Below are 88,108 nucleotides of genomic sequence, written 5' to 3'. Positions count from 1 at the left end.
AAGCAGCTGGCCAGCAAGGCAGTTACAGTAAACCCTGGACTCTGAACAACACCGCTACTCAAGGCGGGGGGACGTCGGGCTCTATACAGTTTCCCCGAGCCCCACCGATGCCGAAGCTCGCCATCGACGCTGTCGCAGAAAAGTCTATTCCCATAAGAAATCGTGCGAACTCTGGCGTGCGGATCGACCACCGATTCTCTTGGATCACCTTGCCGGCTTTCGACCCTATTGGCCAGGCAAAGCATCAGAGCCGTGGCCACTACCTGATCGCTCAAGCCAACATGCGCCAATGGGCGCAGCCTAAGATCTCTCTGGACCGCCTTTGCGGGCCCCCAGGTTCCGGCCTTTTGATCAACGGTCCATCTTTGGGTCTTAGGTGCGGGAACAATACGAAGGTCCGTACTTTTCCATTCCTCAGCAATAGACAACTTTGAGCCGATATCGGAAAGGAAATGACGCAAATTAACAGCAGCTCGATCTAACTCAAGCGTGTCCGAGTACCAATTGTGATATCGAATATAGGTTGATGTTTTCTTCCACGCCTGTATGAGCACATACTCGCGACGAAGTTGCTGGAAGGAAGGGCTAAGTACTATTTCTGACATGCCGACCTCAACCTTTTCTTGGCCGTGAAGCGCAAATGCGGCGAGTGACCCTGAAACCGCCTTGGTGGGACGCTCACGCGATAATCGCTGTTAACGCTCCGCTCGTTTCCCGAGAAATCACGGCTGAAACTGCCCACGGCGAAAGAAGCTACCGATGCACCGTTTATCCGACTCCGACAGGCACATCGCCATTTCGCTAGTCGACCGAAACTTCAGATACACCGTGACCTCCTGCCCCACGGGAATGGCACGCCCGGAGCAGCTGGGCTTTTCGTTGCTCTCGTATAAGGTATCAACGAGCTTGTAGAAGCCCGCGGCGCTGGCCTCGGGAGAGATCTGATAGCGCGAGCGCCCCTTCTGTTCGGCGCTCTCGAAGGTGCTCGTTCCGTCTGTCGCGTACTGGGATGTCTCCACGCAACTTGAGCCCGGCGCCTTGAATTCCCAGGTTCCAATGATTGGGTGGGAGACGTCGACCTGCGTTGATGACTTGGAGCAGGCAGCGAGGGCCAGCAGGGAAATGGTGACGGCGAGAAGGATGCGCATGTTTGTACCCCCGAGAGAAATAACTCTATCTGCCAGCCCTGCGAGGCGAGATTCGCGATCCACACTGGAACGCGAGCGCTCACCTTACGCGCTAAGGCACAACCCCATTGCTCAGCTTCTGCATCCCGAAAATCAACCGGATCAGACTCACCAGGCCGACCACGCAGCCGATGAACGTCCCCAGGATCGGCACCCCGAACACCATCAGAAACACCGCGATCCCGCTTCTGGTCTCGTCGGCAATGTAGTCGTTGAGCAACGTCCCCCAGAACGGCTCGGTGAAGATGATGTCGATGCCTTCCATCTCGATGATTGCGAGCGAAGTGGAGACGGAATGCAGCGACAGGCCGGACATGTAGAAGATCAGCGCGGAGCTGAGACCGAAGGCGATGACGCTGAGCAGGATGTGCGCACCGATCGCCCGTCGCGCCTTGCGGGTGTGCGCCTTGCCGAGCTCGCTGTGAACGCTGTTCTGGATGATCAGCACCATCAGCCAGGCGAGCGGGCCGATGAAGCAGACGAGGACGGCCATGCCCATCAGCATCGACAGCGCGCTGCCCACGGCGATCACATAGGCCAGCCAGGCCAGCGGTGCGTCTTCGTTCGCAGCGATCACGGGTTGGTTCATTCCATCACCAGCACGGCCAACACCGGCGCTGAGGAGAACACGGCGAGCGTCAGTGCAAGCCACAGCCATTTGTCGTTGGCCGCGAGGCTGTAGGCGGTGCCCATCAGAATCGCGGCGATGATCGTGGCGATCACGGTGTAGGCCATCGTCATGCCCTGGCCGGCGAGATCGCTCTTGAGGCCGGCGACGACGAGCTTGAGCAGGCCGCCGAGCAGGAGCAGCAGTTCAACGCCCAGCACGATCAGGATCGCCTGTTTCATGCCGAAGTCTCGCCCTGCACGGTCCCGTTTTACAAGCGGAGGGCTGCGCCTTATGGTCGGCGGCACTGCCCCGCCTCCGGAGACACCATGGTCTGCTCGCATCTCGCTGCGCTGGAACGTGCCTTGATCGACAGCCGCACGCAGGAGACAGAGCGCGGTCAGCTGTGGTCGAAGAACTGTCGCGAGTGGGTGTATTTCAATGTGGTGCTGGATGTGGCGGCACTGCAGAAGCGCTTTGCGTTCGATCCCTGCGTGACCGTGCATGAGAATCTGGATCCACGCTCGGGCACGGAGCGCGGGTTTTATTGCTCCAGCTGCCACGATGGGGTGATGGGGCGGCTGGATGGGGCGGCGGTGTTTCGGTGAGAGCTGTTGCGGTGTCTCGATACACCGCGCCAGCGGCGCGGCACTCGACACGAACGGGCAGGTAAAAGACGCCCCTCACCCCGGCCCTCTCCCCGCTTGCGGGGAGAGGGAGACCAGCGAAGGGATCAGCCGTTGTCTTTGGATTCCTGGCAGGGGAGCTTCTGACCCATGCATTTGGCGACGCCGTTGGCCAGCTCGGTCAGTGCGGGGGAGCTGTGATCGGCGAGCAGGCATAGGCCAGCGACGCGGAGTTCCATGTAGCCGCCGAAGCGGCTGGGCAGGACGTTGTGCCACTGCGCTTCGATGTTCTGCTGGCCGCGCTCGAAGAAGACAGTGTCGTGCTGGGTGGACAGGCCCCAGTAGCGGCCTTCGCTGGCGATCCATAGCGCGGCTTGCTGGTCGTCGAGCTTGCGCGACCAGGATGCGGGTGTGTCGTAGACGGGGCGCGTGCTGAGTGCGCGGGCGCGCAGGCGGGTTTCCGCATCCTCGTCGGACTGTGCGCGGTACTGATCGGGGCGCAGGACTTGTGGGTGCCATTCGACGCGGGCGGTGGCGAGGGCGTCGAGCAGCATCTGTTGCTGCTGCACGGCGGCGATGTAGGGCGCGGCGGCGGCTTGCTCGTCGGTCCAGCTGAGATAGAGGTAGGCGGCGGAGATGCCGGTGCTTTCGGGGCGTTGGCCGCCGAACGTGGACAGGCCGACCTGGAGGCCGTCGAGGTTCCAGGTGGCGTTGTAGAACACGGTGCCCTCGCCCGCGCCTTCGCGCTCTTCGTCGTCGGCGCTGTATTCCTCGCTGGGCGGGCCGAGCGTGGCATGGATGGCGTCAGCCCACCAGCGGTGGTCGCCGATCTCGCGCTTGGGGTCGTAGGGCGCGAGGTGGTAGGTGACGCTGCGCACGGGGCGCTCGATATCGCCGAAGGCGGGCTCGAAGGAGATAGCCGGGAAACCGTAGGCGCTGCCGCAGAGGCCGCGGGGGATTTCTTCGTAGTCGCTGTCGCGGCGCTGGCCGCGGGCGCTGAGTTCGCGGTTGAGGTCGGCCATGGTGGTGCCCCAGGCGAAGAGCTGGGTGTCGACCTGGAAGCCGTCGAGACTGGGACGGATGAAGACGGGCTTGGGCCTTGCGCTGCTCATGCGGGGCTCCGGTTGCGGGATGAGCATGATGGGCTGGGTGTTGGGGAGTTTCCAGCGGGTGCGGGGTGCGGTGGTGGTCTCTCGATACACCGCGCCTTGCGGCGCGGCACTCGAGACGAACGGGGTGTTGGGGGCGGCGACGATGGTGATGGCCTAAAAGACGCCCCTCACCCTGTCCCTCTCCCCGCTTGCGGGGAGAGGGAGATGGAGAGTTTGGGGCGAGGTGGGCGGCTCGGAGAAACCGGCGTAAGCTGGATCGACTCGCACCACGCCGGACACCGGACGCTGTTGCAGTTTGGCCGGTCTCTTGTGGTTGTCCGTGGTTCGGTTGCGTGCGACGCGACAGTTCACACGAGGAGGCATGCTCATGAATCCGGTCGATACCCTTACGCTGTTGAATCGCCTGATCGTCACGTCGAAGAATGGCGAGCACACGCTGGCCGCCGCGGCGCACGAGGTCCATAACGCGGAGCTCAAGCAGGCGCTGTACGACTACGCGCAGTTCTTCCACCAGGCTGCCGATGAACTCAACGATGCGATGCAGCGCCACGGCGGGCACCCGCATCCGCGCGCGACGTTCGGCAACGCGGTGCATCGCACGGCGCTGCATTTGCGGGCGCTCGCGCTGGGCCGCAAGGAGAGCACGATCCTCGACGACATCGAAGACGAGGAGATGCGCGCCGATGCGCTCTATGCCGATGTCGACAACTGGGATCTGCCGGACGATGTGCGCGCGCTGATCGTGCGCCAGGGTGCGGAGGCGCGGCGCCGGCATGAGCAGGTGGATGCGCTGCGCGAGCAGCTGATCCACTGAATCAGGGCTTGCCCGCGGGCTGCGGTGGCTGCAGCTCCGGCTTGAGCACGGCGGCCACCCAGTCCATGAAGACGCGCACGCGCTGCGGCAGGTTGCGGCGGTTGACGTAGAGCAGCGAGACCGGCATCGGCTCTGCGCGCAGCCGCGACAGGATCTCGACCAGCGCACCGCTCTGCAGATGCCGCTGCATGCCGCTGACGGGCACCTGGATGATACCCAGGCCGGCAAGACAGGCGGCTTCGTAGGCTTCCGCGCTGTTAACGGTCAAGGCGCCCTGCATGGCGATGCTGCGATAAGCGCGGCCGTCGTGGTACTCGAAACGATCCGGGCGTGAGCCCAGCGTCGGCACGTAGTGGATCAGGCGATGCCTGGCCAGGTCTTCGATGCGGCGCGGCGTGCCGTGGCTGCGCAAATATTCGGGACTCGCGCAGTTGATGATGCGATAGCTGCCCAGCGGCCGGGCGATCAGCGCGCTGTCGGCCAGGGTGCCGACGCGCAGCACGCAATCGAAACCCTCGCGGATCAGATCGACGCGGCGATCGGTGCTCGACAGTTCCAGCTCGATCTGCGGATGTGCTGCGAGGAATTCTGGCAGGCGCGGGATGATGAAGTTGCGCGCCGCGCCGGTCGGCATGTCGACGCGCAGGCGGCCGCGCAGTGACTGCGCCGCCTGCTGGAACATGGCCTGCAGCTCGTCCATGTCCGCGAGCAGATCCTTGCAGCGCTCGTAGTAGGCGCGGCCGTCCTGGGTCAGCTCGACCTTGCGCGTGGTCCGCTGCAGCAGGCGCACGCCAAGCGCGGTTTCGAGCTGCTGCACGGCGATGGAGACACTGGCCTTGGGCAGGTCGCGGTCCGCCGCCGCCTGCGTGAAGCTCGACAGCTCGGCAACGCGGACGAAGATCTGCATGGCGTCGAGGCGGTTCATGGCGGGCTCCGGAGATTGTTCGGATTATCCGAACAGAGATAACGCGAATGCCATGTTTATCAGGTCATGACCATACAATAAAGTGCGTCCACCCCAAGCCGAACCCGGAGACGCTCATGACCCCTCAAACCCCCATCGCCCTGATCACCGGCGGCAGCCGCGGCCTCGGCCGCAGCATGGCCCTGCACCTGGCCGCCAAGGGCACCGATATTGTGCTGACCTATCGCAGCCAGGCCGCCGAAGCGCAGGCCGTCGTTGCGGAGATCGAAGCCAAGGGCCGCAAGGCGGTGGCGCTGCAGTTGGAAGTTGGCGAAAGCGCGAGCTTCGATAGCTTTGCGAAGACGCTGTCCGACACGCTGCGCAAGCACTGGCAGCGCGATCGTTTCGACTATCTGATCAACAACGCCGGCATGGGCGTGCATGCGGGCTTTGCCGAGACCACCGAGGCGCAGTTCGACGCGCTGATGAACGTCCACCTCAAGGGACCGTTCTTCCTGACGCAGAAGCTGCTGCCGCTGATCGCCGACGGCGGCCGCATCGTCAATCTGTCCAGCGGCCTCGCGCGCTTCGCCCTGCCCGGCTATGCGGCCTACGCGACGATGAAGGGCGGCATTGAAGTGCTGACGCGTTATCTCGCCAAGGAACTCGGCGCGCGCGGCATTGCGGTGAACACGCTGGCGCCGGGCGCGATCGAGACCGACTTCGGCGGCGGCGCGGTGCGCGACAACGCGGATCTGAACCGCATGATCGCGGCGCAGACGGCGCTGGGACGCGTGGGCCTGCCGGACGATATCGGCGGCGCGGTGGCGTCACTGCTCTCGACCGACAGCCGCTGGGTCAATGCGCAGCGGCTTGAGGTGTCGGGCGGGATGTTCGTCTAGAGGCGCATCCCTGTCGTAGCCCGGATGAAATCCGGGGCATCCGTGGCTCGAATCGGGCGCGGACCCCGGATTGCATCCGGGCTACGTTTTAGCGTGCGCAGGTGCCTACCGGCGGCGGCACCAGTGCTTCCAGCGGCACGGCGTTGGCCATGATCAACATGCCGACCGTGTTGGGATGCAGCAGGTCCGGAAAGTAGAACAGCGGATTGGGCATGTCGGCGGCCAGCGGGTTCGCCATGGCCTGATCGAAGTCGGCGATGCCTGCAACGTCGGTCTGCGCGCGGATCAGTGCGTTGAGATTCTGGCGCTCCACTTCAGCCATCGCAGGCCAGGTGAAGATCGGCGTGCCGATCCGCGGCATGATCGTGCCGACCACAATGCACAGGCCGCCCGACTGCGCGCGTCCGACCATATTGCGAATCCCCGCGAAGACCACATCCGCCGTCACGCCGGCCGACAGGTCGTTGGTGCCTTCGAAGATCACGACGCTGCGCACGCCGGGGCGTTGCAGCACATCCCGCTCGAAGCGCTCGACGGCAGGAGGGCCCTGGAAAGCGCTGGCGGGGTCGAGGCCTTCGCGCGTCACGGTGTTGCTGTTGATGCCCTGGTTCAGCACGCCCATCGCGACGCCGGCATCACGCACACGCTGCGCGAAGAAATCCGGCCAGCGCGTGTTGAGCACGGTGTAGGCGCCGTCGGTGATCGAATCTCCGATCGCGACGATGCTGCCGTCGCTGTCCGGCGCGTAGACATCGATGCCGCTGACGAAGAACCAGCCCAGCGTCGGTTGCGTGAAGCCCAGGCCGCTGACGTCGGCCGTCACGTCGCCGACGCGCGGCAAGCTGACGTAGTTCGGGCCGAAGGACACGGCGTGCCAGGTGATCGGGCCGGATTCCCCGACGACCTGGAAGCTGATCGCCAGATCCTCGCCGACGCTGTAGGAGAAATCGAGCGGATCGCTGACGGCTTCCGCGCCGGCTGCGATGGTCACGCCGGGCTCGCCATCGAACAGCACCGGCGTATCGGTGCCCGGCACGATGGCCGGCCCGGTCAGCAGCACGCTCGTAGCGAGGCGCACCGGTTCGAAGCGCACATCGCGATCGCCCATCAGATTCGACAGGCGGATGCGCACTCGCTCGCCGCCGATGGTCGGGTGGACGATCATGCGGAAGCTCTGGTCGACGGCTTCGTCATCGACGAACAAGGTCGGGATCGGCGGCAACGGTACCGGCAGCGGAACCGGCACGATGCCCGACAGCGGTCCCAGCGGGTAAGGCCCGTACGGTGCGGTGGACCATGCGCCGATCCAGCCCTCGTCGTTCGCGGAACTTCCACCATCCGTGCCGGAATCGGAACCACAGGCGGCGAGCAGCGGCAACGCGCCGCCGAGCAACACGATCAGTGCCTGCTTCATCACGCGCCGAGTTCCTTGAGGCCCGCCTCGACCGAGATGCGGCCGACATAGCCCAGCTCGCGGCGTGCGAGGGTGTCGATGACCGTGACGTCCTGCGTGCCGAGCGCGATCGACATGCGCGTGATCGGCGGCGCGCCCGGCAGTGGCAAATATTCCCAGGCGAACTCACAGACCGTCGCGAAGAACTTCACGAAGCTGCGCGGGATGGATTTTTCCGGCACAGTGATACCGCGCGTCGCGAACAGGCGCGTCATGAACTCGCGGAAGGGCTGCGGCGCGCCATCGGTCAGGAAGTACGCCGCACCGCCCCTGCCTTTCTCGGCGGCGAGCAAGGCGCCTTCACAGACGTTGGCGACATGGCAGGTGGACGTGATGTAGCGGCCGCCGTTGACCCAGGCGAACTGACCTTTCTTCACCGCTTCGACCAGCTGCGGCAACACCGAGCTGTCGTCGCGGCCCCAGATCAGGCGCGGACGCACGACGGTGCAGCGAAAGCCCGGTGCGTCGGCGGCGCGCACCAGCTTCTCCGCCGCGGCCTTGGTGGCCGGATAGCGCGGCAACGGATTGCTCGGCAAGGGTTGCGACTCGTCGATGTCGCGCATCGGCCCACCGGTTGCATACGCCGCCTCGGTGCCGATCAGCACGAAGCTCTGCACGCCCGCGGCGCGCGACACCTCCAGCAGATGCTGCGTGCCCTTCACGTTGATGCGCTCGAACTCGGCGCGCGGCCCCCATTCGGCGACGATCGCCGCGGAGTGGATGACCCAGTCGGCACCGGCCAGCTGCGCCGCGCTGACATCGAGCAAATCGGCAACGACCGGTTCCGCGCCCAGGGCGGCCACCGCATCCTGCGCCGCCTTCGAGCGCGCGAGTGCCAGTACGCGATGTCCCTGCGCGCGGCTTTCGCGGATCAGATTGCGGCCGAGGAAGCCGGAGCCGCCGGTGATGAAGACTGTCGTCATGTGCGCGGTCCCGCCACCGTGGAAATCAGGCGTCCATGCTATGCCGCGTAGCTGGGCTTGGCGCTAGGAATATTGGACGGGGCGCGGCAGGTTTTGCCAGGAGAAATAGCCGTCCGCTTGCATCGAGCGTTTGCGAAGCAGGGGTATCAGGGGGTCGCTGCGGAGGCCTGCCCCTCACCCCGGCCCTCTCCCCGCAGGTAGGGAGAGGGAGTGCTCAGGGGGTCGTGCCATCGCGCTCGCGCAGGAAGGCGGCGAGGCCGGCGAGATCGTCGCTGTTCAGATGATCGACACCGGCGTCATGCAGTCGCGTCCACAAGGCGGTCCGTGCGTCGCCGGCTTCGTCCGGCGTTTCCCAGAAGCGGATGCGATAACCGCCGGCGCGTGCCTTCGCCATGATCCCGTCGAGGCGCGCGGATTCTTCGGCGGGCATGGCGCCTTCGCCGCGCCAGCTGAACTGCGTGCTCCAGTTGTCGGAGATCAGCGGAACCAGCGTGGCCGCTGGCGGTGCGTCGAGATCGCCAAGGCGACCGTCGATGAAAGCGAGGCGCCGCGTGGCCGCCGCGAGCGTGGCGGTCGGACGATTGCCGGAGATGACGACTTCCACCGCGCCCGGCGTGACGACGCCGTCTTCGTAGACGCTGAGCATCGGCGCGTAGTCGGCCAGCGTTGCCTCCAGCGCGGCCCAGGTCGTGTCCGCGGCGGTCTTGAAGTCGACCAATAACTGAAAGGGCCGCTGCTGACCCGGATAGATCGCACCGTACTGCTCGAAGCGCGCGAGTAGAGGATCGAGATACAGGCCGCGCAGCTCACGATCACTGCGGATGTCAATGACGTTGTGGGCCACGTATAGATCGTCGCCGAGCGCCGTCGCCCAGACGTCCGCTTCGACGCTCATGAATCCCTCGTCCAGCGCATCGAGCAGCGGCCGCGTGTGCTCGTAGTCGTTGTGCGCGTGGGCCTTCAGCAATGGCGCCGCTACTCCGGGCGGTGGCGTGCCGCCCGCCAGCGGCGTCGATTCGCTGCACGCGGAAAGCAGGCTGCACATCAGGGTGGCGGCGAGCGCCAGGCGAACGGTTTTCATGACGCTGGTCCTTCGGTCTGAGGGCCCAGTCTAGACCGAGGAGATTGTCGCCATGTTGCGGGTGGCGCTACTCGTCGAGGAAGGCGTCGATCATGCGGTTGACGTCTTCCGGCCGCTCCAGCGCGGCGAGATGGCCGGTGCGCGGCATCAGCTCAAAACGAGCGCCGGGAATGGACTCCGCCATCGCCCGCGTCTCCGGCACCGGGAAGGTCGGATCCTCTTCGCCAGCGACGACCAAGGTTTTCGCGCGGATGCGGCCGAACAGGGCGTGCTGGTCCGGCCGTCGGGGCACGACGCTGCGTACCGCCCAGTAGACGGAGCTGGCGTCGATGCGCCCGACCGCGGCGCGAATTTCCTCGGCGACTTCGGGCCGTTCGCGCGCCGTGGTCTTGCCGACGAACGCGGCGACGGCGCGCTCGACGAAGGGGCCGCGGAAGCCGCCAAGCAGGCGGACGATCTCGCACAGCACGGAGAATTCGAGACGCTGCCGCAGACCGGCGCGCGACGCGGTCGCGTTCATCAGCACGATGCGGTCGATGCGCTGCGGATGCAGCGCGGCGACGGTGCCGCCGATCATGCCGCCCCAGGAGTTGCCGACCAGATGGCCACGCTCGGCGCCCAGTGCATCGAGGATCTGCACGACGCACTGCGCGCATTCGTCGAAATCGAACAGGCGCGTCAGGGGATCGCTGCCGCCGTGGCCGGGGGAATCGATCAGCACGACGCGATAGCGGTCGGCGAAATGCCGCGCCTGCGCGATCCACATGCCGCCGTCCATCAGCAGGCTGGGCCAGAACAGGATGACCGGACCGCTGCCGGCGATGCGCAGGCGCAGCTGGCCGAGTTGGGTGGCAACGCGGCGGTCTTCGAACTGCGGGGCATGGGCGCTCATCGGCTCAGCCTAGCCAGTCAGCACCGCGGCGGGAAATGCGCGTTGTGAATGCCTGCGGATTCAATCCCTGCATTGCCGCCGGGCGCTTATGCTGTGCGCCTTGTCCCTACCGCCTGCCACATCCATGAACGTCAGCGACGCGATCAAGCAACGCATCTCCACCCGCGCCTATCTGCCCGCCCCGGTTTCCGAAGAACTCATCCGCGAGCTGCTGGAAGTTGCGCGCTGGGCGCCGTCCGGCGGCAACCTGCAGCCCTGGCGCGTCATCGTCGTGTCCGGCGCGGCGCGCGACGCGGTGGTCGACATCGCCCGCGGCTACAAGGGCATGTTCCCCAACGAGGACGCCGACCGGCCGCCCTATCCGCCGAACATCTGGGAGCCCTATCGCAGCCGCCGCTTCCAGGTCGGCGAGGACATGTACGAGATCCTCGGCATCCCGCGTGAGAACAAGGCCGCGCGGCTGGCCTGGGTCATGCGCAACTTCGAATTCTTCGGTGCGCCGGTCGGCGTGTTCTTCGTCACCGACGAGCGCATGGGCACCGGCCAGTGGGCGCATCTGGGGATGTTCATGCAGACGCTGGCACTGGCCGCCGAAGAGCGCGGTCTGGCGACCTGCTTCCAGGAGTTCTGGGGCACGCTGCGCAAGACGCTGAAGGGCCACTTCGCGCTGGGCGAAAGCGAGCTGCTGTACTGCGGGATGGCGCTCGGCTACGCGGACAAGGCGGCGCCGATCAACAGCCTGCGCAGTGCGCGGGCGAGTGTGGATGAGATTGCGAGTTTTCGGTCTGAATAAAGAATGCTCCCTCTCCCCGCCTGCGGGGAGAGGGCTGGGGTGAGGGGCCGCGCGCCATGCAAGAAAGATGCAGGCAGGTCAGATGCACAAGCTGGAAGACGCCTCGCGCGAACACGCGCTGCGTCGAAAAGACGCCCCTCACCCCGACCCTCTCCCCGCTCGCGGGGAGAGGGAGAGTTGTGAAAGGAATGCATGTCGAAACGACGCCGCACCATTCGACTGACTGCAAACACCCTCGTTTAAGCTAACCCCATGACCGAATCACTCACCCCCCGCCAACGCTGGCTCGCCCTGTACGTGCTGTGTGCCGGCGTGCTGATGATCGTGCTCGACACGACCGTCGTCACCGTTGCCTTGCCGTCGATCCAGGCCGACCTTGGCTTCACCGAGACCTCGCTGGTCTGGGTGCTCAACGCCTACATGCTGACCTACGGCGGCTTTCTGCTGCTGGGGGGCCGGCTCGGCGATCTGTATGGCAACCGGCGCTGGCTGCTGATCGGGCTTGTGGTGTTCACCGTGGCCTCGCTGGCCTGCGGCATTGCGCAGTCGCAGTGGCTGCTGGTTGTCGCGCGTGCGGTGCAGGGACTCGGCGGCGCGGTGGTCACCGCGGTGGCGCTGGCACTGATCATGAATCTGTTCCCGGACAACGTCGATCGCGCGAAGGCGATGGGCATCTACGGTTTCGTCTGCGCGGCCGGCGGCACGATCGGCGAAGTGCTCGGCGGGATGCTCACCGAATGGCTGAACTGGCACTGGATCTTCCTGATCAATCTGCCGATCGGCGTCGTGGTCTATGCGTACTGCCTGAAGCTGCTGCCGCGGGACGTCGCGCCCGCGGTGCGGCAGCGGCTCGATGTGGCCGGCGCGGTGACCGTCACGCTGGGCCTGATGTTCGCGGTCTACGCGATCATCGAGGGCAATGCGGCGGGCTGGGGCTCGCTGCAGACCGTCGGCCTGCTCAGCACAAGCGGCGTGATGCTGCTCGCCTTCCTGATCCTCGAAGCCAAGGTGCGCGATCCCTTGATGCCGCTGCACCTGTTCAAGCTGCGCAATCTGGCCACCGCGAATGTCGTCGCCGTGTTGTGGGCGGCGGGCATGTTTGCGTGGTTCGTGATCTCCGCGCTCTACATGCAGCGCGTGCTGGGTTATACGCCGCTGAAGGTCGGCCTGGGATTCCTGCCGGCCGATGCGATCATGGCGGTGTTCTCGCTGGGCCTGTCGGCCCGCCTGGTGATCCGCTACGGCATTCGCGGGCCGACCTGGGTTGGCCTTGGCATCGCGGCCTTCGGCCTCCTGCTGTTCGCCAACGCGGCGATCGACGGCAGCTACGTGGCGAACGTGCTGCCCGGCATGCTGCTGCTCGGCATCGGTGGCGGCATGGCCTTCAATCCGCTGCTGCTGGCGGCGATGAACGACGTCAGCGAAGACCTCTCCGGCCTCGCATCCGGCATCGTCAACACTGCGTTCATGATGGGCGGCGCGCTGGGCCTCGCGGTGCTCGCGAGCCTCGCCGATACGAGAACCCGCGAGTTGCAGGCCGCCGGCCAGGAGCTGGTCGTCGCGCTCAATGGCGGCTACCAGCTGGCCTTCCTGCTCGGCGCCGGCGTGACGGCGCTCGGCGCGCTGCTCAGCGCCTTGCTGCTGCGCCCGCGCCCGCAACCGCTGGAGGCCTCCGCGGCGGCGGCGCATTGAGGCGGACGCACCGCTGATCGGCATTCGCAGCGCCGCCGGTCGGCCATTCGTTAAGAACCGGTAAAGATTGCTGCGCACGGCGCGCAATGGCGCAAGACTGCGCTCGCCCCTCACCCAGCGAGCCGCGTCATGCCAGTCCCGAAGTCCTCCCGCCCAGAGCCGATCTCCCCGCCGTCTACGCAGGCCTCCGCCAGGGGCATGGAGTGGATCGATCGCGTCGCCCACCAGCAGCTGCTCACGCTGCGTCAGCGCTGGACGCGGCGCCGCGCGCTCGCCGCGCTGGGTAGCGGTGCTGCCGCCGCGGTCCTGGTTGCCTGCGGTGGCGGCTCCAACGGCACAGGCTCATCGCCATCGCCGACGCCAACACCATCGCCCAGCGGATCGCCCAGCCCGACGCCGGGTCCGACGCCCAGCGGCAGCTGCAGCGTGATCAATACCGAGACCGGCGGCCCCTATCCGGCCGACGGCAGCAACGGTCCGAACGTGCTGGCCAACAGCGCCGCCTTCCGCGCCGACATCCGCCCGGATATCGGCGGCAGCAACCTGCAGCCGGGCGCGCTGTTCCAGCTGCAGATCACCGTGGTCGACGTCTCCAATGGCTGCGCGCCGCTGCCCGGCGCGGCGGTCTATCTCTGGCACGTCAACGCCGCCGGTGAGTACTCCGCCTATGGCGCACAGGCGTCCAACAGCTTCCTGCGCGGCGTGCAGGTGGCGGACAGCAACGGCCGCGTGACCTTCACGACGATCTACCCCGGGCGCTATGCCGGGCGCGCCGTGCACATGCACGCGCGGATCTACCAGGACCAGTCGCTCGCGACGACGCTGAAGACGACGCAGTTCGCCTTCGACAGCGATCTCGACAACGAGGTCTACGCGCAGGACGACAACTACGCGGCGAGCGCGGCGACGCGCGAGACGCCCAATGCCAGCGACGGTATCTTCCGTGATGGCGTCGAGGACCAGCTGGTCGACATCAGCGGCGACGAATCCTCCGGATATGTCGGCAGCATCACCGCCGGCGTCTGATCCTGCTGGTCTGATGACTGTGCCGGCGATTGAATGACGTGGTTGACGCAGACAGGCCCCATGCGCAGGCTGGCGTCATGCCAGCCTCCGCTCGCCCCGCGCAACTGCTGCTGATCGACGATGACGTCAAGCTGACGCGCCTGCTGACTTCGTACCTGCACGAGCAGGGCTACAACGTCACCGCGGCGCACGACGGCCAGAGCGGCCTGGAGCACGCCGGTTCCGGCCGCTTCGACCTGATCGTGCTCGACGGCATGCTGCCGAAGCTCGATGGCCTCGACGTGCTCAAGCGCCTGCGCGAACACTCGAACGTGCCGGTGCTGATGCTGACCGCGCGCGGCGACGAGTCGGACCGGGTCGCCGGCCTCGATGGCGGCGCGGACGACTATGTGCCGAAGACGGTCTCTCCGCGCGAGCTGATCTCGCGCATCCGCGCACTGCTGCGGCGCTCCACCGCGACGGCGCCGGCCGCATCGAGAGAGATCGCCGTCGGCAATCTGCAGATCGACCTCGACGCTCACGTTGCGATGCTGGCCGGCGCGCCGCTGACGCTGACGCCGGTGGAGTTCGACCTGCTCGCCGAACTGGCGATGCATTGCGGCAAGACCCGCACGCGCGCGCAGCTGATCGAAGGCCTGCGCGAACGCGCGTTCGACGCCAGCGACCGCTCGATCGACGTGCATATCACCGCGCTGCGCCGAAAGCTCGGCGACGATCCGCGCGAGCCACGCTTCCTGCGCACCGTGCGGGGCGTCGGTTATCTGATGCAGCGGCCCGGCTTTGCATGAAACTGCGCTTGCCGCTGTATCTGCAGGCGCTGCTGCTGCTCGCGGTCAATCTACTCGTGCTGTCGGCGCTGCTGATCGGCTGGGCCGGCTGGGGCAGCGTGCTGTCGCCCGCCGCGCGCGAACGTCTGACGGTGATCGGCGAGCGCGTCAGCAGCGCACTGTCGGCTGCGCCACAGTCGGAATGGCCGCAGATTCTGGAGCAGTTCGGCCAGCCGCCAGACATTGTCTACAGCAGCAGCGGCCCGAAGACCCTGCCCGGCATGCGGCGGCTCGGGCCGCCGGGCTTCGAGGGCGGGCCGCCGCCGGATCTCGGGCCGCCGCCAGGGCCTCCAGGCTTCGGCGGCGACCAGCGCATCGAGCTGAGTTCGCTGCACTGGTGGGGGCCGTACCGCATCCTCACGCCACAGATGGTGACGACCGATCGCGGACGCGAGCCGCTGGACGTGATTATCGAAGTCAGCTCGCCGCGATCGCTGGCGGTGTTGCTGGGCATCGGCGAATGGATCCGCATTGCGCTGCTCGCGATCGGCTTGTCGGCGGTCGTGTGGGCGCCGTTCTTCATTGGCGCGGTGCGCGCGATCGTCCGCATGCAGCGCGCGACGGCGGACATCGCCGACGGCCATTTCGATGTCCGCCTGGCCGAACTGCGCCGCGACGAACTCGGCGGACTGGCCGAATCGATCAACCACATGGCGCAGCGCCTCGATCAGTTCGTCAGCGGGCAGAAGCGCTTTCTGGCGGATACCGCGCACGAGGTGATTTCACCGCTGGCGCGCATCCAGATCGGCCTGGGCATCCTCGAATCGAAGCTGAGCGACGATCAGCGGCCGGCCTTGCGGGATGTGCAGGAAGACGTCGAGCAGATGTCCGCGCTGCTCAACGAACTGCTGCTGTTCTCGCGCGCCGGCCTGGAAACCGCGCAGGCGCCGGCGGAAGCCGTGAAGCTGCAGGCGCTGCTCAGCGAAGCCGCGGCGCGCGAGGACGTCAACATCGACGTCACGTCGGTCGATCCGGCTCTAGGCGTGCTCGCGCAGCGGCCGCTGCTGTTGCGCGCCGTCGCCAACCTGCTGCGCAATGCGCATCGCCACGGCGGCGGCCAGACGGTGGAAACCGCGGCGCGGGCCGACGGCGCGAAGGTGCTGCTGTGGATCCGCGATCGCGGTCCGGGCGTACCGGCCGAGGCGCTGGAAAAACTCGGCCAGCCCTTCTATCGCCCGGAGGCCTCGCGCAGCCGCGAGAGCGGCGGGTATGGACTGGGGCTGGCGATCGTCCGCGCCTGCATCAAGGCCTGCGGCGGCGAAGTCCACTTCCGCAACCGGCCGCAAGGCGGCTTCGAGGTCGAGCTGTCGCTGCCCGCCTTGCGCTGAATCAGTGAAGCCGGGCGTGCTCGGCGCGGATGCTGGCCTCGGCCTCGGCGACGACCTCATCGAGCGAACGGCCGGCCGGCTCGATCGCCGGCAGCACGGTCCAGCTCAGCTGCTCGCCGACACCCATCGGAAAGCTGCCGTAGCGGTTCAGCGTCCAGGTGTTGTGGATGTAGATCGGCACGACCAGCGCGCTCGGCGCCTTCTTCAGCAGGGTCTTGACGCCGCCGGCCTGGAACGGCGCGATCGCACCGGTCAGCGACCGCGTGCCTTCCGGGAAGATCACGGCCGAACCGGCGGTGTCCTCGATCAGCTTGCCGAGCCGGCCGATCTCCTTGAGCGCCTGGCGCGGATCGTCGCGATCGATCAGCGCCGCGCCGCTGTGGCGCAGGTTGTAGGACACGCTGGGAATGCCGCGCGCGAGTTCGATCTTGGAAACGAACTTCGGCGCGTGGCGACGCAGGTACCAGCTGATGCCGGAGATATCCAGCTTGTTCTGATGATTGGCGACGAAGATCAGCGGCCTGCCGCCCGGCAGCGGCGCCGCCTGGCTCGACGACAGGCGCGTGCCGAGAATCCACAGCGAGTGGACCAGCAGGAAGTTCAGCACCGTCACGCTGCCCTGATGCGCGCGTGCGCCGAAGACGTTGAGCGCGACGAACTGCACGACATGGAAGATGTTCAGCAACATCAGCCACACGATCAGGAAGATCGGGGTGAGGATGTAGCCGATTGACTTCTTCATTCAGGTGCCAGCGAGGGGCGGAGGGGTGCCGCAGTATCACCGATTCAGTGTCGGGGGTTCTCACCCGCGACCGGTTTCCTAACGAAATCCTCACGGACGCGTTGCTAGTTTCGCGCCTCAAATGACCTGGCGCCCGGCAAGAACGTGAACCTCCGCAAGCTTCTGATGTCGCGCGTCCCCGCGGCAGAGACCGATTCCTCGCCGCTGGTCGTCGGGGGCCGGGAATCCGCGACATCGGCGCGCGTCTCCGCGGCTCAGTCGATGCTGCCGACGCTGGGCGCCAACCAGCTGCTGGTGCTGACGGCGCTGTATCTCGTCGCGACCCAGAACCTGTCGTTCTTCAGCGCGGTGCTGCAGTCGCTGCCGCGGCCGCTCGGCGCCCAGGAGTGGCGCATCCTGGCATCGACCGTGTTCGCGATGTCGACGATCCTGATCACGGCGATGGCCGGCTTCTGCCTGCCGCGCGTGCAGAAGCCGGCCTTGGCCACCTTCGTCGTCATTGCCGCGGTCTGCAGCTATTTCATGGAGAGCTTCGGCACCGTCATCGACCGCGCGATGATCGCCAACGTCCTCAACACCGACACCCGCGAAGCTGCCGACCTGCTGCGTTTCGATTTCTTCCTGCACGTGCTGTTGCAGGGCGCACTGCCGGCCGCGGTGATCACCCGCCTGCCGCTGCGCTACCGCAGCTTCGGCGCCGAGCTGGCCCGGCGCCTGGCGCTGGTCGGCCTCATGCTCGGCGGGCTGCTGCTGGTCGTGTTCAGCCAGTTCAACACGCTGAGCTTCTGGGGCCGAGAAAATCGCGATGTGCGCCTGTACGTCAACCCGACGGCGCCGATCTACGCCTTCACCCAGATGCTCAAAGAAGCCCTGCCGAAGGGCCCGCCGCCGCCATTGCTCTCGGTGGCGCCGGATGCGCATCGTGTCGTCGCGAATCCGGCGGCGAAGCCCTTGCTGGTCGTCCTCGTCGTCGGCGAGACCGCGCGCGCCGCGAACTTCGGCCTCAACGGTTATGCGCGCAACACCACGCCGCGCCTGTCGGCCACGCCGGACCTGATCAATTTCCCGAACTTCGAGTCCTGCGGCACCGCGACGCTGGAATCGGTACCGTGCCTGTTCTCGCGCCTGAACCAGAGCGATTTCAGCCGCAAGAAGGCGCGCGCCGAGGAGAACCTGCTGGATATCGTCGCGCGTACCGGCGTGCCGGTGATCTGGCGCGACAACCAGTCCGGCTGCCAGGGTGTCTGCGCGCGCACCGGCTCGGTCTCGCTGGAGTCCGTCGACGACAAGGCGCTGTGCGCCGACGGCGAGTGCCATGACGCCATCCTGCTGAAGAATCTCGACGAGGTCCTGCCGCGGCTGGCCGGCAGCGCGAACTTCCTTGTGCTGCATCAGAAGGGCAGCCATGGCCCGGCGTACTTCAAGCGGTATCCGGACAGCGCGCGGCGCTTCACGCCGGACTGCCGCAACGAAAGCGTGCAGCGCTGCTCGCGCGAGGAGGTCGTCAATGCCTACGACAACACGATCTTCTACACCGACAGCGTGCTCGCCGACCTGATCGAGCATCTGCGTCAGCGCCAGAACAGCGTCGACAGCGTGATGCTGTACGTCTCCGATCACGGCGAGAGCCTGGGCGAGAACGGCATCTACCTGCATGGCCTGCCGCGGCGCCTCGCGCCGGCCGAGCAGACCCACGTTCCGATGCTGGCGTGGTTTTCGGCGAACGCGCCGGCCGCGCTGGGAATGGACATGCCGTGCGTGCGCGCCGCCAGTGCCCGGCCGGCCTCGCACGACGCGCTGTTCGACTCCGTACTGAACCTCCTCAGCATCCGGACCGCGGCCTACATCCCCGCTCAGGATCTGTTCGCGCAGTGCCAAAAACACTAGCCACAGATGCTAGTCTGCGCGGTGTGAACACTGCGCCGCTGCGATTGCTTCTGATCGAGGACAACCATGACCTTGCCGCGAACATCGGCGAGTTCCTCGAGTCGCGCCAGCACTTGGTCGACTACGCCAGCGATGGCCTGACCGGGCTGCACCTTGCGGCGACCAACAGCTATGACGCCGCGATTCTGGATCTCGGCCTGCCAGGCCTGGATGGCGTGACGCTATGCAAGCGCCTGCGCGGCGACGCCGGCAGCAGCCTGCCGATCCTGATGCTGACCGCGCGCGATACCGAGCGCGACAAACTGCTCGGTTTCGATGTCGGCGCCGACGATTACCTGACCAAGCCGTTCTCGCTGCCCGAACTGCATGCGCGCCTGCTGGCGCTGACACGGCGCAGCCGAGGCAGCGCGACCCAGCTGCTGCAAGTGGCCGACCTGACGCTCGACCGCCATACGCTGGTTTGCCGCCGCGCCGGCCAGCGCCTGGAGCTGACGCCCAGCGGGTTCAAATTGCTCGAACGCCTGATGGCGGTTTCGCCGAAAGTCGTCTCACGGCGCGACATCGAGATGACGCTGTGGGGTGACGACCCGCCCGACAGCGACGCCGCATTGCGCGCGCACATCCATGCGCTGCGTCAGGCGGTGGACCGCGACCACGCCGTGAAGCTGCTGCACACCGTGCACGGCATGGGATATCGCATCGGGGCCGACGATGGCCTTTAGATTGAACCTCAGCCTGCGCTCGCGCTTCATCGGCGCGCTGCTGATCGTCGCGACCTTGCTGTCCGGCGGCTATTACTACGCGATGCATCAGTTCATTGAGGTGCTCGAAGAGGAGCTGGTGACGCAGTCGCTGATGCGCGAGTTGAACGCCTTCACGTACTACTACCTGCAGAATCCGGCCATCCAGCCGGCCGAGCGCGATGGCATTCACACCTTCGTCTATCCCGCGGGCGTGCCGATGGCCGATCTGCCGCCGCCGCTGGCGCAGTGGAGCAACGGCACGATCGGCGAATTCAAGTGGCAGGGCGGCGAGTACCAGGCCGTGCGTCACGACATCGGCGACACGCGGATCTACATGAGCCTTGACCTCGCGCGTGTCGAGGATCTTGAAGCGCGCCTCGTCACGTTCGCCTGGGTATTCATTTCCGGTGCGCTGCTGGCGGCCGCCGTCGTCGGCGTCGGCCTGTCGCTGCTGGTGACGCGGCCGGTATCGCGGCTCGCGCGCATGGTCACCGAGCTCGATCCGATGCACCGCGGCGTGCGCCTGGGCAGCCAGTTCGGCGATCGCGAGGTCGGCCAGATCGCGCATGCCTTCGACCTGTACCTGCAGAAGATCGATCAGTACGTCGAGCGCGAGCAAGCTTTCACCGACGATGCCAGCCATGAGCTGCGCACGCCGCTGGCGATCATCATCAGCGCCGCGCAACTGCTCGAGGAAGATCCCGAGCTGAGTCAGCGCGCGATCGAAAGGCTGGCACGCATCCGCCGCGGCGCGGCGCAGATGCAAGCCCTGATCGAAGCGCTGCTGTTCCTCGCCCGCGAAGACGGCGGCATGGCGACCGACGCCTGCGCGCTGCACGAAATCCTCCACGAGAGCGCCGAAACCCTGGGTGAGCAGATCAGCGAAAGAGCGCTGAACATCCATGTGGACATCGCAACGCCGGTGACCGTGCAGGCGCCGCGCGCCATGGTGCTGTGCATCGTCCACAACCTGATCGGCAATGCGATCCAGCACACCAGCCGCGGGCGCATCGACGTGCGCCTGACCGAGCAGGAGCTGATCGTGCAGGACACCGGCAGCGGCATTCCACCCGATGCCCTCGACCGCATCTTTGCGCGGCGCTATCGCGGCGCCCAGAGCCGCGGCCTGGGTCTGGGCCTGTACATCGTCCAGCGCATCTGCGATCGCCTCGGCTGGCAGATCACCGCCAGCAACGCCGCCGGCGCCGGCGCGCGCTTCACGGTGAAGTTCAAGGTCTAGACCCGCTGCGCTCGCTTACGAATTCCTTACGCGGCGGCAACGCGTCTCTAAGGATCGGCTTGCGAGGATGCAGTCATGAAACTGCGCCTCCCTGCTTCGCTCCCAAGCCTCCGCCGCTGCCTGTCGCTGCCCGTATGCGGCGTCATGCTGGGCTTTTCTTCACAGGCAGTGGCCGCCGATCCGGCCAAACCGCTGTGGGAGCAGAGCGGCGACATCCTGCAATGGGGCATTCCGCTGGTTGGGCTTGGCCTCAGCTTCGTGCTCGACTCCGACGGACACTGGTCCTTCGGCGGCAACCGGACGTCGATGGCCGAGTCGCTGTTCGACGGCAGCGCCGACCTCGGCAGCGGTTTCGGCTCGGCCTTCGGTTGGCCGGGCCCCGACCTCAACGGCAGCCGGCAACATGATTTCATCGTGTCGTTCGCGCGCATGGAAGTCGCGACCTACGCGCTGAAATACGCGATCAACGCGCAGCGGCCCAACGGCGGCGGCCAATCGTTTCCGTCCGGCCACACCGCGGCGGCGTTCATGGGCGCGGAGTTCATCCGCAAGGAGTTCGGCCCCTGGTGGGGCGCACCGGCCTACGGCGCGGCGGCCTGGGTCGGCTACACGCGGGTGCGCTCGCACAATCACTACTGGCGCGATGTCATTGGCGGCGCCGCGCTGGGCATCCTGTCCAACTACGATTTCGGCAGCATCGAAACCTCGGCGGGAACCTTGTCGGTCAGCCCGACACTGATGATGGCCGACGACACGCTGTGGGCACGGCCGGACCCGCTGGGCGATCCGCCGTCATCCAACTTCGACGAGCTGCCGACACCGGGCCTGAGCATCAAATGGACCTTCTAAGCCGCTGATTCGACCGTTCATTCCGCTGTTCAGATCGAGGACAGGCGGTCTGGTTCTAAATAGCCATATCAGTATCCGCCGCACCGCACCGCTCAACGAAAATCTCATGTCGAATCGCACCACCACATCGCAGCAGTTCCGCATTCAGGACATTCCTGAACTCGGGGCACTGCCGTGCGCGAAGCCGGCTGCACTGAACGACGCCGAACGCGGCAAGCTGCGTGAGCACTATGCGCGGATGATCGTGCGGTTCTCTTCGGCGGCGGAGCTGCGCAGTGAAGAGGCCCAGTTGGTCCAGCGCCGGTTTGCCAAGATGATGACCGTCAATACCGATTATCCCTTGCGCGCGGCGCTGGCCATGCTGGAACAAGGCCAGCAGCTGTCGGGCGCCGAAGTCGCGGTCATCGTCTCCGCGGCCGAATGCGGCGAGACCGAACTGGAGCACGTGCGCAAGCTGATGCAGAACCCGGCGCTGCTGCCGGATGCCGCCGTGAGCACCGCGATTCGCGACCATGTGCTGCAGTCGAACAGCCTCTTCCTCGGACCGCTGCGCGCCGGCTTGTAGGGATTTGACGCTTCCGCGTCGGGCTTCGCCGACGCTGTCACACGACCTTCGACCAACTCACGTATCCTCGACCGGGCCACGGGTAACATCCCCTGGTCAGCCGCGCGCATTCCGCAACGCCCGGCACGCTCCCCACGCGGCTTGACGACCGCGGCCCCGGCCGCCTGGATTGCCGCGCTCATGTTCAAGCTCTTGCTCGCCACGCTGGTGTTCGCCGTCGTGCGCACGTTGATGGCGACGTACCGCTTCCGCTTCCAGGGTGCGGCGCTGCGTGCCGATCCGACGGACTGCCCGCTGTACATCCTGGCGATCTGGCATCAGAACCTGTTCGCCGGAATCCTCGCGCAGACCGGCCGCCGCCACGTCGTCATCGTGTCGCGTTCCGGCGACGGCGATCCGGTGAGCTTCCTTTGCAAGCGCCTCGGTCATCAGGTTTCGCGCGGCAGCTCGAAGTGCGGCACGCGCGACAAGGGCGGCAAGCAGGCCAAGGACGAAATGATCGACATCCTGCGCAGCGGCATCCCCGGCGCGATCACGGTGGACGGTCCGCGCGGGCCCGCGCATGTGGTCAAGCCCGGCATCATCGAGATGGCCCGTCTCACCGGCCTGCCGATCGTGCCCTACCTGCCGTTGCCGCGGCACTACTGGTCGTTCAAGAGCTGGGACCGGTTTCGCGTTCCGAAGCCGTTCACCAAGATCGACATTCACTACGGCGCGCCGCTGCATGTGCCGGCGGACACGCCGTTCGAAGCGTTTGCCGGCATCCAGCAGACGATTGCCGACGCCCTGATCGACATCGAGCAGCGCCAGCGCATCGCGCTCGCGCAGCCAGCGCTGGGCAGCGCCCTGTCCGGTCCGTAAGATGCCGCCGCATGCAGCTGGCATTGGCACCGATGGAAGGCTTGGTCGACGACGTCCTGCGCGACGTCCTGACGCGCGTGGGCGGCGTTGACTGGTGCGTCAGCGAGTTTGTCCGCGTCACTGATCAGCTGTTGCCGGAAATCTGCTTCACCCGTCTCGCGCCCGAGCTGGCGAAGGGAGCAAGGACTCCCGCCGGCACACCGATGCACTTGCAGCTGCTCGGCTCCGATCCGGTCTGTGTGGCCGACAACGCCGCTCGCGCGGTCTGCCTCGGCGCGCCGGTCATCGATCTGAACTTCGGCTGCCCGGCGAAGAAGGTCAACAATTCGCGCGGCGGCGCCATCCTGCTCAAGGAACCCGAGCTGCTGCATGCCATCGTCCGCGAGGTGCGTCGCACCCTGCCCGCGAGCATTCCGGTCACCGCCAAGATGCGCCTCGGCTTCGATCACACCGACCTCGCACTGGACTGCGCGCAGGCCCTGGACAGCGCAGGCGCCGCGCAGATCGTCGTCCACGCGCGCACCAAGACCGACGGCTACCGGCCACCCGCGCACTGGGAATGGATTGCACGCATCGACGAGCTGGTCGATGCGCCGGTCTACGCCAACGGCGAGATCTGGACGATCGAGGATTGGCAGCGTTGCCGCGCGATCAGCGGCGTCGATAACTTCATGCTCGGCCGCGGCCTGGTGGCGAATCCGGATCTGGCGCGGATGATTCGCGCGCAGGCGGAACGCCGCGAGGTCGTCCCGCTCAGCTGGGCAGAGCTGCAATCATCGCTGCAATCGTTCTGGCTGCAGGTTCGCGCCAAGGCGGAGCCGCGTCACGCCCACGGACGGCTGAAGCAGTGGCTGTCTTCGCTGGCGCTCAGCTACGCCGAAGGTGCGGAGCTGTTCGCGCAGATCCGCCGGGAGAAGGATTGCGATGTCATCGATCGCGTGCTGGGCGTGATCTTCGAGCCCGGCGAAGTCCGGGCCACCCCGATTCACTAGGGCGCGCCGGACAGCTGCGCGATGCTGCGCGCGTAGCGCTCGGCGTCAAAGCTGGGCACCGAACAGCGCCCGTCGCCGCAGACAAAGCCGCCCGCCTTCGGCAGCTTCGGATACCCCACATCCATGTGCTGCAACGGCCCCTCGGCCGGATCCCACCATTCGACGCGCTTGTAGGCGCCAGGCACCTTGAGCGCGACGTTGTACAAAGCCCGCGCCGCGGCATCGGACTTGGCGCCGACGATGGTCAGATGCAGCGGATCGCGAGTGAGTTCGTCGTCGGCAATCAGGATTCCCGCTTCCTCGAATGCGGCATCGACGACGGCGTCGGCCGCCAGATAGCGCATCGCGCGCCGGGCGGCATCCTTGTCCGCGTCGCGGCCGCTGTAGTGGTGCAGAAGATTGAAGAAGCGCGCCGCCGAGATGTTCTCGGCCAGATCCGGCAACGGAGCGATCGGCGAACCCTCGGCCCTTGCGGTCGGATAACCCGCGACACCGCCGCCGAAGTCGCGAATCATGGCATCCGCCGCCGCCATCGACTGCTTCAGCCACTCGCGTTCCGCACTGACGCGATACAACTGCAGGAACGCACGTGCCGGCGCCAGTGTGTCGTTGAGATTGCGCTGGCCGTTGTCGGCCTCGTCATGGCGGAAGCTGCCGTCGGCATTGCGCCGGTGCTTCAGCAACCACTGAGCTGCGGCACGCGCCGCATCCAGCGCCTGCTGATCCGCCGAGGTTTCGTACAGCACCGCCAGGGCTTCCGCCGCTTGGCCATTCGCATCGGCGTATTGATGCGGATCGATGCGCGGCAGACCCCGCGCGCGCCGTGCACGATCGTCGAGCGCGAAGTAGTCATGCGCCTTCACGCCCTGCTGCTGGTCGGCGTCCTGGCTGACGCGAAAACTGCCGTCCGGGGTTCGCAGCATCTTCAGGAGAAAGTCGCGGATCGCGCGCGCCGCATCGAGATCGGCCTGGCGCCCCAACCGCGCCCAGGCCAGTGCGTAGACGCGCAGCGCGCCGGCCTGGCTGCGCATGATCTTCTCGTAGTGCGGATGCTGCCAGTCGCTGCCGGTCGAGTACTGATAGATGCCGCCCCACACCGGATCGATCAGCGCACGCGCAGCGCTCAGCGTCTGCTCGGCCTTGCGCCGCTCGGCCGGCAGTTCGGCGTGAGCCAGCGCGTACTCGACGCTGTCGCGATCGATGAACTTCTGCGATGTGCGCAGCCCGCCGAGCTTGTCGTCGTAGCTTTTCGAATGACGTTCGAGCAGGAACGCGCGGCCGCCGGCGCTCAGGGCACTGGCAAGCGCTGGCCTGATCTCCGGCGGCGGCTCCACCTCGGGACTCGGGTCCTTGACGATCGCGTTCAGCAGCGCGGTGAAATCCTCGGCTGAACGATAGCCTGCGCGCTTGACGATCTCGCGCCCCTCGGCGTCGAAGAAGATCAGCGCCGGCCAGCCATAGTCGCGATAACGATTGGCGAGCAAGGGATTGGCGTCGTGATCGACTTTCAGCACGACGAACTGCTCGGCGAGCAGCTTCCTGACCGTGGAATCCGCAAAGGTCTCGGCCTGCATCACGTGGCACCAGTGACACCACACCGCTTCGAGGTAAAGGAAGACCGGCTTGTGTTGCCGGGCGGCGGTGGCGAACGCGGTCTTTGGCTCGGTCTGCCACTGCAGGCCATCGACGGCAGACGCCGCGAGCGGGCTGCTCGCGAGCAGCACCGCTGCCAGGAAAGCGACCAGCTTTTGGAGTTTGCGTGACAAGGGTTTCGGCGGTGGGAATCCGTTGCTGTATACGCAGCTGCGCCGGCAGAGGATGCACGCAAAACCCACCCACAAAAAAAGCGCGCCGGCAAAGGCGCGCTTTTTCGTGCCGCGAAGCCCTGCTTAGAACAGCGCTTCTTCCATCTCCATCAGCGCCTTGCTGCCCGAACGCGCCTGCTGGATCATCGCGGTGGATTCCGGGTAGAGCTTGGCGAAATAGAAGCGCGCAGTGAGCAACTTGGACTTGTAGAAGCTGTCGCCCGAATCGAGCTTGGCGGTCGCGACGCCGGCGGCGTAGCACCAGGCGAACGAGAACACCAGGTGGCCGATGACGCGCAGGTAGGGCACGGCGGCGGCGCCGACCTCGTCCGGGTTCTTCATCGCCTTCTGGCCGATTTCCATCGTCAGCTTCTGCACTTCGCCAAGCAGTGCGGCGAGCGGATCGCAGAATTCCTTCATCGCCGGGTTTTCGGCGTGCGACTTGATCAGCTCCTGGATCACCTTGCCGAACTTCATCAGCTTGGCGCCGCCGTCGGCGAGCACCTTGCGGCCGAGCAGGTCGAGTGCCTGGATCGTGTTGGTGCCTTCGTAGATCATGTTGATGCGCGCATCGCGCACGTGCTGCTCAAGGCCCCATTCGGCGATGTAGCCATGGCCGCCGAGCACCTGCATCGCCAGCGTCGTCGACTCGTAACCGTTGTCGGTGATGAAGCCCTTGATGACCGGCGTCAGCAGCGCGACGAAGTCCGCGTTGTCCTTGCGCGTCGCTTCGTTCGGGTGCTTGTGCTCACGGTCGATCGCCAGGCCGGCCCAATAGCTGAAGGCGCGCGCGGCTTCGACGTAGGCCTTCTGCGTCAGCAGCATGCGACGCACGTCCGGGTGGACGATGATCGGATCGGCCGGCTTGTTCGCCGCCTTCGGCCCCGTCAGCGAACGCGACTGCAGACGGTCCTTCGCGTAAGCCAGCGAGTTCTGGTACGCGACTTCAGCCAGGCCGACCGACTGCATGCCGACGCCCAGACGCGCGCTGTTCATCATGACGAACATCGCGTTGAGACCCTTGTTCGGCGCGCCGACCATCCAGCCCTGCGCACCGTCGAAGTTCATCACGCAGGTGGCGTTGCCGTGAATGCCCATCTTGTGTTCGATCGAGCCGCACTTGAACTTGTTGCGCTCGCCGAGCTTGCCGGTCGCGTCCGGAATGAACTTCGGCACGATGAACAGCGAGATGCCCTTGGTGCCCTGCGGCGCATCCGGCAAGCGCGCGAGCACGAGGTGGACGATGTTCTTCGACATGTCGTGTTCGCCGGCCGAGATGAAGATCTTGGTGCCGGTGACCGCGTAGGAGCCATCGCCGTTCGGCTCGGCCTTGGTCTTGAGGATGCCGAGGTCGGTGCCCGCATGCGATTCGGTCAGGCACATCGTGCCGGTCCACTCGCCGGAGACCAGCTTGGGCAGATACAGATCCTTCTGCTCCGGCGTGCCGAACGCATGCAGCGCGTTGTAGGCGCCGTGACTGAGGCCCGGGTACATGGTCCAGGCCTGGTTGGCCGAGTTCATCATTTCCATGAAGGCGCTGTGGATGACGTGCGGCAGGCCCTGGCCGCCGTAGTCCGGGTCCATGCCGAGCGCACCCCAGCCGGCTTCGACGAACTTTTCGTAGGCTTCCTTGAAGCCGGTGGGCGTCTTGACCACGCCGTCACCGAGGTACTTGCAACCTTCGCGGTCGCCGACCTGGTTGAGCGGGAACAGGACTTCGGCGCAGAACTTGCCGCCTTCCTCCAGAACCGAGTCGATCGTCGCGACGTCGATGTCTGCGTGCGGAGGCAATTTCTTCAGGTGCGATTCGACATTGAGCATCTCGTGCAGGACGAACTGCATGTCGCGCAAAGGGGGGGTGTAGCTAGGCATTGCAGGGACTCCAATCGCTAAGGTGAAAAGGCAGGAAAGGTGGAAATCTGGTCTGCAAAGGGTACCTCAGAGGGCTCCCCGGCGGCACCCGTCAATGTGCTGCAAAGCCTTTTCCCATGCGGATTTCAGCCATTTCCCACAGGTTTCGTCCCGGGGCCGCAAACGAAACCCGCTAAAATTGTGCCAATGAATCCCGCAATCCTGATCGGCGCCTTCCTGGGCCTGGCTTTTTATGGCTGGCGTGGCGCCCTGATCGGCGCGGCCATTGGCTACTTCGTCAGTCAATTCCTGCGCAGTTCGGTGCAGCGCGTCGTCGGTGCCGCCACGGCGGCGCAGGCACAGTTCGTCGAGTCGACGTTCGCCGTGATGGGCGCGGTCAGCAAGGCCGACGGTCAGGTCACGCACGAGGAGATCCGCCTGGCCGAGACGCTTTTCGCACAGTTCCGCCTGTCGCCGGCGGCGCGCGAAACCGCCAAGGCGGCGTTCGCTCGCGGCAAGTCGGCCGACTTCGACCTCGATGCCGAGGTGGCGCGCTTCGCCGCCGCCAGCCGCGGCCAACGCGTGCTGCATCAGATGTTCATCCAGGTCCAGCTGTCGGCGCTGGCGGCGGACGGGCGCGTGCATGCGCATGAACACGCGATGCTGCTGCGCATCGGCCGCGGGCTGGGCCTCAGCGAAGCGGAGATCGGCCAGCTCGAATCGATGCTGCGCGGCGGCGGGGCCAGTTCGGCCGGTCGCGGCGGCGTGTCGTCGGCACAGAAGCTCGACGAGGCCTATCGCGTGATCGGCGTGCCGGCCTCGGTCAGCGATGCCGATCTGAAAAAGGCCTACCGGCGCCTGATGAGCCAGAACCATCCGGACAAGCTTGCCGGCCAGGGTCTGCCGGAAAGCATGCGGGCGATGGCGGAGCAGCGCACGCGGGAAATTACCGGCGCCTACGAGATCATCGAAAAAGCGAGGGCCGCCGCATGAAGTGCTCCGGCGCTGTGGCGGCGCTGCTGTTCCTCGGCGCGGTCGGATCTGCGGCGGCGCAGACACCGAGTGCCGCACCTGCGGAATCGGCGGAGTCGAAGGACCCGGTACATCCGCGCTGGGAGGCCGGCATCGCCGCGGGTGCGTTCACCGTCGCCGACTATCCGGGTTCGGACGAATACCGCACGCTGGCGGCGCCGCTGCCCTACTTCGTCTACTACGGCACCGTACTGCGCAGCGACGAGCGCGGTTCGCGCCTGCGCCGCGCGCTGACGCCGAACGTCGAGCTCAACATCAGCGGCAGCGGTGCGCTGTCCAGCGACTCGGACGGCTCGGACGCCCGCAAGGACATGCCGGACCTGGGTTACCTGGTGGAACTGGGTCCGAACCTGGCACTGAGTTTCGACGGCCCGCAGCCGCGCTCGAAGATCTACGTCAACCTGCCGCTGCGCGGCGTGCTGTCGATCGGCGACCCGGATCTGAGCTGGCGCGGCGTGCTGTTCGGCCCGGAAGTCGCCTGGCGTCAGCAGCTGATCGCGGACGATGCGCTGAGCCTGCGCGTTTCCTTGGGCGCCGATATCGCGAGCACGCGCCTGCATGAATATTTCTACAGCGTCGCACCGGAGTTCGAGATTCCGGGCCAGCGCCCGGCCTATGCCGCGGACGGTGGTTATCTCGGCAGCAATCTCAATCTGCGACTGAGCTACGCCTTGAGCCGCACGATTCGCGGCTTCGTGTCGGTCAGCTATTACAACTACGCCGGCGCCGCGAACTCGGACAGCCCGCTGTTCCGCAGCGAAGACGGTTACTCTGCGGCCGTGGGCCTGTCCTGGTCGTTCCTGCGTTCGAAGCAGTCCGCCGTCGTCGAGTAGCGCCTCAAAAGAGGCCGCCGGGCGAACCGGCGGCCAACATGGAGGATGTGAGCTTCGGCACTCACGGGACCAAGTCTGCGCCGCCGCAGGCTCAAAACCTGAGCCTGCACCGACTCACTCGGCGAGTTGCGCGCGGATCAGCCGGGCGAGCTCGTCGAGCCGCTGGCGCCGCGCCGCGGTCTCCGGGCGGCGAACCGTCAAGGTCGTGATATGCCAGACCAGCTTGCTCAGCGTCTGCAGCGTGTCGCCGGCATAGCGCGGAATGACGTGAAGATGGACATGCGGCACGGTCTGGCTGGCCGCCTTGCCGTCGTTGACGAGAAAATGCTGCGCCTTGCTGCCCAGGCCGCGTTGCTGGGCCAGCGCGATGCGTTGGGCCACCCGCCACAGGTGATCGCTCAGCGCCGCATCGAGTTCGGCCAGCGTCGGCTTCGACACGCGCGGCACGACCAGCACATGACCGCGGCTGATCGGATTGATGTCCATGAAGGCGACGCAGCGTTCGTCCTGGTGGACATAGCTGGCCGGAAGCTGGCCGGAGATGAGACGGTCGAAAATAGTCATCGTGAACTCGTGGCGGATACAGGATGCGTCATGGTAGTTCGGCGCCGCGCCATGGCCAGCCCTGTGGCCCGCGACGCCGCAGGCTATGATCGCCGCAGAGGCGATCCGGCGAGGCTGTCATGGATGTCGTCATGGTTTGCGCGAGGCTGAGTCCGTTCGATCCCGGCAGGTCTGAGCGCTGGCTTGCGGCGCACCGGGCCCGGATTCTCCACATCGAACGCGAGGACGCGCCATGAGTATCCGCACGGCAGCCACCGGATCGCGCATCCTTCTGGTGTTCCTGCTGATCGGCGTGGCCCTGCTCGCCACCGCGGCGTGGATGATCGACGCAACGCGCGGCTTCATGGCGCGCGCTGGCACCGCGTCCGGCACCGTCATCGAACTGGTGCAGCGTCGGTCCAGCGATGACGATGGCTACACCTATGCGCCGCGCGTTCGCTTCGATACGGCACAGCGGCGCGACATCGAGTTCACGTCCAGCGTCAGCAGCTACCCGCCGGATTTCTCGATCGGCGCACCGGTCCGCGTCATCTACGATCCGGCAGCCCCCGAAGACGCCAGGATCGACAGCTTCTTCCAGCTCTGGCTCGGCCCTTTGATCTTCGGCATCCTGGGCACGCTGTTCGCCGGCGTGGCAACGGCGGTGCTGGTCGGGCAGAAGCTGAGCAGCTCATCGCGGCGGCGGCTCAAGGTCGAAGGGCGCCCGGTATTGGCGCGGCTGCTCAGCATTGAACGCAACGACAGCTTGCGGGTCGACGGCGTGTCGCCTTGGCGCATCACTGCCCAATGGGAAGATTCGCTGACCCGAAAGGCCTACGTGTTCAGCAGCGAGAACCTGTGGACCGACCCGACGGCCCTTGCACCGAAGCAGCTGACGGTTTACATCGATCCGGACAAACCGAGGAAGCACTACATGGATGTGTCGTTCCTGCCTCAGCACTCGGCCCGAGGCCTGTAAGCCCGCCATGGAAGATTGGGTCCATCGCGCACTCGAACGCTGGCCGAACGTCCCGGCGCTGTATGGCTGGCTCGGCCTGGACCGGCGCGGGCGCTGGACGATCAAGGGCGAGCTGATCACGCGGCCGCAGATCATCGACACCATCAAACGCAACTACGAAGCCGACGCGGCCGGTCGTTGGTATTTCCAGAACGGGCCGCAGCGCGGTTATGTGAACGTCGCGTCGGCACCGCTGGTGCTGCGCGCGGAACCGGACGGCAGGCTGCGGACGCACACCGATGTCGCGGTGACCGAAGCCGGCGCCGCATGGCTGGATGAGAACGGCGGCCTGCTGCTGCAGACCGCAGCGGGCCCAGCGGCGCTCGATGATCAGGATCTCGAATGGCTGCTGCAGCGCCTGCGCAAGGATGACGCGGCGGCGAGCGAGGACGACATCGTCGCTGCGCTCGCCCAGCCCAGCGGTTCCGCCACGGCGCTGAGCCTCCGGCTCGGCGCACAGGTCCTGGCGCTGGGACGCCTCGATCTGGCCGATGCGCCGGCGCAAATGGGCTTTCAGCGAATTCCACAACCCGATCCTGCCTGAGCTTGGCGTCGCGGCTGCCTCTGCGCCTATGATGGCCGTAGAACTTTCGTTGCACCCATAAATCAGCGCGTGCCGGGGGAGAACCATGGCCACAGCGAAGCGACTCAATCCACTCGACTGGACGTTCCTGGCGGCGGAATCGCGCGAATCGATGATGCATGTCGGCGCGCTGATGCAATTCCAGCCGCCGCCCGATGCCGATGCCGATCTGCTGCGCAAGCTGATGGACGAGATGCGTGGTGAAGCCACCGCGTACGCGCCCTGGAACCTGAAGCTCAAGCATCCGAACTTCGTCGCCAATCCCTTGCAGGCCTGGGTCGAAGACAGCAACTTCGATGTCGAGTACCACGTGCGACGGTCCGCACTGCCGGCGCCGGGCGACGAGCGCGAACTCGGCATTCTCGTCTCGCGTCTGCACAGCCACAGCATCGATTTCCATCGACCGCCCTGGGAAGTGCACATCATCGAAGGCCTCGAAGGCGGGCGTTTCGCGATGTACCTGAAGGTCCATCACGCGCTGGTCGATGGCTACACCGGCATCGCGCTGTTGTCGCGCAGCCTGTCGCACAGCGCGGATGAGCGCGAAACGCCGATGTTCTTCACGCGCAAGCCGCCGACGCGCGAGAAAGCCGCCGCGACTCCGGCACCGACGATGGAAGCGCTGCTGGCGATGGCGCGCGAGCAGATCGGCACGACGCGCAACATCACCAAGGCGCTGACGACGACGCTGCGGCGCAAGGACAGCTCGCTGATTGCGCCGATGCAGGCGCCCAAGTCCATCCTCAACCAGAAGATCGGCCGCAACCGCCGCTTCGCGACACAGCAGTTCTCGGTGGAGCGCCTGAAGAAGGCGGCCAAGGCGCATGGCGGCACGCTCAACGATGTCGTGCTCGCGCTGTGCGCCGGCGCGCTGCGACGCCTGCTGTCGGAACTCGGAGAATTGCCGGACAAGCCCCTGACGACGATGCTGCCGGTCAACATCCGGCCGAAGGACGATCCGGGCGGCGGCAATGCGGTCGGCGCGATCCTCGCGACGCTGGCGACCGACGTCGAGGATCCGGGCGAGCGGATTCGCACGATCATCGCGTCGACCCAGCTTGCGAAAGCTCAACTATCGGGAATGACCAAGGCCGGCATCATGCAGTACAGCGCGTTGCTGATGGCGCCGCTGATGCTGTCGCAGATCCCCGGCGCCGCGGGGCGCGTACGCCCGGCGTTCAACGTGGTGATCTCGAACGTGCCGGGCCCCAAGCAGGCACTGTACTTCCGCGGCTTCAAGCTGGACGCCTATTACCCGCTGTCGATTCCGTTTCAGGGCTATGGCCTGAACATCACCGTCGTCAGCTACATCGACACGCTGAACTTCGGCTTCATCGGCAGCCGCGACACCTTGCCGCATCTCCAGCGCATCGCGGTCTACAGCCGCGATGCACTGGAGGAACTCGAAGCCGCGGCCTAGTTCGTCGGCGTCGCGGCAGGAGCCGCAGCCGGCGTGGCTGCTGGCGCCGGCGCGCTGGACGCCTTGCCGCGGCTGTAGACCAGCTTGCTCTTGCCGGCATCGCAGCTGCCGACCACGGTCTGGTCGGCGCCGACCTTGTCGGTCGCCACGGCCTCAAGCGTGTAGTTCTTGACGCCCTTGGCGTCGAGCTTCGCGGAAATTTCCGCACCGAGTTCCTCGCAAGGCTTGCCCGCCAACAGCGACGTCGAGCACACCGCCAGCAACACCCCCATCACGATCTGTTTCATCTGCTTCTCCCCCTGAACCGACCATCGGTAACAGAACGCTAACATGCCGACGGCCGTTCCCGCATATGGACGAGGCGTCTTTTTTTTCGATCTCCGAGCATGCGGGTATCAGCTCGCCGCAATGGAGGATCGGACATGGCAATCAGCGCAGCACAGGTGGCGGCGCGCGCCGCGGAAATGCAGGCCGCATTCGTCGAAGCCGCCCGCCGCAACGAATGGGAATGGATTGCCGACGCTTTCTATGCCGAGCGCTGCGAGTACATCTGCGAATACGGCGGCACGCTGCGCGTGCACGCCTCGACCCGCGACGAAATCCGGGCGACCCACTACGGACGCGACATGCGCGTCGGCTGGGAAGGCTGGAGTTTTCCGATCGAGCGCTACACGACGAACGGCAACCGCATCATCACGCATTGGTGGAACCGCGGCCCGGGCACGCGCGCCGACGGCAGCTACTTCCAGACGCCAGGGGTGTCGTTCATCACCGTCGACGATGAAGGCCGTTTCATCGAGCAGCTGGACCTGTTCGACCTCGCCCACCAGATGCACCTGTGCGATGAACTGGAAGCCGCCGGCCTGCTGTCGGCGACGCTGAAGACGAACTGGGTGATTCCGATGAAGCGGCGGCTGATCGAGATGCTGCAGGTCAATCTGCCTTCAGGCTGAAAAGGCCGCCGCCTACTTCGCCGCCGGACGCTGGATCAGCGGATCGAGGTTGTTGATCAGCTCGCGCGGGTTATAGGCATCCGTCGCGCCTTCCGGCTTTGGCCCCTTGCGGATGAGGATGTCGGCCTGCCCGCGCCAGGCGATGCGCTCGCCGCCGGCGCTGGTACTGGTGCCGACGCCGATCCCCAGGCCACCGCTGCCGCCGAAGCGGAAGCCGCCGAGCCCAATGCCGATGCTCGGACTGTTGTCGCCCTCGGCCTGCATCGTCGAGTTGCTGACGATGAAGTGCTCGCCGCCATTGACCAGCGTCAGTTCGGCGGCGCGGAACAGCAGGTAGTTCTCGACCGTCTGCTTGGGGGTCGCGGCGCTGCCGGCGAAGCTGACGCGGTAGCGATCGGTGTCGAGCTTCTGTTCCGAGTAACCATATCCGCCGTTCACCGGCTGATACGGCGTCAGCGTCGCGCAGGCGCTCAAACCCAGCGTCAGCAGCAATGCGAGCAGGCGGCTCATCGCGGCACCGGACTGCCGGCGGTGATTGCCGCGCGGATTTCGGTCAGCTTGCCCTTGACGGTCTCGGCATGAGTCTGGCCCATGCGAATCAACTGTTTGCGGCCCCATGACATGTCCTCCAGTCGCGGATCGGCGAATTGGTACAAGGCCTTGGGCTGGACCAGCGCAATGGGCGGCGCCACCGACGGCGTTCCCAGCAGGTGATCAATGATCTGGACCACGCGGTCATTGAAGTAGCGGTTCGGGTAGCCGAGCTCTTCGTAGGCGCGCTGGAACAGCGGGTAGTAGCGGCGATAGACCTTGACCAGCACCTGGGTGTTGGCGGCTTCCAGCGCCGACACATAGGCGTCGTAACGATCGTCGTTCTCGACGCTGAGGATCAGCGCATCGCCGTTGCGTGCCACCACCGGCCGGCCCTCGACCCGCTGGATGGGCCGCCATTTGAGCGGCGGCGGATCGTTGTCGAGGCTGTCGACCGTCGCGACGATGCGCCGGATCAGCTTGTCCGGAATCAGGAAGGCCTCGATCGGCGGTGCGCCGAAAGCCTGCTTGAGGGAATCCTCCAGCGCAGAGTCACTTTCGTCGAGCGCCGGCAGCGGGGTATCGGCCGCGCCATTGGCGGCGTCCGCCGCCTCGGCCTCGCCGGTGGTCATCGGATGCGCGATGCCCGGTTCGGTCGGTTCGGGGCTGATGGATTCGGCCGGCGCCTGCACCGGCAGCAAAGGCTCGGGCTGCGGCAAGCCCTTGTACCAGTACCAGACAGCGCCGCCGGTCAACACCAGCAGGACCAGCAGAAAACCCAACCAGGGGCGACGGTTCATGGCGGTATATCGATCTGTGGGGGTCAGAATGCCAGGACTTCGAGTGCCGCAGTTTCCCATAGTTCAGGGCGGGCCCGGCACCGCCCAAACGGGTCGGCGTCAGTAACTTCGATCGACCTCATCCAAAGGGGGGAGTACGAGCGCTGGCGCGGTCTGCTAAAACGCATTCCAACAATTATTGAATCAGCTTCTCAAAATTACGGGAAGCTTCTAGGAGACTGTCTGTGTCGACTGCGACCGAAACCCTGCCGTCCCGCGAAACGCCGCATGTTGCCGGCTGGCCCCTGATCGGCAGCCTGCCCGGTCTGGCCAAGGATCCCGCGCAGTTCTTCGTCGACTGCTATCGCAAGTACGGCCCGGTCTGCCGCCTGTCCGTGCTGGGCGAGAAGTACGTGCTGATGGCCGGCGTCGAAGCGGCGAACTTCCTCGGCACCCGCGAGGGCAAGGAATGCCTGCGCTCCAAGGAGTTCTGGCAGGGCCTCGTCAACGAATACGGCGCCACCAAGATCCTCACGGGCGAAGACGGCGAGAGCCACAAGCAGCTGCGCGACATCATGCGCAACGGCTACTCGAAGGAGTCGATCAAGGGCCGCTACAACGAGCTGGTGGCGATCACCGACGGCGCGATGAAGCGCGACTGGCCGGTCGGCAAGGACATCGAGGTCGTCGAGGCGATGCAGTACATGGTCGTCGACCAGCTCGGCACGATCCTGACCGGCGCCGCGCCGCTGGAGTACGTCAAGGACATCCGCACGACGATCCTCTACATCCTCAACGTGCTGGTGACCCGCCAGCGTCCGAAGATTCTCCTCAAGCGCCCGCAGTACAAGAAGGCCAAGGCGCGCGTGTTCGAACTCGGCGAGCAGATGATCGCCAACGCCAAGGCGCGCTACGGCAAGATCCAGCCGGAAGAGCGCAACCTGATCGACGATGTCTACGCGGCGCATGTCGAACAGCCGGAAGTGATGCCGGAAAACAACCTGATCGTGACGCTCACCGGCCCGTATGTGGCCGGCCTGGACACGGTCGCCAACACCACCGCGGCGATCGTCTACACGGTGCTCAAGCATCCGGAAGTGAAGGCCCGCGTGCACGCCGAGGTCGATGCCTTGTTCGCTGAAGGCGAAGTCACCGAAGACGGCCTGATGAAGAAGCTGCCGGCGCTGCAGGGCGCGATCATGGAGACGATGCGCCTGTACCCGATCGCCGTCGCGCAGATGCGCACCGCGACGAAGGACTTCGTCTTCGAAGGGCACCAGATCAAGGCCGGCGAGATGATCTACATCGGCACTTCGGTCCCGCACTTCATGAACGAGTACTACCCGGACGCGATGAAGTTCGACATCGACCGCTACCAGAAGCCGCGCGCCGAGCATCTGCAGTCGGGTGCTTATTCGCCTTACGGTCGCGGCCCGCACACCTGCCTGGGCAAGAGCCTCGCCGAGGTGCAGATCGCGCTGTCGATGGCGCGCCTGTTCCACAAGCTCGACCTGGAACTGGAATCGCCGAATTACGTGCTGAAGACCAAGACCGCACCGACGCCGGGTCCGGCGATGGACTTCAAGGTCCGGGTCAAGGGGTATCGCAACTGATCGAGGCGGCTGCCGTCGATATTGAGAACGCCCCACTGGTCGGGGCGTTTTTTATTGCCGTCGCGTTTTGGAGTGCGCAACAAAAAAGCCGCGACTTGCGTCGCGGCTTCTTGTCTAGACCTGTTAAGGCTTAGAGCGGGCGAATCTGGGTCGCCTGCATGCCCTTCGGGCCGCGCTGCGCCTTGTATTCGACCTTCTGACCTTCGGCCAGGGTCTTGAAGCCCGTGCCCTGGATTTCCTTGAAGTGTGCGAAGAGGTCTTCACCGCCGTCGGCCGGGGTGATGAAACCGAAGCCCTTGGCTTCGTTGAACCACTTCACGGTGCCCGTGGAAACATTGCTCATGGATACATTCCTTGCTGATTTAGAAAAACAGGCTTAACCGCCTGTGGGGTGCATACGATCAAGGAAGGCATCGGGGGAAATCTTGCCGACCTAACGATGGCCGGACAACCGCGCTGAGTCCACTGCTTGAAACGACTGCGAGGAGCACGTTAACCGAACTAGGACAAGTTGTCGAGTTTGGCAAGCGATATTTCGGCCTGGGGGGCCTTTTCCATGCCGATCAAGGACATCGGTCGATGAATTGGACGGTCGCCGGGTGCAGGCGACTTCACGGGCAGCGCAACCAATCGGCCGAGGGAGTGTCAGTAACTTAGGTTCTGCGTTCGCATCGGCCGACAGCCAGCCTGTATCCGGGCGCCGAGAACCGAACTCCCTGCCCGCGCAGGCGCCAGCCCCCCGAGCTGTCGAACTCGATTAACGCACTGATAGATATAAGAAAATGCAGATCATTACAACTGATCGAAAACTGCAGACCTCTTCATCCCGCAGCCTCAAGCGCGCGCTGGCCGGCCTGCTGGCGCTGTTTCTCAGCCTCTCTGTCTTCACGCGCATTGCCGGCGGCACGGCGCCGCCGCGAGTGGCCGAAGGTCCGAGCGAAATTCTCGGTCTGACCTTGCGTTATGCGCTGCCGGACGGCGAATACATCGAGCGCAGCTTTGTCAGTGAAAACCAGGTCCGCTGGAAGCTGCTCAGCGGCATGCGGCGCGGCGACCAGGGTGTCGAGACGGTCATCCTGCGGACCGTGGCTCCGGGCATTTACTTCGTCAATACGGTGGATCCGCTGTCGGGCAGCACAAGCAGCGAAGTCCTTGACCTGGCGACCTCCACGGTCAACAGCTTCGTCACGCGGCCGAATCCGGACGATCCGCAGAAGCGCCTGGAGACGTTCGCCAGCGGCAAGCTCGAGGTCATCAAAAACAGCGGCGCGCCGACCGCGACGAAAGGCTCCTAGCCCTGCCTTTCGCGTTGCGGATCGAGTGTCTGCAGCTCGTCCGCACCGGGCGGGCAGATGTTACCCAACCAACAAGACAGTAGGCATACTGCGCCTCCGCCTTGCCGCACCCTGGTTCCGTTAGATGCAAAAAATCTTTGCCGCAGCGCTGCTCGCTGCTTTCGTCACCGCTTGCGGCACCGCCGGTCCGACCGCCCCGGCGGACGGCGGCTCCAGTGAGGACCTGCTGAGCTGGGGCGACATCAACGATCTGCCCGCGCCGCCGCCGCTGCCGCCGCTGCCCTACGGCACCGATGCGCAGCAGTTCGGCGAGCTGCGCGTGCCGCCCGGCATCGACGGTCCCTTTCCGGTGCTCATCCTGATTCACGGCGATTGCTGGAGCGGCGACGAAGGCATGGCTTATCTGCGGCCGCTGGCCAATGCGCTGGCGAACCTCGGCGTCGCAACCTGGAACATCGAGTACCGCAAGCCCACGTCGGCAGCGGATTGGGGCAATGCCTACAGCGACGTCGCCCTCGCGACGGATTTCCTGCGCACGCTGGCGCCGGCGCATTCGCTGGATCTCAAACGGGTTGTCAGCAGCGGTCATGCGATGGGCGGACAACTGGCGATGTGGCTGGCCACCCGGCCCAAGCTCGGCAAGACCGACGCGCTGTATGTCGGCAAACCGTTGCCGGTGCAGGGCGTCATCGGCCTCGCCGCAGTCACGCAGCTGCCGGCGAAGGCGGGCGAATCCACCTGCCCGACCATTCCCGAAGGCACGAAAATTCCGGCACTGCGTTTTCCGCTGGGCGTTCCGCAGTGGTTCGTCCATGGCGCACGGGATCCGCTGACGCCGTCCGACCTTGTGCTCAAGTACGCCGAGAGCGCACGCAAGAAAGGCGACAAGGTCACCCTGGGCATCACGACCAACGCCGGCCATTTCGAGCCGGTCGCGCCGGCCAGCGCGACCTGGACGGCGCTGCAGCAGGCGGTGATCGCTTCGCTGCTGCAGTAGACATTACTGCAGCGAGATTCGACCTAACGCGCGGCGAACGCCTCGCGCAGGAAGTCGCGCATCATCTCGTAGGCGCGGCTCGCCACCTTGGCGTCGTACTGCGACTTGCCCGGCTGATTGGCGTGGACGTCGGTGAACGAATGCACCGCGCCGCCGAAACGCACCAGCTGCCAATCGACATTGGCGCCGCGCATCTCGGTCTCGAAAGCAGCAACCTGCTCGGCCGGAACATAAGGATCGACGTCGCCATGCAGGGCGAGTACGCGCGCCTTGATCGGCGACGATGTCTCCTTGCCGGCCGGCAGCGAGAGGTTGCCGTGGAAGGACACGGCCGCGGCGATGTCGTCGCCGGTACGCGCCAGCTCCAGCGCCGTCGCACCGCCGAAGCAGAAGCCGATCGCGGCGACCTTGCTCGCGTCGGCGGGCAATTTGTTCTTCGTGATGGCGCCGAGCGCCGTGGCCTTGGCGGCGACGACGCGTTCACGCAGCAACGGGCGATTGCCATACAGCGAGGCGACCAGCTTGCCGGCCGCTTCCGGGCCATCCGGCTGCGCCTTGGCGCCGTACATGTCGGCGACGAAGACGACGTAATCCGAGCCGGCAATCATCGCCGCCTGCTCGCGATTCTCTGCGGTGGTGCCGAGCCAGTTCGGAATCAGCACGAGCAGCGGCCGTGGCGTCTTGATCGTGTCGTCGTAGTAGGCATAGCCGCGATACGACTGGCCGCCGATCTTGTAGTCGATGACCTGCTCGGCGGCGCTCGCATTCCATGCGGCGCAGGCCAGCGCCAGACCGATGCAGCAGCGACGGATGAAGGCAGTGTTGCGCATGTGTTTTCTCCAGTGTTCGGGACGACTCAGCCGAAAACGACCACCGACTGCCGGCTCAGCGCGGCGAGCTTTCCATGCGGATTCCACAGCGAAGCACTCTGCGCCATGTAGCCGCTGGCCGCCGCGGTGACTTCGGTATCCATGCGCCAGTGGGCGTCATGCGGAAAGTCCGCTTCGTGATCGAGCAGTTCCAGCGTCCAGGTCATCGAGCTCGCCATCGACGGCTTCTTCAGCAGCGACAGTCCGGGGCTGGGCACCGTATCGGCGAGCGCGATCACATGACCCTCGCCCAGCGTCTGCGGATCGCGGTGGGCGACGTGAATCGAGGTATGCGGCTCGCTGGCGCCGCTGAAGGGGAATCCGCCTTCGGCCCAGCGCATCGAGAAATGCTGCGTGAACGCCGGCGTGATGCCGGCCACGTAGCGCAGCTCCTTGGCCTGTTCCGCCGACAGCTTGTCGGGGCGCACCGGCGCGATCTGGATCGTCGATTCGCGCGCGACGCCGAACACCGCGATGACCAGGCACAGCACCTGTCCGTCGAGCACGATGCGGCACTCCGCATGCGTGGCTGACTTGCCGACCCGCAGCACGCGCGGCTGCAGCTGCGCCACGCCGCCGGGCACCGGCGCCATGAATGTCGTCTGCACGACGCGCAGCGGCGCGGCGTTGCCGACCAGCTCGCGCAGCGCCCGCACCGCCAGCGCGGTCTGCAGACCACCGAAAGCGGTACGCCCCTGCAGCCAATCCTCGCCGATGTCCGCGACGAAGCCGTCGGACGACGGCCGCACGCTGTCCAGCACTTCACTGAAAATCACGACTTCGCTCCGGCGCCGTTACAGGCGCTCAATCGACGGGCAGATCGACACCCGGACCGACCGCCTTGCACTCCAGCGCGCTGACGACAACCTCCGGCTCCGGCGTCGGTGCCGGCTTGCCGTAGGGCTTCAGGCCTTCCTGCAGGCCACGCGGCGTGTAGTTGCAGACCCAGACCTCGGCGGTTTCGCAGCGCGCGCGGCCGCAGCCGACAACTTCCGTTTCTTCCCAGATCATCTGCAGGTACTGGCCGCACTGCGTGCCGCCGCGGTCCATGCACTGATGGGTCTTGTGATCGTACTTCTGCCCTTCGGCAGCCCAGCGGCCGACGACTTCCGCCGGCGTGCGCTGCCAACCCTGGTACGGCTCGCTGCTGTAGGCGCGCAGGATGTTTTCGCCGTATCGCTCGCGGCGCAGGGGATCCGGGTTGTAGGCGGCGCGGCAGGATTGGGTCGCCAGCTGGTTGGCCCAGCCCTGCGCGACCGCGGCGGCTTCGTCCGACCATTGCAGCGGGCGCAGGCCCAGCGCGACACGCGGCTGGTTGTGCGCGGTCAGGATGCCGCCAAACGCGGCAGGTTCGGCCGAGCCCCAGGCCAGCGGCGCGAACAACGGCGCCAGCAGGCACAAGCAGAGGGAAGACCACTTCAAGGTTTTGAATGGAGTCATGAGGCACGCGATTGGGTTTTGGCCGCCACGATGGCGGGTGCACGGGATGGCCGATTCTAGAACAAGCGGTTACCGAGCAGTACCCGGTCTCGCGGCCGATCGGCCGCAAGATTCGCCAGCTTTCCCCTCGCCCCGAGCGTTGCCTGCAGCTGCGGTTGCCCATGACCGGCGGCGAAATCCGGCAAAGCCTGAGCTTTGCGCCGGCGCCGCCCGAGCCGCCGGCCCAGGCGTATCGGCTAAGCTTGCCGGATGGCCTATTCCAAAATCATCGGCACCGGCAGCTATCTGCCGGATCGCATCGTCACGAATCAGGAACTCGAGTCGCGCATCTCGACGAGCGACGAATGGATCGTGTCGCGCACCGGCATCGAGGCGCGCCATGTCGCGGCCGAAGGCGAACTGACCAGCGATCTCGCCCTCAAGGCGGCGCAGCGCGCGATGGAAGCCGCCGGCGTCGGCGCGGCCGATATCGACCTCATCGTCGTCGCGACGACAACGCCGGACATGGTGTTTCCGTCGACCGCCTGCATCCTCCAGGACAAGCTCGGCATCAAGCAGGGCGCCGCATTCGACGTACAGGCCGTCTGCACCGGCTTCATCTACGCGCTCGCCGTCGCCGACAAGTTCGTCGCCAGCGGCGCGCACCGCTGTGCGCTGGTCGTCGGTGCCGAAGTGTTCTCGCGCCTGCTCGACTGGAACGATCGCCGCACCTGCGTGCTGTTCGGCGACGGCGCCGGCGCGGTCGTCATCAAGCAGTCGGAGCAGCCCGGCATCTATTCCAGCCATCTGCATTCGGACGGCAGCTACGGCCACATCCTGCGCGTCGCCGGCGGCATTGCCGAAGGCAAGGTGCGCGGCAATCCTTTTCTGGAGATGGACGGCCAGGCGGTGTTCAAGCTCGCCGTGCGCGTGCTCGACGAGTGCTCGCGCGAGGCGCTTGAGCACAATGGCTTCAAGGGCACCGATCTCGACTGGTTCGTCCCGCATCAGGCCAACCTGCGCATCATCAACGCGACTGCCGACAAGATGAAAGTGCCGCGCGAGCGCGTGGTCACGACCGTCGCGCAGCAAGGCAATACCTCCGCCGCTTCCGTGCCGCTGGCGCTCGACAAGGCGGTGCGCGACGGCCGTATCCAGCCGGGTCATCTGGTGCTGCTCGAAGGCGTGGGCGGCGGCATGACCTGGGGTTCGATCCTGCTGCGCTGGTAATCTGCCGTCATGGAAAACCGCCTGATCGATCTCGAAACCCGTCTCGCCTATCAGGAAGCGACGCTGCAGGAACTCAACCAGATCGTCGCCGAGCAATCTCAGCAGATCGAACGTCTCGAGCGCGTCTGCCGCGAACTCGCCAACCGCATCGCGCGCGGCATCGACAGCGTGCACAAGGGCACGGCTGAAGACGAACTGCCTCCCCACTACTGATCGCCATGATTCGCCTGCTGCTCGTCGCCGCCATCGCTGCCTTGCTGGGCCTCGCCATCTGGCGTTACCGCGCCGGCAAGCTGCAGTTCCGCGTCTCGACCTGGCCACTCGGGCAGCAGATCGAGATGACGCTGGCAGTGCTGGCCGCGGTAGCCGCGCTGCTCGGTGTCGCCGCGAGCGAATTCAACTTCGCGACCTGGATCGGACTGGTGTCGGTGACGCTCGCCGCGCTGGCGCTGTTCAGCTGGCCCGCCCACAAGCCCTGATTCAGGCTTCCCGATAGGCGCTGTGCGCCGCATATGCGGCGATCTGTTCGGCAATCGCCTCGCGCTCGCGTCCGAAGTAACGCGCAATCGCCTCATGCATGCCGCGATGGCGGAAGTGATGCATCGAGTACGCGCGCTCCGGATCGAAGCCGCGCAGCAACTTGTGCTCGCCCTGCACGCCGGCATCGAAACAATCCAGGCCCTGCTCGATCGCGTACTCGATACCGCGGTAGTAGCACAGCTCGAAATGCAGCAGCGGCTCATCGACATCGGCGCCCCAGTGCCGGCCGTACAGCGTGCCGCCATCGCGGAAGAAGAACGCCATCGCGCATAGCTCGCCGTCGCGGCGGGCGAGGCAGAACTGCATGCGCTCGCCGAGGCGCGCGGCCCACTGCTTCAGGCATTCCAGATTGAGATACGGCTGCTGCCCGCGCACGCGATAGGTATTCGCATACAGCTGCCAGACGCGCCGCCAGTCGGTCGCACTGAGGGCATCGCCGCGCAGCCAGCCGATCTCGAAGCCGGAAGCAGCGACCTGGCGGCGCTCACGGCGCAGATTCTTGCGCCGCTTCGACGACAGCGCCTCGGCGAACGCCTCGAAGTCCCTGTACCCGCGATTGCGCCACAGGTAACGCATCTGCTCGCGCGTCAGCCAATGCCGGGCCTGCAGCACTTCGACGTCGGGCGCCGCCGGATACAGCACGTGCACGCTCGACGCCGACCAGCGTTCGGCATGCGCGACCAAGGCTTCGGCGAGCGCATGACGGCCACTGTCGTCGGGCGCCAGCAGACGCGGCCCGGGCACTGGCGTGAACGGCACGCAGCAGACCAGCTTCGGGTAATAGGCCAGCCCCTGTTGTTCGTAGGCCTGGGCGATCTGGAAGTCGAAGACGAACTCGCCCCAGGAATGGGTCTTCAGATAGCACGGCGCCTGCACCGTCTCCGAAAGCAGCAGGGGTACGGCGGTCCAGCCGCTGTCGGGTGTCACGCAGCCGCTCGCAATCAGCGGCTCGAGATAGTCCGCGCTGGTGAACAGCCCTGGTGTCGGCGCAGCTGACTCAGTCAGTGGGGCGTCCCCGCAAAGCCTTGACCCGGCCACGCTGGGTCTTGCTGTCCACCCGCTTGCGCTGCGAGGAGCGCGTCGGCTTGGTCGCCTTGCGCGTGCGCGGCACGAACGCGGCCTTGCGGATCAGCTCGGCCAGGCGCTGCAGGGCGTCTTCGCGGTTCTGCTCCAGGCTGCGGAAACGCTGCGCCTTGATGACGACCACACCGTCCGCCGCGATCCGTGAATCGCGCAGTTCGCTGAAGCGCTGCTTGCATTCGTCGCTCAGCGAAGACGCCGCCGAATCGAACCGCAGCTGCGCCGCACTCGAGGTCTTGTTGACCTTCTGACCGCCCGCGCCCTGGGCGCGGATTGCGGTGAATTCGATCTCGCGCAGCGGCAGCTGAATCGCCGGCGTGATGTCGAGCACGTCTTCCATGATCGGCGAGTTCCGCTCAGCTGCGCTTGCGCGCTGCAATCCAGCGATCGATCTTCTGATCGAGCACATCGAGCGGCACCGCACCGTCCTTCAGCACCTCGGCGTGGAAACCGCGGATATCGAACTTCGGACCCAGCGCCTGCTCGGCCTTGGCACGCAGCGCGGTGATTCTCAGCTGGCCGATCTTGTAAGCGACGGCCTGGCCCGGAATCGCCATGTAGCGCTCGGCCTCGGCGATCGCCTGGGTCTCGCTGCTCGCCGAGTTGTCGAGCATGTAGCGGATCACCTGTTCGCGCGTCCACTGCTTGCTGTGCAGGCCGGTATCGACGACCAGACGGATCGCGCGCCATAGCTCGTTCTGCAGATAGCCGAAGTAGGAGTAAGGGTCGGTGTAGACGCCGAGCTCCTTGCCGAGCGTCTCGGCGTACAGGCCCCAGCCCTCGACGAACGCGGTGAAACGGCCAAAACGGCGGAAGGCCGGGATACCGACCAGCTCCTGCTGGATCGCCAGCTGGAAGTGATGCCCGGGAATCGCTTCGTGCAGATACAGGTCTTCGCTGTCCCAGGTGTTGCGGCTCGGCAGATCGTAGGTGTTGACGTAGAAGATGCCGGGCCGCGAGCCATCCTCGCTCGGCGTCTGGTAGGAGCCGCCGGCCGCGGACTTCGCACGGAAAGCTTCGACCGGGCGAATCTCGAATCCGGCCTTGGGCCTGACCGAGAACAGCTTGTCGGCACCGGCATCGACGCGCGCGCGCAGGCTGTTGTAGTCGTCGAGCAGGGCCTGCTCGCTGGGATACTGGAACTTGGTATCGGTCGCCAGGTACTTGAAGAACGCCTGCATGTCGCCCTTGAAGCCCAGCTCGGCGATCACGCGGCGCATCTCCTGGTGGATGCGCGCGACTTCGTCAAGGCCGGTCTGATGAATCTGCGCCGGCGTCAGATCGGTCGTCGTGATGCTGCGGACGTTGTAGGCATACCAGGCGGCGCCGTCCGGCAGCGCGTCGAGGCCCACCGTGCTGCGCGCCTTCGGCAGATATTCGTCGCGCAGATAGTCGCGCAGGCGCTGGTACGCCGGCATCAGCTGCTTCGCGATCATCTGCGTGTAGGCGAGGCTCAGACGGCCACGCTCGGTCGCGCCGAAGCTGTCGGGCAGCTTCTCGATCGGTTTCCAGAACAGCGTCTGGGTCGGGTCGGCGAGGATCAGCGCATCGAGCTGCGGAATGATCTTCTCGACCAGCACCTTCGGCAGCACGACGCCCTGACCGACGCCCTCGCGCATGTTGGCGATCGCCTGGTCGAACATCGCCGGCGCCTGCGCACCGCGCGCGAGCCAGTTGTCGTAGTCCTTGACCGTCGCGAAGGGCTGCGCCGACGCGCCGGAACCGAGCCGTGCCAGCGTCGCCGGAAAACCGTAGAACTGGTTGAGCGGCATCAGATGCCCGGGGAAGCGCTCGCCGTCGAGGAACTCGCGGCGATCGTGCTTGAACATCTCGACGCTGAGCCGATCGCCGGGCGACAGGCGGGCGACATCGACCGCCTCGATGCGCGCCAGCCAGCGCTGCTCGAAGACATGCTCGGCAGCGCGGTACTCGGCACTCAGATCGTTCGGCAGCTGGTCGTTGTAGCGAGTGTCGCCGATGAAGGTCGCGGAGAGCGGGCGCAGCTTCAGCGATTCTTCCCAGAATTCGGCGAACAGCCGTTCGAGGGCGGCGGCCGGGTCGGCTTCCGCAACGGCCGGGGCCGCCACCGGCGCCGCGGTCGGCACGACAGCCGTCTGCGGCTGCGCGGCGCAAGCGCCCAGCAGCACCGCGAGCGCGGCAACGCAGGCCGCCCGAATGTTCCTGTGAATGACCATGAAGCACCACCGGTTTTCGAATCCACGCACAAACTACCATCCTTGCCGCGGGCACTGGCAAGTTCGCTGGCTTTGGCGCAACACTGTCGCGCCGCAGGGTCAATGCCCCTGCCCCGACGGCGCGCTACGGTAGCGCCGCCTTCCACGATGGCTCAGGCCCGAACCGCAAATGCCCAAGAAGAAGAACGATCTCGCCCAGTCCCTGCTCGATGCCCACGTCAGCTACATCGTCGAGCACCTGACCGGCGACAAGCTGCAGTCACTGATTGCCGCCGAGCTCGACCGCCTGCTGGTCGATGCCGGCAAGCTCAAGCTCAAGGATGTCGTCACCCCGCGGATGATCAAGGACACCGCGCACACCTACGCCGCGCGGATCGAACTCGGCGGCGGCCTGCCGGCACTGGTCACCGACATCGCGCAGGCAGCGTACTCGCACAAGATTCTCGACCGCACCGCGCCCAAGGACGTCGTCAGCCACGTCCGCTATACCGAGTTCATCGACAAGCTGCTGGAGCTGCGCACGCTACGCGAGAAACTGGTGCGCGAGGCGGCCAGCAGTCCGATCTACATCGCCTTTGCGTCGGATCTGCTTTACAACGGCATCAAGGGCTACCTCGCCCGCAGCGGCGAAGTGACGCGCAACATCCCGGGCGCCGGCTCGGTGATGAAGCTCGGCCGCAGCGTCATGAACAAGGCATCGCCGGGCCTCGAGAACTCGCTCGACGAGAGCCTCAAGAAGTATGTCTCGCGCAGCGTCGAGGCTACTGCCAAGACCAGTGCCGAGTTCGTCCTCGAGCATCTGAACGAGAAGGCGCTGCGCGACATGGCGCGCGAGATCTGGGACAAGGTCAAGTTCACGCCGATCGGCAGCCTGCGCGAAGACATCGGCGCCGACGACGTCGAGGACCTGTTCGTCATCGGCTACGAGTACTGGCGCGAGCTGCGCAAGACCGAGATCTACACGGCGCTGATCGATGCCGGTATCGACGCATTCTTCGAGGCCTATGGCGACTCGACGCTGAGCCAGCTGCTCGAGGATCTCGGCATCAGCCGCGACATCATGCTCGCCGAGGCGATGCATTACGCGCCGCATGTGCTCAAGGTGCTCAAGCGCAAGAAGCTGCTCGACGCGTTCGTGCGCCGCCAGCTCGAGGGATTCTACGGCTCCGCCGCGGTCGGCGAGATTCTCGCGGGCGCATAAAGCTGGGGGTCATGTTCGTGCCTGGACAGGCCAGGCGATTGTCGACAAGATCGATCCGGGGCCTGACACAAGGAGAGAACCGATGAACGAGCAGGAACTGCAGCGCCACGTCACTGCCTTGCGCAGCGAGCTGGACCGACTGCCGGAATCGTCGCCCGGTCGCGACAAGCTGCTCGCGCTCGTCGCACGCCTCGAAGATCAGCTCGATCCGGCAACGCCGTCGACGCCTGAGGCAACACTGCTGGCGGGCATCAACCAGGCGGCGACCGAATTCGAAGTCGAACATCCGCAGGCATCCGCCCTGCTTCAGCGCATCGTGCACACCTTGAGTGCGATGGGAATCTGAGCATCGGCATCCACCACCGCTGGCATGTTGCACGGCAAGTCAATATGCTCAGGCTTCCATCGCTCAGAGGAACCGCAACATGGCAGACAATCCGATTGAAGTTCAGGTTCAGGCCATTCGCAAGAAGCTGACCAGCGCTGCCAGCACGCGCAAGACGCAAGTGAAGAAGCTGCGTGCCAAGGCTGCCGACGCGGCACTCAACTGGGTGATGTCGCACCAGTCGCGCGTCGATCAGTTCAAGGGTGCGGTCAAGGGCACGCCGGTCGCCGGCATCGTCGAGAAGCTGCTGGCGCTGCTGCAGTCCGAAGCCGGCGTCGGCAAGAAGAAGCCTGCTGCAAAGAAGGCGGCCAAGAAGGCCGCCAAGAAAGCGCCGGCAAAGAAAGCTGCGAAGAAGGCGGTCAAGAAGCCCGCCAAGAAGGCTGCGAAGCGCAAGTAAGCGCTCGCCAGCCGGTCAACCAAGCCGTCGGTTCGCCGACGGCTTTTTTGTTGGTCGCGCCAATGAACCTAGGCGCGCCTGCGTTCCGACGTCGCCCGCGCGTGATCGCGTTCGGCGTGTTTCAGGTGATGCAGGATCAGCTGCTCGATGCGCGGCAGCAGCCCACTCGGCAGGTCATGGCCCATGCCGTCGATGATCTCGACCGTCGCGTTCGGCAGATGCCGCGCCAGGTTGTGCGCGGCGGCGACCTTCACCAGCGGATCCTGCTTGCCGTGGATGATCAGCACCGGCGCCTTGATCTTGCGCAGCAAGGGCACGCGGCTGCCGGAGGCCATGATCGCGGCGATCTGCCGCACGAAGCCGGCGGGATGAATGCCGCGATCGATCTGACCGGCGATCTTCGCGCGCAGCGCTTCGTCTTCTTCCCGGTAACCCGGGCTGCCGATCATGCGCCAGGTCTTCATACCGTGGGCAACGAGGCTGTCGCGGTCGAAGGTCTTCGGCCGGTTGATCATGCGCAGACGCACCGGCCAGGTCGGCCCCGGCAACCAGCGGTGGCCGCTGCTCGACATGATCGACGTCAGGCTGCGTACGCGCGAACCGTGCTGTGCGGCAAGCAGCTGCGCGATCATGCCGCCCATCGACGCACCGACCACATGTGCGTTCTTGATGCCCAGCGCATCGAGCAGGCCGACCGCGTCCAGCGCCATGTCGTCGAGCAGGTAGGGCGCGCGCACCTTGAGGCCGATCGTGTAGGCCAGGCTGGTGCGCAGCAGATGCGGCTTGCCCAGATGATCGAGCTTGCTCGACAGGCCGATGTCGCGATTGTCGAAGCGGATGACGTAGTAGCCGGCGGCGGCCAGGCGCTGGCAGAACGCATCCGGCCACAGCACCAGCTGACTGCCCAGCCCCATGATCAGCAGGATCGCCGGCTTGCTGGCGTGACCGAAGGTTTCGTATTCGAGCTTGAGACCGTTGGCGGAAATCTGAGGCATGGCGGCGCTGCGGGTATCGGGGTTTCAGGCATTGTGGCACGCGCCCGTTCGGCAGTGATTCGCCGGCGCGACAGGTATGCTTGCCGTCGGCAACAGCCCGAGCGCCGTCCATGAAGCACCTGCTGCTGGTCTGGCACAGCCAGAGCGGACATACCCGACAACTCGCCGAAGCGGCGGCGGCCGGCGCACGTCTGCTCGCGGACGAAGTGGAGCTGCGCATGCTGCGCGCCGGCGATGCCGGGCTCGACGATCTGCTGTGGGCCCAGGGCCTGATCCTCTGCACGCCGGAGAATTTCGGCTACATGTCCGGCGCGATGAAGGACTTCATGGATCGCACCTATTACCCGGCCGAGGGCAAGACCATCGGCCTGCCATATGTGCTGCTGATCAGCTGTGACAACGACGGCAGCGGCGCGGTGCGCGCGGTCGAGCGCATCGCAACCGGCTATGGATGGCAGCTGGTCGCCGATCCGCTGATCAGCCAGGGCGGCATCGCCGCAGGCGCGCTGGATCAGGCGCAGGAACTGGGACAGACCCTGGCCGCCGGCCTGAGCATGGGCCTGTACTAGGGCCTGTACTAGGGCCTGTTAACGACAACGGCCCGACTGCGGGGGCAGCCGGGCCGTCGGACATCACTGTCAGGCCTTAGAAGTTGTAGCGCAGGCCCGCTTCGAAGCGATCGTCATCACCGCCCTGCAGCGCGGCCTGGATGTCCAGGCGCGGCGCGACGCGGTACAGACCGGTGACGCGCAGCGAGGTGAAACCGTCGTCGAAGACGTCGACATGGCGGATTTCCGGGATCAGCTCGAAAGCCTTGGCGAACGACCAGCGCAGACCGCCGCGCAGGCCGAAGCCGGTGTCGTCGTCGCCCGGGACGTCGACCATCTCGATCGTCGCACCGGCGAACCAGTCGAGGCTGCGGTCGATCGGCGCATGGAAAACCGCGCCGGCGCTGAGCTGTTCGAAGTCGCCGGTGTCGACGTACTCGCCGATCACCGCAAAGGAAGGCGCTACCGCGCCGGAACCGGCGATGCGGAAGCCGGAGTCGTCCTGTGCGTCGTTGTCCAGGCTGACGTAACCACCTTCGACATAGGTGTAGTTATGCGCATTGGCCGCGAGCGGCAGGGCCAGCATGGCGCTGGCAGCAATTGCGTAAGTCGAAATCAGGCGTGCGTTCATGTTCTCTTCGCTTTTGTTAGGACACCCAAGGTGCCGGCATAGCCTGGGGGGCCAAACCTTTATGGCCGGTGAACGTCGAGCATCAGCGGCAAATTTGCCTCTGAATGGCACGCAATGTGCTCGGCTTGGGCATAATCCCGCTCCCTCACGATCTCCGCAGCTCATGGCCCGCAATCTCCTCGTCCGTCAATCCAAGATCCACGGCAACGGCGTCTTCGCCGCGCGCGACCTGCCCAAGGGCCTGCGCCTGATCCAGTATCGCGGCGCCCTGCGCCGGCATGATGAGATCGACCAGTGCTACGGCGGCGATACCGAAAGCGGCCACACCTTCCTGTTCACGCTCAACGACGACTGGGTCGTCGACGCCAACGTCGACGGCAACTCGGCGCGCTGGCTCAACCACAGCTGCGCCCCGAACTGCGAAGCCGTGCATTACGAAGACAGCAAGGACAACAGCAAGGACAAGGTCTACATCGAGACCGTCCGCGCGATCCGCGCCGGCGAAGAGCTGACCTACGATTACGGCATCACGCTCGACGAAGCCCACACGCCGCGCATGAAGAAGATCTGGGGCTGCCGCTGCGGCCACAAGAAGTGCATCGGCACGATGCTGACGCCGAAGCGCAAAACGAAGGCCTGAGAACACAAAAAAAGGGCCGCGAAGACGCGGCCCCAAGGGGTGTCACGAACGCCGAAGGCATTAAGGCGATCGCAACGGAGTTACCACCCCTTGATACGGACCCCGCTCGAAAGCGGATGCAGCGCCTATTCAGCGCTGTCGCCGGTCCTCGGCACCGGCAGGCTGAAGCGCTCCGGCCAGCGCGGCGCGACAATCCGGTAGAACGCCGCCATCCGCTGCAGATCGGCTTCGAAATCGCCGCTGGGCATCAGCGCCGGTCCGAAGCCGACGCGGCGGCTCTTGTAGTCCATGAAACCCAGCGCGATCGGCACATTCGCGGCCTCGGCCATGCGATAGAAGCCGCTCTTCCATTGCTCGGTGCGCGCGCGCGTACCCTCCGGCGCGATCACCAGCACCAGCTCGGACCGCGTGCGGAATTGCTGGGCCACCTGCTCGACCATGCCGCCCGGCTTGCGGCGGTCGATGCCGACGCCGCCCATCCAGCGCAGCATGCCGCCCCAGAAACCTTCGAACAGGGTGTGCTTGGCGATCCAGTGCAGATCGAGACCCATTGCGAAAGTGGCGATCAGGAACAGCAGGCCATCGAGATTCGAGGTATGCGGCGCGGCGGTGACCAGGAAATGCGCCGCGTCCGGCGGGTTGCCGACCACGCGCCAGCCGAACAGGCGCAGCAGGCCGCGGCCGAGCGCGCGCGAGAACGCGTTGCCGCGGCGCGGAACATGGCGACCGAACTCGGGGAAATGCTCGGGCAGTTGGTGAACAGCGGCTGGGTCGATCAAGGCCGGGCGGCAGGCAGTCACTTGGGGTGCGCGAGTGTAGCCGCCCAAGTTACCGGACGCCTTAGTAGAGTCAGCCCGGGCCGCTGCGCAAGGCGCGCAAGGCGCGCCATTCGATCAGCGCGCCAACCAGTTCAGTCGCCACGAACGCCCACAGCACCGCGGGCACGCCGACCAGCAGCAGGAAATAGACCAGCAGCGCCGCGACCGCGCAGCGCCCGGCAATATCGAACTGCGTCAGCGGCAGCAGCTCGGGATGGCGCGCACGGCAACCGTTCCACAACGCGCCGAGCACCCCGGCCAGAGCAATGAACAGCGAAGCCACCGGCGGCAGCGGCAGCAACGATGCCGGCGCCGCGCTGAGCCCGAAGTTGGTGAACAGCAGGGCGGCGTAGAAGTCGCCGACAACCGGCAAGGCCATCGGCACGGTCGCCAGCAGATCGAAGACGGCGACGATGCGGATCCATTGCAGCGCAGTGTTCTTGTTCATGCGGGCTCGCGTCAGAATTTTCCAAGGACTTCGGCATCGAGGCCGTAACCGACACCGTAAACGCTGCGGATCGGGTCCTGATCCTGCAGCTGATCGCGCAGCTTGCGCCGCAGGTTCTTCACATGCCCGTCGATATTGCGCTCGTAGCCGGAGAAATCCGTGCCGCGCGCGCGCTCCAGCAGCTGCCCGCGCGACCAGACCCGGCGCGGCTGTTCGATCATCATCGCCAGCAGGCGGAACTCGATCGGCGTCAGGTTCATGACCTCGCCGTTGATGCGCAGCGTGTGTCCGTTCTGATCCAGCTCCAGCGGCCCGATGCGCAGGATGTTGCTGGCCGTCACCTGCGGATGCAGGCGGCGCAGAATGCCGCGCGCGCGCGCAACCACCTCACGCGGGCTGAAGGGCTTGCAGACGTAGTCATCGGCGCCGAGCTCGAGGCCGAGCAGACGGTCGACCTCCTCGACGCGCGCGGTGACCATCATGATCGCCGGATCGGGACCGAGCGCGCGCAGCTCGCGGCACAGCGTCAGCCCGTCCTTGCCGGGCAGCTGGATGTCGAGGACAACCAGATCCGCCGGCCGCAGCCGCAGCGCCTCGAGCACGCGATCGCCGTTGTCGAGCACCTCGACCTCGAAGCCGGCATGGACGAAGTAGTCCTGCAGCACGGAAGCGATCTTGGTTTCGTCCTCGACGATCAGCACCCGCTGCTTCGATGTCTGGTTCATGCGCTCACCTTGGGCAGTTCGATGTGGATGCCGAGTCCCCCGGTCGCGGCGGCGTAGGCGTCGATCCGCCCCCCATGTGCCTCGACGATGGACCGGCAGATCGCCAGCCCCAGACCGGCGCCGCCATCGTGACGCGTGCGTGCGTGCTGCACGCGATACAGCCGGTCGAACAGACGCGGCAGCGCTTCGGCAGGCACGCCGGGGCCGGCATCTTCGATCCGGACACCGACGCCGGCGGCGCTGCCGGCAAGCCGTACTTTCAACAGCCCGGGCCGGGCATGCCGCATGACGTTCTCCAGCAGATTGCCCAGCACCTGCGCGATGCGCTGGGCATCCGCCTGCACGGACGGCACCGGAACAATGTCTGTCTGCACCGTGAAACCGGCACTGCGCAGGCGCGAATCGAAGCGCTGCAGCGCATCGCGCAGCAGCGTCGACAGATCCAGCGATTCCATCGTCATGCGCAGGCCGCCCGACTCGGCAAGCGACAGCAGATGCAGATCCTCGATCAAGGTGTTCAGGCGCAGCACTTCCTGCTGCAGAGAATGCAGGCTGTCCGGCGAGAATGCGCGAATGCCGTCGAGCAGCGCTTCGAGTTCGCCGCGCAGCACCGCGACGGGCGTGCGCAGTTCATGCGCAATGTCGGCCAGCCACTGGCGCTGCTGGGTGTCGTAGCCCTGCAGCGCATCGGCGAGGCGGTTGAAGTCATCGGCCAGCTGGCCGAGCTCGTCGCGCCGGTTGACGTCGACGCGCGTCGCGAACTCGCGGCGTGTCAGCGCCGAGGCGCCGGCGGAGAGACGGCGGATCGGGCGCAGGATCAGTGCGCTGCTCAAGGCAGCGAACACGGTTGCCAGCGTCAGGCTCAGCACGGTGATGCGCAGCAGGCTGCTGGCTTGGCGCCGCGCAAAGCCGGCTTCCTCCGGCGCAATCCAGGCCGGCAACGGCGGACGCACGAGAAAGCCGATGACGCCGCGATCCGCTTCGATCGGCGTGCGCAGCGACTCGGCCACATCCGGCGGCAGCGGTGCGCCGCCGACCCAGCGGCCGTCCGCATCGAGCAGGCTCAGCGGCGCGCGCAGACGCGGCCTCGGCAAGCGCCCTTCGCGGCCCGGCGGCGTCGGGCGCGGATCGAGACGATGACGGAACTCCGGCACCTCGACCGCGGCGGCGCGCAGGTCCGGATTCTGTCCGTAGCGTTCGGCGATGCGTTCGGCCACATCCTCAAGACGCTGGCGCTCGCGCACTTCGACATACGCGGCGAAGCTCATCGCCGTCTGGTGGCGCGCGAGCAGCAGCACGCCGCTGATCAGCGTCGCGGCGGCCAGCAGCTGTACGGCAAACAGCTTCCAGAACAGGGGAATGCGCATGACGGCCATTCTAGGTCGCTCGTCTGAAGCTTGGTGCGACCACAGGGTCTCCGCAGGCTTTCTACACGATGTCCCCATATTCGAAGCCTACTCTGCATCCCGTACGGCAAAGCCCCCGCAATGCCCGCTTCACCCAAAGGAGATTTTCGATGAAGACCCGAATGACGATTGCCACCCTGATTGCCGGCCTGAGCCTTGCAACGGCCGCTGCCTACGCCGCCACCGACGACACGGCCGCCAAGCCTGACCGCCCGCGCCACGAGCACATGATGCGCGGCCACCACGCCTCGATGGAACGCATCGCCGTCGGCAACGTGCTGAGCGCCGATCTCGCGACGCGCACCGGCAAGTCGCAGGCGGAAATCAGTGCGATGCTCAAGGACAAGGGCCCGCGCGAAACCGCCGAAGCGCTCGGCCTCGATCGCGACACGATGCACGCCGCGATGAAGAGCGCGCACCAGACCGTGATCGACAAGGCGGTTGCCGCCCAGCTGATCACGGCGGAACAGGCGACCGGTCTTGCCGAAGCCAAGGCCGAGCGTGCCGCGCATCGCAGCGAGCGCAAGCGCGGCAAGGACGACAGCAAGTCCGACGCCGGCAAGCTCTGATTCTCAGCTTCTCCACCCAAACCCCGGCCACGCCGGGGTTTTCTGTTTTCGGTGGACGGCGACAGCTGGGCAGGTTTTGCCCAGCGCGGAACGGCCGCGCCCGTATTGCTATCATCGCGGCCCTTCGCGCTGGCAAGCCCGGCGCCTCTCCCTGCCGCAATCCCTGAACGCCTATGTGGTTCAAGAATCTGACTGTCTATCGCCTGTCGCCGGGCTGGTCGCGCACGCCGGCTGAACTCGAAGCGACGCTGACCGAATTTCCCTTGCAGGCCTGCATCGGCCTGACGCTGAAGACGCAGGGCTGGGTGCCGGTCAACAGCGCCGGCCAGTTCGCCTACGGCCAGGAAAAGCAGGCGCTGATCTGCATGGGCACGGACGAGAAACTGCTGCCTGCTTCGGTCGTCAACCAGACCGCCAACGAACGCATCCAGAAGCTCGAGAACGACAAGGGCTTCAAGCTCGGCCGCAAGGCCAAGAGCGAGATCAAGGACCAGGTCGCGGTCGAACTGACGCCGCGCGCGTTCTCGCGCCGCCGCGAGACGCGCGGCTGGTTTGATTTCGAGAACGGCTGGCTGGTCGTCGACACCAGCTCGCCGACGCGCGCCGACGATTTCACGCAGACCCTGCGCAACGCGCTGGGCGAGCTGCCGGTGACGCCGCTGCAATCCGAACCGTCGATGAGCGCGCTGATGACGCAGTGGCTCGCCGCCAAGCAGGCGCCGGGCGAGTTCGATCTCGACGACGAATGCGAGCTGACCGGCACCGACGAGCTGAAGGCCACCGTGCGCTATCTGCGCCACGCGCTCGACGGCAAGGACATCGCCGGCCATCTGTCGAACGGCAAGGTCGTCATGCGCCTTGCGCTGACCTTCAAGCATCGCATCAGCTTCGTCGTCGACGACAAGGTGCAGATCCGCCGCCTCAAGTTCCTCGACATGGAAAAGGTCAAGGAAGAGAGCGACGGCCTCGCCGCCGAACAGCAGTTCGAGATCGATTTCGCACTGATGAGCGGCGAATTCGCCGAGCTGCTGCAGGCCTTCGCCGTCGCGATCAACGCCGGCCGCTGAGTCCCGGGCTGGCGTTTCGTGCATTCGCCGGGCTGATGGCCATCCATTCAGAACATTCAATGGATTGATTCGGCCGTAGGGCTTACCGTGTGCGCCTCCTCACACGCGGGTGCCCCATGGGCGCGATCTATCTCATCCGTCACGGCCAGGCTTCGTTCGGCGCTGACGACTACGACAAGCTGTCGAACACCGGCGTCGAGCAGGCGCGCGTGCTCGGCCAGAGCCTGGCGACGCGCGGCATCAAGCCCGACCGCATCATCTGCGGCGGCATGCTGCGCCATCGCGAAACCGCGCAGGCCGCGCTCGAACAGCTCGGTGCGCCGGCGCAATGGGAAACCGATGCCGGCTGGAACGAGTACGACCACGTCGCGATCATCGCCGGCCACACGCCGCGCTGGCGCGACCAGGTCGCGATGAAGCTGGAGCTGGCCAGGGAACCGAATCCGCGCCGCGCGTTCCAGGCGGTGTTCGAAGAGGCCATCGCCCGCTGGGTCGGCGGCCAGCACAACGACGACTATCCGGAAAGCTGGGCCGGCTTCTGCTCGCGCGTCAGCGGCGCGCTGACGAAGCTGCACGAGAGCCTCGGCAAGTCGCAGACCGCGCTGGTGTTCACGTCCGGCGGCGCGATCAGCGCGGTGGCGCAGCGCATGCTGCAGCTCGACGACCGCAACACCTTCCGCCTCAACTGGATCATCGCCAACGCCGGCCTGACCAAGCTGATCTACTCGGAGCGCGGCCTGTACCTGTCCGCGCTCAACGACCACGCCCATTTCGAAGGTGCGCACTCGCACCTCATTTCTTATCGATAAAAGACCATGCGCAAGAACATCCTGATCACCGGCGCCAGCTCCGGCATCGGCCGCGGCATGGCCCGCGAGTTCGCCCGCCTCGGCTGCAACCTCGCGCTGTGCGCGCGCCGCACCGACCGCCTCAACGAACTGAAGGCCGAACTCAGCGCTGCGTATCCGGGCATCCACGTCAGCGTCCGCGCGCTCGACGTCAACAACTACGATCAGGTCTTCGAGGTCTTCAAGTCTTTTCGCGACGAGTTCGGCACGCTCGACCGCGTGCTGGTCAACGCCGGCCTCGGCAAGGGTCAGCCGATCGGCACCGGCTACTTCTATGCGAACCGGCAGACCGCAGAGACCAACTTCATCGCTGCACTCGCGCAGTGCGAAGCCGCGGTGCAGATCTTCCGCGAACAGAACGCCGGCCATCTGGTCACGATCTCGTCGATGAGCGCGATGCGCGGCATGCCGCGCAACCTGACGACCTACGCCGCGACCAAGGCCGCGCTGGCGACGCTGACCGAAGGCATCCGCGCCGACCTGATGCGCACGCCGATCAAGGTCACGACGATCTTCCCCGGCTACATCCGCTCGGAGATCAACGAGAAGGTCAAGAAAACACCGTTCATCGTCGACACCGAAACCGGCTCGCGCGCACTGGTTGCCGCGATCGAACGCGAACCGGCGAGCGCCTGCGTGCCGCGCTGGCCGTGGACCGCGCTCGGCTTCGCGATGCGCGTGCTGCCGCTGAAGATCGTGGCGAAGATGGGCTGATGAAGACGTCATTCCCGCGAAGGCGGGAATCCAGGGCTCAAGCCACTGCGCTCTCCGCCCTGGATTCCCGCTTTCGCGGGAATGACGAGAAGAAATTTTTCGGAGAGACCCTGTGACAACTCAATGGATGATCTACGGCGCCAACGGCTACACCGGCGAACTGATTGCACGTGAAGCGGTGCGCCGCGGCCTCAAGCCGGTACTCGCCGCACGCTCGGCCGACAAGCTCGGTCCGCTCGCCAAGGAGCTGGGCCTTGAAGCACGCGCCTTCAGCCTGGACGCCTCGGATGCGGTCGCCAACGGCCTGCGCGGCATCGGCCTGGTGCTGCACTGCGCCGGCCCGTTCTCGGCAACCGCGCGGCCGATGATGGAAGGCTGCCTCAATGCGCGCGCGCATTACCTCGACATCACCGGCGAGATCGCCGTGTTCGAGCTGGCGCAGGAACTCGGTGCACGCGCCAAGCTTGCCGGCGTCGTACTGTGCCCCGGCGTCGGCTTCGACGTGATTCCGACCGACTGCGTCGCCGCCGCGCTCAAGGCCGCGCTGCCCGATGCGACGCATCTGGCGCTGGGCTTCGACTCGCGCAGCGGCTTCTCGCCAGGCACCGCGAAGACCTCGGTCGAAGGCCTCGCGCAGGGCGGCAAGGTGCGCCGCGACGGCAAGCTGGTGTCCACGCCGCTCGCCTACAAGGTGCGCAAGATCGATTTCGGCGCCGGCGAGAAGCTGGCGATGACGATTCCCTGGGGTGACGTTTCCACCGCCTATCACAGCACCGGCATTCCGAACATCGAAGTGTTCATTCCGGGTTCGCCCGGCATGATCAAGGGCGCGCAACGCGCCAACTACATCCGCCCGCTGCTCGGCCTCGGCTTCGTGCAGACGCTGATCAAGAACCGCATCGGCAAGACCGTCAAAGGTCCCGACGAAAGCACGCGCGACCAGCTGACGACGCACGTCTGGGGTGAGGCAAAGAATGCCAAGGGCGAAACGCGCACGGCGCGGATCAAGACCGCGAACGGCTACAGCCTGACGGTGACCGGCTCGCTGGCGGTCGTCGATCACGTGCTGAAGAGCAAACCCGCCGGTGGCGCGTATACACCGTCGAAGCTGGTCGATGCCGAGCTGGTGACGCGCCTGCCGGGTTCGGGGGAACTAGTGATCAGCTGAGCTTTGGCGCTGGTCTCTCGATACACCACGCTGCGCGTGGCACTCGAGACGAACGGATTTTGTCGTGAGCCCACAAAATCCCCGTTCGCATCGAGTGCCGGCGAAGCCGGTGTATCGAGATGCCGCAGCTGAACCCTAGGCTGGAATTGAACCCCAATCCAACGCCCGCTCGCTAACAAACTCCCGCTCCACCCCGCTCAGCGGATCGACGAACCGCAGCGAACGCGCGAGCAGCTGCAGCGGCCGGCTGAAATCATCCGGCGCGATCTCGGCAGCCAGCTCCGGATAGAACGGATCATTGACGATGCTCGCGCCAAGCGCCGCCAGGTGTACGCGCAGCTGATGCTTGCGGCCGGTGACCGGAAACAGGCGATACAGACTGTGCGTGCCGCGCGTCTCGAGCACTTCGATCCGCGTCTGGCTGTTCGGCTCGCCGTCCGCTTCGCTGCTGCGGAAGAACGGCTCGCCGGTGACGATGCGGCTGCGCCGCTCCAGCGGAAACTGCAGCGCCGGCAACGCGGGCGCCAGCGCCTCGTAGACCTTGTGCATCGCGCGCTGCGGGAACAGCGACTGGTAGGTCGCCCGTGTCTGTGGATTGACCGAGAACATCACCAGGCCCGCGGTGTCGCGGTCGATTCGGTGCAGCGGTGTCAGCGCCGGCAGATCCAGTGCGTGCTTGAGCCGCACCAGCAGAGTCTCCTGCAGGTGTCTGCCGGACGGAATCACCGGCAGGAAATGCGGCTTGTCGGCAATCAGCAGATGCTCGTCGCGAAAAAGTACGCGTGCTTCGAAGGGCACCGCGACTTCGCTCGCCAGTTCGCGGTAGTAGTGCACGCGCTGGCCGGAACAATACGGTGCATTGAGCGCCAGCGGCGCGCCGCTTTCGTCGAATACCAGCCCCCGCTCGAAGCGCGCGCGCCATTCCGCGGCGGCGATCGTCGCGAAATGCGCGCACAGAAAGTCATACAGGCTCGGCCAGCGTCCCGGCGGCAGTTGCACGGTGCTCGCGGCAACGCCGGCGCGCAGTGGCGGTTTGGAGGTCATTTGGACATCCTACGACGCCAGGGATCGACAGAACCACGGAGCGACGCATGCACAAGAGCAAGCTGGCCGGCTTCATCATCGACTGCAAGACTGCGGACCTGCCGGCGGCATCGGCCTTCTGGGGCGGCGCACTGGGCATGCAGCGGCGCGGACTCGACGGCAGCGAAGGTGAGAACTACGTGCGCCTGCTCGATGCGCAGCACGGCCTGCATATCGAGGTGCAGAAGGTGTCGCACGACAGCCGCCTGCATCTCGACATCGAGACCGACAACGTCGAGGCCGAGGTGCAGCGGCTCGAAGCGCTCGGCGCCAGCCGCGTGAAACACATCAACACCTGGTGGGTCATGGAAGCGCCGACCGGCCAACGCTTCTGCGTCGTGCGCACGCAGTCGAAGGACTTCGAACGACTCGCGACGCAGTGGCCCTGAGCCCGTCGCCCAGCCGCGTCAGCAGCTTTGCGCCGGTCGCGGCCGCGGATGCGCGCGTGCTGATCCTCGGCAGCATGCCGGGCGTCGCGTCCTTGCAGGCGCAGCGCTACTACGCGCATCCGCGCAATGCGTTCTGGCCGCTGATGGGCGATCTGCTCGGCTTCGATCCGCAGCTGGACTACGGCGCGAGGCTGGCGGCGCTGAAGCAGGCCGGCGTCGCGCTGTGGGACGTGCTCGGCCACTGCGAACGGCCGGGCAGCCTGGACGCCGACATCGTCAGGGACTCGGGCGTCCCCAACGACTTCGCGCACTTCTTCAAGACCCACCCGCGGATCCGCGCGGTGTTCTTCAACGGCAGCACCGCCGCGCAGACCTTCCGCCGCCAGGTGCTGCCGGGTCTGCCGGCCGGCTCGCTGGAACTGCGGACCCTGCCATCGACCAGCCCGGCCCATGCCGGGCTCAGCTTCGCGCTCAAGCGCGCGGCCTGGCAGGCGGTGGCGGAGGCCTTGGAGGCGCCAGCCCAGGGTTGAGCTTTTTCGCCAAGGCTTCGCCAGTTACACCACAGTCACCTTATGACGGCTTTATAACTATTTGTTTTTATTGACTCTAAAGTTGGCCCAGCGCTTGCTCCATAGCTCCCATATCACCGGGAGAAGTGACATGCTGAAAGCAACTGGGGTGGCGCTGTTGATGGTTTTCGCGGTCGGCGCGCAGGCGGCCGATGTCGATATCGACAGCCATTGCGACTACGAACTGGACCACGACATCACGCTGAGCGGCGACCGCGTGCGCATCGAGGCCGATGGCCGCAACTGGGATTTCATCGGCGACGGCGTGACCCGCAACGGCAAGCCGGTCGAGCTCAGCGATGCGCAGCGCGAACTCGCGCGCCGCTATCACGACGGCATGCAGATCGTCGTGCCGGCCGTCACCGACATTGCGCTGCGCGCCGCGCAGCTCGGCATCGAAGCCGTCGCGCTGGTCACCGCCGGCCTGTCCGGCGACGACTCGATGATCGACCGCATCATCGAGCGCAGCGAAGAACTGACCCTGCGCCTGCACCAGGAATTCGACGGCCGCCGCCTGCCCGCCGGCCGCGCCCTGCGCAGCCAGGCGATCGACGGCGAGTTCGGCGCACTCGCTGCCAGCCTCGCCGCAAACATGGTCGGCAGCGTCGCGTCGTTCGTCGGTCAGGCGATCTTCAATCCGCAAGCGATCGACGCCCGCGCCGAATATCTCGAACGCATCGTCGACCGCCGCATCGAAAGCCGCGCGAAGCCGCTGGAGAGGGATGCGGAAAAGCTCTGCAAGCAGCTGCGCGAACTCGACGAGATCGAAACCCGTCTCGATTTGTTTGACGTCATTGAAGGCGGGCAGTCGATCTAGCCGCGTAGCCCGGATGAAATCCGGGGTTGCCAGCCCGCAGACGGGGCAGACCCCGGATTTCATCCGGGCTACGGTGTTCGACACGAACGGAATGAAGTGTTGCAGCGAAGGCGGCAAGGCGCGACAGTGCGCAGCCCCTCCGCCCACAGGCTGAAAACCCATGCGCATCCTGCACACCATGCTCCGCGTCGGCGACCTCGACCGGTCCATCGCCTTCTATACCGAAGTGCTCGGCATGAAACTGCTGAGCCGCAAGGACTATCCAGCCGGTGAATTCACGCTGGCGTTTCTCGGCTACGGCAACGGCAATGCCGATGGCGGCGCGGAGCTGGAGCTGACCTACAACTACGGCGTTGCGAAGTACGAACTCGGCACCGCGTTCGGCCACATCGCACTCGCCGTCCCCGATGCCTACGCCGCCTGCGAGCGGGTCAAGGCACAGGGCGGCAAGGTCACGCGCGAAGCCGGGCCGATGAAGCACGGCACGACGGTGATCGCCTTCGTCGAAGATCCGGACGGCTACAAGATCGAATTCATCCAGCGCTCTGCGTAACGGAACCCGTCATTCCCGCGCAGGTGGGAATGACGGTCTTTACGTCTTCAGCTCCGGGCGCGGAACGCTTCCGGAATCGTCAGCTCGTAAGTCACGCCGGTGCCGGTGTTGCCGACCGGCAGGTTCGGTCCGCGCTGCGAGCTGAAGTACAGCCGGCTGCCGTCCGGCGAGAACGCCGGCCCGGTGATTTCCGAGCCGCCGAGCGTGATCTGTACCAGCACCTTTGACGGCCGGTTCGGCACGACAACCATCAAACGCATCGCCTCGCCGTCTTCGGCCACCAGCACGTCGCCGGCCGGCGACACGACGACGTTGTCGACGTCGTCATACGCCGGATCGATCGACGCATTGTCGAACACCGATTCGATCAGGCCATTGTCGATGTCGTAGGCGAACACGCGGTTGTCGCCCTTGCAGGCGAAGAACACGAACGCGCGCGTCTGCGTGCTGCCGCCCGGCGGGATGCTGCGCAGACCGGCCGGCACGTCGTAGATCCAGATGCCTTCGCCGCCCTTGAACACGGTGCCCGGCACTGTGCTGCCGGCATTGCTCAGCTCGGTGCGCACGCCGCTCTGCGCCGCTTCCGGACGAACCACGTCGACCCACTGCGTGCGATGCAGCGTGCGGATCAGCGCGTCTTCGGCCGGATAGCCTCCGTTCTCGTAACCGACCACGTTGAGCACCTGCAGACGCCCGCTCTGCATGCGCAGGCGCTCGCCATCGACATCGCTCGCGTCGGCGACGAAGCGATACAGGCGGCCATCGCCGGCGTCTTCGGTGAGGAACACCGTGCGCGTCGGCAGATCGACCGCCGCCGCTTCGTGATTGAAGATGCCCAGTGCCGGCTTGGCGACGGCATCGTCCGGCGAGCCGAACGGATTGCACTCGAAGACCTCGCCGTTGACCGTTTCCTCGCAGGACAGCCAGGTCTTCCAGGGCGTCGCGCCGCCGGCGCAGTTGTTGCGCGTGCCGTTCAGGATCCGGTACGCATCGGCAATCGTGCCGTCCGCCGCAAAACGCAGCGCACCGACGCCGCCCGGCGTCGATTCGCTGTTCGATACATAGACCCAGCCGCCGTCCTCGGTCGCATAGCAGGCGCCGCCATCCGGCGAGGTGTGCCAGTTGTAACCGGTCAAGCCGAGCGGATCGAACAGGCCGGTCAGCGGATTGGTCAGATGCCTGGCCACCGCGCGGACGCTGAACCCTTCGGCAGCCATGACACCGTCAACGCCGGTATCGACCAGCGGCCCGATATCCGCGAGCGGTCCCGGCGCAATCGTGAATTCCGCACTGCCGCCACCACCGCCGCCGACAACTCCGGCCGACGACGAGCAGGCGCTCAGCCAGGCCGGCGTTGACGCGGCACCGGCCGTCAGGAAGACATAACGCAGGAAATCGCGCCGGCTGGCGTCGGTGATCTGTGGCTGAGGCATGAGCATCCCTGGCTGACGTAACGGGCGGCAAAACCCGCAAGAGCGGGAATGCTAAATTGCGGACATGTAGCCGATGTGACAAACCGCAGGGGGGCCAGCGGAATGGATGAACGTCAGCGCCAGTTTCGCCAGCAGTACCAGCAAGGCATCGGCCGTCATTACAACGGCTGGCTGCATGGACTGTGGATCTTCGGTCTCGGCATCGCCTACATCGCCTGGAGCGCCGACCACCTGTTCCATCCGAGCTGGGCCTGGCTCAGCTTCGTCGTCGCCTATCTGTTTTCCAACGTCGGCGAATGGTGGCTGCACCGCTACGCTCTGCATCAGCGCATCCCCTGGCTGCGTGCGCTGTGGCAGCGCCACACCGTCGAGCACCATCACTACTTCACCGACGACTGCATGACCGTCGACTCGCACCGCGAGTACCGCATCATGTTCTTCCCGCCCTACGCCGTCGTCGGCCTCGGCCTGCTCCACCTCGGCCTCGCCGCCGTCTGGGCACTGCTGTTCGGCCCCAACGCCGGCTGGCTGTGGATGATTGGCGGCATGACGCACTACCTGAGCTACGAAATCCTCCACACCGCGGCGCATCTACCGCCCTGGCCGGTGCTCGCGCGCATTCCCATCGTCAACACCATGCGACGCAACCACTGGATTCATCATCACCACCGGCTGATGAGCGATCACAATCTGAACCTGACGATTCCGTTTGCGGACTGGCTGTTCAAGACCAGCGATCTTGAACGCGGGCTGTGGGAGATCGTCACGAATGGGTATCGGATGGATCGGGTGAAGGGGCAGGTGTTAGAGAACTTAGGCTCTGCTCTCTATCCCCCGAACTAGCATTCAAAAGTCCTATCCGCAGCCGGGATCCCTGTTCGACCTCATCTGCGCCGCCTGATCTCTACTAACCCACTCACGGGACGTCACGTCATGAATGCAAGGTATCGAAAGGCCCTCCACACGACTCTGGCACTTATGCTCGTAGGTGCCTCCTTGTACGGAGTATGGTTTCTCGTTCGCGAGTTTGTCCTCGCAATCTCAGCAGCAAGCCCGGAGGTTTCAGCAGCCGTAGTGGGCGCAATGGCAACGATACTTGCCGGCACGTCGGCAGTCTTGATCAGTCAAGCCCATGAGCGCCGACGCGCAGCTGAAGAAGCCCATCGCCTAAGAAAAGTGGAGATTTACCAAGGCTTCATTGACATGATATCGAGGATGATCGGCTCGTCGAATACGCATCTCTCTTTGAAGAAGCCTAGCCAACAAGAGCTAGTTCAGTATGTATTTAAGTTCAAATCGGACCTTCTACTTTGGGGTTCTCCGCAAGTGATTAGAGCTCAACTACTATTTGAGTCTGCATCCGATGGAAAGAATACGAAAGCGCTATTTGAAGCGGTCAACTCGCTATACCTTGCTATCCGTGAGGATATTGGCCTCAGCAACTCCGGTCTGACCAAGTTGGAGCTCGTGAAGCTGTCTCTCAACAACGAAGCCAGAGCAGAGCTGGGTTAACCGTCTGCCTTCATTTCTGTACTTTCATTCAAACCAGTTAAGTTCTGGGCATCAGAGCATCGTTAGATGAGATCAAAAAGATGACCAAGAAAGCCAAAGGACATGACGACCTGCTGCAGACGCTGAAGCTGCGCTTCGAGAAGAACATGAAGCGCCACGCTGGCGTAGCTTGGGCCGATGTGCAGGCCCGTCTAGAAAGCAATCCAGCGGCGCTCAAATCGCTGCAGGAAATGGAAGCCACGGGCGGCGAGCCGGATGTGATCGGCAAGGCGGGCGCCAAGCAGTTCACGTTCTGCGACTGCTCGGCGGAAAGTCCGACCGGGCGCCGCAGCACCTGCTTCGACCGCGAGGCGCGTGTCGCGCGCAAGGAGCATGCGCCGAAAGACAGCGCGGTAGAGATGGCCGATGCGATGGGCATCGAACTGCTGAGCGAGGCGCAGTATCGCGAACTGCAGGCGCTCGGTGAGTTCGACCTGAAGACGTCAAGCTGGATCGCGACGCCGGCCGATGTGCGCAAGCTTGGCGGCGCGCTGTTCTGCGACCGGCGCTACGGCAAGGTGTTCGTCTACCACAACGGCGTGCAGTCCTATTACGCCGCCCGCGGCTTCCGCGGCCTACTGAAGGTCTGAGCCTTACGCGAGCATGCCGCGGGTGACGATGAAGTCGATCACCGTATCCAGGCCCTGACCCGATTTCAGGTTGGTCATCACGAACGGCAGCTTGCCGCGCATGCGCGTGGCGTCGTGGGCCATGACGTCGAGATTGGCGCCGACATAGGGCGCGAGGTCGGTCTTGTTGATGACGAGCAGGTCGGCCTTGGTGATGCCGGGACCGCCCTTGCGTGGAATCTTCTCGCCGCCGGCGACGTCGATGACATAGATCGTCAGGTCCGACAGTTCCGGGCTGAAGGTCGCGGCGAGATTGTCGCCGCCGGATTCGATGAAGATCAGCTCCAGATCCGGAAAGCGCCGGCTCATGCGGTCGACGGCTTCGAGGTTGATCGACGCGTCTTCGCGGATCGCGGTATGCGGACAGCCGCCGGTCTCGACGCCCATGATGCGTTCCGGCGCGAGCGCGCCGGCGGCGACCAGCAGGCGTTCGTCTTCCTTGGTGTAGATGTCGTTGGTGACGACGGCAAGGCGATGCTTGTCGCGCATGCGCTTGCAGAGGACTTCGACCAGCGTGGTCTTGCCGGAGCCGACCGGGCCGCCGATGCCGACGCGCAAAGGGCCGCCGTTCGTCGTGTTGAGTTCAGACATGCATCAGCTCCTGAATAGCCTTGAGTATTGGATTTCGTGTTGACTGCTGAGCAGGCCAAGCATCGGTGCCTGCGTCGAGAGTTCTTCGTCGCGCAGCGCGAACGCCTGTTCGACGAGCCCGGCGATCTGCGGGCGGATCGCGATCAGCAGCTTCTGGCCGGACACCTGGCCGAGCGGCACCGCCTTGAGCGCGGTCATCACCTGGTTCTCCAGCCAGCTGTACAGATAGCCGTACAGCGCGAGCCGCGGCGGGATTGCCCATAGCGCGCTCGCCGCAGCATGAGCCGCAGGAAAGCACAGCTCGCCTTCTGGAATCGCCTCGCTGTTCGTCGCCTTCAGCAGTTGGCGTAGCGAGTAACCCATCTGCAAGGTCTCGGCGCGCAGCTCGCGGGTTTCGCGGCTGGCGATGAACTCGTTATTCCAGTTTTCGAAGCGCTGCGGGTCCTGTGCATCCCAGGCCGCACGCAGGCGACACCAGACCGGCGCCTCGTAGCGGCCAAGAACCAGCTTCAGCGTCGCGGCGATCCAGATCTGCGCGGACGCGGCATCGCCGACGATGCCCTTGTCGATCGCCGATTCCAGCCCCTGCGAATAACTGTACGCACCGACCGGCAGCGCCGGACTGCTCAGCTGCAACAGTGCACCCATCGCGTCCAGATCACTCGGGACGTCGAGCGGGGCCTGCAGCCTGGGCAGCAGCGGACTGTTCACCGGTGGAACTGCAGGGTCGTCATGTCCAGATTGCGCGCATGCGCCTGTTGCGACAGCAGTTCGCCGACCGAGCCGGCGTGTTCGTCGTGATCGTGGCGATGGCCGCCGCCGTAGGCACCGGGCTCCGGCTCGAATGCGGTCGCGCATTCGCTGACGACCATGCCAAGGCCGAGCAGCATGTCGCGCAGCACCGGATCGGGCTCCAGCAGCAGCTCGGTCGGCGACAGCGCCAGCGGAATGTGGCGGTTGCCGAGGTGATAGGCGGCGCGCAGCAATGCGAACGCCGGATCACTCGCATCCGCTGCGGCGGTCACGCGGTACAGCGGTTCGATCGCCGCGCGCACGCGGATCACTTCGCCGGTCTCGGCGAGCAAGCCGTCGCCGCCGCGCAACTGCGTGCCGCGCGGCAGGAACAGGCCGACTTCGGTGCCGTCCTCGAGCACGGCGCGCAGACGGCTGCGGGCGCGTTCGGCGTAGCTGAGGACGAGTTCGCGAAGCACGGCATGCGGTGGCGCGGGGACTCGGGTGGTGAGTTTGAGCAGAGCGCTCATGGCTGGTTCCTCACCTGTTGCGAAGTCCAGGCATCGTAGGGTGGGCTGAACGCAGTGAAGCCCACCGTTGTGCGCTCTGCACGATGGGCCTCGCGATGCTCGGCCCATCCTACGAGTGATTCAGGTGATCGGTGCATACGATCAGAACAGGAAGTAGCGTTGCGCCATCGGCAGCTCGGTCGCCGGTTCGCAGTACAGCGACTGCCCATCGGCGATGACTTCATAGGTTTCCGGATCGACCGAGACTTCCGGCTGCCAGCTGTTATGGATCATGTCGGCCTTGGTCACCGTGCGGCAGCCCTGCACCGCGACGAGCGGTTTGTGCAGGCCGAAGCGTTCTCCGATGCCGGCGGCGAGCGAGGCCTGCGACACGAAGGTCAGCGAGTTGCGCGTCACCGCGCCGCCGTGCGCGCCGAACATCGGCCGGTAGTGCACCGGCTGCGGGGTCGGGATCGAGGCATTCGGATCGCCCATCGCGGCGCTGACGATCATGCCGCCCTTGATGATCAGGAAGGGCTTGACGCCGAAGAACGCCGGCTTCCACAGCACGAGGTCGGCCCACTTGCCCGGTTCCACCGAGCCGACTTCGTGGGCGATGCCATGCGTCAGCGCCGGATTGATCGTGTACTTGGCCACATAGCGCTTGATGCGCGCGTTGTCGTTGCGCGCAGGGTCGCCCGCCAGTGCGCCGCGCTGGATCTTCATCTTGTGCGCGGTCTGCCAGGTGCGGATGACGACTTCGCCGACGCGGCCCATGGCCTGCGAATCGGACGAGATCATCGAGAACGCGCCGAGGTCGTGGAGGATGTCCTCGGCGGCGATTGTCTCCTTGCGGATGCGCGATTCGGCGAACGCGACGTCTTCGGCAATCGAGGCATCGAGGTGATGGCAGACCATCAGCATGTCGAGATGCTCGTCGAGCGTGTTGACGGTGTACGGCCGCGTCGGATTGGTCGACGACGGCAGCACGTTCGGCAGGCCGCAGACCTTGATGATGTCCGGCGCATGACCGCCGCCGGCGCCTTCGGTGTGATAGGTGTGGATCGTGCGGCCCTTGAACGCGGCGACGGTCGCTTCGACGAAGCCGGATTCGTTGAGCGTGTCGGAATGGATCGCGACCTGGGTGTCGGTCTCGTCGGCGACCGCGAGGCAGCAGTCGATCGCCGCCGGCGTGGTGCCCCAGTCCTCGTGCAGCTTGAGGCCGATGACACCGGCGTTGACCTGCTCGGTCAGCGGTCCCGGCAGACTGGCGTTGCCCTTGCCAAGGAAGCCGAGGTTCATCGGATACGCATCGGCGGCCTGCAGCATGCGTTCGATATGCCAGGGGCCGGGGGTCACCGTCGTTGCGAAGGTGCCGGTCGCCGGGCCGGTACCGCCGCCGATCATCGTCGTGACGCCGGAGTTCAGCGCCTCGTCGATCTGCTGCGGACAGATGAAGTGGATGTGGCTGTCGATGCCGCCGGCGGTGACGATCATGCCCTCGCCGGCAATGATCTCGGTGCCCGGCCCGATGACGATGTTGACGCCCGGCTGGATGTCCGGATTGCCGGCCTTGCCGATGCGCAGGATGCGCGCATTCTTGATGCCGATGTCGGCCTTGACGATGCCCCAGTGATCGATGATCAGCGCATTGGTGATGACGGTGTCCATGCAGTCCGCGCTCATGCGCTGCGACTGGCCCATGCCGTCGCGGATGACCTTGCCGCCACCAAACTTCACTTCCTCGCCGTAGATCGTGAAGTCCTTTTCGACTTCGGCGATCAGTGCGGTATCGGCCAGGCGGATGCGGTCGCCGACGGTGGGTCCGAACATCTCGGCGTAAGCCTGGCGGGAGATTTTCAGGGGCATGTCAGGCAACTCCAGCTGGCGGATTCGTAGCCCGGATGCAATCCGGGGTTTGTGCGTGCGGCCAGCCAGAAACCCCGGATTGCATCCGGGCTACGTCGATAGCAATGTTCATAGAGGCCCCGAGACCCGCGCATTGAAACCGTAGACGATGCGGTCACCCGCCAGCGCGATCAGTTCGACCGTGCGCCCCTGCCCCGGCTCGAAGCGCACCGCCGTGCCGGCGGCGATGTTCAGGCGGAAGCCGCGCGCGGCGGCGCGATCGAATTGCAGCGCCTCGTTGGCCTCGTGGAAGTGATAGTGCGAACCGACCTGCACCGGCCGGTCGCCGGTGTTGGTCACGTTGAGGGTGATGGTCGAGCGACCGACGTTGAGCTCGATCTCGCCGTCCGCTGCCAGCAGTTCTCCGGGAATCATCGCGTCTTCCTCACACAATCGGATCGTGGATCGTCACCAGCTTGGTGCCGTCCGGAAACGTCGCTTCGATCTGGATGTCCGGAATCATCTCGGCGACGCCGTCCATGACGTCCTCGCGCTTGAGCAAGGTGCGACCGTGGCGCATCAGCTCGGCGACCGAGCGGCCGTCACGCGCGCCTTCCATGATGTCGGCCGAGATCAGCGCAATCGCCTCCGGATAGTTGAGCTTCAGGCCGCGCGCGCGGCGCCGTTCGGCAAGCAGGCCGGCGGTGAAGATCAGCAGCTTGTCCTTCTCGCGTGGGGTTAGTTCCATCAGGTGCTCCAGATTCTCGGGGGCAGCGCCGGCAGGCCGATCAGCGGCGGCCGCAGCAGCGTCCAGATGCGGGTCAGCACGCCGCGCACCTGCTCGGCGCTGGTGCCGAGCGCACGGATCAGCATCGGTCCTTCGGGCAGTGCGGTGACGCCGAGCACGACATCGCTGTCCTTCGCGACGTCACGGCACTCGTCGATCAGCGCCTCGTCCGGCGTGAAGCCGATCGCCCACATCAGGCCGCTGACGTGGCGCTGGTTCCAGCCGACGACCGACTGCAGCAGTTCGTCGTCGCCCTGGATACGGCTGCGCTCCATCCACAGCAGTTTGTCGTCGCGCCGGATCTCGATGCGCTGCAACCAGCGGCCGTTGGCAAACCGCTCGCGCCGCGCCTGGCGGCCGAGGACGACGATGTCCCAGCCGCAGCTGCGCGCATCGCCGCTGCAGTTCAGCGTCAGCGTCTGCTCGGCAACGGCATCGTCGAAGACGATGGTTTCCTGCGGCAGCCATTCCAGCGCGGCGCCGGCAGCGGCATTGAGCACGACATCCTGGCGGGCGATGGCGCCGCCGGACTTGTACCACTTGCCGGCGCCCGGCGTGGTCAGCAGTGCATGCGCATTGATGTCCACGCTGAGCTGGATATCCAGATGATCGCCGCCGGCGATGCCGCCCGGCGGATGCAGCAGCAGCAGTTGCGCGGCGTGCTCGCCTTGCGGGTAGAGCACCTTCTGCACGCGCAGCGGGCCGAAGTGTTCGCAGTCGCGCAGGCGGCTGCGGCCGTCCTGCTCATCGACCTGCAGATGGATGCGTGCCTGCCATGCGCGTCTCTGCGCATACGGCACGCCGACGATCACGACAGGATTGGCGGCGGCGCTGGACATGTCGCGCTCAGCCTCCGGAGAGCAGGCCGCAGCCAATGGCTGCGAAGCCGAGGCCGCTCGCGCGGATCAGCAGTCCGGCGCCGCGATTCAGTGCCAGCGCGGCGAGACCGATGCCGCACAGGTGCAGCATCGCGGTGGCGAGCAGGAAACCGGCGAAGAACGGCAGCATCGGTGCATCGGCCGCCATCTCCGCGCCGTGTGCCCAGCCGTGCACGAGCCCCATCGGCAACGTGAGTGCCGCTGCGATGCCGCGCGGCACGTTTCCGGCAACGGCGAGCAAGGCGCCGAGACCGATCAGCGAGCTGGCGATCAGCGCTTCGACCAGACCGCTGCCGCCCATCTGTTGCCCCGCGAGCGCGCCGCAAGCAACCGCGGCGACGAACAGCGCCGGCAGCTGCAGCGTCTGCAGCAACCTGGCGCCGGATGCGCGCTGCAGCTGCCGCGCCCACAAACCGACGGCGAGCATTGCCAGCAGATGATCCCAGCCCAGCCAGGGATGCAGGAAGCCATCGCGCAGCGCGAGGCCGGCGTGGCCGGGGTGCGCTTCGGCAACGAGCGGAACGCTGCAGGCAGCGATGACGAGAAGTCCATTCAGCAGTCGGCGTGCGGTGTTCACGACGGTGATCTCCTTCGGATGTTTCATTGATTGAGAATACGAACGGCGCGCGCGGCTGCGGCGGCGCGGTTTTCGACGCCGAGCTTCTCGAAGACCTGTTCGAGATGCTTGTTGACGGTGCGATGGCTGATGCCGAGGATTTCGCTGATCTCGCGATTGGCCTTGCCGCGGCTGATCCACACCAGTACGTCGGCTTCGCGGCCGGTCAGCGACAGCGCGTCCTGCAGCGTGCGCTCCTCGCGGCCGGGACTGACGTCGGCGAGGCGGAACAGGAATTCCGACGGGCTGGTGGTGCCGACGTACGAGAACTCCAGCCGCCGGCCATCGACTTCGATGAAAGCGCTGTCCTGCGAGTCCGCGCCTTGCTGGCGCAACTGGCGCAGACGCTCGATGACATCCGGCGGCAGGTGATGGCCCTCGCCCTCGGCGCCGGCGAACAGCTCCGACAGCAGCTGCGCGGCGCGCGGCGTGCACCACTGCAGCTCGCCGAGCTGGTCGGTCGACAGCAGGTAGCGGCCGGTCGCATCCAGCGCGGCGCGCGTGCCGTGGGCCAGACGCGCATTGGCTAGATGCACGCGGATGCGCGCCAGCAGTTCGTCGACGACGATCGGCTTGGTGACGTAGTCGACGCCACCGACCTCAAGGCCTTTGACGACGTGCCAGCTCTCCGACAGGCCGGTCATGAAGATCACCGGCACATGCGTCAGCTGCTTGTCCTGCTTGAGACGGCGGCAGGTCTCGAAGCCGTCGATGCCCGGCATCATCGCGTCCATCAGGATCAGGTCCGGCGTGATCTGGTCGACCAGCGCGAGCGCGCTCATGCCGTCGGTCGCGACGAGCACGGTGACGCCGGCCTGGTCGAGCGTGTCGGTCAGGAAACTCAGGTTGCCGGGCGTGTCGTCGACGACCAGCACGATGTCGCGCCGCTTGTTGGCCGGATCATGCATCGCGACCGACCTCCTCGCGCACGCTGTCGAGCAGATGCGCGTAGCCCTTCATGTCGAAGCCGGCGACCAGGCTCAGCAGGCGCTGCGCGAACGCGTGGCTCTCCGGCACCTTCGATTCCATTTCCTTCAGCTTGGCCTCGATGCCGCGCACATGGCCGATGCGGCCGAGCTGGACCAGTTCGTCGACGAACTGCCGCGCCGACGATGGCGGCCTTTCATCGGCGCTCAGCGCAACCAGCGGCTCGCGCAGCGGCTCGTCGCCCTCGTAGACCCAGCGCAGGCCGAGCAAGCTGCCGACGCGTTCGAGCAAGGCATCGACATCGATCGGCTTGACCAGGAATGCGTCGTGCACCGAATTGCCGTCGCCGCCGGGGCTGTAGTCGTGGGCATTGGCCGACACCATCATGATCTTCGGCTGCGGCGCTTCGAGCGCGCGCAGCGCCTCGGCAACCTGCCAGCCGCTCATGCCCGGCATCGCGATGTCGAGCATGACCAGATGCGGATTGCACTCGCTGGCGAGTTCGAGCCCGCCGAGGCCATCGCTGGCGGCAAACAGGTTGATGCCCAGCGGCCGCAGGATGCCTTCCATCAGGCCGCGATGCGCCGGATCGTCGTCCGCCATCAGCACCGTCACGCGCGGACCGAGATAGCCGACGATGCGGCGCCGTTCGGCGGGCACGCTGTCGGCCGAAGCCTCCGACAGGTACAGCCGCACCGCGAACAGACTGCCCTGCCGCGGCGTGCTGCGCACCGAGATTTCACCGCCCATGATCTGCACGAGGACCTTGGTGATCGTCAGGCCGAGACCAACGCCGGGCACCGCCTGGATGCCGGGCATGCTGCCGCGCTCGAAGGGTTTGAAGACGCTGTCGAGATCCTCGGCGCGGATGCCGATGCCACTGTCGCTGATCTCGAACTCGGCGACCTGGCTCGACGGATAGCGCACCGTCAGCCCGACATGGCCGTCGCGGGTGTACTTGATCGCGTTCGACAGCAGGTTGATGAGAATCTGCCGCAGGCGCTTCTGGTCCGCGTTGACCGCAGCCGGCAAGGTCTCCGGCCGCGCATAGCGGAACTCGATGCCCTTGGCCGAGGCCTGCATGCGGAACATGTCGGCCATCTGGTCGAGGAATTCGGCGAACGGCACCTTGTCGCGCGACAGGCGCAGCACACCGCTTTCGATCTTGGAGATATCCAGCAGCCCGTCGACGAGGTTCGACAGGTGGCCGGCGCTGCGGCGGATGACCTGGATCGCACTCTCCGGCCTTGCAGTCCCACGTTCCAGCAGCTGCGCGTAGCCGAGGATCGCATTCAGCGGCGAGCGGATCTCGTGGCTCATGCCGACGATGTAGCGGCTCTTCGCCTCGTTGGCGCTCTCGGCCAGCTCCTTGGCCTTCTGCAGCGCGGCGTCGGTCTTTTCGTGTGCCTCGATCTCGTCCATCAGCATCGTCGTCTGATGCTGGGTTTCCTGTTCGGCAGCGAGGCGGCTGTGCTGCGCCAGCACCAGCAGCCAGGCGGCCACGCCGGTGACGACGAGCAGCGTGAAGTACACGATCATCAGTGTGTTGCCGACCACCTCGGCCAGATCCGGCGACGCGGCGATGTACTGCAGGTAGATGAAGCCGAGCAGGAAGCCGATGACCAGGTTGAACAGCAGGAAGGTGCCGACGAACTGGCCGGTGCCGCTGTACTTGCCGCTGAGCCAGCGCTGCGGCAGGAAGCGCGCGAGCAGCTGGGTGACCTGCTCGGTGAAGCGGCTGTCGGTCTTGCAGACGTCATGGCAGCGCGCGTCGAGCGTGCAGCACAGCGAACAGATCGGTCCGTTGTAGGCCGGGCACATCGCCATGTCGTTGCGCTCGAAGCTGTTCTCGCAGATCGAGCAGAACTGTTCGGCGCGCCCCGGAAGGCCATCGTCGCGGCGTGCAATGTAATAGCGTCCCTGTGTCAGCCAGGCGATCAGCGGCGCCGTCACGAAGGCGACGACGAGTCCGACGAACGGCGACAGCGCCTGTGCCATCGGCCCGAGCGCGCCGACGAAGGCCGCGGTGGACACGACGATCGACAGCGCCATCGCGCCGACGCCGACCGGATTGATGTCGTACAGATGCGCGCGCTTGAACTCGATGTGGGCCGGCGACCAGCCGACCCGCTTGTTGATGACCAGATCCGCGGTCAGGGCGCCGATCCAGGCGACCGCGAAGTTGGCGTACAGAACCAGCACCGTCTCGATGACGCGCAGGATGCCGACTTCCATCAGCAGCAGCGCGAGCAGCACGTTGAACACCAGCCAGACGACGCGGCCCGGATGCGCGTGGGTCAGGCGCGAGAAGAAGTTCGACCAGGCGATCGAACCGGCATAGGCGTTGGTGACGTTGATCTTGAGCTGGCAGGTGATGACGAACACGCCGGTCAGCACCAGCGCGACGATCGGCGAGCCGATCATTTCGCGGAACACGACGAAGAACATCTCCGCCGGCTCGGCCGCGCTGCGCTCGCTGAGGCCGTGGTTAAGCGCGAAGTACGCGAGGAAGGACCCGGCGAGCAGCTTGATGCCGCCCATGACGACCCAGCCCGGACCCGTCGTCAGCAGCGCGGTCCACCAGCGCCAGCGGCCGATCTTCGCGGCCTCCGGCATGAAGCGCAGGTAGTCGGCCTGCTCGCCGATCTGCGGCAGCAGCGACAGCAGGGTCGACGCGCAGATCGCGAAATGCATGGGATCGAGGCTGCCGTCGGCGGCGCCTTCGCGGCCGGCGAAATGCGTCCAGCCCGCCATCTCCTGGTCGCCCGACATCAGCAGGAACACGAACGGCGCGAACTGCAGGATCAGCCACACCGGCTGCGTCGCCAACTGCACGCGGCTGATCATGCGGATGCCGTAGATCGCAATCGGGATCACCAGCAGCGCGCTGATGATGTGGCCAAGCCACAGCGGAATGCCGAACAGCAGGTGCAGCGCGCCGGACATGATGCTGGCCTCGATCGCCAGCAGCAGGAACGTGAACGAGGCGTAGATCAGCGACGTGATCGTCGAGCCCATGTAGCCGAAGCCGGCGCCGCGGGTCAGCAGGTCGATGTCGAGGCCGAAGCGCGCGGCGTAGCGGGCGATCGGCAGGCCGATGAAGAACATCAGCGCGCAGACCAGCGCGATCGCGGTCGCGGCGTTGGCAAACCCATACGCCAGTGTCAGCGTCGCGCCGATCGCCTCGCAGGCGAGGAAGGAGATCGCACCAAACGCGGTGTTGGCGACGCGGAACGACGAATACTTGCGCGCCTTCTCGGCGGTGTAGCGCAGCGCGTAGTCCTCGAGCGTCTGGCTCGCGACCCATTTGTTGTACTGCCGGCGCTCGCGGACGATGCGCTGGCGGCTGCGCGCCGGCGGCACGGGGACGACATCCACGGCGACCGTCACGACGCGGCCCGGCGGGCTGCCGCGGGGCTGGTGCCAGTTGTCGAATCCGTTCGGCGCATGTCCTTAGTTCTAGTCGTCCTCGCCACGCACGGCGAATGATGCCGGGGTGCCCCGACTTTGCATCTACGTCAAATACCCCACCCCCCTACGCCAATTACCCCATACCGGCGGTCCGGGCCGCCGCCTAGCCTGTTCTGGCAATGGGGCGATGCTGCAAAACGGGGCACACGGGGTAGGCCAAGCAAGAACGATGCCGCCGACCCTGGCGAGGCATTCGCACCAAAGCGCAAAGGCCGACAACGGTGCTCGGCCGATCCGCTCAACCGAACAGGAGTGCAGGGAAATGTCCAGGGGTATGAACAAGATCAACCAGGTAACGCGCTGGGCATCGGCGCTGATGGCTGTTGGCGCGGCAGGGGTCATGCCGGTCGCTCACGCCGATATCGAGCTGGGCAACGGCATCAGCATCACCGGTTTTCTCGACATGTCGTATTCGTCGTTCAAGCCCGATGGCGGCTCGAGCACGGAAAGCATCGGCATCGACCAGTTCGAGACCGACTTCAAATATGCCGGTTCGGACGGGGTTTCGGCCCAGGTCGACATCGAGTACGGCGAAGGCTTTGACGGCAGCGACGACGAAACCTTCGTCGAGCAGGCTTTCGTCACCAAGGCATTCACCAAGGAGTTCAGCGTCAAGGTCGGTCGCTTCCTGAGCTACAGCGGCTGGGAAACCGAAGAGCCGACCGGCCTGTTCCAGTACAGCGGCACCGGCTATGCCAAGTATTTCTACGGCTACTACCAGAACGGCGTGTCGGCCAACTACAGCGGCAGCAAGTTTGCTGTCATGGGCTCTGCCGTCACCAGCGCCTTCAATCCGAACGACCGCAACAGCCTCGACGGCGTCGACGACAAGATGGGTTACGAACTCGGCCTGGCGCTGATGCCAGTCGAAGGTCTGACCGCGAAAGCCTTCTTCATCTCGGATGAGGACACAGACACCGACATCATCAACGCCTGGGCGTCCTACGCGGCCGCCGGCTTCACCTTCGCGGGTGAATACAACACCGCCGATTACGGCGACGCCGGTGAGGGCGATGGCTTCCTGCTGATGGCGAACTACGCCACCGGCCCCTTCGGCTTCACGGTCCGCTATCACGACTTTGAGATCGAAGACGCCGCCGGCGCCGTCACCGACGACGCCAGCGTCATCACGCTGTCGCCCAGCTACAAGGTCGGCGGCAACCTGCTGCTCGTGGCCGAGTACCGGATGGACAGTTCCGACACCAACGGCGACTCGGACACGTTAGCGCTCGAAGCGCTGTTCACGTTCTGATCCGAGCGCTCCGACGTCATCGCAAGCGCCAGACCGCATCGGCTGGCGCTTCATCCAGACCTCAACAAGGACAACCTGTCATGAAACTCAAAACCCTACTGACGGCCGTCGCGCTCGGCGCCGCCAGCTTCGCGGCGCAGGCCGCAGATACGATCAAGGTCGGCGTGCTGCACTCGCTGTCCGGCACGATGGCAATCTCCGAGACCACGCTGAAGGACACCGTCCTGATGATGATCGACGAGCAGAACAAGAAAGGCGGCCTGCTCGGCAAGAAGCTCGAAGCGGTCGTGGTCGATCCGGCTTCGAACTGGCCGCTGTTCGCCGAGAAGGCGCGCGAACTGCTCGCCAAGGAAAAGGTCGACGTCGTGTTCGGCTGCTGGACCTCGGTCTCGCGCAAGTCGGTGCTGCCGGTCTTTGAAGAACTCAACGGCCTGCTGTTCTACCCGGTGCAGTACGAAGGCGAAGAGTCGTCGAAGAACGTGTTCTACACCGGCGCCTCGCCGAACCAGCAGGCGATCCCGGCCGTCGACTACCTGATGAAGGACATCGGTGTGAAGCGCTGGGTGCTCGCCGGTACCGACTATGTCTATCCGCGCACGACCAACAAGATTCTCGAAGCCTATCTGAAGGCCAAGGGCGTCAAGGCTGAAGACATCATGGTCAACTACACGCCGTTCGGTCATTCCGACTGGCAGTCGATCGTCTCCGACATCAAGAAGTTCGGCGCCGCCGGCAAGAAGACCGCCGTCGTCTCGACGATCAACGGCGATGCCAACGTGCCGTTCTACAAGGAACTCGGCAACCAGAAGATCTCGGCCGAAGACATCCCGGTCGTCGCGTTCTCGGTCGGTGAAGAAGAACTCGCGGGCCTCGACACCAAGCCGCTGGTCGGCCACCTCGCCGCCTGGAACTACTTCATGAGCATCGACACGCCGGAGAACAAGGCGGCGATCAGCACCTGGCACAAGTTCATCAAGGACGACAAGCGCACCTTCAACGATCCGATGGAAGCGACGCTGATCGGCTTCAACCTGTGGGCCAAGGCCGTCGAGAAGGCCAAGACCACGGACGTCGCCAAGGTCAGCGACGCGATCATCGGTCTGAAGACGCCGAACCTCACCGGCGGCACCGCCGAGATGCTGCCGAACCACCACCTGACCAAGCCGGTGTTCATCGGCGAAATCCGCGACGACGCGCAGCTCGACGTGGTCTGGCAGACCAAGGGTGAAGTGGCCGGCGACGCCTGGAGCGACTACCTCGACGGCTCGAAGGACATCGAAGCCGATTGGGTCAAGCTCAAGTGCGGCAACTACAACACCAAGACCAAGAAGTGCTCGGGTCAGAACTTCTGATCTGAAGCCCTCTGACCGGCGGCGGATCTAAGCCCCCCGCCGCCGGAACGATCACCTCTGAGAACGGTGACTGGGTGACGTCGCAGCGGCCCACAAAGCGACGTCACCCCCTTCTCAGGGTTTCCGTTTCGCGCATCACAAGGATGCTTCGCTCAGTTGCCGGCACGATGTTTGCGTTTGCAACTGATCAAAACGTCTTGCTCCTCTCCAGCTCACCGACCGTGAACGCCATCGCCATTCCCATCACGCGCACGACCCGGCCGCGCACCCGCTGGCTTGCGGTGCTGACTCTGGCGCTGCTGGGCTTTGGCCCGGCCCAGGCGCAGGAGGCCGCCGCCGAGCCGGTCATCGCAGAATCGCCGGCACCGGGCGACTTCGCCGCGATCATCGCCGCGCTGCCCGAGGCCAGCTTCAGCGACAAGGAAGCCGCCGTCGCGCAGATCATGGCCTCGGGCCATCCAGGCAGCCGCGCCGTGCTGGCTGCGCTGCTCGACAACAAACTCTATGCGCGCAAGGCCGACGGCCAGTGCGTGATCGTCGCCAACGACAGCGACCCGGCGCGGCTCCAGCTGGTCAGCCCGCTCGACGGCAGCGCGCTGGCGCCGGCCGCCGACAGCGACCTGAAGAAGATCGGCACCAACAACCGCCTGCGCAAGGTGCTCAAGGGCGCGATTGCCCAACTCGATCTGAGCAGCGACGACGTCGATGTCCGCGTCAAGGCCGTGCGCGAGATGCTGCGCGAGCTGGACGAGCCGACGATCGTCGCGCTGCGTGCGCGCGCGACGGTCGAGGACTCGACCCGCGTACGCAAGCAGATCGACATGGGGCTGGCGATTGCCGACCTGGCGTCCGCCGACGCGGCAGTCCGTCGCGCCGCGGTCATCGCGCTCGACGGCCAGCTCAGCGACGAGGCCTACAACGCGCTGCGCGATCTGTCGGAGCAGGAAACCGAAGCCGACATCCGCAGCGCCGCCCTCGCGGTGATGCGCAGCATCGACAACTGGCGCGGCGTCTACGGCAGCGTCGAGACGCTGTTCTTCGGCCTCAGCCTCGGCTCGGTGCTGGTGCTGTCGGCGATCGGCCTGGCGATCACCTTCGGCGTCATGGGCGTCATCAACATGGCGCACGGCGAGCTGATGATGATCGGCGCCTACACGACCTACTGCATTCAACTCCTGCTGCCGAATCACATCGGCCTGTCGATGGCGATCTCGATCCCGGCCGCCTTCCTGGTCTCCGGCGCCTTCGGCGTCGCGATCGAGCGCGGCATCGTCCGTCATCTCTATGGCCGGCCGCTGGAAACCCTGCTCGCGACCTTCGGCCTGTCGCTGATCCTGCAGCAGCTGGTGCGCTCGATCTTCTCGCCGCTGAACCGCTCGGTCGCGACGCCGGAGTTCATGAGCGGCCAGCTCTACATCAACGATGCGCTGAGCCTGACCTACAACCGCCTGTACATCGTCGTGTTCGCGCTGCTGGTGTTCTTCCTGCTGCAGCTGGTGCTGCGCCGCACGTCGCTGGGCCTGAAGATCCGCGCCGTGTCGCAGAACCGCGCAATGTCGCGGGCGATGGGCATTCGTTCGGAATGGATCGACGCCGCCACCTTCGGCCTGGGCGCCGGCATCGCCGGGGTCGCCGGGGTCGCACTGTCGCAGCTGACCAACGTCGGCCCCAATCTCGGCCAGGCCTACATCATCGATTCGTTCATGGTCGTCGTCTTCGGTGGCGTCGGCAATCTGTGGGGCACGCTGATCAGCGGCATGACGCTCGGCGTCGTCAACAAGCTGCTCGAACCCTACGCCGGCGCCGTGCTCGCCAAGATCCTGGTCCTCGTCGCGCTGATCCTCTTCATCCAGCGCAAGCCGCGTGGCCTGTTCCCGCAGAAAGGCCGTGCCGCGGAGGGCCATTGAAATGCGCTTGACCCTGTTGCGCGACGACCGCGGCGGCAACACTTTCCTGACCGTGCTGCTGGCCGTCTCGGTGCTGGTGCCGATCCTGCATCTGGCCGTGCCGGAAGGCTCGCCGCTGCATTTGTCGACACTGACGGTGACGCTGCTCGGCAAATACCTGTGCTACGCACTGCTCGCAGTCGCGGTCGATCTGATCTGGGGCTATTGCGGCATCCTCAGCCTCGGCCACACCGCGTTCTTCGCGCTCGGCGGCTACGCGATGGGCATGTACCTGATGCGCCAGATCGGCACGCGCGGCGTCTACGGCGATCCGCTGCTGCCCGACTTCATGGTGTTCCTCGACTGGAAGGAACTGCCGTGGTTCTGGCACGGCATGGACATGTTCTGGTTCGCGATGCTGATGGTCGTGCTGGCGCCGGGCATCCTCGCGTACATCTTCGGCTGGTTCGCCTTTCGCTCGCGCGTCACCGGCGTCTATCTGTCGATCATCACGCAGGCGCTGACCTATGCACTGCTGCTGGCCTTCTTCCGCAACGAGATGGGCTTTGGCGGCAACAACGGCCTGACCGATTTCAAGGACCTGCTCGGCTTCGATCTGCAGGCGAGCACGACACGCGTCAGTCTCTTTCTCTGCTCGGCCGCCGCGCTGGCCGGCGGCTACCTGGTCTGCCGCTACATCGTCCGCTCGCGCCTCGGCCGCGTCATCGAGGCGATCCGCGATTCTGAAGCGCGCGCGCGCTTCATCGGTTACCGCGTCGAGAACTACAAGCTTTGGCTGTTCACGTTCTCCGCGGTGCTGGCCGGCATCGCCGGTGCGCTGTACGTGCCGCAGGTCGGCATCATCAATCCCGGCGAGTTCGCGCCGATCAATTCGATCGAAGTCGTCGTCTGGGTGGCGATCGGCGGGCGCGGCACGCTGTACGGCGCCGTCGTCGGCGCGATGGTCGTCAACTACGCGAAGACCGTGCTGACCGGCGCGCTGCCTGAAATCTGGCTCTATGCGCTCGGCGGCCTGTTCGTGCTCGTCACGCTGTTCCTGCCGCAAGGTGTCGTCGGCGTCCTCAAGACCTGGAGCCAGCGACGCAAGCCGGCCGTGATCGCTGGAGCGCCGGCATGAGAGCTTCGCCCTCGATGCTGGAGCGCGTGCGGCTGTCCAACCCGTTCCGTGACAAGACGCCGCCGCCGCTGGACCTGACGCACAACATCATTCTCTATCTGGAAGGCATCACGGTCAGCTTCGACGGCTTCCGTGCGCTCAACAACCTGAACCTGTACATCGAGAAGGGCGAACTGCGCTGCATCATCGGACCCAACGGCGCCGGCAAGACGACGATGATGGACGTCATCACCGGCAAGACGCGGCCCGACGAAGGCACCGCCTGGTTCGGCCAGACCGTCAACCTGCTCGACCTCAGCGAACCCGAGATCGCCCAGGCCGGCATCGGCCGCAAGTTCCAGAAGCCGACGGTGTTCCAGGAACACAGCGTCTTCGAGAACCTCGAGCTGGCGATGGCCGGCGACAAGTCGGTCTGGAAAATCCTCTTCGCGAAGCTGACACCTCAGCAGCGCGACCGCATCGACGAAGTGCTGACCATCATCGGCCTGCTCGAACATCGCGGCGCGCGCGCCGGCAGCCTGTCGCACGGCCAGAAGCAGTGGCTGGAGATCGGCATGCTGTTGATGCAGGAGCCGACGCTGCTGCTGGTCGACGAGCCGGTCGCCGGCATGACGCCGCAGGAAACCGAGCGCACCGCCGAGCTGCTGGTGTCTCTCGCCGGCCGGCATTCGGTCGTCGTCGTCGAGCATGACATGGACTTCGTCCGTTCGATCGCCCGTACCGTCACCGTGCTGCATGAAGGCTCGGTGCTCGCCGAAGGCTCGATGGAAACCGTGCAGAACGATCCGAAAGTCATCGAAGTCTATCTAGGCGAATAACGATGCTCGCAATCCGGCAACTCAACCAGTTCTACGGCGGCAGTCACACGCTGTGGGACATCGACCTCAAGGTCGAGACCGGCTCGCGCACCTGCCTGATGGGCCGCAACGGCATGGGCAAGTCGACCTTGCTGCGCTGCGTGATGGGCCTGCTGCCGGTCAGCGCCGGCGAGATCCTGTTCGATGGGCAGAACCTGCTGAAACTGAACGCAGACGCGCGCGCTGCACTGGGCATCGGCTTCGTGCCACAGGGGCGCGAAATTTTTTCGCAGCTCACCGTCGAGGAAAACCTGCGCACGGGATTGATCGCCAAGCGCGAACGTCCAAGCGATGCGCTGGAACGCGTCTACACGACCTTTCCGGTGCTCAAGCAGATGCTGCGGCGGCGCGGCGGCGATCTGTCCGGCGGCCAGCAGCAGCAGCTCGCGATCGGCCGCGCCCTGCTGCTGCAGCCGCGCCTGCTGATCCTCGACGAGCCCTGCGAAGGCATCCAGCCGAACATCGTCGCCGAGATCGGCGACCTGCTGATCCGGCTCAATCAGGAGACCGGCCTGACCGTGCTGATCGTCGAGCAGAAACTGCCGTTCGCTCGCCGTGTCGCCAGCGATTTCCGCATCCTCGACAAGGGCCGCGTCGTCGCCAGCGGCGAGATCGGCCAGCTCAGCGACGACATGGTTCGTCATCATCTGACGGTGTGAGCTTAGAAATTAGAAAAGGCAAGTTCGTTTCCTTCTCCCTGCGAGCGGGGAGAAGGTGCCCGCAAGGGCGGATGAGGGGCGGGTTCGCAGATGAGATTTGTTGCGTCCGCCTGCCCCTCACCCCAACCCTCTCTCCGCACGCGGGGAGAGGGAGTTCCTGCGTGAATCTTCGACGGCATATACGCCACGGCTGATCCAATTCCGCTTGACGCCGAATCTGGCGCGCGATTAATCTGCCCGCCTCAGAAGCCGAAACACCCAATGAACCTTTTCCAGAAAGCCGTCCATGTAGCCATTTGGAACGTCGCCGCAAGCGACGCGCCGTAGGGGACGCTTTTCGTACACAAAACCCCCGCCGGCGCTAAGACCGGCGGGGGTTTTCAGTTTCTGACACCACCGGTCCAAAGCTCCAGCGGGTTCCACGCAACAGGAACCGCAGGAACGCAGCATGGACATCAACGGTGCTGAACTCATCACCCGTCATCTCGAGCGCGAAGGCCTTGCACAGGTCGTCGGCGCGCACACGGCCGCCGGCGGCAATGCCCTGCTGCCGCTCTATCGCGCGCTCGCCGATTCCAAACTGATCCATGTACTGGCCCGTCACGAGGCCGGCGCCGGCTTCATTGCGCAGGGCATCGCGCGCCGCAGCGGTCGCGCTGGCGTCTGCCTCGTCAACGCAGGTGCCGGCCTGACGCAGCTGCTGCCGGTGCTCGCCGATGCGAATGCCGACGGCGTGCCGCTGATCGCGATCTGCGCCCAACTGCCGCAGGCGGATGGCTCGCACGGCGTGCGTACCGGCCATCTGGTCGACTCGATCAGCAAGGCGCAGTTCGAGATCCGCGCCGTCGAGGATCTGCTCGACGTGCTGCCAGAGGCGTTCCGCATCGCCGAGTCGGATCGCAAGGGGCCGGTCGTCATCGACGTGCCGCAGGCCGTGCTGGTCGAACGCATCCGCCTGCCGGCACTGCCGGCGCCGGCCGCCCGCACGACGGCGGAACCCGCCGACGCCCTGCTCTTCAATCGCGCCGCTGCGATGATCGATGCCGCGCGCCGGCCGCTGCTGCTGCTCGGCGATGGCGTCGTGCAGACCCAGGCGCAGTCTGCCGCGCTGAGCCTGCTCGAGCAGACGCATCTGCCGACGCTGATGAGTCTGCCGGCGCTGGGCACGCTGCCCGAACGGCACCCGCTGTCGCTGGGCCTGTCCGGCGCACTCGGCAAGCGGGCGAGCCAGAAGGCCGTCGAGGAATGCGATCTGCTGATCGCGGTCGGTTGCCGCTTCGACGAACGAGCCACCGCCAGTGCGCGGCGGCTGGCGCCGAATGCGCGGCGCCTGCACATCGAACTGGAGGCGCGCGAGCTCGCGGCGCTCGGCGCCGAGGATCTGGGCATTGTCTCGGAGGCGGGTGCTGCGTTTGCCGCGCTGGCCGAACGCGTGCGTCCGCAGTTGCGCGGTCGCTGGCATGCGCAGATCCGCGCGCTGCAGCAGCATCTCGCCGAGCCGGAAGCGGACTTCGACGATCTGCGCCAGCCGTCGACGCTGATCCGGGCGACAGCCGCGGCGATGGGCGCGGACACGACGGTGATTGCCGATTCCGGCGAGGCGCAGAACTGGGTCGCGCAGCATTATCCGTTCATGCGCGCACAGCGCTGGCAGGCGTCGAGCCATCTCGGCGTCAGCGGCTTTGGCATCGCCGCGGGGATCGGCGCCGCGCTGGCGTCCGGCGACAACCGCGCCGTCGTGTTCTGCACCGAGAACAGCCTGCTGATCAGCCTGCAGGAGCTGACGACGCTCGCCGATTTGCAGCTCGACGTGAAGATCGTCGTGCTCGACAGCAGCGCGCTCGGCCTGCTGCGGCGCCCGCAGGACGTGCTGCTGCAGCGACGCACCATCGGCGCTCTGTACGAACGGCCGCCGTCGGTGTGCGGCATCGCGGAATCGTTCGGCATCGCCACGCTCGATCTCGGCCTCACCGACAAGGCGCTGCCGCGCTTGCGCGAGGCATTGCGCCAGCCGGGGCCGCTGCTGATCCGCGCGCCGGTCTTGCGCGCCGAGCAGGCCGCGCCCCTGCTGATGCTGCAGCAGAACGAACTCGAAACCCTGCACTGAACCCGTCAATCACTTTTACCGGAAGTCCGACATGCAACTCTCCACTGAAACCGCGTTACCGACTCACCTGCTCGCCAGCCGCCCACCTGACTGGCCCGAGCCCGAGGCACTCGGCTTCGGCCAGTACCTCGGCCCCTACCTCGTCGAATCGCAGCACCTCGACGGCGCCGGCTGGAGCGCACCGTGCCTGACGCCGCGCACCGCCAGCTCGGCAGCGATCGCCGGCGGTGCCGTGCAGTACGGCCTGTCGGTGTTCGAAGGACTGAAGGCGTATCGCGCGGCGGACGGCAGCCTGCATCTGTTCCGCATCGATGATCACATCGCCCGTCTGCAGGCCAGCGCGCGACGCCTCGGCATGCCGCCACCGCCGGCGGCGCTGTGCGCACAGCTGTTCGATCTGGCGGTGCAGATGCATGCGGCGCTGATCCCGCCCTACGGTCGCGGCTCGCTGTACCTGCGCCCGACGGTGTTCGCCGACGAGGAATGCCTGGGCCTGCGTCCGGCCAGGCGTCATCGCCTGAGCATCGTCGTCACGCCCTGCAGCGATCCGCTGCTCAAGCGCCTGCGCCTGTGGGCCGAGCCCGAGCTGATCCGCGCCGCGCCCGGTGGACTCGGCGCGGCGAAGACCGGTGCCAACTACGCCGCCGGTCTCGCCGGCCTGGTGCGTGCGCGCGAACGCGGCTACGACGATGTGGTCTGGCTCGACGCCTTCACGCATACGCAGCTCGGCGAAGCCGGCACGATGAACCTGTTCGTGCAGATCGGCGATGAAGTGCTGACGCCGGCGCTGGACGGCACGATCCTCGCGGGCATCACGCGCGACAGCGTCATGCAGTGGCTGCGCGCCGAAGGAACGACCGTGCGCGAGTGCGCGATTTCGCTCGACGATCTGCGCAACGCGAGCCTGGCCGGAACGCTCGGCAGCGCTTTCGGCACCGGTTCCGCCGTGCGCGTCTCGCAGATCACCGCGATCGGCGACGGCGAGCATGACTTGATGTTCAAGGACACCGGCCTCGCCGCTCGCGTCTCGCAGGCACTGAAGCAGATCCAGGAAGGCAGCGAGCGCAAGTACGCGCACTGGCGCACGCCGGTCGTCGATCCGCTGGCGCTGGAAGCGGCCGCCTGAGCTTCGGACGAGATCGAGCGCGTGAAAAGGGTCGCGGTCTTCGGCAATGCCGGCGGCGGCAAATCGACGCTGGCGAAAGCGCTGGCTGCGGAGCTGCGCTTGCCGCTGTTCGCACTGGATCGGCTCTGCTGGAATCCCGGCGGCGGCGCCGTGCCGGCGGAGATCTACCGGCAGCGGCACGCGGAGATCCTGACGCAGGACACGTGGGTGATCGACGGCTACGGCGACCTGCAGACGACCTGGCAGCGTCTCGCCGCGGCCGACACCCTGGTCTATCTGGACCTGCCGCTAGCGCTGCATTTCTGGTGGGTGACGAAGCGGTTCTTCAAGGGATTTTTCGTCCTGCCGGAAGGCTGGCCCGAAGGCAGCCCGATGCTGAGCAGCACCCTGAGCGGCTACAAGGTGCTGTGGCTTTGTCACCGACGGCTGACGCCGAAGTATCGGGCATATGTCCAATCAGCCGCGGCGACACAGGCGGTGCATCACCTGCGTTCGCCCGCGGAGATCAGACAGTTTGTCGGCCGGATCAGCCAAACGTAGCCCGGATGAAATCCGGGTCAGGCAGGCACCGTCTTGTCGAGATACTCGGCGAAATGCGGCTCCAGCCAGAACTGCAGGCCGCCATTGCGAGCGGCTGCGATGAAGCCGACGTGACCGCCGCGCCGCGCGACTTCCAGCGTCACCTGCGGCGACAGCTGCTCGGCGGTCGGCAGAATGTCCGGCGTCATGAAAGGATCGTCGCGCGCGTTGACGATCAGCGTCGGCACCTGGATCGTGCGCAGGTACTGGCCGCTGCTGCAGCGTGAGTAATAGTCGAGCGCGTCCTTGAAATCGTTCATCGGCGCGGTCCAGGCGTCGTCGAACTCGAAGAAGTCCTGCGAGCGCAGCACCTGCTCGATGTCGATATTGGCGGCAGGCACCACACCATGCTTGCGTCGGGCAATCTCGCGCAGGTCGCCAAGCAGGCGCTTTTGGTAGATGCGCGCCGAACCCTTGCGCAGCTTCTCGGCGCAGAGCTTCAGATCGAACGGCGCACAGGCTGCAGCAGCGGCCAGCAGCGGTGCGTTCGCGCCTTCTTCACCCAGAGACTTGAGCAACACGTTGGCGCCGAGCGACCAGCCGGCCGCGGCAAGCCTTGCATCCGGCTCGCGGCGCT

At 65.8% G+C, this 88,108-nt stretch carries 95 protein-coding genes and 1 pseudogene (1 of these 96 cut by a window edge); 53 read left to right on the top strand and 43 right to left on the bottom strand.

Going from position 1 to position 88,108, the window contains the following annotated elements:
* The 4 genes and pseudogenes from AC3WUF_RS18710 to AC3WUF_RS18695 all read right to left on the bottom strand — a co-directional run.
* Positions 1-605, bottom strand: a pseudogene (locus AC3WUF_RS18710) (hypothetical protein); the annotation flags it as partial.
* 117 nt (positions 606-722) lie between these two features.
* A complete protein-coding gene (locus tag AC3WUF_RS18705) occupies positions 723-1,148 on the bottom strand; it encodes a hypothetical protein (RefSeq protein WP_492428407.1) in 426 nt (141 codons plus the stop codon).
* A gap of 91 nt (positions 1,149-1,239) precedes the next feature.
* Complete coding sequence (locus AC3WUF_RS18700) at positions 1,240-1,764, bottom strand: hypothetical protein (RefSeq protein WP_492428405.1); 525 nt, start codon at positions 1,762-1,764, stop codon at positions 1,240-1,242.
* Positions 1,765-1,772: 8 nt separating this feature from the next.
* Positions 1,773-2,036, bottom strand: coding sequence for a hypothetical protein (locus tag AC3WUF_RS18695; protein WP_492428403.1), 264 nt, complete (start codon positions 2,034-2,036; stop codon positions 1,773-1,775).
* A gap of 87 nt (positions 2,037-2,123) precedes the next feature.
* On the opposite strand from AC3WUF_RS18695, the gene AC3WUF_RS18690 reads away from it, so the two are divergent.
* Positions 2,124-2,402 carry a hypothetical protein gene (locus AC3WUF_RS18690; protein ID WP_492428401.1) on the top strand — a complete coding sequence of 93 codons (279 nt, stop codon included), beginning with the start codon at positions 2,124-2,126 and terminating at the stop codon, positions 2,400-2,402.
* 125 nt (positions 2,403-2,527) lie between these two features.
* Here AC3WUF_RS18690 and AC3WUF_RS18685 read toward each other — a convergent pair whose 3' ends face one another.
* Entirely contained in the window at positions 2,528-3,532 is a 1,005-nt protein-coding gene (locus AC3WUF_RS18685) for a hypothetical protein (protein ID WP_492428399.1), read from the bottom strand.
* Positions 3,533-3,899: 367 nt separating this feature from the next.
* Between AC3WUF_RS18685 and AC3WUF_RS18680 the strand changes: the two genes are divergently transcribed.
* Positions 3,900-4,346, top strand: coding sequence for a PA2169 family four-helix-bundle protein (locus tag AC3WUF_RS18680; RefSeq protein WP_492428397.1), 447 nt, complete (start codon positions 3,900-3,902; stop codon positions 4,344-4,346).
* Between the two features lies 1 nt (position 4,347).
* Here the strand turns inward: AC3WUF_RS18680 and AC3WUF_RS18675 are convergent, their stop codons facing one another.
* Positions 4,348-5,271: a LysR family transcriptional regulator gene (locus AC3WUF_RS18675; RefSeq protein WP_492428395.1), complete on the bottom strand. Its 924-nt coding sequence runs from the start codon at positions 5,269-5,271 to the stop codon at positions 4,348-4,350.
* A gap of 116 nt (positions 5,272-5,387) precedes the next feature.
* Between AC3WUF_RS18675 and AC3WUF_RS18670 the strand changes: the two genes are divergently transcribed.
* Positions 5,388-6,152, top strand: coding sequence for an SDR family NAD(P)-dependent oxidoreductase (locus AC3WUF_RS18670; protein WP_492428393.1), 765 nt, complete (start codon positions 5,388-5,390; stop codon positions 6,150-6,152).
* Between the two features lie 88 nt (positions 6,153-6,240).
* Here the strand turns inward: AC3WUF_RS18670 and AC3WUF_RS18665 are convergent, their stop codons facing one another.
* The 4 genes from AC3WUF_RS18665 to AC3WUF_RS18650 form a co-directional block, all read right to left on the bottom strand.
* Complete coding sequence (locus AC3WUF_RS18665) at positions 6,241-7,566, bottom strand: GDSL-type esterase/lipase family protein (RefSeq protein ID WP_492428391.1); 1,326 nt, start codon at positions 7,564-7,566, stop codon at positions 6,241-6,243.
* A complete protein-coding gene (locus tag AC3WUF_RS18660; RefSeq protein ID WP_492428389.1) occupies positions 7,566-8,528 on the bottom strand; it encodes an NAD-dependent epimerase/dehydratase family protein in 963 nt (320 codons plus the stop codon). Before AC3WUF_RS18660 ends, AC3WUF_RS18665 begins: the two co-directional genes overlap by 1 nt.
* Before the next feature lie 214 nt (positions 8,529-8,742).
* Entirely contained in the window at positions 8,743-9,573 is an 831-nt protein-coding gene (locus AC3WUF_RS18655) for a phosphatidylinositol-specific phospholipase C/glycerophosphodiester phosphodiesterase family protein (protein WP_492428454.1), read from the bottom strand.
* 103 nt (positions 9,574-9,676) lie between these two features.
* Entirely contained in the window at positions 9,677-10,438 is a 762-nt protein-coding gene (locus AC3WUF_RS18650) for an alpha/beta fold hydrolase (RefSeq protein WP_492428452.1), read from the bottom strand.
* A gap of 187 nt (positions 10,439-10,625) precedes the next feature.
* On the opposite strand from AC3WUF_RS18650, the gene AC3WUF_RS18645 reads away from it, so the two are divergent.
* From AC3WUF_RS18645 to AC3WUF_RS18625, 5 genes are all read left to right on the top strand, one after another.
* Complete coding sequence (locus tag AC3WUF_RS18645) at positions 10,626-11,294, top strand: nitroreductase (RefSeq protein WP_492428387.1); 669 nt, start codon at positions 10,626-10,628, stop codon at positions 11,292-11,294.
* Positions 11,295-11,546: 252 nt separating this feature from the next.
* Positions 11,547-12,986, top strand: coding sequence for a DHA2 family efflux MFS transporter permease subunit (locus tag AC3WUF_RS18640; protein ID WP_492428385.1), 1,440 nt, complete (start codon positions 11,547-11,549; stop codon positions 12,984-12,986).
* 198 nt (positions 12,987-13,184) lie between these two features.
* Positions 13,185-14,012 (top strand): dioxygenase family protein, encoded by an 828-nt coding sequence (locus tag AC3WUF_RS18635; RefSeq protein WP_492428383.1) that lies wholly within the window; start codon positions 13,185-13,187, stop codon positions 14,010-14,012.
* A 77-nt stretch (positions 14,013-14,089) separates the two neighbouring features.
* Positions 14,090-14,800 carry a response regulator transcription factor gene (locus AC3WUF_RS18630; protein ID WP_492428381.1) on the top strand — a complete coding sequence of 237 codons (711 nt, stop codon included), beginning with the start codon at positions 14,090-14,092 and terminating at the stop codon, positions 14,798-14,800.
* Positions 14,797-16,167 carry a sensor histidine kinase gene (locus tag AC3WUF_RS18625; RefSeq protein WP_492428379.1) on the top strand — a complete coding sequence of 457 codons (1,371 nt, stop codon included), beginning with the start codon at positions 14,797-14,799 and terminating at the stop codon, positions 16,165-16,167. Before AC3WUF_RS18630 ends, AC3WUF_RS18625 begins: the two co-directional genes overlap by 4 nt.
* Before the next feature lies 1 nt (position 16,168).
* Here AC3WUF_RS18625 and AC3WUF_RS18620 read toward each other — a convergent pair whose 3' ends face one another.
* Positions 16,169-16,909 carry a lysophospholipid acyltransferase family protein gene (locus AC3WUF_RS18620; RefSeq protein ID WP_492428377.1) on the bottom strand — a complete coding sequence of 247 codons (741 nt, stop codon included), beginning with the start codon at positions 16,907-16,909 and terminating at the stop codon, positions 16,169-16,171.
* Positions 16,910-17,074: 165 nt separating this feature from the next.
* Between AC3WUF_RS18620 and AC3WUF_RS18615 the strand changes: the two genes are divergently transcribed.
* From AC3WUF_RS18615 to AC3WUF_RS18585, 7 genes are all read left to right on the top strand, one after another.
* Positions 17,075-18,796, top strand: coding sequence for a phosphoethanolamine transferase (locus tag AC3WUF_RS18615; RefSeq protein ID WP_492428375.1), 1,722 nt, complete (start codon positions 17,075-17,077; stop codon positions 18,794-18,796).
* Between the two features lie 38 nt (positions 18,797-18,834).
* A complete protein-coding gene (locus tag AC3WUF_RS18610; protein ID WP_492428450.1) occupies positions 18,835-19,518 on the top strand; it encodes a response regulator transcription factor in 684 nt (227 codons plus the stop codon).
* On the top strand, positions 19,508-20,779 hold the full coding sequence (locus AC3WUF_RS18605) for a sensor histidine kinase (protein WP_492428373.1): 1,272 nt from the start codon (positions 19,508-19,510) through the stop codon (positions 20,777-20,779). The genes AC3WUF_RS18610 and AC3WUF_RS18605 overlap by 11 nt, the downstream gene beginning before the upstream one ends.
* Positions 20,780-20,854: 75 nt before the next feature.
* A complete protein-coding gene (locus tag AC3WUF_RS18600; RefSeq protein ID WP_492428371.1) occupies positions 20,855-21,628 on the top strand; it encodes a phosphatase PAP2 family protein in 774 nt (257 codons plus the stop codon).
* A gap of 106 nt (positions 21,629-21,734) precedes the next feature.
* Positions 21,735-22,193 carry a hypothetical protein gene (locus tag AC3WUF_RS18595; RefSeq protein WP_492428369.1) on the top strand — a complete coding sequence of 153 codons (459 nt, stop codon included), beginning with the start codon at positions 21,735-21,737 and terminating at the stop codon, positions 22,191-22,193.
* Between the two features lie 180 nt (positions 22,194-22,373).
* A complete protein-coding gene (locus AC3WUF_RS18590) occupies positions 22,374-23,054 on the top strand; it encodes a lysophospholipid acyltransferase family protein (protein ID WP_492428367.1) in 681 nt (226 codons plus the stop codon).
* 11 nt (positions 23,055-23,065) lie between these two features.
* Positions 23,066-24,046: a tRNA dihydrouridine synthase gene (locus AC3WUF_RS18585; RefSeq protein ID WP_492428365.1), complete on the top strand. Its 981-nt coding sequence runs from the start codon at positions 23,066-23,068 to the stop codon at positions 24,044-24,046.
* Here the strand turns inward: AC3WUF_RS18585 and AC3WUF_RS18580 are convergent.
* Positions 24,043-25,812, bottom strand: a complete 1,770-nt coding sequence (locus AC3WUF_RS18580) for a DUF255 domain-containing protein (RefSeq protein WP_492428363.1) — start codon at positions 25,810-25,812, stop codon at positions 24,043-24,045. The genes AC3WUF_RS18585 and AC3WUF_RS18580 overlap by 4 nt on opposite strands.
* Before the next feature lie 123 nt (positions 25,813-25,935).
* Positions 25,936-27,723, bottom strand: a complete 1,788-nt coding sequence (locus tag AC3WUF_RS18575; RefSeq protein ID WP_492428361.1) for an acyl-CoA dehydrogenase C-terminal domain-containing protein — start codon at positions 27,721-27,723, stop codon at positions 25,936-25,938.
* 186 nt (positions 27,724-27,909) lie between these two features.
* On the opposite strand from AC3WUF_RS18575, the gene djlA reads away from it, so the two are divergent.
* Positions 27,910-28,695 (top strand): co-chaperone DjlA, encoded by a 786-nt coding sequence (djlA, locus tag AC3WUF_RS18570; RefSeq protein ID WP_492428359.1) that lies wholly within the window; start codon positions 27,910-27,912, stop codon positions 28,693-28,695.
* The gene (locus AC3WUF_RS18565) at positions 28,692-29,567 is read left to right on the top strand and encodes a MipA/OmpV family protein (protein ID WP_492428357.1); all 876 of its coding nucleotides are present in this window, start codon (positions 28,692-28,694) and stop codon (positions 29,565-29,567) included. The genes djlA and AC3WUF_RS18565 overlap by 4 nt, the downstream gene beginning before the upstream one ends.
* A 114-nt stretch (positions 29,568-29,681) precedes the next feature.
* On the opposite strand, the gene AC3WUF_RS18560 is transcribed toward AC3WUF_RS18565, so the two are convergent.
* Entirely contained in the window at positions 29,682-30,131 is a 450-nt protein-coding gene (locus AC3WUF_RS18560; protein ID WP_492428355.1) for an HIT family protein, read from the bottom strand.
* 232 nt (positions 30,132-30,363) lie between these two features.
* Here AC3WUF_RS18560 and AC3WUF_RS18555 point away from each other — a divergent pair, with 232 nt between their 5' ends.
* From AC3WUF_RS18555 to AC3WUF_RS18545, 3 genes are all read left to right on the top strand, one after another.
* Complete coding sequence (locus AC3WUF_RS18555; protein WP_492428353.1) at positions 30,364-31,089, top strand: DUF3592 domain-containing protein; 726 nt, start codon at positions 30,364-30,366, stop codon at positions 31,087-31,089.
* Positions 31,090-31,096: 7 nt separating this feature from the next.
* A complete protein-coding gene (locus AC3WUF_RS18550) occupies positions 31,097-31,672 on the top strand; it encodes a DUF2946 family protein (protein ID WP_492428351.1) in 576 nt (191 codons plus the stop codon).
* A gap of 85 nt (positions 31,673-31,757) precedes the next feature.
* Positions 31,758-33,131, top strand: a complete 1,374-nt coding sequence (locus tag AC3WUF_RS18545; protein WP_492428349.1) for a WS/DGAT/MGAT family O-acyltransferase — start codon at positions 31,758-31,760, stop codon at positions 33,129-33,131.
* Here AC3WUF_RS18545 and AC3WUF_RS18540 read toward each other — a convergent pair.
* Positions 33,128-33,418: a DUF1161 domain-containing protein gene (locus AC3WUF_RS18540; protein WP_492428347.1), complete on the bottom strand. Its 291-nt coding sequence runs from the start codon at positions 33,416-33,418 to the stop codon at positions 33,128-33,130. The genes AC3WUF_RS18545 and AC3WUF_RS18540 overlap by 4 nt on opposite strands.
* 135 nt (positions 33,419-33,553) lie before the next feature.
* Between AC3WUF_RS18540 and AC3WUF_RS18535 the strand changes: the two genes are divergently transcribed.
* Positions 33,554-34,084: a nuclear transport factor 2 family protein gene (locus AC3WUF_RS18535; RefSeq protein WP_492428345.1), complete on the top strand. Its 531-nt coding sequence runs from the start codon at positions 33,554-33,556 to the stop codon at positions 34,082-34,084.
* A gap of 12 nt (positions 34,085-34,096) precedes the next feature.
* Here the strand turns inward: AC3WUF_RS18535 and AC3WUF_RS18530 are convergent, their stop codons facing one another.
* Positions 34,097-34,594, bottom strand: a complete 498-nt coding sequence (locus tag AC3WUF_RS18530; protein ID WP_492428343.1) for a CC0125/CC1285 family lipoprotein — start codon at positions 34,592-34,594, stop codon at positions 34,097-34,099.
* Entirely contained in the window at positions 34,591-35,415 is an 825-nt protein-coding gene (locus AC3WUF_RS18525) for a DUF3014 domain-containing protein (protein ID WP_492428341.1), read from the bottom strand. Before AC3WUF_RS18525 ends, AC3WUF_RS18530 begins: the two co-directional genes overlap by 4 nt.
* Before the next feature lie 224 nt (positions 35,416-35,639).
* On the opposite strand from AC3WUF_RS18525, the gene AC3WUF_RS18520 reads away from it, so the two are divergent.
* Positions 35,640-37,007: a cytochrome P450 gene (locus AC3WUF_RS18520; protein WP_492428339.1), complete on the top strand. Its 1,368-nt coding sequence runs from the start codon at positions 35,640-35,642 to the stop codon at positions 37,005-37,007.
* A gap of 130 nt (positions 37,008-37,137) precedes the next feature.
* Here the strand turns inward: AC3WUF_RS18520 and AC3WUF_RS18515 are convergent, their stop codons facing one another.
* The gene (locus tag AC3WUF_RS18515) at positions 37,138-37,350 is read right to left on the bottom strand and encodes a cold-shock protein (protein ID WP_492428337.1); all 213 of its coding nucleotides are present in this window, start codon (positions 37,348-37,350) and stop codon (positions 37,138-37,140) included.
* 439 nt (positions 37,351-37,789) lie between these two features.
* Between AC3WUF_RS18515 and AC3WUF_RS18510 the strand changes: the two genes are divergently transcribed.
* Both AC3WUF_RS18510 and AC3WUF_RS18505 read left to right on the top strand, forming a co-directional pair.
* Positions 37,790-38,302 carry a MoaF N-terminal domain-containing protein gene (locus tag AC3WUF_RS18510; RefSeq protein WP_492428335.1) on the top strand — a complete coding sequence of 171 codons (513 nt, stop codon included), beginning with the start codon at positions 37,790-37,792 and terminating at the stop codon, positions 38,300-38,302.
* A gap of 124 nt (positions 38,303-38,426) precedes the next feature.
* Positions 38,427-39,299: an alpha/beta hydrolase gene (locus AC3WUF_RS18505; RefSeq protein ID WP_492428333.1), complete on the top strand. Its 873-nt coding sequence runs from the start codon at positions 38,427-38,429 to the stop codon at positions 39,297-39,299.
* Between the two features lie 23 nt (positions 39,300-39,322).
* Here the strand turns inward: AC3WUF_RS18505 and AC3WUF_RS18500 are convergent, their stop codons facing one another.
* Genes AC3WUF_RS18500 through AC3WUF_RS18490 form a run of 3 tightly spaced genes read right to left on the bottom strand, consistent with a single transcriptional unit; the run spans position 39,323 to position 41,608 of the window.
* Positions 39,323-40,129, bottom strand: a complete 807-nt coding sequence (locus AC3WUF_RS18500) for a dienelactone hydrolase family protein (protein ID WP_492428331.1) — start codon at positions 40,127-40,129, stop codon at positions 39,323-39,325.
* A 26-nt stretch (positions 40,130-40,155) separates the two neighbouring features.
* Complete coding sequence (locus tag AC3WUF_RS18495; protein WP_492428329.1) at positions 40,156-40,944, bottom strand: acyl-CoA thioesterase; 789 nt, start codon at positions 40,942-40,944, stop codon at positions 40,156-40,158.
* A gap of 28 nt (positions 40,945-40,972) precedes the next feature.
* Positions 40,973-41,608, bottom strand: coding sequence for a CAP domain-containing protein (locus AC3WUF_RS18490; RefSeq protein WP_492428327.1), 636 nt, complete (start codon positions 41,606-41,608; stop codon positions 40,973-40,975).
* A 249-nt stretch (positions 41,609-41,857) separates the two neighbouring features.
* Here AC3WUF_RS18490 and AC3WUF_RS18485 point away from each other — a divergent pair, with 249 nt between their 5' ends.
* The 3 genes from AC3WUF_RS18485 to AC3WUF_RS18475 are packed head-to-tail and all read left to right on the top strand — an operon-like array spanning position 41,858 to position 43,296.
* Entirely contained in the window at positions 41,858-42,817 is a 960-nt protein-coding gene (locus tag AC3WUF_RS18485) for a beta-ketoacyl-ACP synthase III (RefSeq protein WP_492428325.1), read from the top strand.
* 9 nt (positions 42,818-42,826) lie between these two features.
* Complete coding sequence (locus tag AC3WUF_RS18480) at positions 42,827-43,030, top strand: SlyX family protein (protein ID WP_492428323.1); 204 nt, start codon at positions 42,827-42,829, stop codon at positions 43,028-43,030.
* 5 nt (positions 43,031-43,035) lie between these two features.
* Complete coding sequence (locus AC3WUF_RS18475; RefSeq protein WP_492428321.1) at positions 43,036-43,296, top strand: hypothetical protein; 261 nt, start codon at positions 43,036-43,038, stop codon at positions 43,294-43,296.
* Position 43,297: 1 nt separating this feature from the next.
* On the opposite strand, the gene AC3WUF_RS18470 is transcribed toward AC3WUF_RS18475, so the two are convergent.
* From AC3WUF_RS18470 to AC3WUF_RS18460, 3 genes are read right to left on the bottom strand one after another with little or no spacing between them, the layout of a single operon-like run.
* A complete protein-coding gene (locus AC3WUF_RS18470) occupies positions 43,298-44,395 on the bottom strand; it encodes a GNAT family N-acetyltransferase (protein ID WP_492428319.1) in 1,098 nt (365 codons plus the stop codon).
* The gene (gene arfB / locus AC3WUF_RS18465; protein WP_492428317.1) at positions 44,355-44,777 is read right to left on the bottom strand and encodes an alternative ribosome rescue aminoacyl-tRNA hydrolase ArfB; all 423 of its coding nucleotides are present in this window, start codon (positions 44,775-44,777) and stop codon (positions 44,355-44,357) included. Before arfB ends, AC3WUF_RS18470 begins: the two co-directional genes overlap by 41 nt.
* A gap of 16 nt (positions 44,778-44,793) precedes the next feature.
* Complete coding sequence (locus AC3WUF_RS18460; protein WP_492428315.1) at positions 44,794-46,632, bottom strand: DUF885 domain-containing protein; 1,839 nt, start codon at positions 46,630-46,632, stop codon at positions 44,794-44,796.
* Between the two features lie 169 nt (positions 46,633-46,801).
* On the opposite strand from AC3WUF_RS18460, the gene AC3WUF_RS18455 reads away from it, so the two are divergent.
* From AC3WUF_RS18455 to AC3WUF_RS18445, 3 genes are all read left to right on the top strand, one after another.
* A complete protein-coding gene (locus tag AC3WUF_RS18455; protein ID WP_492428313.1) occupies positions 46,802-47,833 on the top strand; it encodes a hypothetical protein in 1,032 nt (343 codons plus the stop codon).
* 82 nt (positions 47,834-47,915) lie between these two features.
* Complete coding sequence (locus AC3WUF_RS18450) at positions 47,916-48,179, top strand: DUF4404 family protein (RefSeq protein WP_492428311.1); 264 nt, start codon at positions 47,916-47,918, stop codon at positions 48,177-48,179.
* A 79-nt stretch (positions 48,180-48,258) separates the two neighbouring features.
* Complete coding sequence (locus AC3WUF_RS18445; protein WP_492428309.1) at positions 48,259-48,615, top strand: hypothetical protein; 357 nt, start codon at positions 48,259-48,261, stop codon at positions 48,613-48,615.
* Positions 48,616-48,683: 68 nt separating this feature from the next.
* Here AC3WUF_RS18445 and AC3WUF_RS18440 read toward each other — a convergent pair whose 3' ends face one another.
* Positions 48,684-49,610 (bottom strand): alpha/beta fold hydrolase, encoded by a 927-nt coding sequence (locus AC3WUF_RS18440; RefSeq protein WP_492428307.1) that lies wholly within the window; start codon positions 49,608-49,610, stop codon positions 48,684-48,686.
* Between the two features lie 110 nt (positions 49,611-49,720).
* Between AC3WUF_RS18440 and AC3WUF_RS18435 the strand changes: the two genes are divergently transcribed.
* The gene (locus AC3WUF_RS18435) at positions 49,721-50,179 is read left to right on the top strand and encodes a flavodoxin family protein (RefSeq protein ID WP_492428305.1); all 459 of its coding nucleotides are present in this window, start codon (positions 49,721-49,723) and stop codon (positions 50,177-50,179) included.
* 76 nt (positions 50,180-50,255) lie between these two features.
* Here the strand turns inward: AC3WUF_RS18435 and AC3WUF_RS18430 are convergent, their stop codons facing one another.
* Complete coding sequence (locus AC3WUF_RS18430) at positions 50,256-50,789, bottom strand: hypothetical protein (protein ID WP_492428303.1); 534 nt, start codon at positions 50,787-50,789, stop codon at positions 50,256-50,258.
* A gap of 163 nt (positions 50,790-50,952) precedes the next feature.
* Between AC3WUF_RS18430 and AC3WUF_RS18425 the strand changes: the two genes are divergently transcribed.
* Positions 50,953-51,429, top strand: a complete 477-nt coding sequence (locus AC3WUF_RS18425) for an SET domain-containing protein (protein WP_492428301.1) — start codon at positions 50,953-50,955, stop codon at positions 51,427-51,429.
* 125 nt (positions 51,430-51,554) lie between these two features.
* Here the strand turns inward: AC3WUF_RS18425 and AC3WUF_RS18420 are convergent, their stop codons facing one another.
* The 4 genes from AC3WUF_RS18420 to AC3WUF_RS18405 all read right to left on the bottom strand — a co-directional run bounded on the left by AC3WUF_RS18420 (position 51,555) and on the right by AC3WUF_RS18405 (position 54,787).
* Positions 51,555-52,208, bottom strand: coding sequence for a lysophospholipid acyltransferase family protein (locus AC3WUF_RS18420; RefSeq protein WP_492428299.1), 654 nt, complete (start codon positions 52,206-52,208; stop codon positions 51,555-51,557).
* 70 nt (positions 52,209-52,278) lie between these two features.
* Positions 52,279-52,695 (bottom strand): hypothetical protein, encoded by a 417-nt coding sequence (locus AC3WUF_RS18415; protein ID WP_492428297.1) that lies wholly within the window; start codon positions 52,693-52,695, stop codon positions 52,279-52,281.
* An 11-nt stretch (positions 52,696-52,706) separates the two neighbouring features.
* The gene (locus AC3WUF_RS18410) at positions 52,707-53,420 is read right to left on the bottom strand and encodes a response regulator (RefSeq protein ID WP_492428295.1); all 714 of its coding nucleotides are present in this window, start codon (positions 53,418-53,420) and stop codon (positions 52,707-52,709) included.
* Entirely contained in the window at positions 53,417-54,787 is a 1,371-nt protein-coding gene (locus AC3WUF_RS18405; RefSeq protein WP_492428293.1) for an ATP-binding protein, read from the bottom strand. The genes AC3WUF_RS18410 and AC3WUF_RS18405 overlap by 4 nt, the downstream gene beginning before the upstream one ends.
* A gap of 149 nt (positions 54,788-54,936) precedes the next feature.
* Here AC3WUF_RS18405 and AC3WUF_RS18400 point away from each other — a divergent pair, with 149 nt between their 5' ends.
* From AC3WUF_RS18400 to AC3WUF_RS18380, 5 genes are all read left to right on the top strand, one after another.
* Positions 54,937-55,395, top strand: coding sequence for a hypothetical protein (locus AC3WUF_RS18400; protein WP_492428291.1), 459 nt, complete (start codon positions 54,937-54,939; stop codon positions 55,393-55,395).
* A gap of 173 nt (positions 55,396-55,568) precedes the next feature.
* Positions 55,569-56,462, top strand: coding sequence for a recombination-associated protein RdgC (locus AC3WUF_RS18395; protein ID WP_492428289.1), 894 nt, complete (start codon positions 55,569-55,571; stop codon positions 56,460-56,462).
* Between the two features lie 116 nt (positions 56,463-56,578).
* Positions 56,579-57,271 (top strand): histidine phosphatase family protein, encoded by a 693-nt coding sequence (locus AC3WUF_RS18390; RefSeq protein WP_492428287.1) that lies wholly within the window; start codon positions 56,579-56,581, stop codon positions 57,269-57,271.
* 6 nt (positions 57,272-57,277) lie between these two features.
* Positions 57,278-58,024: an SDR family oxidoreductase gene (locus tag AC3WUF_RS18385; protein WP_492428285.1), complete on the top strand. Its 747-nt coding sequence runs from the start codon at positions 57,278-57,280 to the stop codon at positions 58,022-58,024.
* 94 nt (positions 58,025-58,118) lie between these two features.
* Entirely contained in the window at positions 58,119-59,192 is a 1,074-nt protein-coding gene (locus tag AC3WUF_RS18380; RefSeq protein WP_492428448.1) for a saccharopine dehydrogenase family protein, read from the top strand.
* Positions 59,193-59,327: 135 nt separating this feature from the next.
* On the opposite strand, the gene AC3WUF_RS18375 is transcribed toward AC3WUF_RS18380, so the two are convergent.
* Positions 59,328-60,236: a pseudouridine synthase gene (locus AC3WUF_RS18375; RefSeq protein WP_492428283.1), complete on the bottom strand. Its 909-nt coding sequence runs from the start codon at positions 60,234-60,236 to the stop codon at positions 59,328-59,330.
* Positions 60,237-60,283: 47 nt separating this feature from the next.
* On the opposite strand from AC3WUF_RS18375, the gene AC3WUF_RS18370 reads away from it, so the two are divergent.
* From AC3WUF_RS18370 to gloA, 4 genes are all read left to right on the top strand, one after another.
* Positions 60,284-60,664: a VOC family protein gene (locus AC3WUF_RS18370; protein ID WP_492428281.1), complete on the top strand. Its 381-nt coding sequence runs from the start codon at positions 60,284-60,286 to the stop codon at positions 60,662-60,664.
* Positions 60,661-61,194, top strand: coding sequence for a DNA-deoxyinosine glycosylase (locus tag AC3WUF_RS18365; RefSeq protein WP_492428446.1), 534 nt, complete (start codon positions 60,661-60,663; stop codon positions 61,192-61,194). Before AC3WUF_RS18370 ends, AC3WUF_RS18365 begins: the two co-directional genes overlap by 4 nt.
* A gap of 130 nt (positions 61,195-61,324) precedes the next feature.
* Complete coding sequence (locus tag AC3WUF_RS18360; RefSeq protein WP_492428279.1) at positions 61,325-62,050, top strand: DUF2884 family protein; 726 nt, start codon at positions 61,325-61,327, stop codon at positions 62,048-62,050.
* Between the two features lie 160 nt (positions 62,051-62,210).
* The gene (gene gloA, locus AC3WUF_RS18355; protein WP_492428277.1) at positions 62,211-62,603 is read left to right on the top strand and encodes a lactoylglutathione lyase; all 393 of its coding nucleotides are present in this window, start codon (positions 62,211-62,213) and stop codon (positions 62,601-62,603) included.
* A 47-nt stretch (positions 62,604-62,650) separates the two neighbouring features.
* Here the strand turns inward: gloA and AC3WUF_RS18350 are convergent, their stop codons facing one another.
* The gene (locus tag AC3WUF_RS18350) at positions 62,651-64,036 is read right to left on the bottom strand and encodes an alkaline phosphatase PhoX (RefSeq protein WP_492428275.1); all 1,386 of its coding nucleotides are present in this window, start codon (positions 64,034-64,036) and stop codon (positions 62,651-62,653) included.
* 102 nt (positions 64,037-64,138) lie between these two features.
* On the opposite strand from AC3WUF_RS18350, the gene AC3WUF_RS18345 reads away from it, so the two are divergent.
* From AC3WUF_RS18345 to AC3WUF_RS18335, 3 genes are all read left to right on the top strand, one after another.
* Entirely contained in the window at positions 64,139-64,879 is a 741-nt protein-coding gene (locus tag AC3WUF_RS18345) for a sterol desaturase family protein (RefSeq protein ID WP_492428273.1), read from the top strand.
* 90 nt (positions 64,880-64,969) lie between these two features.
* Positions 64,970-65,548 carry a hypothetical protein gene (locus AC3WUF_RS18340; protein WP_492428271.1) on the top strand — a complete coding sequence of 193 codons (579 nt, stop codon included), beginning with the start codon at positions 64,970-64,972 and terminating at the stop codon, positions 65,546-65,548.
* 80 nt (positions 65,549-65,628) lie between these two features.
* Positions 65,629-66,177 (top strand): DUF4256 domain-containing protein, encoded by a 549-nt coding sequence (locus tag AC3WUF_RS18335; protein ID WP_492428269.1) that lies wholly within the window; start codon positions 65,629-65,631, stop codon positions 66,175-66,177.
* 3 nt (positions 66,178-66,180) lie between these two features.
* Here the strand turns inward: AC3WUF_RS18335 and ureG are convergent, their stop codons facing one another.
* The 10 genes from ureG to AC3WUF_RS18285 form a co-directional block, all read right to left on the bottom strand.
* A complete protein-coding gene (gene ureG / locus AC3WUF_RS18330) occupies positions 66,181-66,807 on the bottom strand; it encodes an urease accessory protein UreG (RefSeq protein WP_492428267.1) in 627 nt (208 codons plus the stop codon).
* Between the two features lie 3 nt (positions 66,808-66,810).
* Positions 66,811-67,518 carry an urease accessory protein UreF gene (locus tag AC3WUF_RS18325; RefSeq protein ID WP_492428265.1) on the bottom strand — a complete coding sequence of 236 codons (708 nt, stop codon included), beginning with the start codon at positions 67,516-67,518 and terminating at the stop codon, positions 66,811-66,813.
* Positions 67,515-68,069, bottom strand: a complete 555-nt coding sequence (gene ureE / locus AC3WUF_RS18320; RefSeq protein WP_492428263.1) for an urease accessory protein UreE — start codon at positions 68,067-68,069, stop codon at positions 67,515-67,517. The genes AC3WUF_RS18325 and ureE overlap by 4 nt, the downstream gene beginning before the upstream one ends.
* 141 nt (positions 68,070-68,210) lie before the next feature.
* Positions 68,211-69,917, bottom strand: a complete 1,707-nt coding sequence (gene ureC, locus AC3WUF_RS18315) for an urease subunit alpha (RefSeq protein WP_492428261.1) — start codon at positions 69,915-69,917, stop codon at positions 68,211-68,213.
* A 108-nt stretch (positions 69,918-70,025) separates the two neighbouring features.
* Complete coding sequence (locus AC3WUF_RS18310; protein WP_492428259.1) at positions 70,026-70,331, bottom strand: urease subunit beta; 306 nt, start codon at positions 70,329-70,331, stop codon at positions 70,026-70,028.
* A gap of 10 nt (positions 70,332-70,341) precedes the next feature.
* Complete coding sequence (gene ureA / locus AC3WUF_RS18305) at positions 70,342-70,644, bottom strand: urease subunit gamma (protein ID WP_117288719.1); 303 nt, start codon at positions 70,642-70,644, stop codon at positions 70,342-70,344.
* Positions 70,644-71,522 carry an urease accessory protein UreD gene (locus AC3WUF_RS18300; protein WP_492428256.1) on the bottom strand — a complete coding sequence of 293 codons (879 nt, stop codon included), beginning with the start codon at positions 71,520-71,522 and terminating at the stop codon, positions 70,644-70,646. Before AC3WUF_RS18300 ends, ureA begins: the two co-directional genes overlap by 1 nt.
* 7 nt (positions 71,523-71,529) lie before the next feature.
* Positions 71,530-72,165, bottom strand: coding sequence for a HupE/UreJ family protein (locus tag AC3WUF_RS18295; RefSeq protein WP_492428254.1), 636 nt, complete (start codon positions 72,163-72,165; stop codon positions 71,530-71,532).
* Entirely contained in the window at positions 72,162-73,085 is a 924-nt protein-coding gene (locus tag AC3WUF_RS18290; protein WP_492428252.1) for a response regulator, read from the bottom strand. Before AC3WUF_RS18290 ends, AC3WUF_RS18295 begins: the two co-directional genes overlap by 4 nt.
* Positions 73,078-76,494: a hybrid sensor histidine kinase/response regulator gene (locus AC3WUF_RS18285; RefSeq protein ID WP_492428250.1), complete on the bottom strand. Its 3,417-nt coding sequence runs from the start codon at positions 76,492-76,494 to the stop codon at positions 73,078-73,080. Before AC3WUF_RS18285 ends, AC3WUF_RS18290 begins: the two co-directional genes overlap by 8 nt.
* Positions 76,495-76,837: 343 nt before the next feature.
* Here AC3WUF_RS18285 and AC3WUF_RS18280 point away from each other — a divergent pair, with 343 nt between their 5' ends.
* The 9 genes from AC3WUF_RS18280 to AC3WUF_RS18240 all read left to right on the top strand — a co-directional run bounded on the left by AC3WUF_RS18280 (position 76,838) and on the right by AC3WUF_RS18240 (position 87,492).
* Positions 76,838-77,827, top strand: coding sequence for a porin (locus tag AC3WUF_RS18280; RefSeq protein ID WP_492428248.1), 990 nt, complete (start codon positions 76,838-76,840; stop codon positions 77,825-77,827).
* A gap of 80 nt (positions 77,828-77,907) precedes the next feature.
* Entirely contained in the window at positions 77,908-79,179 is a 1,272-nt protein-coding gene (gene urtA / locus AC3WUF_RS18275; RefSeq protein WP_492428246.1) for an urea ABC transporter substrate-binding protein, read from the top strand.
* Positions 79,180-79,409: 230 nt separating this feature from the next.
* Positions 79,410-81,086, top strand: coding sequence for an urea ABC transporter permease subunit UrtB (gene urtB, locus AC3WUF_RS18270; RefSeq protein WP_492428444.1), 1,677 nt, complete (start codon positions 79,410-79,412; stop codon positions 81,084-81,086).
* A 1-nt stretch (position 81,087) separates the two neighbouring features.
* Positions 81,088-82,203: an urea ABC transporter permease subunit UrtC gene (urtC, locus tag AC3WUF_RS18265; protein WP_492428244.1), complete on the top strand. Its 1,116-nt coding sequence runs from the start codon at positions 81,088-81,090 to the stop codon at positions 82,201-82,203.
* Positions 82,204-82,217: 14 nt separating this feature from the next.
* On the top strand, positions 82,218-83,021 hold the full coding sequence (gene urtD / locus AC3WUF_RS18260) for an urea ABC transporter ATP-binding protein UrtD (RefSeq protein WP_492428442.1): 804 nt from the start codon (positions 82,218-82,220) through the stop codon (positions 83,019-83,021).
* Between the two features lie 2 nt (positions 83,022-83,023).
* Entirely contained in the window at positions 83,024-83,719 is a 696-nt protein-coding gene (gene urtE, locus AC3WUF_RS18255) for an urea ABC transporter ATP-binding subunit UrtE (RefSeq protein WP_492428242.1), read from the top strand.
* A 448-nt stretch (positions 83,720-84,167) separates the two neighbouring features.
* Positions 84,168-85,826 carry a thiamine pyrophosphate-dependent enzyme gene (locus tag AC3WUF_RS18250; RefSeq protein WP_492428240.1) on the top strand — a complete coding sequence of 553 codons (1,659 nt, stop codon included), beginning with the start codon at positions 84,168-84,170 and terminating at the stop codon, positions 85,824-85,826.
* Between the two features lie 31 nt (positions 85,827-85,857).
* Positions 85,858-86,952 carry an aminotransferase class IV gene (locus AC3WUF_RS18245; protein ID WP_492428238.1) on the top strand — a complete coding sequence of 365 codons (1,095 nt, stop codon included), beginning with the start codon at positions 85,858-85,860 and terminating at the stop codon, positions 86,950-86,952.
* A gap of 21 nt (positions 86,953-86,973) precedes the next feature.
* Positions 86,974-87,492, top strand: coding sequence for a P-loop NTPase family protein (locus AC3WUF_RS18240; protein WP_492428236.1), 519 nt, complete (start codon positions 86,974-86,976; stop codon positions 87,490-87,492).
* Positions 87,493-87,509: 17 nt separating this feature from the next.
* Here AC3WUF_RS18240 and AC3WUF_RS18235 read toward each other — a convergent pair whose 3' ends face one another.
* Positions 87,510-88,108, bottom strand: the 3' portion of a protein-coding gene (locus AC3WUF_RS18235; RefSeq protein ID WP_492428234.1) for a hydrolase. The gene runs 394 nt beyond the window's last position; 599 of the gene's 993 nt are visible here — the last part of the coding sequence; its start codon lies beyond the right edge, outside the window; its stop codon occupies positions 87,510-87,512.

Source organism: Fontimonas sp. FW305-C-3 (assembly GCF_058783185.1).
The sequence above is the reverse complement of the archived record's forward strand: the minus strand, read 5'-3'. Positions and strand labels throughout refer to the sequence as shown.

Coding starts and splice junctions, on each gene's coding strand:
- AC3WUF_RS18345 (WP_492428273.1), top strand. CDS start 64,139: ATGGATGAACGTCAGCGCCAGTTTCGCCAGCAGTACCAGCAAGGCATC.
- AC3WUF_RS18280 (WP_492428248.1), top strand. CDS start 76,838: ATGTCCAGGGGTATGAACAAGATCAACCAGGTAACGCGCTGGGCATCG.
- urtD (WP_492428442.1), top strand. CDS start 82,218: ATGCTGGAGCGCGTGCGGCTGTCCAACCCGTTCCGTGACAAGACGCCG.
- AC3WUF_RS18595 (WP_492428369.1), top strand. CDS start 21,735: ATGTCGAATCGCACCACCACATCGCAGCAGTTCCGCATTCAGGACATT.
- AC3WUF_RS18385 (WP_492428285.1), top strand. CDS start 57,278: ATGCGCAAGAACATCCTGATCACCGGCGCCAGCTCCGGCATCGGCCGC.
- arfB (WP_492428317.1), bottom strand. CDS start 44,777: ATGGAAGACGTGCTCGACATCACGCCGGCGATTCAGCTGCCGCTGCGC.
- AC3WUF_RS18490 (WP_492428327.1), bottom strand. CDS start 41,608: ATGACTCCATTCAAAACCTTGAAGTGGTCTTCCCTCTGCTTGTGCCTG.
- AC3WUF_RS18690 (WP_492428401.1), top strand. CDS start 2,124: ATGGTCTGCTCGCATCTCGCTGCGCTGGAACGTGCCTTGATCGACAGC.
- AC3WUF_RS18705 (WP_492428407.1), bottom strand. CDS start 1,148: ATGCGCATCCTTCTCGCCGTCACCATTTCCCTGCTGGCCCTCGCTGCC.
- AC3WUF_RS18505 (WP_492428333.1), top strand. CDS start 38,427: ATGCAAAAAATCTTTGCCGCAGCGCTGCTCGCTGCTTTCGTCACCGCT.
- AC3WUF_RS18400 (WP_492428291.1), top strand. CDS start 54,937: ATGAAGACCCGAATGACGATTGCCACCCTGATTGCCGGCCTGAGCCTT.
- AC3WUF_RS18445 (WP_492428309.1), top strand. CDS start 48,259: ATGGCAGACAATCCGATTGAAGTTCAGGTTCAGGCCATTCGCAAGAAG.
- AC3WUF_RS18540 (WP_492428347.1), bottom strand. CDS start 33,418: ATGAAACAGATCGTGATGGGGGTGTTGCTGGCGGTGTGCTCGACGTCG.
- AC3WUF_RS18545 (WP_492428349.1), top strand. CDS start 31,758: ATGGCCACAGCGAAGCGACTCAATCCACTCGACTGGACGTTCCTGGCG.
- AC3WUF_RS18665 (WP_492428391.1), bottom strand. CDS start 7,566: ATGAAGCAGGCACTGATCGTGTTGCTCGGCGGCGCGTTGCCGCTGCTC.
- AC3WUF_RS18390 (WP_492428287.1), top strand. CDS start 56,579: ATGGGCGCGATCTATCTCATCCGTCACGGCCAGGCTTCGTTCGGCGCT.
- AC3WUF_RS18635 (WP_492428383.1), top strand. CDS start 13,185: ATGGAGTGGATCGATCGCGTCGCCCACCAGCAGCTGCTCACGCTGCGT.
- AC3WUF_RS18375 (WP_492428283.1), bottom strand. CDS start 60,236: ATGACCTCCAAACCGCCACTGCGCGCCGGCGTTGCCGCGAGCACCGTG.
- AC3WUF_RS18555 (WP_492428353.1), top strand. CDS start 30,364: ATGAGTATCCGCACGGCAGCCACCGGATCGCGCATCCTTCTGGTGTTC.
- AC3WUF_RS18670 (WP_492428393.1), top strand. CDS start 5,388: ATGACCCCTCAAACCCCCATCGCCCTGATCACCGGCGGCAGCCGCGGC.
- AC3WUF_RS18295 (WP_492428254.1), bottom strand. CDS start 72,165: ATGAAACATCCGAAGGAGATCACCGTCGTGAACACCGCACGCCGACTG.
- AC3WUF_RS18515 (WP_492428337.1), bottom strand. CDS start 37,350: ATGAGCAATGTTTCCACGGGCACCGTGAAGTGGTTCAACGAAGCCAAG.
- AC3WUF_RS18565 (WP_492428357.1), top strand. CDS start 28,692: ATGAAGTGCTCCGGCGCTGTGGCGGCGCTGCTGTTCCTCGGCGCGGTC.
- AC3WUF_RS18440 (WP_492428307.1), bottom strand. CDS start 49,610: ATGCCTCAGATTTCCGCCAACGGTCTCAAGCTCGAATACGAAACCTTC.
- AC3WUF_RS18680 (WP_492428397.1), top strand. CDS start 3,900: ATGAATCCGGTCGATACCCTTACGCTGTTGAATCGCCTGATCGTCACG.
- AC3WUF_RS18480 (WP_492428323.1), top strand. CDS start 42,827: ATGGAAAACCGCCTGATCGATCTCGAAACCCGTCTCGCCTATCAGGAA.
- AC3WUF_RS18350 (WP_492428275.1), bottom strand. CDS start 64,036: ATGCCTCAGCCACAGATCACCGACGCCAGCCGGCGCGATTTCCTGCGT.
- AC3WUF_RS18645 (WP_492428387.1), top strand. CDS start 10,626: ATGAACGTCAGCGACGCGATCAAGCAACGCATCTCCACCCGCGCCTAT.
- AC3WUF_RS18575 (WP_492428361.1), bottom strand. CDS start 27,723: ATGCCTAGCTACACCCCCCCTTTGCGCGACATGCAGTTCGTCCTGCAC.
- AC3WUF_RS18630 (WP_492428381.1), top strand. CDS start 14,090: ATGCCAGCCTCCGCTCGCCCCGCGCAACTGCTGCTGATCGACGATGAC.
- AC3WUF_RS18605 (WP_492428373.1), top strand. CDS start 19,508: ATGGCCTTTAGATTGAACCTCAGCCTGCGCTCGCGCTTCATCGGCGCG.
- ureG (WP_492428267.1), bottom strand. CDS start 66,807: ATGTCTGAACTCAACACGACGAACGGCGGCCCTTTGCGCGTCGGCATC.
- AC3WUF_RS18695 (WP_492428403.1), bottom strand. CDS start 2,036: ATGAAACAGGCGATCCTGATCGTGCTGGGCGTTGAACTGCTGCTCCTG.
- AC3WUF_RS18535 (WP_492428345.1), top strand. CDS start 33,554: ATGGCAATCAGCGCAGCACAGGTGGCGGCGCGCGCCGCGGAAATGCAG.
- gloA (WP_492428277.1), top strand. CDS start 62,211: ATGCGCATCCTGCACACCATGCTCCGCGTCGGCGACCTCGACCGGTCC.
- AC3WUF_RS18585 (WP_492428365.1), top strand. CDS start 23,066: ATGCAGCTGGCATTGGCACCGATGGAAGGCTTGGTCGACGACGTCCTG.
- AC3WUF_RS18460 (WP_492428315.1), bottom strand. CDS start 46,632: ATGGTCATTCACAGGAACATTCGGGCGGCCTGCGTTGCCGCGCTCGCG.
- AC3WUF_RS18590 (WP_492428367.1), top strand. CDS start 22,374: ATGTTCAAGCTCTTGCTCGCCACGCTGGTGTTCGCCGTCGTGCGCACG.
- AC3WUF_RS18560 (WP_492428355.1), bottom strand. CDS start 30,131: ATGACTATTTTCGACCGTCTCATCTCCGGCCAGCTTCCGGCCAGCTAT.
- ureC (WP_492428261.1), bottom strand. CDS start 69,917: ATGCCCCTGAAAATCTCCCGCCAGGCTTACGCCGAGATGTTCGGACCC.
- AC3WUF_RS18485 (WP_492428325.1), top strand. CDS start 41,858: ATGGCCTATTCCAAAATCATCGGCACCGGCAGCTATCTGCCGGATCGC.
- AC3WUF_RS18425 (WP_492428301.1), top strand. CDS start 50,953: ATGGCCCGCAATCTCCTCGTCCGTCAATCCAAGATCCACGGCAACGGC.
- AC3WUF_RS18370 (WP_492428281.1), top strand. CDS start 60,284: ATGCACAAGAGCAAGCTGGCCGGCTTCATCATCGACTGCAAGACTGCG.
- AC3WUF_RS18620 (WP_492428377.1), bottom strand. CDS start 16,909: ATGAAGAAGTCAATCGGCTACATCCTCACCCCGATCTTCCTGATCGTG.
- AC3WUF_RS18435 (WP_492428305.1), top strand. CDS start 49,721: ATGAAGCACCTGCTGCTGGTCTGGCACAGCCAGAGCGGACATACCCGA.
- AC3WUF_RS18655 (WP_492428454.1), bottom strand. CDS start 9,573: ATGTGCAGCCTGCTTTCCGCGTGCAGCGAATCGACGCCGCTGGCGGGC.
- AC3WUF_RS18395 (WP_492428289.1), top strand. CDS start 55,569: ATGTGGTTCAAGAATCTGACTGTCTATCGCCTGTCGCCGGGCTGGTCG.
- AC3WUF_RS18500 (WP_492428331.1), bottom strand. CDS start 40,129: ATGCGCAACACTGCCTTCATCCGTCGCTGCTGCATCGGTCTGGCGCTG.
- AC3WUF_RS18430 (WP_492428303.1), bottom strand. CDS start 50,789: ATGAACGCACGCCTGATTTCGACTTACGCAATTGCTGCCAGCGCCATG.
- AC3WUF_RS18250 (WP_492428240.1), top strand. CDS start 84,168: ATGGACATCAACGGTGCTGAACTCATCACCCGTCATCTCGAGCGCGAA.
- AC3WUF_RS18685 (WP_492428399.1), bottom strand. CDS start 3,532: ATGAGCAGCGCAAGGCCCAAGCCCGTCTTCATCCGTCCCAGTCTCGAC.
- ureA (WP_117288719.1), bottom strand. CDS start 70,644: ATGGAACTAACCCCACGCGAGAAGGACAAGCTGCTGATCTTCACCGCC.
- AC3WUF_RS18360 (WP_492428279.1), top strand. CDS start 61,325: ATGCTGAAAGCAACTGGGGTGGCGCTGTTGATGGTTTTCGCGGTCGGC.
- AC3WUF_RS18550 (WP_492428351.1), top strand. CDS start 31,097: ATGGAAGATTGGGTCCATCGCGCACTCGAACGCTGGCCGAACGTCCCG.
- AC3WUF_RS18245 (WP_492428238.1), top strand. CDS start 85,858: ATGCAACTCTCCACTGAAACCGCGTTACCGACTCACCTGCTCGCCAGC.
- urtC (WP_492428244.1), top strand. CDS start 81,088: ATGCGCTTGACCCTGTTGCGCGACGACCGCGGCGGCAACACTTTCCTG.
- AC3WUF_RS18615 (WP_492428375.1), top strand. CDS start 17,075: ATGTCGCGCGTCCCCGCGGCAGAGACCGATTCCTCGCCGCTGGTCGTC.
- AC3WUF_RS18530 (WP_492428343.1), bottom strand. CDS start 34,594: ATGAGCCGCCTGCTCGCATTGCTGCTGACGCTGGGTTTGAGCGCCTGC.
- AC3WUF_RS18510 (WP_492428335.1), top strand. CDS start 37,790: ATGCAGATCATTACAACTGATCGAAAACTGCAGACCTCTTCATCCCGC.
- AC3WUF_RS18335 (WP_492428269.1), top strand. CDS start 65,629: ATGACCAAGAAAGCCAAAGGACATGACGACCTGCTGCAGACGCTGAAG.
- AC3WUF_RS18640 (WP_492428385.1), top strand. CDS start 11,547: ATGACCGAATCACTCACCCCCCGCCAACGCTGGCTCGCCCTGTACGTG.
- AC3WUF_RS18625 (WP_492428379.1), top strand. CDS start 14,797: ATGAAACTGCGCTTGCCGCTGTATCTGCAGGCGCTGCTGCTGCTCGCG.
- AC3WUF_RS18600 (WP_492428371.1), top strand. CDS start 20,855: ATGAAACTGCGCCTCCCTGCTTCGCTCCCAAGCCTCCGCCGCTGCCTG.
- AC3WUF_RS18455 (WP_492428313.1), top strand. CDS start 46,802: ATGCCCAAGAAGAAGAACGATCTCGCCCAGTCCCTGCTCGATGCCCAC.
- AC3WUF_RS18450 (WP_492428311.1), top strand. CDS start 47,916: ATGAACGAGCAGGAACTGCAGCGCCACGTCACTGCCTTGCGCAGCGAG.
- AC3WUF_RS18525 (WP_492428341.1), bottom strand. CDS start 35,415: ATGAACCGTCGCCCCTGGTTGGGTTTTCTGCTGGTCCTGCTGGTGTTG.
- AC3WUF_RS18310 (WP_492428259.1), bottom strand. CDS start 70,331: ATGATTCCCGGAGAACTGCTGGCAGCGGACGGCGAGATCGAGCTCAAC.
- AC3WUF_RS18660 (WP_492428389.1), bottom strand. CDS start 8,528: ATGACGACAGTCTTCATCACCGGCGGCTCCGGCTTCCTCGGCCGCAAT.
- AC3WUF_RS18290 (WP_492428252.1), bottom strand. CDS start 73,085: ATGCATGATCCGGCCAACAAGCGGCGCGACATCGTGCTGGTCGTCGAC.
- djlA (WP_492428359.1), top strand. CDS start 27,910: ATGAATCCCGCAATCCTGATCGGCGCCTTCCTGGGCCTGGCTTTTTAT.
- AC3WUF_RS18475 (WP_492428321.1), top strand. CDS start 43,036: ATGATTCGCCTGCTGCTCGTCGCCGCCATCGCTGCCTTGCTGGGCCTC.
- AC3WUF_RS18300 (WP_492428256.1), bottom strand. CDS start 71,522: ATGTCCAGCGCCGCCGCCAATCCTGTCGTGATCGTCGGCGTGCCGTAT.
- AC3WUF_RS18415 (WP_492428297.1), bottom strand. CDS start 52,695: ATGAACAAGAACACTGCGCTGCAATGGATCCGCATCGTCGCCGTCTTC.
- AC3WUF_RS18410 (WP_492428295.1), bottom strand. CDS start 53,420: ATGAACCAGACATCGAAGCAGCGGGTGCTGATCGTCGAGGACGAAACC.
- AC3WUF_RS18675 (WP_492428395.1), bottom strand. CDS start 5,271: ATGAACCGCCTCGACGCCATGCAGATCTTCGTCCGCGTTGCCGAGCTG.
- ureE (WP_492428263.1), bottom strand. CDS start 68,069: ATGAGCGCTCTGCTCAAACTCACCACCCGAGTCCCCGCGCCACCGCAT.
- urtA (WP_492428246.1), top strand. CDS start 77,908: ATGAAACTCAAAACCCTACTGACGGCCGTCGCGCTCGGCGCCGCCAGC.
- AC3WUF_RS18340 (WP_492428271.1), top strand. CDS start 64,970: ATGAATGCAAGGTATCGAAAGGCCCTCCACACGACTCTGGCACTTATG.
- urtE (WP_492428242.1), top strand. CDS start 83,024: ATGCTCGCAATCCGGCAACTCAACCAGTTCTACGGCGGCAGTCACACG.
- AC3WUF_RS18405 (WP_492428293.1), bottom strand. CDS start 54,787: ATGCGCATTCCCCTGTTCTGGAAGCTGTTTGCCGTACAGCTGCTGGCC.